The organism is Citrobacter sp. CtB7.12, assembly GCF_001297795.1.
Lineage (GTDB): Bacteria > Pseudomonadota > Gammaproteobacteria > Enterobacterales > Enterobacteriaceae > Citrobacter_A > Citrobacter_A amalonaticus.
Map to the genome: position 1 here is coordinate 57,482 of NZ_LIFT01000010.1, position 115,343 is coordinate 172,824.

Annotated in this window: 102 protein-coding genes and 3 tRNA genes (1 of these 105 cut by a window edge); 72 read left to right on the forward strand and 33 right to left on the reverse strand. The window is 53.7% G+C overall.

Annotation, left to right across the window (positions count from 1 at the left end; all coding sequences use genetic code 11):
* Window positions 1–34 precede the first annotated feature (34 nt).
* Window positions 35–490 (reverse strand): multidrug/biocide efflux PACE transporter, encoded by a 456-nt coding sequence (locus AOY24_RS13945; protein ID WP_044327635.1) that lies wholly within the window; start codon window positions 488–490, stop codon window positions 35–37.
* A gap of 101 nt (window positions 491–591) precedes the next feature.
* Between AOY24_RS13945 and AOY24_RS13950 the strand changes: the two genes are divergently transcribed.
* The 4 genes from AOY24_RS13950 to kduD all read left to right on the forward strand — a co-directional run bounded on the left by AOY24_RS13950 (window position 592) and on the right by kduD (window position 4,801).
* Window positions 592–1,467 (forward strand): LysR family transcriptional regulator, encoded by an 876-nt coding sequence (locus tag AOY24_RS13950; protein ID WP_044254164.1) that lies wholly within the window; start codon window positions 592–594, stop codon window positions 1,465–1,467.
* Between the two features lie 111 nt (window positions 1,468–1,578).
* A complete protein-coding gene (locus tag AOY24_RS13955; RefSeq protein ID WP_054176838.1) occupies window positions 1,579–2,757 on the forward strand; it encodes an acetyl-CoA C-acetyltransferase in 1,179 nt (392 codons plus the stop codon).
* 390 nt (window positions 2,758–3,147) lie between these two features.
* A complete protein-coding gene (gene kduI / locus AOY24_RS13960) occupies window positions 3,148–3,984 on the forward strand; it encodes a 5-dehydro-4-deoxy-D-glucuronate isomerase (protein ID WP_042288966.1) in 837 nt (278 codons plus the stop codon).
* Window positions 3,985–4,039: 55 nt separating this feature from the next.
* Window positions 4,040–4,801 carry a 2-dehydro-3-deoxy-D-gluconate 5-dehydrogenase KduD gene (gene kduD / locus AOY24_RS13965; protein ID WP_042288962.1) on the forward strand — a complete coding sequence of 254 codons (762 nt, stop codon included), beginning with the start codon at window positions 4,040–4,042 and terminating at the stop codon, window positions 4,799–4,801.
* A gap of 58 nt (window positions 4,802–4,859) precedes the next feature.
* Here the strand turns inward: kduD and AOY24_RS13970 are convergent, their stop codons facing one another.
* Window positions 4,860–5,186 (reverse strand): cupin domain-containing protein, encoded by a 327-nt coding sequence (locus tag AOY24_RS13970; RefSeq protein WP_042999460.1) that lies wholly within the window; start codon window positions 5,184–5,186, stop codon window positions 4,860–4,862.
* Between the two features lie 138 nt (window positions 5,187–5,324).
* On the opposite strand from AOY24_RS13970, the gene AOY24_RS13975 reads away from it, so the two are divergent.
* Window positions 5,325–6,017 carry an aspartate/glutamate racemase gene (locus AOY24_RS13975; RefSeq protein ID WP_044254171.1) on the forward strand — a complete coding sequence of 231 codons (693 nt, stop codon included), beginning with the start codon at window positions 5,325–5,327 and terminating at the stop codon, window positions 6,015–6,017.
* Here AOY24_RS13975 and AOY24_RS13980 read toward each other — a convergent pair.
* Window positions 6,004–6,939 (reverse strand): LysR family transcriptional regulator, encoded by a 936-nt coding sequence (locus tag AOY24_RS13980; protein WP_042999462.1) that lies wholly within the window; start codon window positions 6,937–6,939, stop codon window positions 6,004–6,006. The genes AOY24_RS13975 and AOY24_RS13980 overlap by 14 nt on opposite strands.
* Before the next feature lie 117 nt (window positions 6,940–7,056).
* Here AOY24_RS13980 and lysA point away from each other — a divergent pair, with 117 nt between their 5' ends.
* Window positions 7,057–8,319 (forward strand): diaminopimelate decarboxylase, encoded by a 1,263-nt coding sequence (lysA, locus tag AOY24_RS13985; protein ID WP_054176839.1) that lies wholly within the window; start codon window positions 7,057–7,059, stop codon window positions 8,317–8,319.
* 105 nt (window positions 8,320–8,424) lie between these two features.
* On the opposite strand, the gene AOY24_RS13990 is transcribed toward lysA, so the two are convergent.
* The gene (locus AOY24_RS13990) at window positions 8,425–9,438 is read right to left on the reverse strand and encodes a LacI family DNA-binding transcriptional regulator (RefSeq protein ID WP_054176872.1); all 1,014 of its coding nucleotides are present in this window, start codon (window positions 9,436–9,438) and stop codon (window positions 8,425–8,427) included.
* Between the two features lie 13 nt (window positions 9,439–9,451).
* Window positions 9,452–10,480, reverse strand: a complete 1,029-nt coding sequence (gene galR / locus AOY24_RS13995) for an HTH-type transcriptional regulator GalR (RefSeq protein WP_042999464.1) — start codon at window positions 10,478–10,480, stop codon at window positions 9,452–9,454.
* Window positions 10,481–11,069: 589 nt separating this feature from the next.
* Here galR and aas point away from each other — a divergent pair.
* Together aas and lplT are read left to right on the forward strand one after the other, a co-directional pair.
* Complete coding sequence (gene aas, locus AOY24_RS14000; protein ID WP_054176840.1) at window positions 11,070–13,229, forward strand: bifunctional acyl-ACP--phospholipid O-acyltransferase/long-chain-fatty-acid--ACP ligase; 2,160 nt, start codon at window positions 11,070–11,072, stop codon at window positions 13,227–13,229.
* Window positions 13,222–14,418, forward strand: a complete 1,197-nt coding sequence (lplT, locus tag AOY24_RS14005; protein ID WP_044254177.1) for a lysophospholipid transporter LplT — start codon at window positions 13,222–13,224, stop codon at window positions 14,416–14,418. The genes aas and lplT overlap by 8 nt, the downstream gene beginning before the upstream one ends.
* A 33-nt stretch (window positions 14,419–14,451) precedes the next feature.
* On the opposite strand, the gene AOY24_RS14010 is transcribed toward lplT, so the two are convergent.
* From AOY24_RS14010 to mutH, 4 genes are all read right to left on the reverse strand, one after another.
* The gene (locus AOY24_RS14010; RefSeq protein WP_042999467.1) at window positions 14,452–15,492 is read right to left on the reverse strand and encodes an NADP(H)-dependent aldo-keto reductase; all 1,041 of its coding nucleotides are present in this window, start codon (window positions 15,490–15,492) and stop codon (window positions 14,452–14,454) included.
* Between the two features lie 107 nt (window positions 15,493–15,599).
* Window positions 15,600–15,818: a lipoprotein YgdR gene (ygdR, locus tag AOY24_RS14015; RefSeq protein ID WP_000758655.1), complete on the reverse strand. Its 219-nt coding sequence runs from the start codon at window positions 15,816–15,818 to the stop codon at window positions 15,600–15,602.
* Window positions 15,819–15,955: 137 nt separating this feature from the next.
* Window positions 15,956–16,669, reverse strand: coding sequence for a TerC family protein (locus AOY24_RS14020; RefSeq protein WP_042999468.1), 714 nt, complete (start codon window positions 16,667–16,669; stop codon window positions 15,956–15,958).
* A gap of 63 nt (window positions 16,670–16,732) precedes the next feature.
* Window positions 16,733–17,428: a DNA mismatch repair endonuclease MutH gene (gene mutH / locus AOY24_RS14025; RefSeq protein WP_044254180.1), complete on the reverse strand. Its 696-nt coding sequence runs from the start codon at window positions 17,426–17,428 to the stop codon at window positions 16,733–16,735.
* A gap of 684 nt (window positions 17,429–18,112) precedes the next feature.
* Here mutH and rppH point away from each other — a divergent pair.
* From rppH to recD, 12 genes are all read left to right on the forward strand, one after another.
* Entirely contained in the window at window positions 18,113–18,643 is a 531-nt protein-coding gene (gene rppH / locus AOY24_RS14030) for an RNA pyrophosphohydrolase (protein WP_054176841.1), read from the forward strand.
* A 12-nt stretch (window positions 18,644–18,655) separates the two neighbouring features.
* Entirely contained in the window at window positions 18,656–20,902 is a 2,247-nt protein-coding gene (gene ptsP, locus AOY24_RS14035; RefSeq protein ID WP_044254183.1) for a phosphoenolpyruvate--protein phosphotransferase, read from the forward strand.
* A 148-nt stretch (window positions 20,903–21,050) separates the two neighbouring features.
* A complete protein-coding gene (gene lgt / locus AOY24_RS14040) occupies window positions 21,051–21,926 on the forward strand; it encodes a prolipoprotein diacylglyceryl transferase (RefSeq protein ID WP_042322421.1) in 876 nt (291 codons plus the stop codon).
* A gap of 6 nt (window positions 21,927–21,932) precedes the next feature.
* Window positions 21,933–22,727 (forward strand): thymidylate synthase, encoded by a 795-nt coding sequence (gene thyA, locus AOY24_RS14045; protein WP_042999473.1) that lies wholly within the window; start codon window positions 21,933–21,935, stop codon window positions 22,725–22,727.
* 183 nt (window positions 22,728–22,910) lie between these two features.
* Entirely contained in the window at window positions 22,911–23,381 is a 471-nt protein-coding gene (locus tag AOY24_RS14050; RefSeq protein WP_054176842.1) for a prepilin peptidase-dependent protein, read from the forward strand.
* The gene (locus AOY24_RS14055; RefSeq protein ID WP_054176873.1) at window positions 23,372–23,935 is read left to right on the forward strand and encodes a prepilin peptidase-dependent protein; all 564 of its coding nucleotides are present in this window, start codon (window positions 23,372–23,374) and stop codon (window positions 23,933–23,935) included. Before AOY24_RS14050 ends, AOY24_RS14055 begins: the two co-directional genes overlap by 10 nt.
* The gene (locus tag AOY24_RS14060) at window positions 23,932–24,339 is read left to right on the forward strand and encodes a DUF2509 family protein (RefSeq protein WP_054176843.1); all 408 of its coding nucleotides are present in this window, start codon (window positions 23,932–23,934) and stop codon (window positions 24,337–24,339) included. Before AOY24_RS14055 ends, AOY24_RS14060 begins: the two co-directional genes overlap by 4 nt.
* On the forward strand, window positions 24,324–24,644 hold the full coding sequence (locus tag AOY24_RS14065; RefSeq protein ID WP_054176844.1) for a prepilin-type N-terminal cleavage/methylation domain-containing protein: 321 nt from the start codon (window positions 24,324–24,326) through the stop codon (window positions 24,642–24,644). Before AOY24_RS14060 ends, AOY24_RS14065 begins: the two co-directional genes overlap by 16 nt.
* A 15-nt stretch (window positions 24,645–24,659) precedes the next feature.
* On the forward strand, window positions 24,660–28,028 hold the full coding sequence (gene recC / locus AOY24_RS14070; protein WP_054176845.1) for an exodeoxyribonuclease V subunit gamma: 3,369 nt from the start codon (window positions 24,660–24,662) through the stop codon (window positions 28,026–28,028).
* A 113-nt stretch (window positions 28,029–28,141) separates the two neighbouring features.
* Entirely contained in the window at window positions 28,142–31,030 is a 2,889-nt protein-coding gene (gene ptrA / locus AOY24_RS14075; protein WP_054176846.1) for a pitrilysin, read from the forward strand.
* Window positions 31,023–34,568 carry an exodeoxyribonuclease V subunit beta gene (gene recB / locus AOY24_RS14080; protein WP_054176847.1) on the forward strand — a complete coding sequence of 1,182 codons (3,546 nt, stop codon included), beginning with the start codon at window positions 31,023–31,025 and terminating at the stop codon, window positions 34,566–34,568. The genes ptrA and recB overlap by 8 nt, the downstream gene beginning before the upstream one ends.
* The gene (gene recD / locus AOY24_RS14085) at window positions 34,565–36,382 is read left to right on the forward strand and encodes an exodeoxyribonuclease V subunit alpha (RefSeq protein WP_044254207.1); all 1,818 of its coding nucleotides are present in this window, start codon (window positions 34,565–34,567) and stop codon (window positions 36,380–36,382) included. Before recB ends, recD begins: the two co-directional genes overlap by 4 nt.
* A 50-nt stretch (window positions 36,383–36,432) precedes the next feature.
* Here the strand turns inward: recD and argA are convergent, their stop codons facing one another.
* Window positions 36,433–37,764, reverse strand: coding sequence for an amino-acid N-acetyltransferase (gene argA / locus AOY24_RS14090; RefSeq protein ID WP_042999482.1), 1,332 nt, complete (start codon window positions 37,762–37,764; stop codon window positions 36,433–36,435).
* 234 nt (window positions 37,765–37,998) lie between these two features.
* Here argA and amiC point away from each other — a divergent pair, with 234 nt between their 5' ends.
* Window positions 37,999–39,252, forward strand: a complete 1,254-nt coding sequence (amiC, locus tag AOY24_RS14095; RefSeq protein ID WP_042999483.1) for an N-acetylmuramoyl-L-alanine amidase AmiC — start codon at window positions 37,999–38,001, stop codon at window positions 39,250–39,252.
* A 72-nt stretch (window positions 39,253–39,324) separates the two neighbouring features.
* Here the strand turns inward: amiC and AOY24_RS14100 are convergent.
* The 3 genes from AOY24_RS14100 to AOY24_RS14110 all read right to left on the reverse strand — a co-directional run bounded on the left by AOY24_RS14100 (window position 39,325) and on the right by AOY24_RS14110 (window position 39,682).
* Window positions 39,325–39,401: transfer RNA gene (locus AOY24_RS14100), tRNA-Met, on the reverse strand.
* A 64-nt stretch (window positions 39,402–39,465) separates the two neighbouring features.
* Window positions 39,466–39,542: transfer RNA gene (locus AOY24_RS14105), tRNA-Met, on the reverse strand.
* Window positions 39,543–39,605: 63 nt separating this feature from the next.
* Window positions 39,606–39,682, reverse strand: a tRNA-Met gene (locus AOY24_RS14110).
* Between the two features lie 207 nt (window positions 39,683–39,889).
* Between AOY24_RS14110 and mltA the strand changes: the two genes are divergently transcribed.
* Together mltA and tcdA are read left to right on the forward strand one after the other, a co-directional pair.
* Window positions 39,890–40,987 (forward strand): murein transglycosylase A, encoded by a 1,098-nt coding sequence (mltA, locus tag AOY24_RS14115; RefSeq protein WP_042999484.1) that lies wholly within the window; start codon window positions 39,890–39,892, stop codon window positions 40,985–40,987.
* A 107-nt stretch (window positions 40,988–41,094) separates the two neighbouring features.
* On the forward strand, window positions 41,095–41,901 hold the full coding sequence (tcdA, locus tag AOY24_RS14120) for a tRNA cyclic N6-threonylcarbamoyladenosine(37) synthase TcdA (protein ID WP_044254213.1): 807 nt from the start codon (window positions 41,095–41,097) through the stop codon (window positions 41,899–41,901).
* 52 nt (window positions 41,902–41,953) lie between these two features.
* Here tcdA and csdE read toward each other — a convergent pair whose 3' ends face one another.
* Window positions 41,954–42,400 carry a cysteine desulfurase sulfur acceptor subunit CsdE gene (csdE, locus tag AOY24_RS14125; RefSeq protein WP_042999486.1) on the reverse strand — a complete coding sequence of 149 codons (447 nt, stop codon included), beginning with the start codon at window positions 42,398–42,400 and terminating at the stop codon, window positions 41,954–41,956.
* Window positions 42,400–43,605, reverse strand: a complete 1,206-nt coding sequence (gene csdA, locus AOY24_RS14130) for a cysteine desulfurase CsdA (RefSeq protein ID WP_054176848.1) — start codon at window positions 43,603–43,605, stop codon at window positions 42,400–42,402. The genes csdE and csdA overlap by 1 nt, the downstream gene beginning before the upstream one ends.
* A 192-nt stretch (window positions 43,606–43,797) precedes the next feature.
* Here csdA and AOY24_RS14135 point away from each other — a divergent pair, with 192 nt between their 5' ends.
* The 4 genes from AOY24_RS14135 to rlmM all read left to right on the forward strand — a co-directional run bounded on the left by AOY24_RS14135 (window position 43,798) and on the right by rlmM (window position 46,800).
* Complete coding sequence (locus AOY24_RS14135) at window positions 43,798–44,025, forward strand: YgdI/YgdR family lipoprotein (protein ID WP_042322452.1); 228 nt, start codon at window positions 43,798–43,800, stop codon at window positions 44,023–44,025.
* A gap of 350 nt (window positions 44,026–44,375) precedes the next feature.
* Entirely contained in the window at window positions 44,376–45,293 is a 918-nt protein-coding gene (gene gcvA, locus AOY24_RS14140) for a glycine cleavage system transcriptional regulator GcvA (protein ID WP_042999488.1), read from the forward strand.
* 18 nt (window positions 45,294–45,311) lie between these two features.
* On the forward strand, window positions 45,312–45,707 hold the full coding sequence (locus AOY24_RS14145) for a DUF423 domain-containing protein (protein ID WP_042999489.1): 396 nt from the start codon (window positions 45,312–45,314) through the stop codon (window positions 45,705–45,707).
* Window positions 45,700–46,800: a 23S rRNA (cytidine(2498)-2'-O)-methyltransferase RlmM gene (gene rlmM, locus AOY24_RS14150; protein WP_042999490.1), complete on the forward strand. Its 1,101-nt coding sequence runs from the start codon at window positions 45,700–45,702 to the stop codon at window positions 46,798–46,800. Before AOY24_RS14145 ends, rlmM begins: the two co-directional genes overlap by 8 nt.
* 64 nt (window positions 46,801–46,864) lie before the next feature.
* Here rlmM and fucR read toward each other — a convergent pair whose 3' ends face one another.
* From fucR to fucI, 4 genes are all read right to left on the reverse strand, one after another.
* Window positions 46,865–47,575: an L-fucose operon activator gene (fucR, locus tag AOY24_RS14155; protein ID WP_042999491.1), complete on the reverse strand. Its 711-nt coding sequence runs from the start codon at window positions 47,573–47,575 to the stop codon at window positions 46,865–46,867.
* A 42-nt stretch (window positions 47,576–47,617) separates the two neighbouring features.
* Window positions 47,618–48,040 (reverse strand): L-fucose mutarotase, encoded by a 423-nt coding sequence (fucU, locus tag AOY24_RS14160; protein ID WP_042999492.1) that lies wholly within the window; start codon window positions 48,038–48,040, stop codon window positions 47,618–47,620.
* Window positions 48,041–48,051: 11 nt separating this feature from the next.
* Window positions 48,052–49,449, reverse strand: coding sequence for an L-fuculokinase (fucK, locus tag AOY24_RS14165; RefSeq protein ID WP_054176849.1), 1,398 nt, complete (start codon window positions 49,447–49,449; stop codon window positions 48,052–48,054).
* A gap of 105 nt (window positions 49,450–49,554) precedes the next feature.
* Entirely contained in the window at window positions 49,555–51,330 is a 1,776-nt protein-coding gene (fucI, locus tag AOY24_RS14170) for an L-fucose isomerase (RefSeq protein ID WP_054176850.1), read from the reverse strand.
* Window positions 51,331–51,806: 476 nt separating this feature from the next.
* Between fucI and AOY24_RS14175 the strand changes: the two genes are divergently transcribed.
* The 5 genes from AOY24_RS14175 to fucA all read left to right on the forward strand — a co-directional run bounded on the left by AOY24_RS14175 (window position 51,807) and on the right by fucA (window position 57,163).
* Window positions 51,807–53,306: a sugar ABC transporter ATP-binding protein gene (locus tag AOY24_RS14175; RefSeq protein ID WP_042999495.1), complete on the forward strand. Its 1,500-nt coding sequence runs from the start codon at window positions 51,807–51,809 to the stop codon at window positions 53,304–53,306.
* 3 nt (window positions 53,307–53,309) lie between these two features.
* The gene (locus AOY24_RS14180; protein ID WP_044254230.1) at window positions 53,310–54,293 is read left to right on the forward strand and encodes an ABC transporter permease; all 984 of its coding nucleotides are present in this window, start codon (window positions 53,310–53,312) and stop codon (window positions 54,291–54,293) included.
* A gap of 73 nt (window positions 54,294–54,366) precedes the next feature.
* Complete coding sequence (locus AOY24_RS14185; RefSeq protein WP_042999497.1) at window positions 54,367–55,317, forward strand: ABC transporter substrate-binding protein; 951 nt, start codon at window positions 54,367–54,369, stop codon at window positions 55,315–55,317.
* 142 nt (window positions 55,318–55,459) lie between these two features.
* On the forward strand, window positions 55,460–56,458 hold the full coding sequence (locus AOY24_RS14190; protein WP_042999498.1) for a LacI family DNA-binding transcriptional regulator: 999 nt from the start codon (window positions 55,460–55,462) through the stop codon (window positions 56,456–56,458).
* Between the two features lie 57 nt (window positions 56,459–56,515).
* Entirely contained in the window at window positions 56,516–57,163 is a 648-nt protein-coding gene (gene fucA, locus AOY24_RS14195; RefSeq protein WP_044264281.1) for an L-fuculose-phosphate aldolase, read from the forward strand.
* A gap of 64 nt (window positions 57,164–57,227) precedes the next feature.
* Here the strand turns inward: fucA and xni are convergent, their stop codons facing one another.
* The 5 genes from xni to queF form a co-directional block, all read right to left on the reverse strand.
* Complete coding sequence (gene xni / locus AOY24_RS14200) at window positions 57,228–57,983, reverse strand: flap endonuclease Xni (protein WP_044254239.1); 756 nt, start codon at window positions 57,981–57,983, stop codon at window positions 57,228–57,230.
* Between the two features lie 112 nt (window positions 57,984–58,095).
* Window positions 58,096–59,463: an L-serine ammonia-lyase II gene (sdaB, locus tag AOY24_RS14205; protein ID WP_042999501.1), complete on the reverse strand. Its 1,368-nt coding sequence runs from the start codon at window positions 59,461–59,463 to the stop codon at window positions 58,096–58,098.
* A 60-nt stretch (window positions 59,464–59,523) separates the two neighbouring features.
* Window positions 59,524–60,813 (reverse strand): HAAAP family serine/threonine permease SdaC, encoded by a 1,290-nt coding sequence (gene sdaC / locus AOY24_RS14210; protein ID WP_042999502.1) that lies wholly within the window; start codon window positions 60,811–60,813, stop codon window positions 59,524–59,526.
* Window positions 60,814–61,320: 507 nt separating this feature from the next.
* Window positions 61,321–62,685: a nucleotide 5'-monophosphate nucleosidase PpnN gene (ppnN, locus tag AOY24_RS14215; RefSeq protein WP_044254241.1), complete on the reverse strand. Its 1,365-nt coding sequence runs from the start codon at window positions 62,683–62,685 to the stop codon at window positions 61,321–61,323.
* 112 nt (window positions 62,686–62,797) lie between these two features.
* Complete coding sequence (gene queF / locus AOY24_RS14220) at window positions 62,798–63,646, reverse strand: NADPH-dependent 7-cyano-7-deazaguanine reductase QueF (protein ID WP_044264277.1); 849 nt, start codon at window positions 63,644–63,646, stop codon at window positions 62,798–62,800.
* Window positions 63,647–63,714: 68 nt separating this feature from the next.
* Between queF and syd the strand changes: the two genes are divergently transcribed.
* The 8 genes from syd to AOY24_RS14260 all read left to right on the forward strand — a co-directional run bounded on the left by syd (window position 63,715) and on the right by AOY24_RS14260 (window position 72,246).
* Window positions 63,715–64,260 (forward strand): SecY-interacting protein, encoded by a 546-nt coding sequence (gene syd, locus AOY24_RS14225; protein WP_054176851.1) that lies wholly within the window; start codon window positions 63,715–63,717, stop codon window positions 64,258–64,260.
* 637 nt (window positions 64,261–64,897) lie between these two features.
* Window positions 64,898–65,227, forward strand: a complete 330-nt coding sequence (locus AOY24_RS14230) for a YqcC family protein (protein ID WP_054176852.1) — start codon at window positions 64,898–64,900, stop codon at window positions 65,225–65,227.
* The gene (gene truC / locus AOY24_RS14235) at window positions 65,227–66,021 is read left to right on the forward strand and encodes a tRNA pseudouridine(65) synthase TruC (RefSeq protein WP_054176853.1); all 795 of its coding nucleotides are present in this window, start codon (window positions 65,227–65,229) and stop codon (window positions 66,019–66,021) included. The genes AOY24_RS14230 and truC overlap by 1 nt, the downstream gene beginning before the upstream one ends.
* A 6-nt stretch (window positions 66,022–66,027) precedes the next feature.
* Window positions 66,028–66,477: a flavodoxin gene (locus AOY24_RS14240; RefSeq protein ID WP_042999508.1), complete on the forward strand. Its 450-nt coding sequence runs from the start codon at window positions 66,028–66,030 to the stop codon at window positions 66,475–66,477.
* Between the two features lie 482 nt (window positions 66,478–66,959).
* Entirely contained in the window at window positions 66,960–68,318 is a 1,359-nt protein-coding gene (gene gudP, locus AOY24_RS14245) for a galactarate/glucarate/glycerate transporter GudP (protein ID WP_042999509.1), read from the forward strand.
* Window positions 68,315–69,655: an enolase C-terminal domain-like protein gene (locus AOY24_RS14250; RefSeq protein ID WP_042999510.1), complete on the forward strand. Its 1,341-nt coding sequence runs from the start codon at window positions 68,315–68,317 to the stop codon at window positions 69,653–69,655. Before gudP ends, AOY24_RS14250 begins: the two co-directional genes overlap by 4 nt.
* 19 nt (window positions 69,656–69,674) lie before the next feature.
* A complete protein-coding gene (gudD, locus tag AOY24_RS14255) occupies window positions 69,675–71,015 on the forward strand; it encodes a glucarate dehydratase (RefSeq protein ID WP_044254254.1) in 1,341 nt (446 codons plus the stop codon).
* 88 nt (window positions 71,016–71,103) lie between these two features.
* Window positions 71,104–72,246, forward strand: coding sequence for a glycerate kinase (locus AOY24_RS14260; RefSeq protein WP_054176854.1), 1,143 nt, complete (start codon window positions 71,104–71,106; stop codon window positions 72,244–72,246).
* A gap of 33 nt (window positions 72,247–72,279) precedes the next feature.
* Here the strand turns inward: AOY24_RS14260 and barA are convergent, their stop codons facing one another.
* The gene (gene barA, locus AOY24_RS14265) at window positions 72,280–75,036 is read right to left on the reverse strand and encodes a two-component sensor histidine kinase BarA (protein WP_042999513.1); all 2,757 of its coding nucleotides are present in this window, start codon (window positions 75,034–75,036) and stop codon (window positions 72,280–72,282) included.
* Window positions 75,037–75,093: 57 nt separating this feature from the next.
* Between barA and rlmD the strand changes: the two genes are divergently transcribed.
* The 9 genes from rlmD (at window position 75,094) to AOY24_RS14310 (ending at window position 84,962) form a co-directional block, all read left to right on the forward strand.
* On the forward strand, window positions 75,094–76,392 hold the full coding sequence (gene rlmD, locus AOY24_RS14270; RefSeq protein WP_054176855.1) for a 23S rRNA (uracil(1939)-C(5))-methyltransferase RlmD: 1,299 nt from the start codon (window positions 75,094–75,096) through the stop codon (window positions 76,390–76,392).
* 51 nt (window positions 76,393–76,443) lie between these two features.
* A complete protein-coding gene (relA, locus tag AOY24_RS14275) occupies window positions 76,444–78,678 on the forward strand; it encodes a GTP diphosphokinase (RefSeq protein ID WP_042999515.1) in 2,235 nt (744 codons plus the stop codon).
* A gap of 60 nt (window positions 78,679–78,738) precedes the next feature.
* A complete protein-coding gene (gene mazG / locus AOY24_RS14280; RefSeq protein ID WP_044254263.1) occupies window positions 78,739–79,530 on the forward strand; it encodes a nucleoside triphosphate pyrophosphohydrolase in 792 nt (263 codons plus the stop codon).
* A gap of 350 nt (window positions 79,531–79,880) precedes the next feature.
* Window positions 79,881–81,518: a glutamine hydrolyzing CTP synthase gene (pyrG, locus tag AOY24_RS14285; protein WP_042999517.1), complete on the forward strand. Its 1,638-nt coding sequence runs from the start codon at window positions 79,881–79,883 to the stop codon at window positions 81,516–81,518.
* Window positions 81,519–81,607: 89 nt separating this feature from the next.
* On the forward strand, window positions 81,608–82,903 hold the full coding sequence (eno, locus tag AOY24_RS14290) for a phosphopyruvate hydratase (protein WP_042999518.1): 1,296 nt from the start codon (window positions 81,608–81,610) through the stop codon (window positions 82,901–82,903).
* Window positions 82,904–83,102: 199 nt separating this feature from the next.
* Window positions 83,103–83,417: a hypothetical protein gene (locus AOY24_RS14295; RefSeq protein WP_054176856.1), complete on the forward strand. Its 315-nt coding sequence runs from the start codon at window positions 83,103–83,105 to the stop codon at window positions 83,415–83,417.
* A gap of 12 nt (window positions 83,418–83,429) precedes the next feature.
* Complete coding sequence (locus tag AOY24_RS14300; protein ID WP_054176857.1) at window positions 83,430–84,215, forward strand: DUF4225 domain-containing protein; 786 nt, start codon at window positions 83,430–83,432, stop codon at window positions 84,213–84,215.
* A 4-nt stretch (window positions 84,216–84,219) separates the two neighbouring features.
* Window positions 84,220–84,567, forward strand: a complete 348-nt coding sequence (locus AOY24_RS14305; protein ID WP_054176858.1) for a hypothetical protein — start codon at window positions 84,220–84,222, stop codon at window positions 84,565–84,567.
* 116 nt (window positions 84,568–84,683) lie between these two features.
* Window positions 84,684–84,962, forward strand: a complete 279-nt coding sequence (locus tag AOY24_RS14310; RefSeq protein WP_235507528.1) for a hypothetical protein — start codon at window positions 84,684–84,686, stop codon at window positions 84,960–84,962.
* A gap of 254 nt (window positions 84,963–85,216) precedes the next feature.
* Here AOY24_RS14310 and AOY24_RS14315 read toward each other — a convergent pair whose 3' ends face one another.
* On the reverse strand, window positions 85,217–86,041 hold the full coding sequence (locus tag AOY24_RS14315) for a MurR/RpiR family transcriptional regulator (RefSeq protein WP_054176859.1): 825 nt from the start codon (window positions 86,039–86,041) through the stop codon (window positions 85,217–85,219).
* 165 nt (window positions 86,042–86,206) lie between these two features.
* Between AOY24_RS14315 and AOY24_RS14320 the strand changes: the two genes are divergently transcribed.
* The 3 genes from AOY24_RS14320 to queE all read left to right on the forward strand — a co-directional run bounded on the left by AOY24_RS14320 (window position 86,207) and on the right by queE (window position 89,195).
* Window positions 86,207–87,763, forward strand: a complete 1,557-nt coding sequence (locus AOY24_RS14320; RefSeq protein WP_044328733.1) for a maltose/glucose-specific PTS transporter subunit IIC — start codon at window positions 86,207–86,209, stop codon at window positions 87,761–87,763.
* Window positions 87,763–88,452, forward strand: coding sequence for an N-acetylmannosamine-6-phosphate 2-epimerase (locus AOY24_RS14325; RefSeq protein WP_054176860.1), 690 nt, complete (start codon window positions 87,763–87,765; stop codon window positions 88,450–88,452). Before AOY24_RS14320 ends, AOY24_RS14325 begins: the two co-directional genes overlap by 1 nt.
* Window positions 88,453–88,523: 71 nt before the next feature.
* Window positions 88,524–89,195 carry a 7-carboxy-7-deazaguanine synthase QueE gene (gene queE, locus AOY24_RS14330; protein ID WP_042999521.1) on the forward strand — a complete coding sequence of 224 codons (672 nt, stop codon included), beginning with the start codon at window positions 88,524–88,526 and terminating at the stop codon, window positions 89,193–89,195.
* 35 nt (window positions 89,196–89,230) lie between these two features.
* On the opposite strand, the gene AOY24_RS14335 is transcribed toward queE, so the two are convergent.
* Together AOY24_RS14335 and AOY24_RS14340 are read right to left on the reverse strand one after the other, a co-directional pair.
* Window positions 89,231–90,709 carry an FGGY-family carbohydrate kinase gene (locus AOY24_RS14335; protein WP_054176861.1) on the reverse strand — a complete coding sequence of 493 codons (1,479 nt, stop codon included), beginning with the start codon at window positions 90,707–90,709 and terminating at the stop codon, window positions 89,231–89,233.
* Between the two features lie 26 nt (window positions 90,710–90,735).
* Complete coding sequence (locus AOY24_RS14340) at window positions 90,736–92,034, reverse strand: nitrate/nitrite transporter (protein ID WP_054176862.1); 1,299 nt, start codon at window positions 92,032–92,034, stop codon at window positions 90,736–90,738.
* A 319-nt stretch (window positions 92,035–92,353) separates the two neighbouring features.
* Here AOY24_RS14340 and AOY24_RS14345 point away from each other — a divergent pair, with 319 nt between their 5' ends.
* From AOY24_RS14345 to AOY24_RS14365, 5 genes are all read left to right on the forward strand, one after another.
* A complete protein-coding gene (locus AOY24_RS14345) occupies window positions 92,354–93,139 on the forward strand; it encodes an SDR family oxidoreductase (RefSeq protein ID WP_042999524.1) in 786 nt (261 codons plus the stop codon).
* 62 nt (window positions 93,140–93,201) lie between these two features.
* Window positions 93,202–94,656, forward strand: a complete 1,455-nt coding sequence (locus tag AOY24_RS14350) for an FAD-binding oxidoreductase (RefSeq protein ID WP_054176863.1) — start codon at window positions 93,202–93,204, stop codon at window positions 94,654–94,656.
* Entirely contained in the window at window positions 94,653–96,065 is a 1,413-nt protein-coding gene (locus AOY24_RS14355; RefSeq protein ID WP_072185400.1) for an MFS transporter, read from the forward strand. Before AOY24_RS14350 ends, AOY24_RS14355 begins: the two co-directional genes overlap by 4 nt.
* Window positions 96,043–96,825, forward strand: a complete 783-nt coding sequence (locus tag AOY24_RS14360) for an electron transfer flavoprotein subunit beta/FixA family protein (protein WP_042999527.1) — start codon at window positions 96,043–96,045, stop codon at window positions 96,823–96,825. The genes AOY24_RS14355 and AOY24_RS14360 overlap by 23 nt, the downstream gene beginning before the upstream one ends.
* Window positions 96,822–97,676, forward strand: coding sequence for an electron transfer flavoprotein subunit alpha/FixB family protein (locus AOY24_RS14365; RefSeq protein ID WP_054176865.1), 855 nt, complete (start codon window positions 96,822–96,824; stop codon window positions 97,674–97,676). Before AOY24_RS14360 ends, AOY24_RS14365 begins: the two co-directional genes overlap by 4 nt.
* Here the strand turns inward: AOY24_RS14365 and AOY24_RS14370 are convergent.
* The 4 genes from AOY24_RS14370 to queD form a co-directional block, all read right to left on the reverse strand.
* The gene (locus AOY24_RS14370; protein ID WP_042999529.1) at window positions 97,673–98,248 is read right to left on the reverse strand and encodes a glycerol-3-phosphate responsive antiterminator; all 576 of its coding nucleotides are present in this window, start codon (window positions 98,246–98,248) and stop codon (window positions 97,673–97,675) included. The genes AOY24_RS14365 and AOY24_RS14370 overlap by 4 nt on opposite strands.
* Before the next feature lie 16 nt (window positions 98,249–98,264).
* The gene (locus tag AOY24_RS24000) at window positions 98,265–98,525 is read right to left on the reverse strand and encodes a ferredoxin family protein (protein ID WP_071888367.1); all 261 of its coding nucleotides are present in this window, start codon (window positions 98,523–98,525) and stop codon (window positions 98,265–98,267) included.
* Window positions 98,516–99,787 carry an FAD-dependent oxidoreductase gene (locus tag AOY24_RS14375; RefSeq protein ID WP_054176866.1) on the reverse strand — a complete coding sequence of 424 codons (1,272 nt, stop codon included), beginning with the start codon at window positions 99,785–99,787 and terminating at the stop codon, window positions 98,516–98,518. The genes AOY24_RS24000 and AOY24_RS14375 overlap by 10 nt, the downstream gene beginning before the upstream one ends.
* Before the next feature lie 81 nt (window positions 99,788–99,868).
* On the reverse strand, window positions 99,869–100,231 hold the full coding sequence (gene queD / locus AOY24_RS14380; protein WP_044254982.1) for a 6-carboxytetrahydropterin synthase QueD: 363 nt from the start codon (window positions 100,229–100,231) through the stop codon (window positions 99,869–99,871).
* A gap of 304 nt (window positions 100,232–100,535) precedes the next feature.
* On the opposite strand from queD, the gene cysJ reads away from it, so the two are divergent.
* From cysJ to cysH, 3 genes are read left to right on the forward strand one after another with little or no spacing between them, the layout of a single operon-like run.
* Complete coding sequence (gene cysJ / locus AOY24_RS14385; protein ID WP_054176867.1) at window positions 100,536–102,335, forward strand: NADPH-dependent assimilatory sulfite reductase flavoprotein subunit; 1,800 nt, start codon at window positions 100,536–100,538, stop codon at window positions 102,333–102,335.
* Window positions 102,335–104,047, forward strand: a complete 1,713-nt coding sequence (gene cysI, locus AOY24_RS14390; protein ID WP_044268959.1) for an assimilatory sulfite reductase (NADPH) hemoprotein subunit — start codon at window positions 102,335–102,337, stop codon at window positions 104,045–104,047. Before cysJ ends, cysI begins: the two co-directional genes overlap by 1 nt.
* 58 nt (window positions 104,048–104,105) lie before the next feature.
* Window positions 104,106–104,840, forward strand: coding sequence for a phosphoadenosine phosphosulfate reductase (gene cysH, locus AOY24_RS14395; RefSeq protein WP_042999534.1), 735 nt, complete (start codon window positions 104,106–104,108; stop codon window positions 104,838–104,840).
* A 65-nt stretch (window positions 104,841–104,905) separates the two neighbouring features.
* Here the strand turns inward: cysH and AOY24_RS14400 are convergent, their stop codons facing one another.
* The gene (locus AOY24_RS14400) at window positions 104,906–105,943 is read right to left on the reverse strand and encodes an aminopeptidase (protein ID WP_054176868.1); all 1,038 of its coding nucleotides are present in this window, start codon (window positions 105,941–105,943) and stop codon (window positions 104,906–104,908) included.
* Between the two features lie 273 nt (window positions 105,944–106,216).
* On the opposite strand from AOY24_RS14400, the gene cysD reads away from it, so the two are divergent.
* The 12 genes from cysD to rpoS form a co-directional block, all read left to right on the forward strand.
* The gene (gene cysD, locus AOY24_RS14405; RefSeq protein WP_042322572.1) at window positions 106,217–107,125 is read left to right on the forward strand and encodes a sulfate adenylyltransferase subunit CysD; all 909 of its coding nucleotides are present in this window, start codon (window positions 106,217–106,219) and stop codon (window positions 107,123–107,125) included.
* Between the two features lie 9 nt (window positions 107,126–107,134).
* Complete coding sequence (gene cysN / locus AOY24_RS14410; RefSeq protein ID WP_054176869.1) at window positions 107,135–108,562, forward strand: sulfate adenylyltransferase subunit CysN; 1,428 nt, start codon at window positions 107,135–107,137, stop codon at window positions 108,560–108,562.
* Complete coding sequence (gene cysC / locus AOY24_RS14415; protein ID WP_044255004.1) at window positions 108,562–109,167, forward strand: adenylyl-sulfate kinase; 606 nt, start codon at window positions 108,562–108,564, stop codon at window positions 109,165–109,167. Before cysN ends, cysC begins: the two co-directional genes overlap by 1 nt.
* Window positions 109,168–109,213: 46 nt before the next feature.
* On the forward strand, window positions 109,214–109,537 hold the full coding sequence (locus AOY24_RS14420; RefSeq protein WP_042999538.1) for a DUF3561 family protein: 324 nt from the start codon (window positions 109,214–109,216) through the stop codon (window positions 109,535–109,537).
* Window positions 109,538–109,720: 183 nt separating this feature from the next.
* Window positions 109,721–110,032, forward strand: a complete 312-nt coding sequence (gene ftsB, locus AOY24_RS14425; protein WP_042288707.1) for a cell division protein FtsB — start codon at window positions 109,721–109,723, stop codon at window positions 110,030–110,032.
* 18 nt (window positions 110,033–110,050) lie between these two features.
* On the forward strand, window positions 110,051–110,761 hold the full coding sequence (gene ispD / locus AOY24_RS14430) for a 2-C-methyl-D-erythritol 4-phosphate cytidylyltransferase (RefSeq protein WP_044329180.1): 711 nt from the start codon (window positions 110,051–110,053) through the stop codon (window positions 110,759–110,761).
* Entirely contained in the window at window positions 110,761–111,240 is a 480-nt protein-coding gene (ispF, locus tag AOY24_RS14435; RefSeq protein ID WP_042999540.1) for a 2-C-methyl-D-erythritol 2,4-cyclodiphosphate synthase, read from the forward strand. The genes ispD and ispF overlap by 1 nt, the downstream gene beginning before the upstream one ends.
* Entirely contained in the window at window positions 111,237–112,286 is a 1,050-nt protein-coding gene (gene truD, locus AOY24_RS14440) for a tRNA pseudouridine(13) synthase TruD (protein ID WP_044268948.1), read from the forward strand. Before ispF ends, truD begins: the two co-directional genes overlap by 4 nt.
* The gene (gene surE, locus AOY24_RS14445) at window positions 112,267–113,028 is read left to right on the forward strand and encodes a 5'/3'-nucleotidase SurE (RefSeq protein WP_044255018.1); all 762 of its coding nucleotides are present in this window, start codon (window positions 112,267–112,269) and stop codon (window positions 113,026–113,028) included. The genes truD and surE overlap by 20 nt, the downstream gene beginning before the upstream one ends.
* Window positions 113,022–113,648, forward strand: coding sequence for a protein-L-isoaspartate O-methyltransferase (gene pcm / locus AOY24_RS14450; RefSeq protein WP_042999543.1), 627 nt, complete (start codon window positions 113,022–113,024; stop codon window positions 113,646–113,648). The genes surE and pcm overlap by 7 nt, the downstream gene beginning before the upstream one ends.
* Window positions 113,649–113,837: 189 nt before the next feature.
* On the forward strand, window positions 113,838–114,914 hold the full coding sequence (gene nlpD / locus AOY24_RS14455; RefSeq protein ID WP_333494261.1) for a murein hydrolase activator NlpD: 1,077 nt from the start codon (window positions 113,838–113,840) through the stop codon (window positions 114,912–114,914).
* Between the two features lie 62 nt (window positions 114,915–114,976).
* A protein-coding gene (gene rpoS / locus AOY24_RS14460; protein WP_000081550.1) for an RNA polymerase sigma factor RpoS crosses the window boundary here: on the forward strand, window positions 114,977–115,343 show its start. 626 nt of this gene lie beyond the right edge of the window; 367 of the gene's 993 nt are visible here — the first part of the coding sequence; the start codon lies at window positions 114,977–114,979; the stop codon falls past the right edge of the window.

Sequence of the window (115,343 nt, forward strand, 5' to 3'; positions counted from 1 at the left end):
GGAACCGCGTGGATTCCGGCAAAAGTGTGAGTTATCAAGCAGTCACGTGCGGTTCGCGACGCCTCACAAAGCGTACGCGCAACGTGTCATAAGCCCAGTTATAGAACATGGTGTAGGGCAGGAAGAACAGGAAGAAGCCGATCTCCAGCGTAAAGGCCTGTATCAGGCTAACGTTCAGCACATACGCCACGATACTCACGCCGATGACGATAAAGCCGCTTTCAAACCCCAGCGCGTGAAACGCACGCACTTTCGCCGTTCGTGTCACCAGATGTGAAGGCCAGAAACGGTCAAACAGCGCGTTGTAGATGATGTTCCAGATCATCGCCGTGGTCGCCAGCAGGATCGTCAGTCCGCCCATTTCCAGCACCGATCGTTGCATCAACCAGGCCGTGGTGGGAGCCAGGATCGCCGTAGCGATCCCTTCAAAACAGACGGCGTGAAAGACACGCTCCAGTAATGAACGACGTTGAACTGCATTGTGTTGCATAACTTACCTTTCTTGAAAACGCCCGGATAACGGAATAGGGGGAATTTTATCGTTTTATGTGATATCTAAAAGATAGTATCCATCGATAAAGTAGATAGTTCATGCGTTACTCACCTGAAGCCTTAACCGCATTTGTCGAGACCGTTTCCTGTGGCTCTTTCTCGGCGGCGGCACGCAGACTGCGGAAAAGTCAGTCCACCATTAGCACGGCGATCGCTCACCTTGAAGCCGATCTTGGCGTTTCGCTTTTTGACCGCTCTTCGCGTCAGCCGGTGCTAACGGAAGAAGGCAAGAAAGTACTTGGTTACGTTCAGGCGATTCTGTCGGCCAGCGAACGTCTCGATGAGGTGGCGCTTTCGCTGGCTGGCGAAACCGAAGCGCGTCTGACGTTTGTGCTCTCCGACACGTTACACCCCGACGTGCTGGAGGAACTGATGGTGCAGTTTGATCGCCAGTTTCCACATACCGAATTTGAATGTCTGATTGGTGAGGATGTGGACGTTATCGATCTGCTGCAAAAAGAGCGGGCGCAGGTTGGTTTGATTGAAGCCAGAGACCACTATCCCACCGATATCGGTGCGACGCGCTTGCCGATGCAAACGTGGATGGGACTTTACGTTGCCGCGTCCCATCCGCTGGCGAAAGAGAAGAAACTGCAATGGGATCAACTGCATACCTGGCGTGAATTGCGCCTTAACACCTATATCGACCATGGTGCCCAGCTTGCCCGCGGCCCGGTCTGGTCTGCGCCGAACTATTTGTTGTTGTTGAGTATGGCGGTACAGGGGTTTGGCTGGTGCGCGCTTCCGTGTGCACTGGTGGAGGAGTTCGCGGCGGAAAAACCGCTGGTGCAACTGGCTGTCCCGGGATGGCCGAAAGCGATCGCCATCGATCTGCTCTGGAACAAAAAATCCCCGCCCGGTGTGGCAGGGAGTTGGCTGAGATACCATTTACAGCAAGGCAGTGTCCCGGGCTGAGAGGCGTGATAACGATTTCCTTTGTGATAAAACTCACCTTTCTTAAACAATCAGGATAACTATTTTTAACAATCCTCTACTATTGCGGTGTTATTTTGCGCTGAGGTCGTAATGAAAGAGGTGGTGATCGTCGGGGCGTTGCGTACGCCAATTGGTTGTTTTCAGGGGACGCTGGCGCGTCATTCTGCCGTTGAACTGGGCAGTATGGTGGTCAAAGCGTTGATTGAAGGCAGCGGCGTGAATGCGCATGCCGTTGATGAAGTGATCCTCGGACAGGTGTTGACGGCGGGGGCGGGACAAAACCCGGCGCGTCAGTCAGCGATCAAAGGGGGATTACCGAACACGGTTTCTGCTATCACCATTAACGACGTCTGCGGCTCGGGGCTGAAAGCGCTGCATCTTGCCACGCAGGCGATCCAGTGCGGTGAAGCGGATATTGTGATTGCCGGTGGGCAAGAGAACATGAGCCGTGCGCCACATGTACTCACCGACAGCCGAACCGGCGCGCAACTGGGCAACAGCCAGCTCGTCGACAGCCTGGTACACGACGGCCTGTGGGATGCCTTCAATGATTATCATATGGGTGTGACCGCAGAGAATCTGGCGCGTGAATATGGCATCAGCCGGGAACTGCAGGATGCGTATGCGCTCAGTTCACAGCAAAAGGCACGCGCGGCCATCGATGCTGGTCGCTTTAAAGCGGAAATCGTCCCGGTCACCACCCAGCGTAATGGGCAAACCGTGATCATTGATACCGATGAGCAGCCGCGTACGGATGCCAGCGCAGAAGGCCTGGCGCGTCTGGATCCGGCGTTTGAACTGCAGGGGGCGGTAACCGCCGGCAATGCCTCTTCTATAAATGATGGCGCGGCAGCGGTAATGATGATGAGCGAGTCCAAAGCGCTGGAGTTGAACCTGCCTGTGCTGGCGCGCATCCGCGCCTTTGCCAGCGTCGGCGTGGATCCTGCGTTGATGGGGATCGCCCCTGTGTATGCCACTCGCCGTTGTCTGGAGCGGGTCGGCTGGCAACTGGCCGATGTGGATCTCATTGAAGCAAATGAGGCGTTTGCCGCCCAGGCGCTTTCGGTTGGCAAAATGCTGGAATGGGACGAGCGACGGGTGAACGTCAACGGCGGCGCGATTGCCCTTGGTCACCCGATTGGCGCTTCCGGCTGTCGTATTCTGGTTTCTCTGGTTCACGAAATGGTCAAACGTAATGCCCGCAAAGGTCTGGCAACGCTGTGCATTGGCGGCGGGCAAGGCGTGGCGTTAGCCATTGAGCGCGATTAACGCCTCTTTTTCTCTCCTCTTCACTCCCCCCGTTATGCCGCACGATAATCGTGGCGGCATGGCTGCGTTTTGTTTCTCCTTCCTTCTTATTTTCGCGTTAAGCGAATGAACTGACAGCCATTTACCCGCAAGTCAGGGCATCGCAAACTTAGGGATAACGCCTATTTCCTTGTTTTTCTATACCATTTTCCTCCTGATCTTAATCACGGAATGAATCGATCGTGATCGGAATTACACTTTTGATAATAAGACGCAGAAAAAGTGAAACGATGTTTTATTTGTAATTGAAAACGGATCCCCGGAAGACTATCATGGGCGCATAACGTAAAACGGAACAGCGTTTCGCTCTCCGTTGAGGGATTCCCGCTCAGTACATCACTGGAGGTAAATGTGGACGTAAGACAAAGTATTCACAGCGCGCACGCCAAAACACTGGATACCCAGGGGCTACGCAAGGAGTTTTTGGTTGAGAAAGTGTTCGTGGCTGACGAATACACGATGGTTTACAGCCACATTGACCGCATCATCGTCGGTGGAATTATGCCGGTGGCAAAAACGGTCTCCGTTGGCGGTGAAGTCGGTAAACAGCTTGGCGTAACCTATTTTCTGGAACGTCGAGAACTGGGTGTGATCAACATCGGCGGCGCGGGCACTATCACCGTCGACGGTCAATGCTATGAGATCGGCCACCGCGATGCGCTGTATGTTGGCAAAGGGGCGAAAGAAGTGGTTTTCGCCAGCGTCGATAGCGCAACGCCAGCCAAGTTCTATTATAACTGCGCACCGGCGCATACCACGTATCCCACCAAAAAAGTGACGCCTGCTGATGTTGCGCCTGTGACATTAGGTGACAATCTCACCAGCAACCGCCGCACCATCAATAAATATTTCGTGCCGGATGTACTGGAAACCTGCCAACTGAGTATGGGCCTTACCGAACTGGCACCGGGCAACCTGTGGAACACCATGCCGTGCCACACCCATGAACGCCGTATGGAAGTGTACTTCTATTTCAATATGGAAGAAGACACTTGTGTCTTCCATATGATGGGGCAGCCTCAGGAAACGCGTCATATCGTTATGCATAACGAGCAGGCCGTCATTTCGCCAAGCTGGTCGATCCATTCCGGGGTGGGCACTAAAGCCTATACCTTCATCTGGGGCATGGTCGGTGAAAACCAGGTCTTTGATGATATGGACCACGTTGCGGTGAAAGATCTGCGTTAGTCGCGGGCGCTCATAACGCCTGTCCGTGACAGGTATGAAAAACTAAGGATTTACAATGATTTTGAATGCATTCTCTCTCGAAGGTAAAGTCGCTGTCGTGACCGGTTGTGATACCGGTCTGGGCCAGGGCATGGCGCTCGGTCTGGCGGAAGCGGGCTGTGATATCGTCGGGATTAACATCGTTGAACCGACCGAAACCATCGAGCGTGTGACCGCTCTGGGCCGTCGTTTTTTGAGTCTGACCGCCGATCTGCGTCAGATCGACGGGATCCCGGCACTGCTGGAGCGTGCGGTTGCTGAGTTCGGCCATATCGATATTCTGGTCAACAACGCGGGTCTGATCCGCCGCGAAGACGCGATCAATTTCAGCGAAAAAGACTGGGATGACGTGATGAACCTGAACATCAAGAGCGTGTTCTTTATGTCTCAGGCGGCGGCCAAACACTTCATCGCACAGGGTAACGGCGGCAAAATCATCAATATCGCCTCCATGCTCTCCTTCCAGGGCGGTATCCGCGTCCCGTCTTACACGGCTTCCAAAAGTGGCGTAATGGGGGTGACCCGTCTGATGGCGAATGAGTGGGCGAAGCACAACATCAACGTCAACGCGATTGCACCGGGTTACATGGCGACCAACAATACCCAGCAACTGCGCGCCGATGAGCAGCGTAGCGCTGAAATCCTCGACCGTATCCCGGCAGGACGTTGGGGTCTGCCGAGCGATCTGATGGGGCCGGTGGTCTTCCTGGCCTCCAGCGCATCTGATTATATCAACGGCTATACCGTGGCGGTTGACGGTGGTTGGCTGGCACGTTAATTCGCGCCCGCTTGCTGACAAAACCCTGCCTTCGCGCAGGGTTTTTTTATTGCTGAAATCAGGCGTTGAGAAAATCTTCGCGAACCGGCGTAAAGGTATCCAGCAGTGTTCCCGGCTTCAGGCAGACACAGCCGTGAACGATATTTGGCTGCTTATACAACGTATCCCCCGCGCGTACCACCTGCTTCTCGTCACCGATAGTAAATTCAAATTCACCGGATAACACGTAGGTCAGTTGTTCATGTGGATGGTGATGCAGCGGGCCAATCGCCCCTTGCTCAAAGTTAACCTCGACAGCCATCAGTTTGCCGTTATGCGCGAGGATACGGCGAGTGACGCCATTACCCAGATCGTCAAGCGTCGTCTCGTTATGGAAAACAAACATGTGGGATCCTATTGTTTGAAACAATGTTTCATTAAAGCTAACTCAGGTGCGTGGCAAAGAAAATGGGAGATCAAATGAACTGGAAACTTGATCACAAGTTTGCTTCACTGCTGTAAATCACTGATGAAGGAGCAGGTAATGAAGACGATCGGCTTGTTGGGTGGGATGAGTTGGGAATCGACCATCCCGTACTACCGGTTAATTAACGAAGGGATCAAACAACAACTGGGTGGGCTTCATTCTGCGAGTCTGCTGTTGCACAGCGTTGACTTCCACGAGATCGAAGCGTGCCAGAGTCGCGGTGAGTGGGATAAAGCCGGAGACATTCTTGCGCAGGCCGCGATCGGGCTGCAGCAGGCGGGGGCGGAAGGGATCGTCTTATGTACCAACACGATGCACAAAGTGGCGGAGGCCATTGAATCGCGCTGCTCGCTGCCTTTTTTACACATTGCTGATGCGACCGGGCGCGTCATCTCCGCGCAGGGAATGCGCCGGGTTGCGCTGTTGGGAACGCGTTACACTATGGAGCAGGATTTTTATCGCGGCCGCCTGGAACAACAGTTTGCCATTGAGTGCCTGATACCCGATGCGGATGCGCGGGCGACGATCAACCAGGTCATCTTTGATGAGCTTTGCCTCGGACAGTTTACCGAAGCGTCACGTCAGTACTATGTGGAAGTGATTGAAGCCCTGGCGGCACAGGGGGCTGAGGGCGTCATTTTTGGCTGCACGGAGATTGGTCTGTTGGTGCCGGTGGAGCGTAGCCCGATCCCGGTGTTTGACACCGCCGCGATCCATGCCGCAGACGCCGTGACGTTTATGCTGTCGTAACCGGCCCGAGGATCTGCTCCAGCGCTGTCACCAGGAGGTGATGGCGGGTTTGCAGATGATGGCTGAAGGCCTCGACCAGCGCGGAGGCGGGTCGGTGAATGGGACGCACCAGGCTGACGGTAAACGGCACGGAAATACTGAAACGGCGCACTACTACGCCGCTCGCCGCATAATCCAGAGCGGTGAACGGGTTTACCACCGAAAGACCGGCTCCGGCGCGCACCATGGCGCACACTGACGCCGCGCTGTGAGTCTCCACCACCATCCGCCGTTTAACGTCGTGCTCATTAAACAGGGTGTCCAGCAGTTGCCGGTAACTGTCCGTGCGCGACAGGCTGATGTAGTTCTCCCCCTGAAAATCCTGCGGCGTTAATACTGACTTTTCCGCCAGCGGATGCCCCGGCGGCAGCACGCAGACTTCATCAAGCGAGAAGAGCTCCGTACGTTCAGTACCGGCAGGCGTGTGCAGTGTTTCCGTCAACCCCAGATCGTGGCGCTGGGCAGAAAGCCACTCTTCAAGCAGCGGTGACTCCTGCGGGACAATATTCAGGCTGACGTCCGGATAGCGGGCGAGAAACGGCTGAATCAACGTGGGCAGCAGCGACTGCGAAAAGACCGGCAGGCAGACTATCGACAGTTCCCCCTGGCGAAACTCCCGCAGGCTTTCCGCTGCGCTGACGATCCTGTCCAGCCCGTACCAGGATCGCTGGACTTCTTCGAACAGACGCAACCCCTGAACCGTCGGATGCAGGCGACCGCGCGTACGTTCGAACAACGTTAATCCCAGCACTTTTTCAAAGCGCGCCAGTTCACGGCTGACGGTGGGCTGTGACGTATGCAGCAACCGCGCGGCTTCGGTCAGGTTTCCGGCGGTCATGACCGCATGAAAGATTTCAATATGACGTAAGTTAACGGCAGCCATCATCACCTCGCAGGATTAAAACCATATCATTTTTGCATAGAGTCGGTATAAAACGATATTTTTTATTCTCTTCGTACTGTGGCGTAATCATAAAAAACGTCATGTCCGGAGCCTGTTATGCCTCATTCACTCTATTGCACCGATACCGATCTCACCGCAGAAAACCTGCTCAGGTTGCCAGCCGAATTTGGTTGCCCGGTCTGGGTTTACGACGCGCAGATCATCCGTCGTCAGATTGCGGCACTGCAACAGTTTGATGTGGTGCGCTTCGCGCAGAAGGCCTGTTCCAATATTCATATTCTGCGCTTAATGCGTGAACAGGGCGTTAAAGTGGATTCCGTATCGTTAGGCGAAATTGAGCGTGCGCTGGCGGCGGGATATGATCCGCAAACGCATCCGGATGACATCGTGTTTACTGCCGATGTGATTGATAACGCCACCCTGGCCCGCGTCAGCGAATTACGCATTCCGGTCAACGCCGGTTCCGTTGATATGCTTGATCAGCTTGGACAGGTCTCTCCGGGCCATCGCGTCTGGCTGCGCGTTAATCCGGGCTTTGGTCACGGCCACAGCCAGAAAACCAATACCGGCGGCGAAAACAGCAAACACGGTATCTGGCATACCGATTTGCCGCAGGCGCTGGCGGTGATGCAGCGCCATCAACTGAATCTGGTGGGTATCCACATGCATATAGGTTCAGGTGTTGACTATGGTCATCTGGAGCAAGTGTGCGGCGCGATGGTGCGTCAGGTGGTGGATTTCGGCCAGGATCTGGAGGCGATCTCCGCCGGCGGCGGTCTGTCGATCCCTTATCACGATGACGAAGAGGCGGTGGATACCCGGCATTACTTTGGTCTGTGGAATGCCGCGCGCGAGCAGATCGCCCGTCATCTGGGGCATCACGTAAAGCTGGAAATTGAGCCAGGACGTTTTCTCGTCGCTCAGTCAGGCGTGCTGGTCACTCAGGTACGCAGCGTGAAGCAGATGGGCAGTCGTCATTTTGTGCTGGTGGATGCGGGCTTTAACGATCTGATGCGCCCGGCAATGTATGGCAGTTATCACCATATTACCGCGCTGGCGGCGGATGGTCGTTCACTGGAGAACGCGCCGCGGGTCGACACGGTTGTCGCAGGACCGCTGTGTGAATCCGGCGACGTCTTTACCCAGCAGGAGGGCGGCAAGGTGGAAACCCGCGCGCTGCCAGCGGTGGTGCCGGGCGATTATCTGGTGTTGCATGATACCGGTGCCTACGGCGCCTCAATGTCGTCGAACTACAATAGCCGTCCGCTGCTGCCGGAAGTGTTATTTGACAACGGTCAGGCGCGACTGATTCGCCGTCGCCAGACCATTGAAGAGCTGTTGGCGCTGGAAGTGTTTTGATTTCTTGTCGGGCGGCGGCTTATCCGCGCTGCGGAGTTGCCGTCGTTAGTAGGCCTGATAAGCGAAGCGCCATCAGGCCTTGCGTTGCGCAGATAGCGTTACGATTTATGCCTTAAAATACGGCCCGGTGGTGACCGAATCACGCAACACCAGCGTGCCGGTAAAGGGCGGGATCGGTTCAACCTCTTCGCCATTGACCATACGGATCGCCTGGTCGATGGCTGTGGTGATCATTGTGTCGATGGGGAGATAAACCGTCGACAATCCCGGTTCAAGCCATTTTGCACTCGGCGCATCGTCAAACCCAAACAGCGAGACATCGTGCGGAATGTTAAGCCCGGCCTGGTGCAGGGCTTTCGACGCACCCAGCGCCATGTCGTCGTTACAGGCAAACAGGGCGCTGAACGTTACCCCTTCCTGCAACAGTTCATTACAGGCGTCATAGCCGCGCGTCATGCTGGAATCACCATATTTCACCTTCGCCGGATCCCAGTCGATACCGTTTTTTTCCAGTGCCTTGCGATAGCCCATCAGACGCGACTTCCCGGTCGGGGTGTGTCCAGGTACGGTAATACAGGCTATCTCGCGATGTCCTTGCGAAATCAGATAATCCACCGCCTGAAATGCCGCGTCTTCCTGTTCAAAAAAGATGGCGCGTTCGCGGGCCAGGCTGACATCGCGGTTAATGATAATCAACGGCATCGTGATCGAATCCGCCAGCGCGAGGATCGCTTTTTCGCTCATGTAACGGGTGTAGAGAATGATGGCGTCGCACTGTCGATCGGCCAGCATCTGCACCGCTTCTTGTTCGCGCTCCGGCGTATCGTGACCATCGGTCACAATCAACTGCTTGCCGTGAGATTCAGTCTGCCGCGAGGCCTGCTGTAGCAGGCGGCCAAAGTAGAAGCCATCAAAGGTCGACACAACCAGCCCAATGCTGTTGCTGGTTCGGTTCGCCAGCGAGCGGGCCAGAAAGTTCGGACGATAATCCAGCGCCTGCATCGCCTTAAACACTTTCTGACGCGTACTTTCTTTGACCTGACCGGTGCCGTTCAGCACACGAGAAACGGTGGCTTTCGAGACACCGGCACGACGGGAAACATCCAGCATTGTTATCATGACGCGATCCTGATTACTCGTTTGATGACGCATTGCCCGGCTCCGCTGGCGTCGTCACGGAATGGCGACGGACCAGGGTAGGGCTGAAAACATGGGTGACATCCGGCAGCGGGCGCTTTTCCGCCAGCGCGAGCGCCAGTTCTGCGGCCTGTGTCGCCATCGTCACGACAGGATAACGCACGGTAGTCAGGCGCGGACGAACGTAGCGCGAAACCAGCACGTCATCAAAGCCTATCAGCGAGATCTCTGCCGGGACGTCCACACCATTATCATTTAGCACGCCCATCGCGCCAGCGGCCATGGAGTCGTTATAACAGGCCACCGCGGTGAAGTTTCTGCCGCGGCCTAACAGTTCGGTCATCGCCTGCTCACCGCCGCTTTCGTCCGGTTCGCCAAACGTCACAAGGCGATCGTTGACCGGGAGATGGCTCTCTTCCAGAGCATCGTAATAGCCTTTGAGACGATCTTCCGCATCCGAAATAGAGTGATTCGAGCAAAGGTAGCCAATGCGCGTGTGGCCCTGTTGGATCAGATGACGGGTCGCCAGCCAGGCGCCGTAGCGGTCATCCAGCGCCACACAGCGCTGTTCGAAACCGGGCAGGATCCGGTTGATTAGCACCATGCCGGGCATTTGCTTCATTAATGATGCCAGGTCGGCATCCGGGATCATCTTGGCGTGAACGACGAGCGCCGCGCAGCGGTGACGAATAAGCTGCTCGATTGCCTGACGCTCTTTTTTTTCATTATGGTAGCCGTTGCCAATCAGTAAAAAATTGCCGGTGTTATAGGAGACCTGCTCGACGGCTTTCACCATCGCGCCGAAAAAAGGGTCAGAAACATCACCAACCACCAGACCAATCGTTTCGGTGGACTGCTGCGCGAGCGCGCGCGCATTCGCATTGGGATGGTAGCTGAGCGACTCCATCGCACTGGCCACCGCCAGGCGCGACGCCTCGCTGGCTTTGGGGGAATCATTGATGACGCGGGAAACGGTGGCGACTGATACACCAGCCAGTCGGGCTACATCCTTTATGGTCGCCATGACAGTACCTATTGTGGGTAAACGCTTACATTCTGTCAGTGTTACGGAAAACGGCTGCTGGTTCAAGCAGATTGCCTGTTGCGACGCGGCAAATGTGAGCAAAATCCTTGGAATTACGCCAAAAATCGAATGATGCAAACCATTAGTTACACTTTGCGAAGGGCTGTTGCGATTGTTCGCTGGCGACGCTTCCTGGCAGCTTGATAAAGTTGAGATCCCAGAGGTATTGATAGGTGAAGTCAACTTTCGGGTTGAGCACACGAATTACACCAACCTGCGCAGTCGCGCAGGTTTTTTTTTACTATTTCGGCAATCTGTAACAGTAAGCGAGAATTTACACAACTGGTTGCATTTCCCTTCATTCCTTTGCGTTTTCGCGCTGGCGAAGCGGTCATGCACAGACCACAATCAAGATCCCAGAGGTATTGATTGGTGAGATTATTCGGTACGCTCTTCGTACCCTGTCTCTTGCACCAACCTGCGCGGATGCGCAGGTTTTTTTTCGCCCCGAGTTTACTGTCGCTCCTGTTGCCTTGTTCGTGTAATCTGCCACCATTATTTTACCGAATCGTGCGCAAAGGGAGTTGAAATGTTATTTGGCTTTTTCCGTAACCTGTGCCGCGTGCTCTATCGGGTACGCATGACGGGGGATATGCAGGCGTTGCGGGGAGAACGCGTCTTAATCACCCCCAACCATGTCTCGTTTATCGACGGCATTCTGCTGGCGCTATTTCTACCGGTACGTCCGGTGTTTGCGGTTTACACCTCGATTAGTCAACAGTGGTACATGCGCTGGTTAACCTCGCTGATCGATTTTGTGCCGCTCGACCCAACGAAGCCGATGGCGATTAAACATCTGGTTCGACTGATTGAGCAGGGTCGCCCGGTGGTGATTTTCCCGGAGGGGCGCATTTCGGTGAGCGGCTCGCTGATGAAAATCTACGACGGCGCCGGATTTGTCGCCGCGAAATCTGGCGCGACGCTGGTACCGGTACGGATTGAAGGTGCAGAACTCACCCATTTCAGCCGCCTGAAAGGGCTGGTGAAACGCCGCTTCTTCCCGCGGATCCACCTGCATGTTTTACCACCAACCCATCTGCCTATGCCCGATGCGCCGCGCGCGCGCGATCGCCGTAAAATCGCCGGTGAAATGCTGCATCAGAAAATGATGGAAGCACGGATGGCGGTGCGTCCGCGCGAAACGCTGTATGAATCGCTGTTGGCGGCGATGTACCGTTATGGCGCGGGCAAGCACTGTATCGAAGACATCAACTTCAAGCCGGACAGCTACCGACAGTTGCTCACTAAGACGCTTTTTGTCGGGCGTATTCTGGAAAAATATAGCGCGGAAGGCGAAAAAATTGGCCTGATGCTGCCCAATGCTGCGATCAGCGCGGCGGTGATTTTCGGCGCGGTGTCTCGCCGTCGTATCCCGGCAATGATGAACTACACGGCGGGCGTCAAAGGGCTGACCAGCGCTATCACCGCTGCGGAAATCAAAACCATTTTTACCTCCCGCCAGTTCCTGGATAAAGGCAAACTCTGGCACCTGCCGGAGCAACTGGCGCAGGTTCGCTGGGTCTATCTGGAAGATCTCAAAGCCGATGTGACCACGGCGGACAAACTGTGGATCTTTGCGCACCTGCTGATGCCGCATCGGGCGCAGGTCAAGCAGCAGCCGGAAGAGGCGGCGGTGATCCTCTTTACCTCGGGTTCCGAAGGTCATCCCAAGGGGGTGGTGCATAGCCACAAAAGCCTGCTGGCTAACGTCGAGCAGATAAAAACTATTGCTGACTTCACCGCCAATGACCGTTTTATGTCGGCACTGCCGCTGTTTCACTCGTTCGGTCTGACGGTAGGGCTTTTTACGCCGCTGCTCACCGGCGCTGACGTGTTCCTCTATCCCAGCCCGCTGCATTACCGCATTGTGCCGGAACTGGTTTATGACCGGAACTGCACGGTGCTGTTCGGTACCTCCACGTTCCTCGGCAACTATGCGCGTTTTGCCAATCCGTATGATTTCTATCGTCTGCGCTATGTGGTGGCGGGAGCGGAGAAACTCCAGGAGAGTACAAAACAGCTCTGGCAGGATAAGTTTGGTCTGCGGATTCTCGAAGGCTATGGCGTAACGGAGTGTGCGCCCGTGGTTTCGATTAACGTCCCGATGGCGGCGAAGCCTGGTACCGTCGGGCGGATCCTGCCCGGCATGGACGCGCGTCTGCTGGCGATCCCGGGTATTGAAGAGGGCGGTCGTTTGCAGTTGAAAGGGCCAAACATCATGAACGGTTATCTGCGCGTGGAAAAACCGGGCGTACTGGAGGTGCCGGTGGCGGAAAACGCCGCCGGGGAACTGGAGCGCGGCTGGTATGACACCGGCGATATCGTGCGCTTTGATGAGCAAGGATTCGTGCAAATTCAGGGACGCGCCAAACGCTTTGCGAAAATTGCCGGTGAAATGGTCTCTCTGGAGATGGTTGAGCAACTGGCGCTCGGCGTGTCGCCGGAAAAAATGCACGCGACGGCGATCAAGAGCGATGTCAGCAAAGGCGAAGCGCTGGTGCTCTTTACCACCGATAGCGAGCTGACGCGTGATGTATTACAGCAGTATGCCCGTGCGCACGGCGTGCCAGAACTGGCGGTGCCGCGCGATATCCGTTACCTGAAGCAACTCCCGTTACTCGGCAGCGGTAAGCCGGATTTCGTGATGCTGAAAAGTTGGGTTGATGATCCGGAAAAACAAAATGCCTGAGTCAGTACATACCAATACCTCTGTCTGGTCGAAAGGAATGATGTCGGTTATCGCGGCGCAGTTTCTCTCTGCGTTTGGCGATAACGCCCTGTTGTTTGCCACGCTGGCGCTGCTGAAGGAACAGTTCTATCCGGACTGGAGTCAGCCGATTCTGCAAATGGTGTTTGTGGGCGCGTACATCCTGTTTGCGCCGTTTGTGGGGCAGATCGCTGACAGCTTTGCCAAAGGCCGGGTGATGATGTTCGCCAACGGCCTGAAACTGCTGGGGGCGGCAACGATCTGTTTTGGCTTCAATCCGTTTATCGGCTATACGCTGGTGGGGATTGGCGCGGCGGCTTACTCGCCGGCCAAATACGGCATTCTGGGGGAACTGACGACCGGCGATAAGCTGGTGAAAGCGAACGGCCTGATGGAAGCATCCACGATTGCGGCGATCCTGCTTGGCTCGGTGGCGGGCGGCGTGCTGGCCGACTGGCATGTTATTGCCGCGCTGGTTGTCTGTGCGCTGGCCTACGCCGGTGCGGTAGTGGCGAACCTGTCTATTCCCAAACTGGCTGCCGCTCGTCCTGGGCAGTCCTGGCATCTGATGAAAATGACTCGCAGTTTCTTCTGCGCCTGCGTTTCACTGTGGCGCAACGGCGAAACGCGTTTCTCGCTGGTGGGCACCAGTCTGTTCTGGGGGGCGGGAGTCACGCTGCGTTTTCTGCTGGTCCTGTGGGTACCGGTGGCGTTAGGCATTACCGATAACGCCACGCCAACCTACCTGAACGCGATGGTCGCGATTGGTATTGTGGCCGGGGCCGGAGCTGCTGCCAGACTGGTCACGCTGGATACCGTGGTGCGTTGTATGCCAGCAGGGATCCTGATTGGCGTCGTGGTGCTTATTTTTTCTCTGCAACACGCGCTGTTGCCTGCCTATGCGCTACTGATGCTGATCGGTGTGCTGGGCGGTTTCTTTGTCGTGCCGCTGAATGCGTTGTTGCAGGAGCGCGGTAAAAAGAGCGTCGGGGCGGGTAATGCGATCGCGGTACAGAACCTCGGTGAGAACAGCGCGATGCTGTTGATGCTGGGGCTCTACTCGCTGGCGGTGTGGGTAGGAATTCCGGTTGTCGCCGTGGGTATCGGTTTTGGCGGTCTGTTTGCGCTGGCAATAGCGGCGCTGTGGATCTGGCAGCGCCGCCAGGCATAATCAACGCGCCGGAATTCCTCCGGCGCGCTTCTGTTACGGTGCAGGATAGGTGTAAACCTGATGCACCGCTTCAATCTCTGCCAACACCTCTTCGCTTAATTCGAGATGCAGACTCTCGACGTTGGTTTTCAGCTGTTCCATGGTGGTGGCGCCCAGCAGTGTACTGGCAACAAACGGTTGACGACGAACGAATGCCAGCGCCATCTGCGCCGGATCAAGGTTATGCCGTCTGGCGATATCGACATACGCCGCCACGGCTTTTTGCGTCTGCTCGCCGCTGTAGCGGGTAAAGCGGCTAAACAGTGTATTGCGCGCACCGGCAGGTTTCGCGCCATTCAGGTATTTACCGGTCAGCGTGCCAAATCCCAGGCAGGAATAGGCCAGCAGTTCGACGCCTTCATACTGGCTCACTTCCGCCAGCCCCACTTCAAAGCTGCGGTTGACCAGGCTGTAAGGGTTCTGGATGGTGACAATGCGCGGCAGATCATGCTTATCCGCCAGATGCAGATAACGCATCACGCCAAAGGCCGTTTCATTCGAGACGCCAATGTAGCGGATTTTGCCCGCCCGCTGGAACTCGGCCAGCGCATCCAGCGTATCCAGTAGCGACACCACCGGCGCGGCGTCGCTCCAGCTATAGCCGAGTTTGCCAAAACAGTTGGTAGGGCGCTGCGGCCAGTGAACTTGGTAAAGGTCCAGATAATCGGTTTGCAGACGTTTCAGGCTGTCGTGCAGCGCTTCACGAATGTTTTTACGATCCAGTGCCTGATTCGGGCGAATACTGTTGTCATTATTGCGCGACGGGCCGCTCACTTTGGAGGCGACAATCAGCTTTTCTCGATTGCCATATTTGGCCAGCCAGTTTCCGACGTAAGTTTCGGTAAGCCCCTGGGTTTCCGGGCGTGGCGGGACCGGGTACATTTCGGCCACGTCGATCAGGTTAATGCCGTTGGCGACGGCATAGTTGAGCTGTGCATGTGCGTCGGCTTCGCTATTTTGTTCACCAAACGTCATTGTGCCCAGCCCCAGTGTACTGACTTCAAGCGAGCTGTGGGGTATACGGTGATATTGCATAGCCGTTTCCTTTTTATAATCACGACATAAGGATTATAAAAATGGCTGAGGGAAGGGAAAAAGGGAAGAAAAATTGTTAAGGCCAGCAGCGCGGCTGACCTCAATCTTCAACGTTCAATGATTTGAGAAACGTCGTCGCGGTTAATTTGCATGGCGTTGCCCTGCTGGTCGTGGTAGCTCACCAGACCGGTATCGTCATCAATCTCGGGTTTCCCGTCGGTCAGGATCATCCGACCATCTTTGGTCGCCATGACATAATCGCTGCTACAACCGGAAACAGCAAAAGCCAGTCCTACTGCGGAAATTATCACTGCCCATTTTTTCATCCATTTATCCTCACGTGGCCTGCGTCTGATAACAGTCTAGTAATAACCTGAAGTTGTGGGCAGGAAAAGCAGGAAAATCTTAATCTGAGAGGAGAAAAGGGGAGAGGTTCGCTCCCCGCAGGGAGCGAAAAGGACAATTACAGCGGGTTCTTTTTGTTTCGCAACAAGTTCAGGCTCTCAACCGCAATCGAGAAGAACATGGCGAAATAGATGTAACCCTTCGGCACGTGAACGTCGAAGCTTTCCAGGATCAGGGTGAAGCCCACCAGAATCAGAAACGACAGCGCCAGCATCTTCACGGACGGGTGCCTGTCGACAAACTCGCCTATAGGACGCGCCGCAAACATCATTACGCCAACGGCAATTACCACCGCCGCCATCATGATGAACAGATGATCGGACAAGCCAACCGCCGTGATCACCGAGTCCAGACTGAAGATAATGTCGAGCAGCATGATCTGCACGATGGCCCCCAGAAAGGAGCTGACGCGCATGTTCACCCCCTCTTCTTCACCTTCAATGGATTCGTGGATCTCCTTACTCGCTTTCCAGATCAGGAACAATCCGCCGAGCAGAAGGATCAGGTCGCGGGCGGAAATGGCTTCGCCAAACACCTCGAACAGCGGATTGGTCAGCCGGGTCACCCAGGCGATGGAGGCCAGCAGCGCCAGTCGCATGATCATCGCCGCTGCGAGACCGAGACGACGGGCGTGCGCGCGTTGCGCAGTCGGGAGTTTTGCAACCACCAGTGAGAGGAAAATAATATTATCGATCCCAAGCACGATCTCCAGCAGCGTCAGCGTACCGAGCGCAAGCCAGGCGTTAGGATCGGTTATCCATGCAAATAACATTGAGCAAAGTCCTGCCAAAAAAAGAAACGCTAATTATATGCTTCCCGGACACAAGGCGAAAGTCTAACGCTGTTGTAACAAAAAGTGGCGTTCCAGCAGGGCGCGCGTGAAGTTCTTTTTCAGGTAAAAACCACGCGGCAACGTCAGTATTGGCTCGCCCTGGGCGCCGATCGCCTCGGTGAGCGCTTTGGCGTTTGCCGCCTTCGGTCGTAGTTGTAAAAATTCGCCATGGCGGGCAGTGATACGTTCAACCTGACCGAGCACAATCATGTCCATTAATTCTTCCCAGTCGAGCCGTAACTGACGGTCTTCTTCTTCATCAGGGCTCCACAGTACTGGCGATCCCACCCGCCGCTGCGCGAGGGGAATGCTGCGTTCGCCTTCTACCGGGATCCACAGTACCCGCTTCAGTTTGTGTCGTACGTGACTGGTTTCCCACGTCACGCCGCTGTTTCCGGTCAGCGGTGCAACGCAGACAAAGGTGGTTTCAAGCGGCCGGCCGAGGCTATCCACAGGAATGGTTTTCAATTCGACGCCTAATGCGGCGAAATCCTGTTCAGGCTTACTTCCGGCGCTGGCCCCCAACCAGAGTTCCAGTAATACGCCGATCCAGCCTTTGTCCCGCTTGAGATCTTTCGGCGCAACAATACCTGCCATCGCCGCCAGTTCGCCCAGCGAATAGCCCGAAAGCTGCTGCGCTTGCTGGAGCAGAAGGGCTTCAGATTCCGGTGGAAAGCGTAAAGGATGGAGTCCGGACATGGCGTTACACCTTAGGTGAAAAAATGAACAAGGATTTTATACCGTGAGAAAGAAGTTTATCGTTTTCCACATGTCATATTCAATGTCATGATTTATATTGGTTTTTAGTTTCTGACGTCACGTGTTGCGCAACATAAGAATAGGTTTTCCATTTCTGGTCACTGAATTTAAACAGGATCTTACACCATGTTATCCACAGAAAGATGGGATAACTGTGAAAAACCCCGACTACTGTTTCCATTTACAGCCTTGACGTGCGACAAAAATCGAATTTTCACACAATTTGTGTTTAACTTATTGGCACAATCTGTGGATAAAGTCGGCGCTGTTCGATCTTTCATCAGTCTGAGGATCGTCAGTGTGATGGCTATCACCTTTTTGCCTGGTTATCGCTAAAACGAGCCAGTAACCCCATGAATAAAAGAAAATATTTTTTTCACCCTCTTGTCCGTTTATTCAGACTGTTCCGGGTTTTCCCGGAGTAATTCCGTACTTCTTCACAACTCTATCCACAGAAAAGGTGAATAAAATCGCCCGAATGGGTGAGTGTCTGTTTATAACTTTGTCATTAACTGTGAGTTATTCAATTGTTATTAGATGCACACCGCCGTAACTCAGTGGTTTACCGTCTGTCAGGAGTGTGAAACAATCATTCTCATATAAGGTTTATGTTGAGGTAGTCCGGTGATTGATGACGATGGCTACCGCCCAAATGTAGGTATCGTAATTTGTAATCGTCAGGGGCAAGTGATGTGGGCCCGGCGGTTTGGTCAGCACTCCTGGCAGTTCCCACAGGGTGGGATAAATCCAGGAGAATCAGCAGAACAGGCGATGTACCGGGAACTGTTTGAAGAAGTAGGGTTAAGCCGTAAAGATGTGCGAATCCTTGCCTCTACTCGCAACTGGTTGCGTTACAAGTTACCGAAACGTTTGGTGCGTTGGGATACAAAGCCGGTGTGTATCGGCCAGAAACAAAAGTGGTTTCTTTTGCAGTTGATGAGCGGGGACGCGGAAATCAATATGCAAACCAGCAGCACTCCTGAGTTTGACGGCTGGCGTTGGGTAAGTTACTGGTATCCGGTCCGGCAAGTGGTTTCATTTAAACGCGATGTCTACCGCAGGGTGATGAAAGAGTTCGCAAGTGTTGTGATGGCGCTTCAGGAAGCGACGCCAAAACTGCAAAATACACCTGCTTATCGACGTAAAAGAGGTTAAGCCACGCAAATTATGCTCACCCGCCTGCGCGAAATAGTCGAAAAGGTGGCCAGTGCTCCGCGTCTTAATGAAGCGCTGAATATTCTGGTTACTGACATCTGTCTTGCGATGGATACAGAGGTCTGCTCGGTTTATCTGGCCGATCATGACCGGCGTTGTTATTACCTCATGGCGACGCGGGGGCTTAAAAAACCGCGCGGTCGTACTGTCGCACTCGCATTTGATGAAGGTATCGTCGGCCTGGTTGGCAGGCTGGCGGAACCTATCAACCTCGCTGATGCGCAAAAACACCCCAGTTTTAAATACATCCCCTCGGTAAAAGAAGAACGCTTCCGTGCCTTCCTCGGGGTGCCGATCATTCAGCGTCGTCAACTGCTGGGCGTCCTCGTTGTACAGCAGCGCGAACTGCGCCAGTACGATGAAAGCGAAGAATCTTTCCTGGTGACACTTGCCACGCAGATGGCAGCGATTCTGTCACAATCTCAGCTTACCGCCCTGTTCGGCCAGTATCGCCAGACGCGAATTCGTGCGCTACCGGCGGCGCCGGGCGTGGCGATTGCCGAAGGCTGGCAGGATGCGACGCTACCGCTGATGGAGCAGGTGTATCAGGCCTCGACGCTGGATCCCGCTCTGGAGCGTGAGCGCCTGACCGGCGCGCTGGAAGAGGCGGCAAATGAGTTTCGCCGTTACAGCAAGCGGTTTGCCGCTGGGGCGCAGAAAGAGACCGCCGCGATATTCGATCTCTATTCGCACCTGCTTTCCGATGCCCGCCTGCGACGCGAGCTGTTTGCCGAAGTGGATAAAGGGTCTGTGGCCGAATGGGCGGTCAAAACGATCATCGAAAAGTTTGCCGAACAGTTTGCCGCGCTGAGCGACAACTATCTCAAAGAGCGTGCAGGCGACCTGCGTGCGCTGGGCCAACGCCTGCTGTTCCATCTCGATGATTCCATACAAGGGCCAAATGCCTGGCCAGAACGCTTCGTGCTGGTGGCTGATGAACTCTCGGCCACCACGCTGGCGGAACTGCCGCAGGACCGGCTGGCGGGCGTTGTTGTCCGCGACGGGGCGGCCAACTCCCATGCCGCGATCATGGTCCGTGCCATGGGGATTCCCACCGTGATGGGCGCCGATATTCAGCCATCGGTGCTGCACCGGCGTACGCTGGTGGTGGATGGCTACCGCGGTGAGCTGCTGGTCGATCCTGAACCGGTATTGATCCAGGAATATCAGCGGCTTATCAGCGAAGAGAACGAGCTCAGCCGACTGGCGGAAGATGACGTCAATTTACCCGCACAGCTGAAAAGCGGTGAGCGGATCAAAGTTATGCTGAATGCGGGACTCAGCCCGGAACATGAAGAAAAGCTGGGCAGTCGTATCGACGGCATTGGCCTGTATCGCACCGAAATTCCCTTCATGCTGCAAAGCGGTTTCCCTTCGGAAGAAGAGCAGGTGGCGCAGTACCAGGGCATGTTGCAGATGTTTAATGACAAGCCGGTGACGTTACGAACGCTGGACGTTGGCGCGGACAAACAGCTGCCGTACATGCCAATCAGCGAGGAGAATCCCTGCCTGGGCTGGCGAGGCATTCGCATTACGCTCGATCAGCCGGAAATCTTCCTTGTCCAGGTGCGGGCGATGCTGCGCGCCAATGCGGCGACGGGCAACCTGAGTATTCTGCTGCCGATGGTAACCAGTATCGATGAGGTGGATGAAGCGCGCCGCCTGATTGAACGTGCGGGCCGCGAAGTGGAAGAGATGATTGGGTACGCGATCCCGAAACCGCGTATCGGCATCATGCTGGAAGTACCGTCGATGGTCTTTATGCTGCCGAATCTGGCGAGTCGTATCGATTTTGTCTCCGTCGGGACTAACGATCTGACCCAGTACGTGCTGGCGGTGGATCGTAACAATACGCGCGTTGCCAGCATTTATGACAGTTTGCATCCAGGAATGCTACGCGCGCTGTCGATGATTGCGCAGGAAGCTGAGCGTAGCGATATCGACCTGCGCGTATGTGGCGAAATGGCGGGCGATCCGATGTGCGTCACCATCCTGATTGGACTGGGTTTCCGCCATCTTTCAATGAACGGTCGCTCTGTGGCGCGCGTAAAATACCTGCTGCGTCGCATTGATTACGAAGAGGCAAAAATCCTTGCCCAACGCAGCCTTGAGGCACAACTGGCAACGGAAGTGCGCCATCAGGTGGCAGCGTTTATGGAGCGTCGCGGCATGGGCGGCCTGATTCGCGGGGGGTTGTAAAAGCGCTATACAGATCTTTTACATCTTCCCGACAGCCTCACAGAACCTCGTATGCTATCATTCGCTCCTTTGGAGCGCCTGTAAGTAGTGGGTGTGCATATCGCTTGCTGAATTTTTTCAGCGAAATAACAAGAACTTGTGGTGACAGATGACCAGTAGCTATCTGCATTTTCCGGAATTCGATCCGGTCATTTTCTCAATTGGGCCCGTCGCACTTCACTGGTACGGCTTAATGTATCTGGTCGGCTTTATTTTCGCGATGTGGCTGGCGACGCGCCGAGCCAACCGTCCGGGCAGTGGCTGGACCAAAAATGAAGTCGAAAACTTACTTTATGCAGGCTTCCTCGGGGTCTTCCTCGGGGGGCGTATTGGCTATGTGCTGTTCTATAACTTCCCGCTGTTCCTGGATAATCCGCTGTACCTGTTCCGCGTCTGGGACGGAGGTATGTCCTTCCACGGTGGGCTGATTGGTGTGATTCTGGTGATGATTATCTTCGCCAAACGCACGAAGCGCAGTTTCTTCCAGGTCTCTGATTTTATTGCGCCGCTGATCCCCTTTGGGCTGGGGGCCGGGCGTCTGGGCAACTTTATCAATGGCGAACTGTGGGGCCGTGTCGACCCGAATTTCTCTTACGCCATGCTGTTTCCCGGGTCGCGCACTGAAGACATTCTGCTGCTGCAAACCAACCCGCAATGGCAATCTATTTTTGATACCTACGGCTCTTTACCGCGCCATGCGTCTCAGCTCTATGAGATGGCGCTGGAAGGCGTAGTGCTGTTTATCATTCTTAACCTGTTTATTCGTAAACCGCGTCCGATGGGGTCAGTCTCCGGGCTGTTTTTGATTGGTTACGGCGCGTTTCGTATCATTGTTGAATTCTTCCGTCAGCCGGATCAGCAGTTCACCGGTGAATGGGTACAGTACATCAGCATGGGACAGATCCTCTCGATTCCGATGATTGTCGCTGGTGTGATCATGATGGTTTGGGCCTATCGCCGTCGCCCACAGCAACACGTTTCCTGAGGAACCATGAAACAGTATTTAGAACTGATGCAAAAAGTGCTGGATGAAGGCACACAGAAAAACGACCGTACCGGAACCGGAACGCTTTCCATTTTTGGTCATCAGATGCGTTTTAACCTGCAGGAAGGATTCCCGCTGGTGACGACAAAACGTTGCCACTTGCGCTCCATCATCCACGAGCTGCTGTGGTTTCTGCAAGGTGACACCAACGTGGCCTATCTGCACGACAATAACGTCACCATCTGGGACGAATGGGCGGATGAAAACGGCAACCTGGGCCCGGTGTATGGCAAACAGTGGCGCGCCTGGCCAACGCCGGACGGTCGCCACATTGATCAGATCACGACGGTACTGAACCAGTTGAAAAATGATCCTGATTCGCGCCGTATTATCGTTTCGGCGTGGAACGTCGGCGAACTGGACAAAATGGCGCTGGCACCATGCCACGCGTTCTTCCAGTTCTATGTCGCGGATGGCAAACTCTCTTGCCAGCTGTATCAGCGCTCCTGCGATGTGTTCCTCGGCCTGCCGTTTAACATCGCCAGCTATGCGTTGCTGGTGCATATGATGGCGCAGCAGTGCGATCTGGAGGTCGGCGATTTCGTCTGGACCGGTGGTGACACGCATCTGTACAGCAACCACATGGAGCAGACGCATCTGCAACTGACTCGCGAACCGCGCGCACTGCCGAAACTGGTGATTAAACGTAAACCTGATTCCCTCTTCGACTATCGCTTCGAAGATTTTGAAATCGAGGGTTACGACCCGCATCCGGGGATAAAAGCGCCGGTTGCTATCTGACGGCTTTATCCTGTCATAACCGACGCCTTTGCGCGTCGGTTTTTTTTTACCCAAATTTTGGTTTTTCGGCGCGGGTTCCTGAAATGATGCAACCTGCTGTAACAGAGTAAATTTCTTTCGTAACGCGCCGAAAAACCTGAACTCTCGCCTCGTGTTAACCTCCCGACGCGTCATACTGCCGCCATGAATACACAGCAGGGCTATACGCTCATCGAAACGCTGGTCGCGATGCTTATTATTATCAGCCTGAGTGCAACAGGACTCTATGGTTGGCAGCAGTGGCAGCAACAGCAACATCTCTGGCTGACCGCCTGTCAGTTGCGCGATTTCTTGCTGCAGCTACGGGAAGATGCTAACTGGCATAACCGCGATCACATCATTACCGCCATCAGGGAGGACGCGTCATGGTGTCTTGTCAGTTCGACAGCCTCACGAAATACCTGTACGCCGCGCTCGGCGTTCGTTTTTGTGCCGCTCTGGCACGATGTCGAGCTCGTCGGGATTACAGCTTCACTGACGTTTTATGGTCAGCGCAATACCGCGTGGCCGGGGAATATCCGACTGAAAAATTCGACAGGCGAATGGCGGGTAGTGGTTTCACCGTGGGGACGCATCCGCTTGTGCGAGCGCGACGATACCCAGGGCTGTCGGTGAGTGAACGCGGTTTCTCTCTGCTTGAGGTGCTGATTGCAATGGCGATCAGCAGCGTACTGTTGCTGGGAGCCGCCCGTTTTTTACCGGCATTACAGCGCGATATTTTGCAGCAGACCCGCAGACTCGCGCTGGAGGATTACATGTGGCAGCGGGTGTACACCATTGCGAAACACCTCCAACGTGCAGGATATTGCCACGGTAGCTGTAGTGGTGATGGAGTAAACATTACCAACGCGGGACAGTGTGTCATCGTTCAGTGGGACGCCAACGCGAATGGCGTCTGGGAAAGCGAGCCGGTAAAGGAAGCTGAACAAACCGGGTTTCGCCTGAATGATAACGTGCTGGAGACGCAGCGCGGCGCGAAAACGTGCAGTGGAAAAGGATGGGATAAAATGACCGATCCTGACGTCGTACACATTACGGCATTTGAGGTTGTGCCTCAGGATATCGCGGGCTTTGCACCCGAATTGACCATACATCTGCGCGGCATTAGCCGGAGGGATCCGCAAACCGTGGTCGATGCACGCTACAGCGTTACCGGGTTTAATTTATGAACCACGAACGGGGCGTCTCCTCTCTGGCGCTGGTTCTGCTGCTGTTGGTCCTCGGCAGCTTACTGTTGCAGGGCGTTAACCAGCAGCAGAGCAGTTTTGCTTCACGGGTGACGATAGAAAGTCAGGCTCTGCAACGCCAGGCTGTCGTACAGTCAGCCATGGAGTGGGGCAGGATGCAGCCATGGTCGATAAGCTCGTATAAACCGTGTCGGTACTACGGGGAGGCCAATGTCCCCGTCTGCCTGCGCAGACTCGCCAACAATCGCGTTTTGCTTATTGCCAGCTATCAGGGAACCTCCCTATGGCGAGAAGGCGAGCAACAGGAGGAAAACGTCGTCTTTTCTCTTCATGGCTGGAGCGATTTCTGTCCGCTACGGGAGGTCGCGCTATGCCAGCTCCCCTGAGCCGCCAGTGCGGATTTAGCCTGCCAGAGGTGATACTGGCAATGGTTCTTATGGTGATGGTGGTGACGGCGCTTTCCGGATACCAGCGCGCGCTAATGAACGGTTTTTTCATCAGGAGCCAGTACCTGCAACTCTGGCGTCAGGGCTGGCAGCAGACGCAACTGCGTTCGTTTTCGCCACCTGTTAACTGGCAGGTTAACCGGATGCAGACAACGCAGGCGGGATGTGTCAGCATCAGCGTTACGCTATCTTCACCTCAGGGCAGGCAGGGGAAAATGACGCGCCTGCACTGCCCAAACCGTTAGTTGCCAGGAGTCTCTATGTTAAGGGTCTACCACTCAAATCGTCTGGATGTGCTGGAAGCATTGATGGAGTTCATCGTCGAGCGCGAGCGGCTGGACGATCCTTTTGAGCCGGAAATGATTCTGGTACAGAGTACCGGGATGGCGCAGTGGCTACAGATGACCCTTTCGCAGAAATTTGGTATCGCCGCCAACATAGAATTCCCACTCCCGGCAAGTTTTATCTGGGAAATGTTCGTCCGCGTACTGCCGGAGATCCCCAAAGAGAGCGCTTTCAGCAAACAAAGCATGAGCTGGAAGTTGATGACGCTGCTCCCGCAACTGCTGGATCATGATGATTTCGCGTTACTACGCCACTATCTGACGGACGATACGGATAAACGTAAGTTGTTTCAGTTGTCGTCGCGCGCGGCGGATCTTTTCGATCAGTATCTGGTGTACCGACCGGAATGGCTAACCCAGTGGGAAGCGGGGCGAATGGTCGACGGGTTAGGAGAGGCGCAAAGCTGGCAGGCACCGCTATGGAAAGCGTTGGTGGAATATACCGATGCGTTGGGACAACCGCGTTGGCATCGTGCCAATCTCTATCAACGGTTTATCCAGACTCTCGAAAATGCTGAACGCTGCCCGCCAGGACTTCCTTCTCGTGTGTTTATCTGCGGGATCTCCGCGCTGCCACCGGTATACCTACAGGCACTGCAGGCGCTCGGTAAACATATCGAGATTCATCTGCTCTTCACCAATCCCTGCCGCTACTACTGGGGCGATATTAAAGATCCGGCGTATCTGGCAAAACTGCTGGCACGTCAGCGGCGACACAGTTTTGAAGACCGTCATTTACCGCTGTTTCGTGACAATGCGAATGCCGAAAGTTTGTTTAACGGCGATGGCGAACAGGATGTCGGTAACCCGATGTTGGCCTCGTGGGGGAAACTGGGGCGCGACTATATTTATCTGCTCTCCGAACTGGAAAACAGCCAGGAGCTGGATGCGTTTGTCGACATTACGCCGGATAACCTGCTGCATAACATCCAGGCCGATATCCTTGAGCTGGAAAACCGCGCAGTGGCGGGCGTGAGTCTGGAAGAGTATTCCCGCAGTGACAATAAGCGACGCCTTGATCCAAACGACACCAGCGTCACCTTCCATGTCTGTCATAGCCCCCAGCGTGAAGTCGAAGTCCTCCACGATCGTCTTCTGGCAATGCTGGAGGCAGACCCAACGCTCACCCCGCGTGACATCATCGTGATGGTGGCGGATATCGACAGCTATAGCCCGTTTATTCAGGCCGTCTTTGGCAGCGCCCCTGCGGAGCGTTATCTACCTTATGCGATTTCCGATCGTCGGGCGCGTCAGTCACACCCGGTGTTGCAGGCCTTCATCAGCCTGCTGTCATTGCCTGACAGCCGTTTTGTTTCTGAGGACGTGCTGGCGCTGCTGGATGTCCCGGTGCTGGCGGCACGCTTCAATATCAGCGAAGAAGGATTGCGTTACTTGCGGTTGTGGGTCAATGAATCGGGCATTCGCTGGGGTATTGATGACGACAACGTGCGCGAACTGGAACTTCCGACAACGGGACAGCATACGTGGCAGTTTGGCCTGACGCGCATGCTGCTGGGCTATGCCATGGAAAGTGCGCAGGGCGAGTGGCAGTCCGTTCTGCCTTACGATGAGTCCAGCGGACTCATCGCCGAACTGGTAGGGCATCTGGCGTCGTTACTGATGCAGCTTAATCTCTGGCGTCGTGGCCTGGCACAGGAACGTCCACTGGAAGAGTGGCTGCCAGTGTGTCGCGAGATGCTCAACGATTTCTTCCTGCCTGACGCTGAAACCGAGGCGGCCATGACGCTGATTGAGCAGCAGTGGCAGGCGATCATCGCCGAAGGTATAGAGGCTAAGTATGGTGATGCGGTTCCGCTATCCCTGTTGCGCGATGAACTGGCGAAGCGGTTGGATCAGGAGCGAATTAGTCAGCGCTTTTTAGCCGGGCCGGTAAACATCTGTACGCTGATGCCGATGCGCTCCATTCCTTTCAAAGTGGTCTGTCTGCTGGGTATGAACGACGGTGTTTATCCGCGCCAGCTTGCGCCGCTCGGTTTTGATCTCATGAGCCAGAAACCAATGCGTGGGGATCGCAGTCGTCGTGATGATGATCGTTATCTGTTCCTTGAAGCCTTAATTTCTGCCCAGCAGTCGCTTTACATCAGCTATATCGGGCGCTCGATCCAGGATAACAGCGAACGGTTTCCTTCCGTGCTGGTGCAGGAGCTGCTCGATTACATCGGACAAAGCCACTACCTGCCGGGTGACGACGCGTTAACCAGCGATGAGAGCGAGAAACGGGTGAAAGCGCATATCGCCCGCCTGCATACCCGTATGCCGTTCGATGCGCAAAACTTCCTGCCCGGTGAACAGCAGAGCTACGCCAGCGAATGGCTACCGGCGGCAAGCCGTCGTGGAGAAGCCCATAGCGATTTTGTGCAGCCGTTAGCCTTTGATATGCCAGAGACGCTGAGTCTGGAAACGCTGCAGCGCTTCTGGGCGCATCCGGTGCGGGCGTTTTTCCAGCAGCGTCTGCAGGTTAATTTCCGCTCCGAAGAGCGTGAGATCCCGGACTCCGAACCGTTTACCCTGGAAGGGCTGACCCGTTATCAGCTCAACCAGCAGTTACTGAATACGCTGGTTGAACAGGATGATGCCGAACGTCTGTTCCGTCGCTTCCGTGCGGCGGGGGATCTGCCGTATGGGGCCTATGGCGATATCCTCTGGGAAGCTCAGCATCAGGAAATGCAGACGCTGGCGGACAGGATCGTGGCTTGTCGTCAGCCGAGCCAAAGCCTGGAGGTTGATCTGCACTGCAATGGCGTACAGTTGACGGGCTGGCTGCCGCAGGTGCAAGAAGATGGTCTGTTGCGCTGGCGGCCTTCGTTAATCAGCATTTCACAAGGCGTGCAACTTTGGCTCGAACACCTTGTCTATTGTGCCTGCGGAGGAAAAGGTGAAAGCCGGCTGTTTTTGCGAAAAGACGGAGAGTGGCGATTCCCACCGCTGGAGCAAGAGCAGGCATTGGGGTATCTGGCGCAATTGATTGACGGATATTGCGAAGGGATGTCCACACCGCTGCTGGTGCTACCGGAAAGCGGCGGCGCGTGGATAAAAACCTGTTATGACGCGGCAAATGATGCCATGTTAGATGACGATGATACGCGTCAAAAAGCCCGCGTGAAGTTTATGCAGGCTTACGAAGGCAACATGGTCGTGCGTGGCGAAGGCGAGGATATCTGGTATCAGCGCCTGTGGCGACAACTGGACTCTGAAACCTTTGAGGCCATTATTTTGCAGTCACAACGTTACCTGCTTCCGCTTTTCAGATTTAATCAGTCGTGATGGTTGTATAAAAATTGCGCAATTTTGATGCTTCCTTTATGATGCGTTGCCCTGCTCAGAGAAGCATCCAATGTGTCTTTGCGCAGAAAGAAAGTTAATGATGAGGTTCTTGAATGCCCCGCAGCACCTGGTTCAAAGCGTTACTGTTGTTGGTCGCCTTTTGGGCGCCTTTAAGTCAGGCAGATACCGGTTGGCAGCCCATTGCGGAAACCATCCGTAAAAGCGACAAAGATACCCGCCAGTATCAGGCCGTCCGTCTCGATAATGGTTTGGTGGTATTACTGGTATCCGACCCGCAGGCGGTGAAATCGCTTTCTGCGCTGGTGGTGCCCGTGGGGTCTCTGGAAGATCCCGATGCGCATCAGGGGCTGGCACATTATCTTGAACACATGTGTCTGATGGGATCGAAAAAGTACCCACAGGCCGATAGCCTTGCGGAATACCTCAAATTGCATGGCGGCAGCCACAATGCCAGCACTGCGCCGTACCGCACGGCGTTCTATCTGGAAGTGGAAAACGACGCGCTTACTGGTGCCGTTGACCGCCTGGCCGATGCCATTGCTGAACCGTTACTGGATAAAAAATATGCCGAGCGTGAGCGCAATGCAGTAAACGCTGAGCTGACGATGGCGCGTACCCGTGACGGGATGCGAATGGCGCAGGTGAGCGCGGAAACCATCAACCCGGCTCACCCCGGTTCACGTTTTTCCGGCGGCAACCTGGAAACCTTAAGCGACAAACCGGGTAATCCGGTGCAACAGGCGTTGCGCGATTTTCACAGCAAGTATTACTCCGCCAATCTGATGAAAGCGGTTATCTACAGCAATAAGCCGTTGCCGGAACTGGCAAAGATTGCTGCAGAGACCTTTGGGCGAGTGCCCAACAAGAATATCGAAAAGCCGGAAATTACCGTTCCGGTCGTCACTGATGCGCAGAAGGGCGTTATCATCCATTACGTACCTGCGCTGCCGCGTAAAGTGCTGCGCGTTGAGTTCCGAATCGACAACAACAGCGCGCAGTTTCGCAGTAAAACCGATGAACTGATCACCTATCTGATCGGTAACCGTAGCCCGGGTACGCTTTCTGACTGGCTGCAAAAACAAGGGCTGGTGGAAGGTATTCGCGCGGACTCCGATCCGGTAGTCAACGGCAACAGCGGTGTGTTAGCCATTTCCGCTACCCTGACCGACAAAGGGCTGGCGAACCGCGAAGAAGTGGCTGCGGCTATTTTCAGCTATCTCAATCTGTTACGCGAAAAGGGCGTCGATAAACGCTACTTTGACGAGCTGTCGCATGTGCTTGATCTGGACTTCCGTTACCCGTCGATCACCCGTGATATGGATTACGTCGAATGGCTGGCGGATACCATGATCCGCGTGCCGGTGGCGCATACTCTGGACGCAGTGAACATTGCTGATCAATACGATGCGAAAGCCATTCAGGCGCGTCTGGAGATGATGACGCCGCAAAATGCGCGAATCTGGTACATCAGCCCAAAAGAACCGCACAACAAGACCGCTTACTTTGTTGATGCTCCTTATCAGGTCAATAAAATCAGCGAGCAGACGTTCAGCGACTGGCAGAAGAAAGCGCAGGAGATAGCCCTGTCTCTGCCGGAACTGAACCCTTACATTCCTGACGATTTCACGCTGATCAAGCCGGAAAAGAAATACGACCGTCCGGCGCTGATTGTCGATGAGCCTAATTTGCGCGTGGTATACACCCCGAGCCAGTATTTCGCCAGCGAACCGAAAGCGGACGTGAGCGTCATTCTGCGTAATCCGCAGGCGATGGACAGCGCCAGAAACCAGGTCATGTTTGCGCTGAACGATTATCTGGCGGGAATTGCGCTCGATCAGTTAAGTAACCAGGCGGCGGTGGGCGGCATCGGTTTCTCAACCAACGCCAACAATGGCTTAATGCTCAATGCTGACGGCTATACGCAGCGTCTGCCGCAACTTTTCCAGGCATTGCTTGCAGGTTATTTCAGCTATACCGCAACTGAAGAGCAGCTTGAGCAGGCGAAATCCTGGTATAGCCAGATGATGGATTCTGCCGAAAAGGGGAAAGCCTACGAGCAGGCAATTATGCCGGTGCAGATGATCTCTCAGGTGCCTTATTTCTCCCGTGACGAACGGCGTGCACTGCTGCCGTCGATCACCCTGAAAGAGGTGATGGCCTACCGTGATGCATTGAAAACGGGCGCTCGTCCGGAGTTTCTGGCGGTTGGCAACATGAGCGAAGCGCAGGTCACGACGATGGCGCGGGATATCCAGAAACAGCTGGGGGCGAACGGTTCCGAATGGTGTCGCAACAAAGATGTGCTGGTGGATAAGAAGCAGTCTGTCATTTTTGAAAAAGCGGGCAGCAGTACCGACTCCGCGCTGGCGGCAGTCTTTGTTCCTGCCGGTTATGACGAGTATGCCAGCTCGGCCTACAGCGCCATGCTGGGCCAGATTGTCCAGCCGTGGTTCTACAATCAACTGCGAACGGAAGAGCAGTTAGGGTATGCGGTGTTTGCCTTCCCGATGAGCGTCGGACGCCAGTGGGGAATGGGTTTCCTGCTGCAAAGCAGCGATAAACAGCCGCCGTATCTCTGGGAACGCTACAAGGCGTTTTTCCCCACGGCGGAAGCAAAACTGCGGGCAATGAAACCGGAAGAGTTCGCCCAGATTAAACAGGCGATCGTCGCGCAGATGTTGCAGGCACCGCAAACGCTGGGTGAAGAAGCGTCGAAATTAAGCAAAGATTTCGATCGCGGCAATATGCGTTTCGATTCACGTGATAAAATTGTGGCTCAGATAAAACAGCTGACGCCGCAAAAGCTTGCTGATTTCTTCCATCAGGCGGTGGTCGAGCCGCAAGGCATGGCGGTACTGTCGCAGATTTCCGGCGGTCAAAACGGGAAGCCGCACTATGTGCACCCGGAAGGCTGGAAAGTGTGGGACAACGTCAGCGCGTTGCAGCAAACTTTGCCCCTGGTGAGAGAACAGAATGAATGATGTCGCCGAGTCCCTTGATCCCCTGCGCTTGCCCCTCACGGGCGAGCGCCTGATTGAAGCCTCTGCGGGCACCGGCAAAACCTTTACTATCGCGGCGCTCTATCTGCGCCTGCTCCTCGGGCTCGGCGGGTCTTCCGCCTTTCCCCGTCCCCTGACCGTTGAAGAACTGCTGGTGGTAACCTTTACTGAGGCCGCCACCGAAGAGTTGCGCGGGCGTATCCGCAGTAATATTCATGAGCTGCGTATCGCCTGCCTGCGCGAATCGACTGACAACCCCCTTTATGCCCGTCTGCTGGATGAAATCGACGATAAAAAGCAGGCGGCGCAGTGGCTGCTGCTCGCCGAAAGACAGATGGATGAGGCGGCGGTATTCACCATCCACGGTTTTTGTCAGCGCATGCTGAGCCTGAATGCCTTCGAATCCGGCATGTTATTTGAACAACAGCTGATCGAGGATGAATCGCTGCTGCGCTATCAGGCCTGTGCGGACTTCTGGCGCCGTCACTGTTACCCCCTGCCGCGTGAAATTGCCCAGGTGGTGTTTGAAACGTGGAAAGGGCCACAGGCGCTGCTGGCGGATATTAACCGTTACCTGCAAGGGGAAGCGCCGGTTATCAAAGCGCCACCGCCGGATGACGAAACGCTGGCGTCCCGTCATCAGCAGATCGTGCAGCGAATCAATGCGCTTAAGCAACAATGGTGTGATGTGGTGGGTGAACTTGAGGGATTGATGGAAGCCTCAGGCATCGACCGGCGTAAATTTAACCGTGGCAACCAGGGCAAATGGATTGAGAAGATCAGCGCCTGGGCGCAGTCCGCAACGCAAAGCTACCAGTTGCCAGAGGCACTGGAGAAATTCTCTCAGCGTTTCCTTGAGGACAGAACCAAAGAAGGCGGCGTTGTGCCGCAGCATCCGCTGTTTGTCGCGATTGATGAATTACTGGCGGAACCGCTGACGCTCAGAGATCTGATGATCACCCGCGCGCTGGCGGAGATCCGTGAAACGGTGGCGAAAGAAAAACGCCGCCGGGGTGAACTGGGGTTTGACGATATGCTCAGCCGACTGGATAGCGCGCTGCGCAGTGAAAGCGGCGATGCGCTGGCGGCGGCGATCCGTACCCGCTTCCCGGTAGCAATGATCGATGAGTTCCAGGATACCGATCCGCAGCAATACCGTATTTTCCGTCGCATCTGGCAGCATCAGCCAGACACCGCGCTGCTACTGATTGGCGACCCGAAGCAGGCGATTTATGCGTTTCGCGGCGCGGATATTTTTACCTATATGAAGGCCCGCAGTGAGGTCAGCGCGCACTATACCCTCGACACCAACTGGCGTTCCGCACCAGGCATGGTGAACAGCGTCAACAGGCTGTTCGGCCTGATGGATGACGCCTTCATGTTCCGCGAGATCCCGTTCCAGCCGGTGAAATACGCTGAAAAAAACCAGTCGCTGCGTTTTGAATTTTACGGCGAAACTCAGCCCGCAATGACGATGTGGTTGATGGAAGGAGAAAGCTGCGGAATAGGCGATTATCAAAGCTATATGGCGCAGGTGTGCGCTGCGCAGATCCGCGACTGGCTGAAGGCCGGGTTGTGCGGAGAGGCGATGCTTATCAGCGGTCACGACGCGCGTCCGGTGAGCGCGGCGGATATCAGCGTGCTGGTGCGTAGCCGCCAGGAAGCGGCGCTGGTACGCGATGCCCTGACACAACTGGCGATTCCGTCCGTCTATCTTTCCAACCGCGACAGCGTGTTTGAAACGCTGGAAGCGCAGGAGATGCTCTGGCTATTACAGGCGGTGATGGCACCGGAAAAAGAAAATACGCTACGCAGCGCGCTGGCGGCCTCAATGATGGGGTTGAACGCGCGCGACATTGACATGCTCAATGGCAATGAAAACGCCTGGGATCGGGTAGTTGACGAGTTTGTCGGCTACCGTCAAATCTGGCAAAAACGTGGCGTGATGCCGATGCTGCGTGCGCTGATGTCAGCGCGACAGATTGCGGAGAACCTGCTGGCAACGGCGGGAGGTGAGCGTCGCCTGACCGATATTTTGCACATCAGTGAGCTATTGCAAGAGGCCGCTTCGCAACTGGAAAGCGAGCATGCGCTGGTGCGCTGGCTCTCGCAGCATATTCTTGAGCCTGACAGCAATGCTTCCAGCCAGCAAATGCGTCTGGAAAGCGACAGCCATCTGGTGCAGATCGTCACCATCCACAAGTCAAAAGGGCTGGAGTATCCGCTGGTCTGGCTGCCGTTTATCACGAATTTCCGCGTTCAGGATCAGGCGTTTTATCACGACCGCAACTCGTTTGAAGCAGTTCTGGATCTGAGCGAGGCGGACGAAAGCGTGGCGCTGGCGGAAGCCGAAAGGCTGGCGGAAGATTTGCGTTTACTGTACGTGGCGCTGACGCGTTCAGTCTGGCACTGCAGTCTGGGCGTCGCACCTCTGGTTCGTCGTCGGGGCGATAAAAAGGGCGATACCGATGTGCATCAGAGCGCGCTGGGGCGTCTGCTGCAAAAAGGCGAACCGATGGATGCCGCCGGGCTACGCTCGGCGATAGACGCAGTTTGCGATGAGAACATCGTCTGTCGTATCCCGGACGCGGTCAGTATGGAGCCGTTGCCTGGCACCGTTGCGAGCGAGGCGTCTCTGAATGCCCGACGGGTACAACGAACGCCGGGCGACAACTGGCGGGTGACCAGCTATTCCGGCCTGCAACAGCGTGGTCACGGCATCGCACAGGATCTGATGCCGCGACTGGATATCGATGCGACAGGCGTGGGTGAAGTGGTTGAGGAGCCGGAACTGACGCCGCACCAGTTCCCACGCGGCGCATCGCCAGGAACATTTTTACACAGCCTGTTTGAAGATCTCGATTTTACCCAGCCGGTTGAGGCTGCCTGGGTGCAGGAAAAACTGGAGCTTGGTGGCTACGATGCCGACTGGGAACCGGTCATCACCGCGTGGGTGACGGCGATTCTCCATGCGCCACTCAATGAGACTGGCGTCAGTCTGAGCCAGCTTTCTGCGCGTGAAAAACAGGTCGAGATGGAGTTTTATCTGCCCATTAGCCAACCGCTTATTGCGGAAAACCTGGATGCGCTGATCCGCCAGTTTGACCCGCTCTCGGCGGGCTGTCCGCCACTGGAGTTCACCCAGGTTCGCGGGATGCTGAAGGGCTTTATCGATCTGGTATTTCGTCACAACGGGCGCTATTACCTGCTGGATTACAAATCGAACTGGCTGGGAGAAAACAGCGCCGCTTACACCCCAGAGGCGATGGCGGCGGCCATGCAGGCGCATCGCTATGATTTGCAGTATCAGCTCTATACCCTCGCGCTGCACCGGTATCTGCGCCATCGCATCGCAGATTACGACTACGAGCGCCATTTTGGCGGCGTGATTTATCTGTTCCTGCGCGGCGTGGACAGCAAACAGCCGCAGCAGGGGATTTACACCACACGCCCGGCGGGTGAGTTGATTACCCGGATGGACGAGATGTTTGCCGGGGTGGCGCTGGAGGAGGCATCATGACGCTACAGAAGCGATTACTTGAGGCCGTCGGGCAGAAGCAACTGCGCCCGCTGGATGTGCAATTCGCGCTGGCGGTGACCGGCGAACATGAACCTGCCGTGACGCTGGCAGCGGCGTTACTCAGCCGGGATGCCGGAGAAGGGCACGTCTGTTTACCGCTTTCTCAACTGGCGCTGAATGCAGATAATCCCCCTTTCTATTCTTCATGCCTTAGCGACATTGGCGAACCCGAGAACTGGGAAGAATGCCTGCTCGCTTCCGACGCCGTCAGTCATGGAGAGCGGCCATCGCCGATGGTCCTTTATGGCGACCGTTTGTATCTGAACCGGATGTGGTGCAACGAACGTACCGTTGCTCATTTCTTTAGCGAGGTGAATCGACCCATTGAGGTGGATGAAACCTTGCTGACGCAAACGCTGGAAGCGCTGTTCCCGACGACAAACGAAATCAACTGGCAAAAAGTCGCCGCGGCGGTCGCGCTGACCCGCCGTATTTCGGTGATTTCAGGCGGGCCGGGAACGGGGAAAACAACCACCGTGGCCAGGCTGTTGGCGGCGCTGATCCAGATGGCGGAAGGCGAGCGTTGCCGTATTCGCCTGGCGGCGCCGACGGGTAAAGCAGCGGCGCGTTTGACGGAGTCCTTAGGCAAGGCGCTGCGTCAGTTGCCGCTGACGGATGAACAAAAGAAACGCATCCCGGATGATGCCAGCACTCTGCACCGGTTGCTGGGCGCGCAACCCGGCAGTCAGCGTTTACGCCATCACGCGGGCAACCCGCTACATCTGGATGTGCTGGTGGTGGATGAGGCGTCAATGATCGACCTGCCGATGATGTCGCGCTTGATCGACGCATTGCCGTCGCACGGGCGTATCATTTTCCTTGGCGATCGCGATCAGCTTGCTTCGGTCGAGGCGGGGGCGGTGCTGGGGGATATCTGTGCCTGGGTGAATGCGGGCTATACCCCTGAACGGGCACAGCAACTGGCTCGCCTGACGGGGATGCCCGTTCCGGCAGGTGCTGGAGAAGACGCCGCCACGCTACGGGACAGCCTCTGTCTGCTGCAAAAGAGCTACCGTTTTGGCAGCGATTCCGGCATCGGGCAACTGGCGGCGGCGATTAACCGTGGCGATAAGGCGGCGATAAACGACATTTTCCTGCAAGGCTTCAGCGATATCGATAAACGGACGCTGGAGAGCAGTGAAGATTACACCGCCATGCTTGAAAACGCACTGGCAGGTTATGGACACTATCTGCAACTGCTTCAGGCGCGCGCGGAGCCTGCATTAATCATTCAGGCATTCAATGAGTTCCAACTGCTGTGCGCGCTGCGCGAAGGGCCGTTTGGCGTGAGCGGACTGAATGAACGTATCGAACTGGCTATGCAGCAAAAGCGCAAAATTCATCGCCTGCCACATTCCCGCTGGTATGAAGGACGGCCAGTGATGATTGCCCGTAACGACAGCGCGCTGGGCTTGTTTAACGGCGATATCGGTGTGGCGCTCGATCGTGGGCAAGGATTAAGGGTCTGGTTTGCGATGCCGGATGGCAGTATTAAGTCTGTGCAGCCCAGCCGCCTGCCGGAGCATGAAACGACCTGGGCAATGACGGTGCACAAATCTCAGGGCTCGGAGTTCGATCATGCCGCGCTGGTGTTACCCACGCAGCGCGCGCCGGTGGTGACACGGGAACTGGTGTATACCGCCGTGACCCGCGCACGTCGCCGCCTGTCGTTATATGCCGATGAACGCATACTTGGCAGTGCGATTGCCACCCGAACCGAACGACGCAGTGGGCTGTCGACGTTGTTTAAATGAGAGGTTGCCGGATAAGCCGTTTGCGTCGCTATCCGGCAATGCGATAACCACTACCCCAGATCCGCCATCAGGACTTTGGATTTCCGCTGATAGTTGTACATCTCTTTCTTGCTTTCCGGCAGCAGGTCGATATCCACCGGCGTGAAGCCGCGTTCCTGGAACCAGTGAATGCTGCGGGTCGTCAGGACGAACAGCTTGCTCAGGCCAATCTGCTTCGCCTGGGCGGCGATCCGCTCCAGTAGCACTTCTCCCCTAGAAGAACTGCGGTAGTCCGGATGGACAGCCACGCAGGCCATTTCGCCGATTTTTTCTTCCGGGAAGGGGTACAGTGCGGCACAGGCAATGGTCATATTATCGCGCTGGATAATGGTGAACTTGTCGATCTCCATTTCCAGTTGTTCGCGTGAACGACGCACCAGAATGCCCTGCTGTTCCAGCGGGCGGATCAGCTCCAGGATCCCGCCGATGTCGTTAATGGTGGCGCGGCGGATCTGCTCGGCGCTTTCCATCACAATTTGTGTCCCGATACCGTCGCGCGAAAACAGCTCCTGCAACAACGCGCCATCTTCCTGATAGCTGATCAGGTGACACCGACGGACGCCGCTGCGACAGGCTTTCACCGCGCCACGCAGAAAGCGTACGGTACCCGAGTTGTAATCGCCTTTTTCTTCCTGTGCTTCTACGCGCGCCTGGGCCTCGTTCGGGAACAGTTCGGAGACGATATCACCGTCGTCGTTGGTCACCCCTTGCGAAGAACAGAATCCGATCATCTTTTCGGCTTTCAGTTTAATCGCCAGTTGCGTGGCGATCTCTTCTGAAGTCAGGTTAAAGCTTTCGCCAGTGACAGACACCGCAACGGGGCCCATCAGCACAATGGCGCCGCTGTCCAGTTGACGATGGATCGCCTCTTCATCGATGCGACGGATACGTCCGCTGTGGCAGTAATCTACGCCGTCATCGACGCCCAGCGGCTGCGCAATGATAAAGTTGCCGCTGACCACGTTGATATGCGCCCCCTGTAGCGGCGTATTGTTCAGGCTCATCGACAGGCGAGCGGTGATATCCAGTTGCAACGTTCCCGCCGCCTGCTTTACCAGCTCCAGCGTTTTGGCGTCGGTGACGCGGGTATTTTTGTGATACATCGGCTCATGGTGATGAGTGGCGAGGTTGGCGTCAATTTGCGGACGCGCGCCATAAACCACGACCAGGCGAATGCCGAGGCTGTGAAGAAGCCCAATGTCATTGACGATGCTGGAAAAGTTTTCATGCTCAATGGCTTCGCCGCCGAGCATAATGACAAACGTTTTTCCCCGATGGGTATTGATATAGGGAACAGAATGGCGGAATCCCTGTACCAGTTCGGTTCTACGCTCCTTCACCACGGCATATCCTCATTGCATGATTATTCGTAATTAGTGTATTTTTATTCTGTTTTTCCGCCGCGCGCAAGTGCAAATTTTGACCCTGACAAAGTTTTTTCTCAGTAATACCGTGAATACAATAAGAATGTTTACCCTTTTATAGATGACAGATTATGCGTCATTCGTTAAAGTTTCCGGTCAATTTAGACGTTTACTATCTCATCACCAATACGTTTTATTTTGCTCGGGAGAAGCATGTCAGGATCCAATCCACCTATTAGCCGCCGTCGTTTACTGCAAGGGGCGGGCGCCATGTGGCTATTGAGCGTCAGTCAGGTCGGTCTGGCTGCGGTCAGTCAGGTCATTGCGGTTCGTATTTGGCCAGCATCCAGTTACACCCGTGTGACGGTGGAATCGAATCAACAGCTGAAGTACAAGCAGTTTGCGCTGAGCAATCCTGAACGCGTGGTGGTGGATATTGAAGGTGTGAACCTGAATTCCGTGCTGAAAGGCATGGCGGCGCAAATTCGCCCCGACGATCCTTACATTAAGTCGGCACGCGTGGGACAGTTCGATCCGCAGACCGTGCGCATGGTGTTTGAACTGAAGCAAAACGTGAAACCACAGCTGTTCGCGCTGGCGCCGGTGGCGGGTTTTAAAGAGCGTCTGGTTATGGATCTCTATCCGGCCAATGCGCAGGATATGCAGGATCCGCTGCTGGCGCTGCTGGAAGATTACAACAAAGGCGATCTTGATAAGCAGGTACCGCCCGCGCAGAGTGGGCCTCAGCCGGGCAAAGCGGGGCGCGATCGCCCGATCGTGATCATGCTCGATCCGGGGCATGGCGGTGAGGATTCTGGTGCTGTCGGTAAATACAAGACGCGTGAGAAAGATGTCGTGTTGCAGATTGCCCGTCGGTTGCGTGCCTTAATCGAGAAAGAAGGCAATATGAAGGTCTATATGACGCGAAATGAAGATATTTTCATTCCGCTCAAGGTGCGCGTGGCGAAGGCCCAGAAGCAGCGGGCCGACCTGTTTGTCTCGATTCATGCGGATGCGTTCACCAGTCGCCAGCCCAGCGGTTCGTCCGTGTTTGCGTTATCGACCAAAGGGGCGACCAGTACGGCGGCGAAATATCTGGCGCAAACGCAGAACGCCTCGGATTTGATCGGCGGCGTGAGCAAAAGCGGCGACCGCTACGTCGACCACACCATGTTCGATATGGTGCAATCGCTGACCATCGCCGACAGCCTGAAGTTTGGTAAAGCGGTGCTCAACAAACTCGGCAGGATTAACAATTTGCACAAAAATCAGGTAGAACAGGCCGGGTTTGCGGTGCTGAAAGCGCCGGATATCCCGTCGATTCTCGTTGAAACGGCGTTTATCAGTAACATCGAAGAAGAGCGAAAGCTGAAAACAGCCACCTTCCAGCAGGAAGTGGCAGAGTCGATTCTGGCTGGGATCAAAGCGTACTTCGCCGATGGGGCGACGCTGGCGAGAAGGGGATAATAAAAAAGCGCTGAAAAGCGCTTTTTTTACGAACCGCAGATACAAAAAAACACCCGTTAAGGTGTTTAGTATTGGTTGCGGGGGCCGGATTTGAACCGACGACCTTCGGGTTATGAGCCCGACGAGCTACCAGGCTGCTCCACCCCGCGTCCGTCTTCCTGCTTCGCATTTTTAAACTGCTTTGCAGAATTAGATACTGCCTCAAAATTTGATTGGTTGCGGGGGCCGGATTTGAACCGACGACCTTCGGGTTATGAGCCCGACGAGCTACCAGGCTGCTCCACCCCGCGTCCGCCATTCTGCTGCGCATTTTAAGCTGCTTTGCAGAAGCATGTACTGCATCAAATTTTAATTGGTTGCGGGGGCCGGATTTGAACCGACGACCTTCGGGTTATGAGCCCGACGAGCTACCAGGCTGCTCCACCCCGCGTCCGTGGATGCGCACTATACTCTGCTAACATTTTCATGCAACCCTTTTTTCACCTGGATCACGGTTTCGGGATGAAAATGAACAAAAACAAGGCATTTCAGTTTAAATAATGTGCAAAATTTGCGTCTGGGCAGCGGTGCTCGTTTCATTAGCGGGCCGGGTTTGTTATCTTCATGACGCATGATTTACAGCTAAAAGAAGAGAACAATGAAAGGACGTTGGGTAAGTTACCTTCTCATGGGCGCGGTGGTTGCAATGCTGGCTGCCTGTTCCTCTAAACCAACCGATCGCGGACAGCAGTATAAAGACGGGAAGTTTACCCAGCCTTTCTCACTGGTGAACCAGCCGGATGCCATCGGCGCACCGATCAACGCCGGCGATTTTGCCGAGCAGGTCAATCAGATCCGCAGTGCTTCTCCGCGTCTGTACGGCAATCAAAGCAACGTTTATAACGCGGTGCAGGACTGGCTGCGCTCTGGCGGCGATACGCGCACCATGCGCCAGTTTGGTCTCGACGCCTGGCAGATGGAAGGTGCCGATAACTACGGCAACGTGCAGTTTACCGGTTACTACACGCCGGTGATTCAGGCGCGCCATACGCGTCAGGGCGAATTCCAGTACCCAATCTATCGCATGCCGCCGAAACGGGGACGCTTGCCGTCTCGCGCGGAGATTTACGCGGGCGCACTGAGCGAGAACTACATTCTGGCGTACAGCAACTCTCTGATGGATAACTTCATCATGGACGTCCAGGGTAGCGGCTATATCGATTTTGGCGACGGCTCCCCGTTGAACTTCTTTAGCTATGCCGGGAAAAACGGGCATGCCTATCGCAGCATCGGCAAAGTACTGATCGATCGAGGCGAAGTGAAGAAAGAAGATATGTCGATGCAGGCGATTCGCCACTGGGGCGAAACCCACAGCGAAGCAGAAGTGCGTGAGCTGCTGGAGCAGAATCCGTCATTCGTCTTCTTTAAACCGCAATCTTTTGCCCCGGTGAAAGGTGCCAGTGCTGTACCGCTGATTGGTCGCGCGTCGGTGGCGTCTGACCGCAGTATTATTCCGGCAGGCACTACGCTGCTCGCCGAAGTCCCGCTGCTGGACAACAACGGGAAATTTAACGGGCAGTATGAACTGCGTCTGATGGTGGCGCTGGATGTCGGCGGGGCAATTAAAGGCCAGCACTTTGACATTTACCAGGGCATCGGGCCAGACGCCGGACACCGCGCAGGCTGGTACAATCACTATGGTCGCGTGTGGGTGCTGAAGAGCGCACCGGGCGCAGGTAACGTGTTCAGCGGCTAGTTGTCGGATGGCGCTTCGCTTATCCGTCTACATCATCGGGTAGGCCTGATAAGGCGCAGCCGCCATCAGGCAGTCATACCGTTCGATATTAATGAATTTGAGGTGTTATGTCTGTGGTTATCAGTGATGCCTGGCGTCAGCGTTTTGGCGGCACCGCGCGTCTGTATGGTGAAAAAGCCCTGCAATTGTTTGCCGATGCGCATATCTGCGTGGTTGGGATCGGCGGCGTCGGTTCCTGGGCGGCAGAAGCTCTGGCGCGAACCGGGATTGGCGCGATTACGCTCATCGATATGGATGACGTGTGCGTGACCAACACCAACCGCCAGATCCATGCTCTGCGCGACACTGTTGGGCTGGCGAAAGCCGAGGTGATGGCTGAGCGTATCCGCCAGATTAACCCCGAGTGCCGGGTGACGGTAGTCGATGATTTTGTGACGCCGGATAGCGTCGCAGAATACATGAGCGCAGGTTTTAGCTATGTGATTGACGCGATTGACAGCGTGCGGCCAAAAGCGGCGCTGATTGCGTACTGTCGGCGCAATAAGATCCCGCTGGTGACCACCGGCGGCGCGGGTGGGCAGATCGATCCGACGCAGATTCAGGTTGTTGACCTGGCGAAAACGATTCAGGATCCGCTGGCGGCGAAACTGCGCGAACGACTGAAAAGCGATTTTGGCGTCGTGAAAAACAGCAAAGGCAAACTCGGCGTCGACTGCGTGTTTTCAACGGAAGCGCTGGTGTATCCGCAGTCTGATGGCAGTGTGTGCGCCACGAAGGCGACGGCGGAAGGACCCAAACGAATGGACTGTGCGTCGGGGTTCGGTGCGGCAACGATGGTTACCGCCACGTTCGGTTTTGTAGCAGTATCCCATGCGTTGAAAAAGATGATGGCAAAAGCGGCGCGTCAGGGCTGAGATTCTCTTGCGCGGGGCAATACGTCGCAGGCCGGAAGACGAGCCTGCGTCGTCATCCGGCAGCGTGAGCCGCTTCGACGATCGCTTCATTGAGTGCCTCCAGCCCCTGACTGCGCGACGCGCTGAGCTGAGTGCGTAATCCCAGTTCATCAAACAAGGCCAGCGGCGAATGGGCCAGCAGTTCCGCTGCGGTTTTCCCTTCTGCGGCGGTCAGTAATACCGCCAGCAGTCCGCGCACGATGCGACCTTCACTGTCGCCGAAAAAGTGTAAAGTGCCCTTTTCAGAGCGCGTATATCCCAGCCAGACGCGATTTTCGCAGCCCGCGATCTCTTTAGCCTGCGCTTTGAGATCGTCGGGCAGTGCCGGCAGCTGTTTACCGAGCAAAATCAGCTGTCGATATTTGTCTTCCCACTGGGTCAGCGGGATAAAGGTATGACGCAACGTCTCTTCGGTTACGGTTGTGCCAAACGGGTGTCCGGCAAACATTGGGCTAGTCATTAATCCACCAGTATTTCCAGGGCGCGATCAACGGCGTTGATCAACGCATCCACATCACTTTGGGTATTATACGGTGCGAATGAGGCACGTAGCGTACCTGAGACGCCAAGTTCAGCCAGCAGCGGCTGCGCGCAGTGCTGACCGGCACGTAGCGCAATACCATATTCCGCCAGCAGGGTGACCATATCGCTATGATGAACACCAGCAAAATCAAAGGCCAGCAGACTGGAGTCCTGACAGCGAAATGAGCGAAATCCCGGACGCTGGGCCAGCGCCTCTTCCGCCAGTGTAGCCAGCCCCCGACTCCAGCTTTCCGCCTGGGCGATATCAACATCGGCTAGCCATTCCAGCGCGGCGCTCATGCCAATCACGCCAGCGACGTTAGGGGTACCTGCTTCGAGCTTCCACGGTGCGGCCTGGGTAGTGAAGCCCTCGAAACTGACGTCGTTGATCATCTTACCGCCACCGAGCCATGGCGACATGGCCTCCAGCAGCGCCGGTTTGCCGTAAAGCACGCCGATACCGGTTGGACCGTACAGCTTATGGCCAGAGAAGGCGTAGAAATCGATGTCGAGCGCCTGGACATCCACCGGGAAATGGACGGCTCCCTGCGCGCCATCCACCATCACTACCATGCCCGCGGCATGGGCGAGGGTAATGGCACGGGCTAAGTCCGGGCAGCCGCCGGTCACGTTCGACATCTGCCCCAGCGCGAGAATTCGGCTGCGCGGGGTGATGATTGTCTGCAGACGTTCAACGTCAGGCAGGTGCTGGGCATTGAGCGGCAGCTTGACCACTTTCGCCCCAGTTTGCTCTGCGAGCATCAGCCACGGCACGAGATTCGCGTGATGCTCCGCGACGCTGACGATGATTTCATCGCCCGGTTGCAGGCGAGGGCGGGCATAACTCTGCGCCACCATATTGATGGCCTCCGTCGTGCCCCGGGTCCAGACGATGGTTTTGTCATCTGGCGCATTCAGCAAATGCGCCACTTTTTCCCGTGCGGCCTCATAGCGCGCGGTCAGGCGCTGGGCTTCGGCGAACTGGCTGCGATGGACGTTGCCAGCGCTCAGGCTATAGAACTGCCGGGTCGCCTCGATGACGGCCTGCGGTTTAAGGGCCGTCGCGGCGCTATCCAGATAGACGCCCGCGTCAGCGAGTGCCGGAAATTGCGCGCGAAACTGCGCGGGATTGAAAGCGTTCATGGTATTCCTCGGTTCAGTAATCCGATCGTGGCGCAAATTGGTCGTTGATTCAAGAAGTGTACGGTCACCAGGAATCTTCTGGATGTTGTGGCGAAATCAGACCAGTAGCTTATGCTGAATTATGTTAGGCAAATCTTTTTGCCTGTTACGGAGTACGTTTTTAATAGCATAAACAGCTTTAAGGAGAAGAAGATGAAAAAGACTGCCGCAATTATTTCCGCATGTATGCTGACTTTTGCCCTGAGCGCCTGTTCCGGTCCGAACTACGTGATGCACACCAATGACGGGCGTAGCATCGTTGCGGACGGTAAGCCGAAAACCGATGATGAAACCGGGATGATTTCGTACAAGGACGCTAATGGCAACAAACAGCAGATCAATCGTACCGATGTGAAAGAGATGGTCGAGTTGGATCAGTAGTCGGTAGAGAGTAGGTAAAAAAAAGCACCGCAAATTGGCGGTGCTACATTAATCACTATGGACAGACAGGGTAAATGTACAGGAAGTGAAAAAGGGTAGCGTTGCTACCGTGGTCTGAATCGCAGACCAATTGCAAACACAACAACACAACATCACAACCGTAAGCCAAAAGCCCACCAGAACACGCATTCCGATAAAACTTTTCGTTCCGGCTCAGGAAGTGCCGCCACTATAGGTATTTGCTGGTAGTTCCTCAACGGACAAATTATAATGGCTCAGATTAAAAAAACTAATAGGTTACACAGTGTAGCTTAATTGTTAAATTCTTTTAACATCAAAGTTTAAAAGCCATGTCAAAACGACTTCCACCTCTGAACGCATTACGTGTTTTTGATGCCGCCGCACGGCATCTGAGCTTCACCCGCGCAGCAGAAGAGCTTTTTGTGACGCAGGCCGCAGTAAGCCACCAAATCAAGTCACTTGAGGATTTTTTGGGACTTAAGCTGTTTCGCCGACGCAACCGTTCTCTTCTTCTTACTGAAGAAGGACAGAGCTACTTTCTCGACATAAAAGAGATTTTTTCGCAATTAACCGAAGCGACGCGTAAACTTCAGGCGCGAAGTGCAAAGGGGGCGTTGACGGTCAGTTTATTGCCCAGTTTTGCGATTCAGTGGCTGGTGCCCCGACTCTCTAGCTTTAACTCAGCTTATCCGGGAATTGACGTCAGAATCCAGGCCGTGGACCGTCAGGAAGACAAACTGGCGGACGATGTTGACGTGGCGATTTTTTATGGTCGCGGTAACTGGCCTGGACTGCGCGTAGAGAAATTGTACGCCGAATATCTGTTGCCGGTGTGTTCGCCGTTGCTGTTGACGGGCGATAAACCCCTGAAATCGCCAGAGGATTTGGCTTCGCATACTTTGCTACATGATGCCTCACGTCGTGACTGGCAAACTTATACGCGACAGCTAGGGTTAAATCACATCAACGTCCAGCAGGGCCCTATCTTTAGCCACAGCGCGATGGTGCTGCAGGCCGCTATCCACGGACAGGGCGTAGCGCTGGCGAATAACGTGATGGCGCAGTCAGAAATTGAAGCGGGGCGACTGGTCTGCCCGTTTAATGATGTACTGGTCAGTAAAAACGCATTTTATCTGGTTTGTCATGACAGTCAGGCAGAACTGGGTAAAATAGCCGCCTTCCGTCAGTGGATACTGGCGAAAGCGGCCACGGAACAAGAGAAATTCCGCTTTCGTTACGAACAATAACTTACGTAGGGTATTACCATGACCAGCCGTTTTATGCTGATTTTTGCCGCTATCAGCGGCTTTATTTATGTCGCTCTGGGGGCTTTCGGTGCGCATGTCCTGAGCAAAACCCTCGGTGTGGTTGAAATGAGCTGGATCCAGACCGGCCTGCAATATCAGGCGTTTCATACGCTGGCGATATTCGGGCTGTCGGTTGCGATGCAACGCCGGATCAGCATCTGGTTTTACTGGAGTAGCGTTTTCCTCGCGCTAGGAACGGTGCTGTTTAGCGGCAGCCTGTATTGCCTGGCACTGTCTCATCTGCGCCTGTGGGCGTTTGTTACCCCTGTCGGCGGCGTCAGCTTCCTGGCAGGTTGGGTGCTGATGTTAATCGGCGCTATCCGTTTGAAGCGTAAGGGCGTAGTTCATGAATAAGGTTGTGTTGTTGTGTCGCCCGGGCTTTGAAAAAGAGTGTGCCGCAGAAATCACCGATAAAGCAGGGCGTCGGGAGTATTTCGGTTTTGCCCGCGTCAAAGAAAATGCGGGCTATGTCATCTATGAATGCTATCAGGCCGAAGACGCCGAAAAAATTATCAGCGAGCTGCCATTCAGTTCGCTGATTTTTGCACGCCAGTGGTTTGTGGTCGGCGAGTTGCTCCAGCACTTGCCGCCGGAAGATCGCATTACGCCGATTGTCGGCATGTTGCAGGGCGTGGTGGAAAAGGGTGGCGATCTGCGCGTGGAAGTGGCGGATACGAACGAAAGTAAAGAGCTGATGAAGTTCTGTCGCAAATTCACGGTGCCGCTGCGAGCCGCCCTGCGCGAGGCTGGCGTGCTGACGAATTATGAGACGCCGAAGCGCCCGGTGGTGCACGTCTTTTTTATCGCGCCAGGCTGCTGCTATACCGGTTACTCGTATGCCAGTAATAACTCGCCGTACTATATGGGCATTCCGCGCCTGAAGTTCCCGGCCGATGCGCCCAGCCGCTCGACGCTGAAGCTGGAAGAAGCGTTGCACGTGTTTATTCCGCAAGATGAGTGGGATGAGCGTCTGGCAAACGGGATGTACGCGGTGGATTTAGGTGCCTGCCCCGGCGGCTGGACCTATCAACTGGTCAAACGCAATATGTGGGTGTATTCGGTCGATAACGGCCCGATGGCGCAAAGTCTGATGGATACCGGACAGGTTACCTGGCTGCGCGAAGACGGCTTTAAGTATCGCCCCAACCGCAACAACATCTCGTGGATGGTGTGCGATATGGTTGAGAAGCCGGCGAAAGTGGCGGCGTTGATGGCGCAGTGGTTGGTCAACGGCTGGTGCCGGGAAACTATCTTTAACCTCAAGTTGCCAATGAAAAAACGCTACGAAGAGGTCTCGCAGAATCTGGCCTATCTCCAGGCGCAGCTTGATGAGCATGGTGTGAATGCGCAAATTCAGGCGCGGCAGTTGTACCACGACCGTGAAGAAGTGACGGTGCACGTGCGTCGCCTGTGGGCCGCCGTAGGCGGACGTCGCGACGAGCGCTAGCTCGCGCCGTTGCAGATCTGATGCACTGTTGTTCATCAGGTCTGCAACCCATTCCCGTTAGTGGTTATGACTGCGGCGTGTCCGACACAATATGCGTTACGTCGTCCAGATGACCGAGTCGGGCTTCTCCGGAACGATTGAATTTGCTTTTGTCGATCAGCAATAACGACTGTGACGCGCGTTTCAGCAGGACTGATTTGAAATCCGCGTTGAAGGTGCTGGAATCCCACAGTGCGCCGTGGCGGTCGATCCCTTCGCAGGAAAAAATGAACAGATCGATATCAAGAAATTTGAGTTGTGAAATGAGTGCGGGGTTGACGTAGCAGCCGTGTTTGCGCTCCAGCCTGCCACCAGAACTGATGAGCTGAAGTTGTTGGCGTTTGCCGAGCTCCTGACAAATCGGCTGGCTGTTGGTGAAAACCTGTATATTGATATCCGGTAGTTGCCGCGCCAGATACCAGCAGGTGGAGCTGGCATCCAGCGCAATCACCATCCCTTCTTCAATCCAGCTCAACGCCTTTCGGGCAATATCGGCTTTGTGCGCGTAATGGCTCTTCAGCCGTATATGGAAGGGATCGCCACTGTCCGGGTTTTCCCGCGCGATCCCTTTAACGCGCCCGTGGTTGCGCAGAACCTTCCCTTGTTCCTGTAGTTCACTGAGATCGCGGCGGATCGTCTCTTTACTGACGTTGAGCTGAACGGCCAGTGCTTCGGTGGTCAGGCTTTTATGCTGACTGAGCAGATCCACAATCGTCTGCTGGCGTGCCGCTTTCATCTCTTCTCACCTCTCAATCAAATGCCCTGACCGCGATTGAGATTACGGGGTTACCCCTTTTTTTAAAAGAATATTCCCGTACTTTGCGCACTCTCCGGTGATAACAATGGCAAAGGCCTTTTGTGCACGGGCGTAGAAGGCGAAACGATCGATTCGCGCGATCTCCGGGCATGGCGCCTGTAGGGAAAGCGCTTCGCGATAGCGTGTTTCAACGTGCGGGTCGAGGGTATCGCCCTCGACGGCAGCCATCATCACCAGCGGTGGTGCATAGCTGTCGAGTTCAAACAGCGGGATCACGGCTCGCAGTAAGTCGCTGACGCTGAGACCATCCGCACGGATCACCTGCGGTCCCATGCTGTGCGCCGGGAAGTGCGCGTCTGAGAAAATAATCTCATCGCCGTGTCCCATTTGCGCCAGTACTTTAAGTAACTCCGGCGAAATGAGGGGAGAAATCGTTTTAAGCATGCGAGATTCCTTTACAGTGTTTCGGGATAGAAATAACGGTACTGGTAGCGCACTTGTTCTCTGGCCTGTTGTGGGCTGGAAAACGCACCGATACCGTACCAGCCGTACATCGCCGCGCCGGCAACGGTGGTTTCAGCGTCATCCAGCACTTTGATGGGGATCTCCAGGGTGTTGGCCTTAATCTGATTCCATAGCGTATTGCGACTCCCACCGCCGACCAGCAGCAGTTCTGTGGCGTTGAACTGGCCAATTTTTTCCAGCGTATGCAGGTTATGTCGCAACTGGTCCGTTAATCCTTCCAGCGCCGCGCGATAGAAATGACCGCGGGTGGTATTCAGGGTGACGCCACGCCAGCCTGCATCCGCAGAGGAGAGCAGCTCGCACTGCATCCGCACGCCATCGGCCCCGGCGGGAACCGCTTGCGCTTCGGCAATCAAGGTTTGCCACGGGGTTTCGGGTGTCCACAGCAGCTTGCGTACCCATTCAAGGATGCCGGAGGCAAGCCATTGCATCCCCGGATTGTAAAGCCCCGGCTGACTGTCCAGTTCACAGGTTGAACCGGCATGACTGCTCAGTAACGATGTATTGACCCTGGCGCTACGCACCATCAGGATTTCCCACGTGCCGGAAGAGAGAACTGGCTCATCTTGCCCCGCACCGGCGCCAAATAGCGCGAACTGGGTATCGTGTCCGGCAGAGATCACGGGAATTCCCGGTGGGAGACCGAGCATCGTTGCCATTGCGGGCCGCAACGATCCTACCAGTTCACCGGCTTCCACGAGTCGCGGGAAGAGCCGTCTCGGCAACCCTGCGGCCTGCAAGATATCGGCGCTGAAATCCCGTTGCTGAATATCCAGCATTTGGCTGGTGCCCGCCATGGTGATGTCAGTAGTGAATTCGCCGGTCAGGCGATGAGTAATGAGTGAGGAGATAAACAGCCAGGCGTGGGCTTGATCCAGCCGTTGCGGGTGATTTTCTTTAAGCCAAATCAGCTTATATAAGGTGTTGAAGCTGAATGCGCCGACGCCGGAAAGCGTCTGCAACTGACGCGGCGGCATAAAGCGGCTGATATTTTCCATTATCGCGGCAGTGCGCGGGCATTTCCAACTGATGATTGGGTAGAGCAATTCGCCGTTTTCATCGACCAGCGCGCCGTCAACGCCAAAGGTGGTGACGGTGATAGCGCGGATCCGAAAGGCCGAAAGTTCTGTCGACAGTGTCCGGCAGCACTGTGCGAAACGTTGCAGGATGGCGTCCAGCGACCACTGATGCCAGGCGTTGTTTTCCGTGGCTACCTCGCTGGCATTAGCAACCGCCGCACGAGCAACGATGTGTCCATGACGATCTACGGCAATGGCCCGCACGTTGGTCGCGCCACAGTCGAGAACCAGGATGATTTCATTTTTCATAATGACTCCCGTTGCCGGATGGCGCTGTGCTTATCCGGTCCACGAGTCATTCCCCGTAGACCAGATAAGATGTGCCAGCGTCGCCATCAGGCAGTTGCGCGATCCTTAACGTTTATACAGTGGCCCGTAGTTCTGACAGGCGCGGTAGTCCTGGCCTTCTGTATCCATCCCGTGTGCGGCCCAGGCGGAAGGGCGGTAAATTTTCGCCTCTTCCACATTGTGCATGCAGACTGGAATGCGCAGCATCGCGGCGAGGGTGATGAAGTCTGCGCCGACGTGGCCGACGGTCAGCACGCCGTGGTTTGCCCCCCAGTTCGCCATCACGGAATAGACGTCGGAGAACGGTCCTTTGCCGGTAAGACGTGGCGCAAACCAGGTGGTAGGCCAACTGGAGTCGGTGCGTTTGTCGAGGGTGTCATGGACCTCTTTTGGTAGCTCGACGCTCCAGCCTTCCGCAATTTGCAGCACTGGTCCCAGGCCGTTGATGATGTTCACGCGGGTCATAGTGAACGGCACGCCGCCTTCGGTCAGGAAGCGTGATGAATAACCGCCGCCGCGAAAATATTCATGGATTGCCGGACACCACTCGGTTGCCGCGAGGCAGGCGTCAGCCTCCTGCTGCGTGATCTCCCAGTGTGGTTTCATCGTCGGTTTTCCTTCGCTGTCGCGCTGTTTACAGGTGCCATCCAGCGCGGCGGAACCGGAGTTGATCAGATGGATAATGCCGTGTTCTGCCCGTCCGGTCAGCGGCTGACCGGTCACGCGTTCAACCGCTTCTGGTGACCAGTAGGTACGCACATCGGCAAAGACCTGCGCGGTGCCGGTCAACTGATGTCCCAGCAGCATGGCTACGCCGTTCAGACTGTCGTTTTCGGTGGCGACAACAAACGGTTCGCGCACACCGTTCCAGTCAAAAGAACTGTTCAGTAGCGCTTCGGCGGTATCACCGTTGGGATATTGATCGGTCCAGTGACGCTGTCCCTGGAAGCCTGCGGCAATCGCGTTATAACCGAGTGACTCCTCCACGCGTCCCATCTCCGCGAGCTTAGGATTTCCTTGCATCATGTCGCGAATGCACATTGCCATCAGCAGGCTTTCCCGCAGGATGGCCCGGCTCTGTTCGGCGTTGCGTTGATATTGCTTCGCGTTTTTATCTTCACCGTAGCGGAAGTGTTTATCCGCCCACGCCAACGCCATTTCCAGCTCGGCTTCGTCATAGATTTTTTGATCGATGCGGCGGCGCAGTTCGGTCATATCGACGGACTGGACCTTCATCCCCAGCCAGGACTCAAAGAAATGATGATCGACGATGGAACCAGCGATCCCCATCGACACCCCGCCCAGCGAAAGGTAGCTTTTTCCCTTCATGCTGGCGACGGCGAGCCCTGCCCGGGCGAATCGCAGCAGTTTTTCCTCAACGTCGGCTGGGATCGATGTATCTCCGGCATCCTGTACATCCTGGCCGTAGATGGAGAACGCTGGGATCCCTTTTTGGCTATGCGCTGCCAGCGCGGCAGCCAGGTAGACCGCGCCCGGACGTTCGGTACCGTTAAAGCCCCAGATGGCTTTCGGGCGCAGGGGATCCATATCGATGGTTTCACTACCGTAGCACCAGCACGGTGTTACGGTGATTGTCAGGCCGACGTTTTGACTGCTGAACTTTTCCTCACAGGCGGCGGATTCTGCCATTCCGGCAATACAGGTGTCGGCAATAACGCAGTCAACCGGGGTGCCACAGGCGTAGCGCAGTTTTTCTGTCAGCAGGGCGGCAGTGGCCTTTGCCATATTCATCGTCTGTGCTTCCAGAGATTCACGAACGCCCATTCGGCGTCCATCAATAACCGGACGAATACCAATTTTCGGCAGGCTGATCTTCTTCATTCGGGGTTCCTCATTTCACGTATAGGCGTGCTGCTCAGGTGGATGACAGGGCACCACCGCAGCAGTCGGCTGAAACAGGTAAATTTGCTAACTCGAGTTAGCTTAGGTATTGGCGTGTTTTTTACACAACTTTTTTCTGATGGGATTGTGAGGGGCTTCACGAGAAGTGGTTAAAATTCGATCTGCATCAAATAATTAAATGACAGTCAAATTTGGTAAAATATTTAAAATCAGATACTTATAAATAAATGTCTGTGCGGTATCACAGTTTTAACCCAAATGATTTGGCTATTTTTGGTGGCTAAAATAGCTTTAAAGGGCAATTCGCTAACTCGAGTTAGCAACATCTGGCAACATATCGACGTGACGTAAACGTGTTTTCAGGAAGTATTCACATTCATGGTGACGCTCGCTCCCTGAGAATGCACTTCGCCTGATTCACTGCCTGCAGTTTCTGATTATTGAGGAAAGCAGCAATGTCCGAAACATTTTTACAGATGAATCATATTACCAAACGCTTTCCCGGCGTATTAGCGTTGAGTAATGTGAACTTTACTCTTCGCAAGGGCGAAGTGCATGCGCTATTAGGTGAAAATGGTGCAGGCAAATCCACGCTGATGAAAATTTTGTCCGGTGTTTATCAACCGGATGAAGGGGATATTATATTTGAGGGGAAGCCTGTGTCATTCAGCGATCCGCTCAGCGCGCAGAATGCCGGGATTACCATTATTCATCAGGAATTTAATCTCTTTCCTGAATTAACCGTGGAAGAGAATATCTTTATCGGCAGAGAGTTTTGTAAAAATAACCGTTGGCGGCTGGATGAAAAACAGCAGCGACAGGCGGCAACCGAGATTTTGCAGAAATTAAACCTGAATATTTCGCCAGAAACGTTGGTGTCAGACCTGACCGTGGCGCAACAGCAGATGGTGGAGATCGCGAAAGCGATATCCGTCAATGCCAAAATCCTGATTATGGACGAACCCACCGCGGCGCTGACGGAAACAGAAATAGAAAGCTTATTCCAGGTGACCCGTCTGCTTAAAGCGCAGGGGACCGGTATTGTCTACATCTCGCATCGCCTGGAAGAGTTAGCGCTGATTGCCGATCGGGCGACGGTTATGCGCGACGGTCAATACATTGATACCGTTGATTATGAAACCGTGAAGATCAGTGAGCTGATTGCGATGATGGTCGGGCGCGAGCTGGGGAATATCTATCCTCGCCGGGAAGCGCGGACGCATCAGGAACCGGTGCTGGAGGTTAACGGCCTCACGCGCAAAGGCGTGCTCAATAACATCGACTTTACGTTGAACCGGGGCGAGATACTGGGTTTTGCCGGGTTGATGGGCGCCGGGCGTACGGAGCTGGCGCGCGCCATTTTTGGCGCCGACCCCATCGACAGTGGAACCATTAAGTTGAACGGTAAGACCATTGTGATAAAGGGGATTTCTGACGCCATTGCGCAAGGCATTAGCTATTTAACCGAAGACCGTAAAAAAGAGGGACTGGCGCTTAATCTGTCCGTTGAGCGCAATATTATGTTGGGAAATTACCCTGAATATGCCGACCGTTTTGGTCACGTTGATTCGAAACGCTGCCAGCAAACGAGTGAAGAGCAGGTCAGGACGCTCAGAATCAAAACGCCACACCTTGAACAGGCGGCCCTGAATTTGAGTGGGGGAAATCAGCAAAAAATTATTATTGCCCGTTGGGTGTGCAAAGATACCGATATTCTTATTTTTGATGAACCTACACGTGGAATTGATGTCGGCGCCAAGCTGGAAATCTATGAATTAATGAATCGCCTCGTGGCAAAAGGGAAATCGATCATTATGATTTCTTCGGAATTACCGGAGGTGCTGGGTATGTGCGATCGTATCTTAGTTATGCGCAGTGGTCGTATTACCGGAGAATTAACTGCTGATAACGCCACACAAGAAAAAATCATGCAATATGCGACGTTAGAGGATTAAATCATGACCATCTCTGTAACCTCTTCAGACAGCAATAATAAGAAAATAAAAATTAATAAAGAACTTTTAATGCGCCTTGCACCGCTTTTTAGTTTGATTATCCTGGTTGTCTTTTTCAGTTTCAGTTCGCCGTTTTTCTTTAATACCGAAAATATTATGACAATTGCGCTGCAAACGTCGGTTATCGGCATTATGGCCATTGGCGTAACGTTTGTGATTATCACCGCAGGGATCGACCTCTCTTTAGGATCGGTGGTGGCGTTTTCCGGCGTTGCGGTCGGCATCTGCGCGACGCTCGGATTGCCGTTGCCGGTCTGTATTTTGGCAGGCGTGCTGGCCGGAGGGTTGTGTGGCTACGTGAATGGTCTGCTGGTGACCAAAATGACGATTCCCCCGTTCATCGCCACGCTGGGTCTGATGATGTCCGTTCGGGGAATGAACATGGTGATGACGGATGGGCGCGCTATCTATTTCGCCGATTATCCCACCTTCAAATTGCTGGCGCAGGGGCGTTTATTCGATGTGCTGCCGTATCCCGTGTTTTATCTGGTGATTGTGGCGCTGGTCGCCGGCTACATCCTCAAGAAAACGGTAATTGGTCGCTATGTCTATGCCGTGGGCAGTAATGAAGTGGCGGCGCACCTTTCCGGGATCAACGTTCAGCGCGTCAAAATCTTTGTCTATGCCTTCTGCGGCCTGCTGACCGGCATTGCCGGGGTGATTCTGGCCTCGCGTCTAAACTCCGGTCAGCCAACGGTCGGCGTCGGTTATGAACTGGAAGCCATTGCCGCAGTGGTGATCGGCGGCACCAGTCTGATGGGCGGAATTGGCACTATTGGCGGCACCATCATCGGTGCATTCATTATGAGCGTATTGAAAAACGGCCTGAACCTGATGGGGGTCTCTCAGTTCTGGCAAATGGTTGCGATGGGCATTGTGGTCGTCGCCGCTGTCTACCTCGATACGTTACGCAAAAAGATTCGTTGATTTACGCTCCCGGCAGTCACGGGGAACACTGACCCTGACGTTAAGGGTGACACACTCACAACGGAGTACAACAATGAAAACCAGGCATTTTGTCTATGCGTTATCCCTGCTGGCGTGCATCACTTCCAGTGCGCTAGCGAAAGATTTGAACCTTCCGGTCATCAGTAAAGGCTTCCAGCATGAATTCTGGCAAACCGTGAAAATGGGGACGGAAGCAGCAGCGAAAGAGTTGGGCGATAAAACCAGCTATGTCGGACCTGCGGACGAAACTCAGATTGCGGAACAAATTCAGCTGGTTGAAAACGCCATGGCGCAAAAGCCGAACGGTCTGCTGCTGGCGGCGCTGGATGCCAATGCGCTTGCTCCTCTGGTGGAAACGGCGAATTCGCGTGGTATTAAGGTTGTCACCTTTGACTCCGGCGTAAACTCGGATATTCCGGTTAGCTTCGTGGCGACCAATAACCGCAAAGCTGGCGCTGAAGCGGCGGACGCGCTGGCGGCGCAAGTGAATAATAAAGGTAAAGTCGGCATTATCGCTCATGTCGCCGGGACGTCGTCAGCGATTGAACGCTCGGAAGGGTTCATTGCCCGCATGAAGGAAAAGTATCCGGATATCAAGGTGCTGCCCGTACAGTACAGTGATGGCGATCCACAAAAAGCGATGGATAAGACCATTGATATGATTCAGGCCAACCCCGATCTGGCCGGGATTTATGGCACCAATGAAGGCTCAACGCTGGGCGTCGCCAACGCTATCGACAGTCAGAATCTGAAAGGGAAAGTGAAAGTCATTGGTTTTGACAGTACCGAAGCGATTATTCACTTCCTGAACACCGGTGTGATCCAGGGCTTTGTCGTCCAGGATGCTTATCAGATTGGTTACCAGGGGATTAAAACCTTGAATGCGGCACTGTCCGGGCAAACGGTCGCGAAAGAGATCGATATCCCGGTGAAATTTGTGAGCGCCCAGAACATCAATACGCCGGAAATAGACAAGTTGTTACATCCTTTCGGTAAGAAATAAACCGGCAGGGGGCGGTATCTTCGCCCCCCGCTTACCAGGTGAGATCAACGGCGTGCGCTTAACCGACTGATGCGGTAAGACAAAAGTGTAAAATGATTTTATGATTGTCAATTGACGCTTGGACGGTGACTGGGGCACATACATGGCTAAAACAGTAGAACAGATAGCCAGCGACCTGAATTTATCGGTGACAACCGTGAGACTGGTGCTAAACGGAAAAGCTGAACAGTATCGAATCAGCCTCAAAACGCAAACGCGTATTAATGAATATGTTGAGCGATATGGTTATGTGATTAACCATTCCGCCCGCAGCCTGAAGCTGAATAAAACGGATACGCTTGGCCTGATTGTTCCCAATATTTCTAACGTCTTCTTTGCCACATTGGCAGAGAAACTCGAGCAGCGCTGCCGCCGATCCGGTTATCAGCTGATGATTAGCTGTACTTATGATGATGTCGATTACGAAAACAAAATCACCAAGGCTTTAATTGCCCGTAATGTGGACGGTCTTTTTATTGTCCCGTCAACGTTAGAAAACCAGCAGCATCATTTACGTCAGGTGAGAAAACCGATGGTATTGCTGGACCGTGATTTTAAATACACGGATAACGCGCTGGTGGAAAGTCACAATATTTCAGGCGGTGAACATTTAACCCAAAGTTTGCTGGATGCTGAAAAGTTACCGGTCTGGTTTCTGGTGGGCGATACCGGTTTGCCCAGTATCAGCGACCGTCTGACGGGTTACCTGAATGCGCTCAGTAAAAAAGGGATTCATCATCGTGACTGGGTGCGCGAAGGGCCGGTGAACACCCCGGAAGGGGGATACCAGATCATGCAGGCTTTGATCGACGAAGCAGGATGTCCGCAGGCGTTTATCGCCTCGTCATTACCGGTGCTGGAAGGGGCAGTAAGAGCCATTCGTGACCGTTTTGGCGTTATTCCGCCCGAGATCAATATCGGTACGTTTGACGAACACCCGATGCTGGGATTCTTGTCCAATAACGTGTGGTCAATGCAGCAGGATGAGAACGCCTGGGCGGAAAAAGCGTTCACAATGATGCTCAACGCCATCGAAGATCGCCCTGTTCATGAGACGGTAAAAGTTGAAATGAAATTAATTAAGCGCTTAAGACAAAAATAATACGCGCGACAAAAAGAGTGTTATCAGTCATTGAACCGAGTACCCCGGAGAACTGAGATGGAAAGAACTCGTTTATCTCGAGAAATTATTGAAACCTGTCTTGAAATGACGCGCCTGGGATTAAACCAGGGGACGGCGGGAAATGTGAGCGCGCGTTATCAGGACGGTATGTTGATTACCCCGAGCGGCATTCCTTATGAACGAATGACCGAACAGATGATTGTCTACGTGGATAACGACGGCAAATACGAAGAGGGGAAATTACCGTCCAGCGAATGGCGCTTTCATCTGGCGGCTTATCAGACTCGCCCGGAAGCGAATGCTGTTGTGCATAACCACGCCATTCATTGTACCGCAGTGTCTATTCTCAACCGGCCGATCCCGGCCATCCACTATATGATTGCGGCGGCGGGAGGGAATTCCATTCCCTGCGCGCCCTACGCCACTTTTGGCACTCGCGAACTCTCAGAACATGTGGTCGTGGCGCTGAAAAATCGCAAAGCCACGCTGCTGCAACACCACGGTTTAATTGCCTGCGAGGAGAACCTGCAAAAGGCACTGTGGCTGGCGCACGAGGTGGAAGTGCTGGCGCAACTCTATATGAAGACGCTGGCGGTGATGGATCCGGTGCCGGTGTTATCCGATGAAGAAATCGCCGTAGTGCTCGAGAAGTTTAAAACCTACGGATTACGTATCGAAGAATAAGCGGTGCAGAGTCATCGTGGTTTGTGTGCCGGGTCGGACGGTCTGCGCCATCCGGCCCGCAATGCTATCGTGCCAGACGCAACTGTTGCAGGTTTCCGTCAAGCTGCAAATCGGTTTGCAACCGTGCGATATCACGGCATAAGAATGCCATCTCCCGGTGAGCCTCCAGCTTCTTACGCCATTTTACCGGCACTTCATCCAGATGTGCGTAGAGACCTTCCAGCGTCTGAAACTGCACCAACAGTTGGGTGGCGCTTTTCGGGCCAATACCGGCGACGCCGGGTACTTTTGAACTGCTGATCCCCGCCAGTCCCCAGTAATCCGGCAACTGCTGCGGTTGAACGCCAAACTCTTTTTCAATGAACGGCGCATCCAGCCAGCGTTTCTGAAAGTAATCGCGAATGCGTAACGTCGGAGAGAGCAACTGGCAATAGCCTTTGTCAGTCGACACGATAGTCGCCTGGTGGCCCGCTTGTGTGACTTTTACCGCCAGGGTTGCCGCCAAATCATCGGCTTCATTGCCGCTCGACACCCAACACGCGACGCCACGCTGTTCAAAGGCCGTGCGCAGGGCGGGCATTTCATTGTGCAGTTCATCCGGCATCGGTGGACGACCGGCTTTGTAGTCCGGAAGACGCTGGTGACGCCATCCACTGTTACGCGCTTCATCATCAAACACCGCCACGGCGTGGGTGGGCTGGCTGTGGACAATCAGCTGGTCAAGCGCGTGCAGACAGGTCTCCACACAGGGCGAACCCTGAACGGCATGGATCCGGCGAATTAAATTGAGTGCATCGACGATGAGCAGATGGACAGCCACGGTGTTCTCCCTTACCAGTCAGCGTGTAGGGTAACATTCAGGACGGAAGCAGGCTATTGCAGGAGGCTAAAACGGGAAGAGGCCTCGCAAAATGAGGCCTCTGAGTGCACGATTAATCGCAGGTGACAATCTTCATGGCCAGGCCGCCGCGAGAGGTTTCGCGGTACTTGGCGTTCATGTCTTTACCGGTTTCGTACATGGTTTCGATGACTTTATCGAGACAAACGCGAGGTTCGCTGGTACGGCGCAGGGCCATACGTGCTGCGTTGACCGCCTTGACGGATGCAATGGCGTTACGCTCAATGCACGGTACCTGAACCTGTCCTGCAACTGGATCGCAGGTCAGACCGAGGTTGTGTTCCATACCGATTTCCGCAGCAATACACACCTGCATCGGACTGCCGCCCAGCAGTTCTGCCAGACCGGCCGCCGCCATCGAGCAGGCCACACCGACTTCGCCCTGACAGCCCACTTCCGCGCCGGAAATGGAGGCATTCATCTTGTACAGTGAGCCAATCGCACTGGCGACCAGCATGTAGCGTGCCAGTGAGTTAGCGTTCACTTCGCGGATGAATTTGTCGTAGTAGGCGAGCACGGCTGGCACGATACCACAGGCGCCGTTCGTCGGTGCAGTAACCACGCGTCCGCCAGCGGCGTTCTCTTCGTTTACCGCCAGAGCGAACATGTTGATCCAGTCAACGACCGCCATCGGATCGGTGGTGGTTTTGTCGCTGCTCACCAGCATACGACGCAGCGCTGCCGCACGGCGGGGAACGCGCAGTTTTCCAGGCAGAACGCCCTCGGTGGTGATGCCGCGCTCAATGCCGCTGCGCATTACCTCCCAGACGTTAGCAAAGTGCTGTTCCAGCTCTTCTTTGCTGTGTAATGCCAGTTCGTTTTGCATCATCAGACCGGAAAGGGAAAGTCCGGTTTCCTGACAGTGTTTTTGCAAATCGGCAGCCGATTTGTACGGATACGGTACGTTGACCGGCGCACTGTTCGGTAAACCGAAATGTTCTTCATCAACGATGAAACCACCGCCAATGGAGTAATAAGTCTGGCTGTAGAGGACGTTATCGCCCGCCAGCGCGGTAATGCGCATCCCGTTCTCGTGCAGAGACAGGTTATCGGCATGGAAATTCATGCACTTATCAACCGGGAATTCAACTTCATGCTGACCGTTCGCCAGCAGCAGTCGCCCGTGGGTGTTCACATCCTGGATGAAGCCCGGGATGGCGTCGATGTCGACGGTATCCGGCAGATTTCCCGCCAGACCCATGATAATCGCGATATCGGTGTGGTGGCCTTTACCCGTCAGCGACAGGGAGCCATACACATCCACCACCACGCGGGTGACATCCGTCAGAATATGGCGGGCAATCAGATCATCCGTGAATTGTTTGCCAGCTTTCATTGGTCCAACGGTGTGTGAACTGGAAGGGCCAATGCCGATTTTGAAAATATCGAATACGCTAATCATAGGGCATCCATTGCGGTTATATCAGGGAGGAAGCGCCGCCCGAAAGCGGCGCTAAACAACTTAGCTGAACAGGGAGTAGAAAATCGCGGAGATAGCAATCAGACCCATCACGACAACAAACACGTTGCTGATGTGACCGCTGTATTTACGCATTGCCGGTACTTTCTGGATTGCGTACATCGGCATCAGGAACAGGATCATCGCGATGATTGGACCACCCAGGGTTTCAATCATACCGAGGATGCTCGGGTTCAGGGTGGCGACAATCCAGGTTGTTACCAGCATGAACAGCGCAGTGATGCGGTTCAGTTTGTTGATTTCGATAGACTTGCCTTTACCACGCAGAGATTTGATAACCATCCCGTTGAAACCTTCACGCGCGCCCAGGTAGTGGCCGAGGAAGGATTTGGTGATAGCAATCATTGCGATGATCGGTGCCATCCAGGCGATGATCGGCGCATTAAAGTGGTTTGCCAGGTAAGACAGAATCGAGATGTTCTGCTCTTTCGCTGCCGCCAGATCCGCCGGAGTCAGACTCAGTACGCAACTGAAGACAAAGAACATCACCGTCAGCACCATCATGATGTGAGCGAATGCCAGAATCTTCGAGCATTTTTTCTCTGCCGCGTCGCCGTACTCTTCACGCTTCGCTACCGCGAAAGAAGAGATAATCGGAGAGTGGTTGAAAGAGAACACCATCACCGGAATCGCCAGCCACAGGGTCATCCACAGACCGTTGCCAGTCGTAGCCGCAGAATCAAAGGACAGGGTTTCCAGCGCAGCACCGCTCCACTGTGGGATCAGGTACAGTGCCAGCAGCATCAGTGCAGCGACAAACGGGAACACCAGGATGCTCATTGCCTTCACGATCATCTGCTCACCGAAGCGAACGATAGTCATCATCCCGACAATCAGGATCAGCGACAGGATCGCACGCGGTGGCGGGGTGATGGATAACTGGTGAGTCAGGAAGCTCTCAACCGTGTTGGTGATCGCGACACTATAGACCAACAGAATCGGGTAAATCGCGAAGAAGTACAGCAGGGTAATCAGTTTACCCGCGCCGATACCAAAGTGCTCTTCAACTACTTCTGTGATGTCTTCACCCGGATTTTTGCCGGACAGCACAAAGCGAGTCAGACCACGGTGGGCGAAGAAGGTCATCGGGAAGGCGAGGATTGCCATGATGATCAGTGGGATCATCCCACCGACACCTGCGTTGATTGGCAGGAACAATACGCCCGCACCGATAGCCGTGCCATAAAGGCCCAGCATCCACATGGTATCGGTCTTGCGCCATGCGCTTCGTGATTCAGTCGAAGCAATTGTGCTGGTTTGAATGGTTTCCATCTATTTCTCCTGGAGGAAGCTAAAAATCAGGAAAATGTTCCTGACCGTAAAACGAAATTCTTGCAGCGACGATTTTTATAAAATTTTTAACCGTAGTAATTTGCGGGCAGAAAGATACATTTAACTAATGAATCTATCAGTGATCGCGATCTCAAATGCAATAATCCACTTCTAATGTGGATATTTTTGGATCATTGGTCTGTTAAAAAATCATCACAGCGAATTTACGCGTGCGAAGGCTAGCATTAACAACATATTGACAGAAAGGATTGCCAGACAGATGCGGAGGTTACGTTGTAAAAAGCGATCTTTATAGTGGTTTGTGGTGACTAATTTAAATTATGGATGATAAAACGCGGTTGCATTAGCGAGGTAATCGTTTGCGTAGCGATATTTTTTGTATGATGTATTAGCAGGCTTAATAAAGTGAACGTGTTATCTCATTGGTAATTATAGAAAAACCGGAAGGGCCATTCGCCGCTCCCGGTCCATGAAACGCTTTTCGCGTCAGGCGCAAATTTCGTAGCAGGGGATATAGGCGGTGCCTGGCAGCTTCATACGGTGCTGCGCAACAAAACCTTGCAGGAGATCGTCCATGCGACGCATCATTTTACTGTCGCCGTGGATTTTGTATGGCCCAAACTCTTCAATGGCGCGGATACCCACTTCCTTAACGTTACCCGCTACAATGCCGGAGAAGGCGCGACGCAGGTCTGCCGCCAGTACCTCAACCGGTTGGTCAGGGTACAGCTTCAGGTTGGCCATGTTCTCGTGGGACGGTTCGAACGGCATTTGCAGATCCGGCGTGATACGAATCGACCAGTTGAAGCTGTAGGCATCACCGGTATCACGACGGTTCTCTTTCACCAGCGGCATCGCTTTTTTCATCAGGCGCGCCACTTCTGCTGCGTCATCAATGATAATGCGGTAATGCGTGCGCGCGGCTTCTCCCAGCGTATGCACGATGAACTCATCCAGCACGCGGAAGTAATCAGCGCTCTCTTTCGGGCCGGTGAGGATGAGCGGTAGAACCTGATCTTTGTTCGCCGGATTCATCAGGATCCCCAACAGATACAGTAACTCTTCCGCTGTACCGACACCGCCCGGGAAGATGATAATGCCGTGGGCGATACGCACGAAGGCTTCCAGACGTTTTTCAATGTCCGGCATAATGATCAGTTCGTTAACCAGCGGGTTCGGTGGTTCAGCGGCGATAATCGACGGCTCAGTCATCCCAATAAAACGGCTGTCTTTATAACGCTGTTGCGCATGACCCACCGCGGCGCCTTTCATCGGCGCTTCCATCGCGCCAGGCCCGCAACCAGTACAGATGTTCAGCTCGCGCAGACCTAACTGTGTCCCGACGCGTCGGGCGTACAGGTATTCGTTTTCATTAATCGAGTGGCCGCCCCAGCAGACCACCATGTTTGGCGCTTCGCCCACGTGCAGCGCTCTGGCATTGCGCAAAATAGAGAACACCAGGTTAGTAATGTGCACGGAGCTTTCGAGATCCAGATGCTGGAAACGGCCCGCGTTATGAATCTGCCCGTTAACAAACAGAATATCGCGCAGCACGGCAAACAAGTTCGCCTGCAGTGCGCGAATGATACGGCCATCGACGAAGGCATCTTCTGGCGGGTTGATCAGTTCCAGCTTCACGCCGCGTTCGCGACGCAGCACGTTAATGTCGAAACTTTCAAAGCGGGACAGCAGCTCTTTGCTGTTGTCAGTCAGACTGCCGGAGTTTAAAACGGCAAGCGAACAGTTACGAAACAGTTGATACAGGTCGCTGCTGGCCGTGCGTTTAAGCATATCGACTTCCAGTTGCGACAACATGTCCATTGAGCCAAGCGGGCTAATATGTGTAATCAAGTAAACTCCTTATGGGACGCAAAACGTCATTCCCTGTAGAGTACAATAGCCCTGGCTTATGACCTTTCACAACCTTACGCGTGGAATCCGACCCGCAAAATTGTGAAATAATTCACTGTCGAACTAATCTGCCGGTTGCCGGAACGAAGTCGGTGTTGCTCCGCCATGGGTTAATATCCAGACCACCACGGCGCGTATAGCGTGCATAAACGCTCAGTTTTTCCGGCTGACAGAAGCGTAGCAGGTCGTTGAAAATGCGTTCTACGCACTGCTCGTGAAACTCGTTATGATGGCGGAAAGAGATCAGATAACGGAGTAGTTTTTCGCGATCGATCTTGCGTCCGCGATACTGAATTTGTATGGAGCCCCAGTCCGGCTGATGGGTGATCAGACAGTTTGATTTCAACAGATGACTCACCAGCGTCTCTTCTACCACTTTTTCACCGCTGGTGGCGGACTGCAGATAATCGGTAGTGAACTGGTAGTTATCGATGTCAATGTCCTGATCATCAATGCAGGTGCCGTGAAAATGCGCGACCGGCTGTCCTTCCAGCTCATCGAGACGGTATAGCGCAACGGTCACTTTCCCTTCAGCACAGGCGCGCAAATCGTTTTCCAGCGTCTGTTGTACCGCTTCCCAGGAGTCAAACCGCGTCTGGTTAAAACTGTTCAGATACAGCTTAAAGCTTTTGGATTCAATCAGATTGAGGCTGGTGTAATCCAGTTCCACATGACCCACCGCCACCTGTGGTAATCCCCTGGCATTCAGCCATGACAGTTCATACAACGTCCAGATATCGGCACCGTGAAACGGCAGGCTGTCAGCTTTTAGACCCAGCGGGTCGCGATTCAGACTGCGAGGCACGCCCTGTAACAGGCTGGGGTCGTAAATATCCCGGTAATCCGTTGATTTACCGAGCGTCAGGCCATCAAGAGCCTGATGGTTTTCATAAGAAGACATGTTTCACCGTCATAAACCAGATACACTATGCGCCAAGTGTATCCTGGCTTTTATGAAGAGAGAAACCGGTGGACGAACAGACAGCTTTAGCCCTGAAGGATTTTACAGCGCGTTACTGTGACGCATGGCATGCAAAAAACAGCAGTTGGCCGATGAGCGAAGAACTGTATGGCGTGCCTTCTCCCTGCATTATCTCGACTACCCGTGATGCTGTGTACTGGCAACCGCAGCCGTTTGAAGGTGAACAGAATGTAAACGCGGTTGAACGCGCCTTCGATATTGTGGTACAACCTGCGCTTCACGCATTTTATACCACGCAGTTTGCCGGGGATATGCGCGCGCAGTCAGGCAGCGAAACGCTGACGCTGTTGCAAACCTGGAGCGAGGATGATTTCAGACGGGTTCAGGAGAACCTGATTGGTCATCTGGTGACGCAGAAACGTTTGAAACTGTCGCCGACCCTTTTTATTGCCACACTGGACAATGAACTGGAGGTCATTTCGCTCTGCAATCTGTCGGGGGAAGTGATCAAAGAAACGCTGGGAACCCGTAATCGTTCCGTCCTGGCCCCTTCTCTTGCGGATTTCCTTACGCACCTTAATCCTCTTCTGTAATCCATTTCACTCATGAATATGTGAGAGATCTCTTACAAGCCCTGTAGGAGATCGCCAGGTAGTAAATGAAGATATCACGAAGTAAAAATGGCTAATAACCTAATAAATCATCGAGTTAATGATTTTATGTCAACTTTCATATGAAATTTTCCTTAAGGCATTGCCTGTAAGCATCTTGTAAGACGGCGTGAAAAAGGCGATTCTATGTACGTCGACAGGGAGTCGCACAACGAAGTGAACATCAGGATGATGACACTTCAGCAGGACACACCAGGACGGTGTTACAGGGAAAGGCTTCAGGATGAAGTGAAGAGGATAACGCGGGAATGCGTTAAAGGACACCTCCAGGAAGGAGAACGAGAGCCGGTCAGGATAGTCGGTGGGTCAGGATGGCCAGGATGCTTCAGGATGAAGTAATCACATCGGGGTGGTGTGAGCAGGATGCAAAATGTTCAGGATGAACAACAGGTCGCAAGACCAGAGGAAAAGTTGTCACGGATGAGCAGGGAGCACAAAAAGTAGCTGGAATGCTGCGAAACGAACCGGGAGCACTGTTTTTACAGTGCTCCCTTTTTTTGCTTCTCATTTTACTGGTGGTATCCTTCGCGCCAGATTTTTCATCATTGAGGTGACTTTCATGACGACTCATGACCGTGTGCGTCAGCAGCTTCATGCACTTGAAGCGTTGCTGCGTGAGCATCAACACTGGCGGATGGATGAACCCGAAGCCCACCTGTTTACCAGCACCCAACCGTTTTGTATGGATACGATGGAACCCATTGAGTGGCTGCAATGGGTCCTTATCCCCCGCATGCATGCGCTACTGGACAGTGCGCAACCGCTGCCCGAGGCGTTTGCCGTCGCACCTTATTACGAAATGGCGCTGACCACCGATCATCCGCAGCGCGAAATCCTGCTGGAGGCGTTGCAGGCGCTGGATGCGCTTTTTGCGCAAGATAAATCCTGATGCTGGAAATTCTGTATCAGGATGAATGGCTGGTTGCGGTCAACAAGCCTTCCGGCTGGCTGGTGCACCGCAGCTGGCTGGATCGAGACGAAAAAGTGGTGGTGATGCAGACCGTGCGTGACCAGATTGGTCAGCATGTGTTTACCGCGCATCGCCTCGACAGACCAACATCCGGCGTCCTGCTGATGGGCTTATCCAGTGAAGCCGGACGCCGTCTCGCGCAGCAGTTTGAGCAACACCAGATCCATAAGCGCTATCACGCCATTGTCCGTGGTTGGTTAATGGAAGAGGCGGTACTCGATTATCCGCTGGTGGAGGAACTGGATAAAATCGCCGACAAGTTTGCCCGCGAAAACAAAGACCCACAGCCTGCGGTAACTCATTACCGTGGCCTCGCCACCGTTGAAATGCCCGTGGCAACCAGGCGTTATCCGACGACTCGTTACGGACTGGTGGAACTGGATCCGCAAACGGGACGCAAGCATCAGCTCAGACGTCATCTGGCGCACCTGCGCCATCCGATTATTGGCGACAGCAAGCATGGCGATTTGCGGCAGAACCGCAGTGCAGCGGAACATTTTGGCTGCAACCGACTGATGCTGCATGCCAGCCAGCTTTCGCTGACTCATCCGTTTACCGGTGAACCGTTGACGATTCATGCCGGGCTGGATACGGTCTGGATGCAGGCGCTATCACAGTTTGGCTGGCAGGGACTTCTCCCTGATAATGAAAGGGTTGAGTTAAGTGAGCCAGCAGGTCAGGATGAACGCATACGTTCTTCATTCAGGGAGTAATTAAGCATGGCGGAAATCGGGATTTTTGTCGGGACAATGTATGGTAACGCGCTACTGGTGGCCGAAGAGGCCGAAGCGATCCTGACGGCCCAGGGGCACAATGCGACCGTTTTTGAAGATCCTGAACTGACGGACTGGCAGAAATATCAGGATAAAATCGCGCTGGTGGTCACCTCAACGACCGGGCAGGGCGATTTACCTGACAGCATTGTGCCGTTGTTTCAGGGAATCAAAGACCAACTGGGTTTCCAGCCAAATCTGCGTTACGGCGTGATTGCGTTAGGCGACAGCAGCTACGTCAATTTCTGTAATGGCGGTAAACAGTTTGATGCCCTGTTACAGGAGCAAAGCGCGCAGCGCGTGGGGGAAATGTTGTTGATTGATGCCAGTGAGCACCCGGAGCCCGAAAGCGAATCCAATCCCTGGGTTGAACATTGGGGCACACTCTTATCCTGAGAGTGAACCCTCCCCCTACCGGGAGGGGCTCTCTTATGGTGCCAGGCACGGGAACAACCTGATGCTATGCTACCCATACTGAATCGAGTTAGCCTCGGGCAAACGCCCCTAAATACCCTCAACACAGAAGGGTTTTTAGGGGCGTTTTCATAGGGTCAAGCGACCTGTTTCACACTCCTGCCTTTTCCACGTAAGTCCCACGCGATTTCCGTTACAGGTTTTCAATTCCGTGAAGTCGCTTCCATCACCCTGGGCTTTTGCCATAAACATAAGTGATACATCACCTAAATGTTGGGTTCTTGCACGGTGAGCAAGAACCGGGTGCTTTTTATACTTCTCCTGCCAGTTATAAAAAATGCAGTTAGCAAGGCGAACGACCTAATAAAAGCTGCAATAAAAAACACGAAACGTCACCTCTGATCCCCTACCAGTTGTGCTGTTCAGAGTGAGCGTGACTAACGCGAAAATTCAGGAGTGCAACAATGAGTTCATTAAGTCAGGCTGCGAGCGGTGCGGAAAAACGCACCAATGCCCGCTACTGGATAGTGGTGATGTTGTTTATCGTCACCTCCTTCAACTATGGCGACCGCGCCACCTTATCCATTGCTGGTTCGGAGATGGCCAAAGATATTGGTCTGGATCCGGTCGGCATGGGTTACGTTTTCTCTGCGTTCTCATGGGCCTACGTTATCGGGCAGATCCCGGGCGGCTGGCTGCTGGACCGTTTTGGTTCCAAACGCGTTTACTTCTGGTCCATCTTCATTTGGTCCATGTTTACCCTGTTACAGGGCTTCGTCGATATCTTCAGCGGATTCGGCATTATCGTCGCGCTGTTTACCTTGCGCTTCCTCGTCGGTCTGGCGGAAGCGCCGTCCTTCCCCGGCAACAGTCGCATCGTCGCGGCCTGGTTCCCGGCACAGGAGAGGGGAACGGCGGTCGCAATCTTTAACTCTGCGCAGTACTTTGCCACCGTTATTTTTGCCCCAATCATGGGCTGGCTGACGCACGAAGTGGGTTGGTCGCATGTGTTCTTCTTTATGGGCGGCCTTGGGATTGTCATCAGCTTTATCTGGCTGAAAGTGATCCACGAGCCAAACCAGCATCCGGGCGTGAACAAGAAAGAGCTGGAATACATAGCAGAAGGCGGTGCGCTGATCAACATGGATCAGAAAGACACCAAAGCCAAAGTGCCGCTTAGCGTGAAATGGGGACAGGTCAAGCAGTTGCTGGGTTCCCGCATGATGATCGGTGTGTATATCGGTCAGTACTGCATTAACGCGCTGACCTACTTCTTTATCACCTGGTTCCCGGTTTATCTGGTACAGGCTCGCGGTATGTCGATCCTGAAAGCGGGCTTTGTGGCCTCGGTTCCTGCGGTGTGCGGATTTATCGGCGGGGTGCTGGGCGGCATTATCTCCGACTGGCTGATGCGTCGGACCGGCTCACTGAACATTGCGCGTAAAACGCCTATCGTGATGGGGATGTTGTTGTCGATGGTGATGGTGTTCTGTAACTACGTCAACGTCGAGTGGATGATCATCGGTTTCATGGCGCTGGCGTTCTTTGGTAAGGGCATCGGTGCCCTGGGCTGGGCGGTGATGGCTGATACAGCGCCGAAAGAGATCAGCGGCCTGAGCGGGGGTCTGTTCAACATGTTCGGCAACATCTCTGGCATCGTGACACCCATTGCCATTGGCTACATCGTTGGCACGACCGGCTCCTTCAACGGTGCGCTGATTTATGTGGGCGTGCATGCGTTGATCGCGGTACTGAGCTACCTGGTGCTGGTGGGGGATATTAAACGTATCGAACTGAAACCGGTCGCAGGACAACTATCATGACGACACAATCCAGCCCCGTTATCACGGACATGAAGGTCATTCCGGTCGCCGGACATGACAGTATGCTCCTCAACATTGGCGGTGCGCATAACGCGTATTTTACCCGCAATATCGTGGTGCTAACCGATAACGCCGGGAACACCGGCGTCGGTGAAGCGCCGGGCGGAGAGGTTATCTACCAGACGCTGGTTGATGCCATTCCGATGGTGCTCGGTCAGGAAGTGGCCCGACTGAATAAAGTGGTCCAGCAGGTCCACAAAGGCAATCAGGCCGCTGACTTTGATACGTTTGGCAAAGGCGCCTGGACATTCGAACTGCGTGTCAATGCGGTGGCCGCGCTGGAAGCCGCGCTGCTTGATCTGCTGGGCAAGGCGCTCAACGTGCCGGTCTGCGAACTGTTAGGGCCAGGCAAGCAGCGTGATGCAGTGACCGTGCTCGGTTATCTTTTCTACGTGGGCGACAGAACCAAAACCGATCTGCCTTATCTGGAGACCACACCGGGCAACCATGACTGGTATCACCTGCGCCATCAGGAAGCACTCAACAGCGATGCCGTGGTGCGTCTGGCGGAAGCCTCGCAGGATCGCTACGGTTTTAAAGATTTCAAACTCAAAGGCGGCGTGCTGCCAGGTGAGCAAGAGATCGATACCGCTCGCGCGCTGAAAAAGCGATTCCCGGATGCGCGTATTACCGTTGATCCCAACGGTGCCTGGCTGCTTGAAGAGGCGATCACGCTGTGCAAAGGGTTGAACGATGTGCTCACTTACGCAGAAGATCCGTGTGGCGCCGAGCAGGGCTTTTCCGGGCGCGAAGTGATGGCCGAATTCCGTCGCGCCACGGGATTGCCGGTGGCGACGAACATGATCGCCACTAACTGGCGCGAAATGGGCCATGCGGTAATGCTGAATGCCGTTGATATCCCGCTTGCCGATCCGCATTTCTGGACGCTTTCCGGTGCGGTACGTGTGGCACAGTTGTGCGACGACTGGGGGCTGACCTGGGGCTGCCACTCTAACAACCACTTCGATATTTCACTGGCGATGTTTACCCACGTTGGCGCGGCAGCGCCGGGTAAACCGACCGCCATCGACACGCACTGGATCTGGCAGGAGGGCGATTGCCGCCTGACGAAAAATCCTCTTGAGATTAAAAACGGAAAAATTGCTGTCCCTCACGCGCCTGGACTGGGTGTTGAACTGGATTGGGATCAGGTGCAGAAGGCGCATGACGCTTACAAAAAACTGCCAGGCGGTGCGCGAAATGACGCCGGTCCGATGCAGTACCTGATCCCCGGCTGGACTTTTGACCGTAAACGTCCCGTTTTCGGCCGTCACTGACTTGTATAAGGACTCAACAATGAACGCACAATTTACTACTCCTGTTGTAACGGCAATGCAGGTTATTCCGGTTGCGGGCCACGACAGTATGCTGATGAACCTGAGCGGAGCGCATGCCCCGTTCTTCACGCGTAATATTGTGATTATCAAAGATAATTCCGGTCATACTGGCGTGGGTGAAATCCCCGGTGGCGAAAAAATCCGTAAGACGCTGGAAGACGCGATCCCGCTGGTGGTGGGTAAACAGCTTGGTGAGTACAAAAACGTGCTGAATGCGGTGCGCAATACTTTTGCCGATCGTGACTCAGGCGGCCGCGGTCTGCAAACGTTTGACCTGCGTACCACCATCCACGTGGTCACCGGCATTGAAGCTGCGCTGCTGGATCTGCTGGGACAGCATCTGGGCGTAAACGTGGCGTCTTTGCTGGGGGACGGTCAACAGCGTAGCGAAGTAGAAATGCTCGGCTATCTGTTCTTCGTCGGTAACCGCAAAGCCACACCGCTGCCGTATCAGAGCCAACCGGATGAGCAATGCGACTGGTATCGTCTGCGTCATGAAGAAGCGATGACACCCGATGCGGTCGTCCGTCTGGCAGAAGCGGCGTATGAAAAATACGGTTTCAATGACTTCAAACTGAAAGGCGGCGTGCTGGCTGGGGAAGAAGAGGCGGAGTCGATTGTGGCGCTGGCAAAACGCTTCCCACAGGCGCGCGTCACGCTGGATCCTAACGGTGCCTGGTCACTGAATGAAGCGATCAAAATCGGTAAATACCTGAAAGGTTCGCTGGCCTACGCGGAAGATCCGTGTGGTGCTGAGCAGGGCTTCTCGGGTCGTGAGGTGATGGCGGAGTTCCGTCGCGCCACCGGTCTGCCGACCGCGACCAATATGATCGCCACCGACTGGCGTCAGATGGGCCATACGCTGTCATTACAGTCGGTGGATATCCCGCTGGCTGACCCGCACTTCTGGACGATGCAGGGTTCTGTGCGCGTCGCGCAGATGTGCCATGAGTTCGGTCTGACCTGGGGTTCACACTCCAATAACCACTTTGACATTTCGTTGGCGATGTTTACCCATGTGGCTGCGGCGGCGCCGGGCAAGATCACGGCGATCGACACTCACTGGATCTGGCAGGAAGGCAACCAGCGTCTGACCAAAGCGCCGTTTGAAATTAAAGGCGGTATGGTGCAGGTACCGGCGAAACCGGGTCTGGGCGTTGAACTGGATATGGACCAGGTAATGAAAGCTCACGAGCTGTATCAGAAGCATGGTCTGGGCGCGCGTGATGACGCGATGGGGATGCAGTATCTGATCCCGAACTGGACGTTCGATAACAAACGTCCATGCATGGTTCGTTAAGATGTCGACCGGTCCCAAAAGGACCGGTTATTTTTTATTGGTAAACCGGGTGTATGCTTAGCTGAGTCAACATGCGTAAGGACGGCTTATGAAAATAGTGATCGCACCGGACTCGTATAAGGAAAGTTTGAGTGCTCTCGAGGTGGCGAACGCCATTGAGCAAGGTTTTCGTGAAATCTGGCCCGATGCGGATTACGTAAAACTTCCGGTTGCTGATGGCGGTGAAGGAACAGTTGAAGCCATGGTGGCGGCGACGGCGGGACGCATTGTTGATGTCGACGTCACGGGTCCGCTGGGGGAACCCGTCACCGCGTTTTTCGGCTTATCCGGCGACGAGCGCACGGCTTTCATTGAGATGGCGGCAGCCAGCGGCCTGGAGCAGGTGCCTGTCGCGTTACGCGATCCATTAAAGACAACCTCCTGGGGAACCGGGGAGTTGATTCGTCATGCGCTGGATGCTGGCGTAGATCATATTATTATCGGGCTCGGCGGCAGTGCGACCAACGACGGCGGTGCGGGCATGGTGCAGGCGTTGGGGGCAAAATTGCTCGATGCCCGGCAGAATGAAATTGGTAAGGGCGGAGCAGCGCTCGATGCGCTTACACGGATCGATATCAGCCAGTTGGATCCGCGTCTTGCCGCATGCCGTATTGAAGTCGCGTGTGATGTGACTAACCCGCTGACCGGTAAAGAGGGGGCGTCAGCGGTGTTTGGTCCACAGAAAGGGGCTACGGCAGAGACGATCGATCGTCTGGATACAGCACTGGTGCATTATGCGCAGATTATCACCCGCGATCTGGAGGTGGATGTCCTTGAACTGGCTGGCGGCGGTGCGGCAGGCGGGATGGGCGCGGCGCTGTATGCGTTTTGCGGTGCGCAACTGCGACGCGGAATTGAGATAGTCACCGATGCGCTACAACTGGATGCATGCGTTGCGGATGCCGATCTGGTGGTGACCGGCGAAGGGCGCATGGATAGCCAGACGATCCACGGTAAAGTTCCGGTAGGAGTGGCGAAGGTGGCAAAGCGCTACCACAAACCGGTGATCGGTATTGCCGGTAGCCTGACGGCCGATGTCGGCATCGTCCATGAACATGGGCTGGATGCCGTCTTTAGCGTGATTTATACCATCTGTACGCTGGACGATGCGTTGAAGAACGCCGCAGAGAACGTGCGCATGACCGCGCGCAACGTCGCGGCGACGCTCAAAATGGGACAGACGCTACGCTGATCGACAGGCCGGATGGCGCGCTGCCTGTCCGGCCTACAATAGCCATTTTCGCGCTTCACGCGCCACGTTATCCATCTCGTCCAGCAGTTCCAGAAACTCGGGTTCCAGATCTTCTTCTGGCGTCCCTTCGCGTAACTGGCTTTCCAGCAACTGACACAAATTCTTCATGCGCGGTACGCCGCTATAACCGCAACTGCCATGCAGCTTATGAATCAAATCGATTAATCCTTGTGGATTTTCCCCTACCAACTGCTCTTCGATTTTATTACGCACTTCCGGCAGAAAATCGATCAGCATTTGCAGCATATCGCGTGCCAGATCGGGTTTTCCGGCGGCCTGGCGTAGCGCCAGTTGCCAGTCCAGCGTGGCATTTGGGTTGAAAACCGGTTCGATCGGTTCAGCGCTAAGCCGGCGTGTCGGAACACTTGCGCCAGGTTTGTAGCGTTGCAGCAGATTAAACAGCTTCTCTTCTTCGATCGGTTTTGCCAGATAGTCATTCATTCCGGCACTCAGCAATTTCTCTTTCTGGCCTGCCATCGCGTGCGCGGTGACGGCGATCACCGGGGTTTGCTGTTGATGAGGAAGCTGGTGGATCAGTTCGCAAGCCCGAATGCCATCCATGTCCGGCATCTGAATATCCATCAGGATCAGATCAAACTGCATCTGCTTCGCGCGATCGACCGCCTGTTGGCCGCTATCACACAGCTCAACATGTTGAACCAGATCGTCCAGCAGTGCGCCAATCAGCTTCAGGTTGGCTGGATTATCATCAACCGCCATAACCGTCATGGCAATTTTGCTTTCGTCTGAGACCAGCGCGCTTTCGGGGTGATTCTGACGACACAAATCCACCAGCGCGGGCAGCAGACGCGTGGAGGTCAGGGGTTTTAGCAGACAACTTGCCACACCGTCCTGTTTGAGTTTCTCGGCGTTCACCTGAGCGTGGCACGGCAGCGCCAGCATCAGGAATTCGGTCATTTTGGTTGCCTGAATCAGCCGCTCGTGCTGCATTGTCAGCGGCTCTTTGAAGGTGACGGCAACGCCAAGCAGCATAAAGTCGTAGTGCTCAACGGCCAGTGCGGAAAACGTTGGGCTATAAATCACCTCCAGCGGCGTTTCGCTAAGAATATCCAGCGTACACTGCGCGGCGGCGGCATTTGGCTCGATGTAGGCAATACGTTTACCCACCAGGCAGGTGGTCGCCGGGCCATCCTTAATCACATTCGGATTCAGATCGAGATTGATGTGGAACCAGAAGGTTGAGCCGCGATTCGGCTGGCTGTGGAAGGAGATATCGCCGCCCATCTCGTTAACCAGCTTCTGCGTGATCACCAGCCCCAGTCCGGTACCGCCGTGGCGACGGGAAATACTGGCATCGGCCTGACGGAAAGCCTGGAACAGGCGTGACTGGTCGCGCTCGGGGATACCGATGCCGGTATCGCGGATCTGCACTTCGATCTGCACTTTGGTGTTACTCAGCGAACGCTTTTCCACCAGAATGTCGATGTTGCCGCTCTCGGTGAATTTAATCGCGTTACCGACCAGATTAGTGATGACCTGCTGCAAACGCAGCGGGTCGCCAATCACGTTATCCGGTACGTCATTCTTAATATTGAGCGTCAGCTCCAGCCCTTTGTCGTGCGATGAATGTGCCAGCAGCGTCACCACTTCATCGAGCGTATTGCGCAGGGCAAAGGGAATGCTTTCGAGAATAAGTTTACCCGCTTCCAGCTTAGAGAAATCGAGAACGTCGTTGATGATTGCCAGCAGGTTATTTGCCGAACGCTCGATGGTATTCAGGTGGTCGCGCTGGGTGGTATTCAGCTCGGTTTTCAGCGTCAGGCGCGTAAAGCCGATCACGCCGTTCAGCGGGGTACGCAGCTCATGGGACATGTTGGCCAAAAATTCAGACTTGATGCGGGCGGCTTCCTGCGCACGCTTTTTCGCGAGATCCAGCTCGACGTTTTGGATCTCCATCTGCTCGAGCGTTTCACGCAAATCGGAGGTCGCCTGATCGATATTGTGCTGCATCTCTTCGTGATAGGCCGCGAGCGACATGGCCATTGAGTTAATGCCGTTTTTCAACACATCCAGCTCGCCGAGCATAAAGCCCTCCACGCGGCTGTCGAGTTGCCCCCGGCGGATGCGGTCAACCGTATTGACCATGTTGCGAATCGGCCCTGTCACATCGCGCATCAGACGCCAGCCAAAGATCAGCGCAATGCCGATACAAAACAGCATCATGACGGAAGAAATGAAGATTTCTTTATACTGTTGTAAGCGGACCGACTTGAGATCGAGTTCAAGCGCCACATATCCCAACATATTACCCGCGTTTTTCGCATCAGTGGCCGGGGATTCGTCAAGCGAATAGCTTTCTGAAATGATCGGCGTGCGCAGGATTAAAATATCGCCCTGACCCTCAACGCTCAGTCGGCGCGGAAACGGTGAGCCCGGAGGCAGTTGCATTTCCGACGGATTGAGATTGAAATTCGAGGTGACGAAGAGGTGATTGTTCTCGTCGTAGACCGAAATCGCCCGCACAATCTCTGAGTGGCGGCGATGCAAAACGCTAATGAGCTGGCCGATGGATTCGCGGTTTTGCAGGTTCATACCGTATTCGGTAGAGACCGCGAGAGGCTCGATGATACTGGCACCGGCATCTTCCAGTTGACGCTGCAAGTCGTGGTAGCGATGCACAACGAAAAAGATACTGAGCAGTAAACCGATAAGCACGGTCGGGGCCAGGATCAGAATCATCATGCGAGCGCGCAGGCTGTAGTTGGTCATGGAGTTCCGTTATGGGACAATTAGGGTCACACTGTTAAATTGAGAATATTCTCGTCGATGGCGCAATTCTACTCTGCAAAACGGCGCGTGACGACGCGCCAGATCATAACCGTTACCGTCAATGACCTCGATTCTTTTGGTCAGGGCGTTGCGCGACACAACGGAAAGACGTTGTTTATCCCCGGATTGTTGCCGCAGGAAAGTGCGGACGTGGCGATCACCGAAGATAAAAAACAGTACGCGAAAGCCCAGGTTAAGCGCCGTTTGAATGATAGCCCGGATCGCGTCACGCCGCGCTGTCCGCACTTTGGCATTTGCGGCGGCTGTCAGCAACAGCACGCGAGTATCGAACTGCAGCAGCGCAGTAAAAGCGCCGCGCTGTCACGCCTGATGAATAACGATGTCACCGAGGTGATCGCCGATGCGCCGTGGGGCTATCGCCGTCGCGCACGTTTAAGTCTCAACTTCCAACCCAAGACCCAGCAGTTCCAGATGGGATTTCGCAAGTCAGCGTCCAGTGACATCGTTGATGTCAGACAGTGCCCCATTCTGGTGCCCCAACTTGAAGCATTACTGCCCGATCTCAGGGCATGCCTTGGTAGCCTGCAGGGAATTCGCCATCTGGGACATGTTGAACTGGTGCAGGCAGACAGCGGTACGCTGATGATTCTGCGCCATACCGCGCCGTTAAGTCGCGCGGATAACGAAAAACTGGAACGCTTTTCGCATTCAAAGGGACTGTCTCTGTATCTGGCACCGCAAAGCGAGATACTGGAAACGGTTTCTGGTCAGACGCCCTGGTATGAATCAAACGGGCTACGCTTAAACTTCAGTCCGCGTGATTTTATTCAGGTCAATGCAGGGGTGAACCAGAAAATGGTGGCCAGCGCGCTGGAATGGCTGGACGTACAGCCTGGCGATCGCGTGCTGGATCTCTTCTGCGGGATGGGCAATTTCACACTCCCGTTGGCAACCCGGGCGGCAAGCGTTGTCGGGGTGGAAGGCGTGCCTGCGCTGGTGGAAAAAGGGCGCGAAAATGCACAACAAAATGGATTACACAATGTGACATTCTTTCATGAAAATCTTGAAGAGGATGTCACCCGACAGCCGTGGGCCAAAAACGGTTTTGATAAAATCTTGCTCGACCCTGCGCGCGCAGGGGCTGCGGGCGTGATGCAACATATTATAAAATTGCAGCCTGGCCGCATTGTTTATGTATCCTGTAATCCTGCCACGCTGGCGCGGGATAGTGACGCGTTATTACGCGCAGGATATCAAATACAACGGCTGGCGATGCTTGACATGTTCCCCCACACGGGACACCTGGAATCGATGGTATTGTTTGAGCATTCATAATGAATCACGACTTGTCGACTTCGACAGGTCACGTCCCTTAAGGAGAGGACAATGGTTGCGGTAAGAAGTGCGCATCTAAACAAAGCTGGGGAATTTGACCCGAAAAAGTGGATCGAAAGTCTTGGGATCACCAGCCAGCAGTCATGTGAACGCTTAGCCGAAACCTGGGCGTATTGCCTGCAACAGACACAGGGGCATCCGGATGCGGAACTGCTGCTGTGGCGTGGCGTGGAGATGGTGGAAATCCTCTCGACACTAAGTATGGATATCGACACGCTGCGGGCAGCGCTGCTGTTCCCTCTGGCAGATGCCAATGTCGTTAGCGAAGATACCCTGCAGGAAAGCGTAGGTAAGTCTATCGTCAATTTGATTCATGGCGTGCGTGACATGGCAGCCATTCGCCAGTTGAAAGCGACCCATACCGATTCCGTCTCCTCCGAGCAGGTCGACAACGTGCGGCGCATGCTGCTGGCGATGGTCGACGATTTCCGCTGCGTGGTCATCAAACTTGCTGAACGAATCGCCCATCTGCGCGAGGTGAAAGACGCGCCGGAAGATGAGCGCGTGTTGGCGGCAAAAGAGTGCACTAACATCTATGCGCCGCTGGCGAACCGATTAGGTATCGGTCAGCTGAAATGGGAGCTGGAAGATTATTGCTTCCGCTATCTGCATCCTGCCGAGTACAAACGCATTGCCAAACTGCTGCATGAACGGCGTATCGATCGTGAGCACTACATTGAAGAGTTCGTGAGTCATTTGCGCTCAGAGATGAAAACGGAAGGCGTAAAGGCGGAAGTGTATGGACGCCCGAAACACATCTACAGCATCTGGCGAAAAATGCAGAAAAAGCATCTGGCATTTGATGAGTTGTTTGACGTGCGCGCCGTGCGTATCGTCGCCGAGCGCTTGCAGGACTGCTACGCCGCGCTGGGCATTGTCCACACGCACTATCGCCATCTGCCGGATGAGTTTGACGACTATGTCGCCAACCCGAAACCGAATGGCTATCAGTCGATTCACACCGTGGTGTTGGGGCCCGGCGGCAAAACGGTAGAGATCCAGATTCGTACTAAACAAATGCATGAGGACGCTGAGCTGGGCGTCGCCGCGCACTGGAAGTATAAAGAAGGCGCAGCCGCAGGCGGGGCGCGTTCCGGCCATGAGGACCGCATTGCCTGGCTGCGTAAGCTGATCGCCTGGCAGGAAGAGATGGCGGACTCTGGAGAAATGCTCGACGAAGTGCGCAGTCAGGTGTTTGACGATCGGGTCTACGTCTTTACGCCGAAAGGCGATGTTGTGGATCTGCCCGCGGGCTCTACGCCGCTCGACTTTGCGTATCACATTCACAGTGATGTGGGGCACCGTTGTATTGGGGCGAAAATCGGTGGGCGCATCGTGCCGTTTACCTATCAGTTGCAGATGGGCGATCAGATCGAAATCATCACCCAGAAACAGCCGAACCCGAGCCGCGACTGGCTGAATCCGAATCTGGGCTATGTGACGACCAGCCGTGGGCGCTCGAAAATCCACGCCTGGTTCCGGAAACAGGACCGCGATAAGAACATCCTTGCCGGACGGCAGATTCTGGATGACGAGCTGTCGCATTTAGGGATCAGCCTGAAAGAAGCGGAAAAGCATCTGCTGCCGCGCTACAACTTCAACGAGCTGGAGGAACTGCTGGCGGCGATTGGCGGGGGCGATATCCGTCTGAACCAGATGGTGAACTTCCTGCAATCGCAGTTCAACAAACCGAGCGCCGCCGAAGAAGACGCCGCCGCGCTGAAACAGCTTCAGCAGAAAACGCATGCGCCGCAGAACCGGCGTAAAGACGATGGGCGTGTTGTTGTGGAAGGCGTAGGTAATTTGATGCATCACATTGCCCGTTGCTGCCAGCCGATTCCAGGCGATGAGATTGTTGGGTTTATTACCCAGGGCCGCGGGATTTCCGTCCATCGGGCGGACTGTGAGCAACTGGTCGAACTGCGTGCGCATGCGCCGGAACGCCTTGTGGACGCCGTGTGGGGTGAAAGCTATTCGGCGGGATACTCGCTGGTAGTGCGCGTACAGGCCAACGATCGCAGCGGTTTATTGCGTGATATCACGACGATTCTGGCGAACGAGAAGGTCAATGTGCTCGGCGTTGCCAGTCGTAGCGATACCAAACAGCAGCTTGCTACTATCGATATGACAATTGAAATCTACAACCTGCAGGTGCTGGGACGCGTGCTCAGCAAGCTGAATCAGGTTCCTGATGTGATTGACGCGCGTCGTTTGCACGGCAATTAATTTTACTTTCCAGGCCCGGTGGCGCCTCGCTTATCGGGCCTGTGTTTTCAGGATGTTCCAATGACCCAAATTGACCGCCTGCTTGGCATCATGCAACGCCTGCGCGACCCGAAAACCGGCTGTCCGTGGGATAACGAACAGACTTTCGTCACGCTCGCCCCTTACACCCTTGAAGAAACCTACGAAGTGCTCGACGCGATTTCCCGTGAGGATTTTGACGATCTGCGCGGTGAGCTGGGCGATCTACTGTTTCAGGTCGTGTTTTACGCACAAATAGCCCAGGAAGAAGGGCGCTTTGATTTCAATGATATTTGTGCCGCCATCAGTGACAAACTCGAGCGTCGCCACCCGCACGTTTTTGCGGATGCCCAGGCCAACAACAGCACTGAAGTGCTGGCCCGCTGGGAACAAATCAAAACCGGCGAACGGGCGCAAAAAGCGCAGCATTCTGCCCTCGATGATATTCCGCGCAGTTTACCAGCGCTAATGCGGGCGCAGAAAATCCAGAAGCGCTGTTCGAATGTCGGTTTTGACTGGACGACGCTGGGACCAGTGGTCGATAAGGTGTATGAAGAGATCGACGAGGTCATGCACGAGGCCCGGCAGGTCGTTGTCGACCAGGCTAAACTGGAAGAGGAAATGGGCGATTTGCTGTTTGCCACCGTCAATATGGCCCGTCATTTAGGCACCAAAGCGGAGACCGCTCTGCAAAAAGCCAACGAAAAGTTCGAGCGGCGTTTTCGTGAGGTCGAACGGATTGTGGCGGCGCGCGGCCTGGAAATGACCGGTGTTGACCTGGAAACGATGGAAGAAGTCTGGCAACAGGTAAAACGGCAGGAAATTGATCTCTAAGGGAATTGCGCGGTCAAGGGCGTTTTGTGTGATTTTTTAAATAACAAGCGCTTGATTTGCGTCAAAAACATTTACTTCAAAGAGGCTATTTTCTCTTCCCGTTATGTTGATGAGACACCGTGTATACTGCTTCTTCGAGTTATTCGAGTCGCAATACGGCGGCGACTGAAAGAATCCCCAGAAACATAGAAATGCTATGTGACTGGGGTGAGCGAAGGAAGCCAACACCGGTGCGGCTTGAAGAACGAAGGAGAGGGGATAATGAAAGTTTGTGGCGTACGTCATGTTCGGGTATACTACTTTCCCGTCCTGGTTATTCCATCGTTTCACCCTAACTTCTCAGGTTCAGCATGACAACGAACTATATTTTTGTGACCGGCGGGGTCGTATCCTCTCTGGGTAAAGGCATTGCCGCAGCCTCCCTCGCAGCCATTCTTGAAGCCCGTGGCCTCAACGTGACCATCATGAAACTGGATCCGTATATCAACGTCGATCCTGGCACCATGAGCCCAATCCAACACGGGGAAGTGTTCGTTACTGAAGACGGCGCTGAAACCGACCTGGACCTGGGTCACTACGAGCGTTTCATTCGCACCAAAATGAGCCGCCGCAACAACTTCACCACGGGTCGTATTTACTCTGACGTTCTGCGCAAAGAGCGCCGTGGCGACTATCTGGGCGCGACCGTACAGGTTATCCCGCACATCACCAATGCTATCAAAGAACGCGTGCTGGAAGGCGGCGAAGGCCATGACGTTGTGCTGGTCGAAATCGGCGGTACCGTTGGTGATATCGAATCTCTGCCGTTCCTTGAAGCGATTCGCCAGATGGCCGTTGAAATTGGCCGTGAACACACACTGTTTATGCATCTGACGCTGGTTCCGTACATGGCAGCGGCAGGTGAAGTGAAAACAAAACCGACGCAGCACTCTGTAAAAGAGCTGCTCTCTATCGGTATCCAGCCAGATATCCTGATTTGCCGCTCTGACCGCGCTGTCCCGGCAAACGAACGTGCGAAAATTGCATTGTTCTGTAACGTTCCGGAAAAAGCGGTGATTTCTCTGAAAGATGTCGATTCCATCTATAAAATTCCAGGCATGTTGAAATCACAGGGCCTGGACGATTATATTTGTAAACGATTCAGCTTAGAGTGTCCGGAAGCTAACCTGGCCGAATGGGAACAGGTAATTTACGAAGAAGCGAACCCGGCAGGCGAAGTCACGATTGGGATGGTCGGCAAGTACATTGAACTGCCGGATGCCTATAAATCCGTGATTGAAGCGCTGAAACACGGCGGTCTGAAAAATCGCGTGACCGTCAACATCAAGCTGATTGATTCGCAGGATGTTGAAACGCGCGGTGTCGAAATCCTGAAAGATTTGGACGCTATCCTGATCCCTGGCGGCTTCGGCTACCGTGGTGTAGAAGGCAAGATCGCGACTGCACGCTATGCGCGTGAGAACAATATTCCTTATCTGGGCATTTGCCTGGGTATGCAGGTTGCGTTGATTGAGTTTGCGCGTAATGTCGCCGGTATGGACAACGCCAACTCGACGGAATTTGTGCCAGACTGTAAGTACCCGGTTGTGGCGCTGATTACCGAATGGCGTGACGAAGACGGTAACGTTGAAGTCCGTACCGAGAAGAGCGATCTGGGTGGCACCATGCGTCTTGGCGCGCAGCAGTGTCAGCTTGGCGACGATAGTCTGGTCCGTCAGTTGTACGGCACGCCGACTATTGTTGAACGTCATCGCCATCGTTACGAAGTCAACAATATGCTGTTGAAACAGATTGAAGCTGCGGGTCTGCGTGTTGCAGGCCGTTCCGGTGATGATCAGTTGGTCGAGATCATTGAGGTACCGAATCATCCGTGGTTCGTGGCCTGTCAGTTCCATCCGGAATTTACTTCCACGCCACGTGATGGACATCCGCTGTTTGCTGGCTTTGTGAAAGCCGCCAGCGAGCATCAGAAGCGTCAGGCGAAGTAAGAAGTAAAAAAAGTTAGAACGGCAACGCGTACCAAAGGTACGCGTTGTTTGTCTGGAGTTTTAGTTTAACTTGTACTGAGGAAAACCTAATGTCCAAAATCGTTAAAGTCATCGGTCGTGAAATCATCGACTCCCGTGGTAACCCGACTGTTGAAGCCGAAGTACACCTGGAAGGTGGTTTCGTCGGTATGGCAGCAGCTCCGTCAGGTGCTTCTACAGGCTCCCGCGAAGCGCTGGAACTGCGCGATGGCGACAAAGCCCGCTTCATGGGTAAAGGCGTACTGAAAGCTGTTGGCGCGGTTAACGGCCCGATCGCTCAGGCTATCCTTGGCAAAGATGCCAAAGATCAGGCTGGCATCGACAAGATCATGATCGATCTGGACGGTACTGAAAACAAATCCAACTTCGGCGCGAACGCCATCCTGGCTGTGTCTCTGGCTAACGCCAAAGCTGCTGCTGCTGCTAAAGGCATGCCGCTGTACGAGCACATCGCTGAGCTGAATGGTACTCCGGGCAAATACTCCATGCCGGTTCCGATGATGAACATCATCAACGGTGGTGAGCACGCTGACAACAACGTCGACATCCAGGAATTCATGATTCAGCCAGTTGGCGCGAAAACCCTGAAAGAAGCCGTACGTATGGGTTCTGAAGTGTTCCACAACCTGGCTAAAGTGCTGAAAGCGAAAGGCATGAACACTGCTGTGGGTGACGAAGGTGGCTATGCGCCGAACCTGGGCTCCAACGCTGAAGCGCTGGCTGTCATTGCTGAAGCGGTTAAAGCTGCTGGCTACGAGCTGGGCAAAGACATCACTCTGGCGATGGACTGCGCAGCATCTGAATTCTACAAAGACGGTAAATACGTTCTGGCTGGCGAAGGCAACAAAGCGTTCACCTCTGAAGAATTCACTCACTTCCTGGAAGACCTGACCAAACAGTATCCGATCGTTTCTATCGAAGACGGTCTGGACGAGTCTGACTGGGATGGTTTTGCATACCAGACCAAAGTACTGGGCGACAAAATCCAGCTGGTTGGTGACGACCTGTTCGTAACCAACACCAAGATCCTGAAAGAAGGTATCGAAAAAGGCATCGTTAACTCCATCCTGATCAAATTCAACCAGATCGGTTCTCTGACCGAAACGCTGGCTGCAATCAAGATGGCGAAAGACGCTGGCTACACAGCTGTGATCTCTCACCGTTCCGGTGAAACTGAAGATGCTACCATCGCTGACCTGGCTGTGGGTACTGCTGCAGGCCAGATCAAAACGGGTTCTATGAGCCGTTCTGACCGCGTTGCTAAATACAACCAGCTGATTCGTATCGAAGAAGCGCTGGGTGAAAAAGCACCGTACAACGGTCGTAAAGAGATCAAAGGTCAGTAATTTATTACTGTCGCTTTACACTCTAAGAAACCCGCTTCGGCGGGTTTTTTATGTCTGTAATTTATTCTTGATTGAATATTTTAATAAACGATTTGATCTTTGTCACTTTGCTATTATTTTACGAAGAGTAATTTAAAGGTGTGATTATTGCTTGTATATATTTTTTATATTTATCATCAACAAATGATGGAAATATTGAATGGATAATGAATTGGAAGAGATGCTGGCGAAAGCGGGCATGAAAAGGAAAGATGCTACTATCCTGATGAAACAGGCGAAAGTAAAAAATATCAGCTTAAGTCGGGCATTTTTTCTTTATGCCTGGACATATTACGCCTGGAGTATAGCCTTACTATTGTCAGTAATTTTCGCATCACTTTCTGAGGGAATAGAGTTCTTTATAGTAAACGTTCTCTTTTGTATCGCTGTAGCTTTCATTTCACTCTTCTATACACCGTTTGTCATAAATTTACTTTGGAGTATTAAGATTCAATATAAGTTGCTCGGTAAATAACAGGAGGTTATTTTGAGTAGTTATGGATTAATGAATTTGCAACGTGAAAAAGAAAGGATTGACCGGCTTGTCTATGATATCGGCTTTCAATATATTCATGATTCAGCTATACGTACAAAATATATGATAGAGGAACGTAGATTTACATCAGGTTGCCTTGATGAATATCGATACGGGAAATTGGATTTCGGTAGAACAATGGATAGACTACGTGAATATCATAATTCTTTAATTAAGTATCATATGAACTTGAGAATGGGGAGTGTTAAATTATATGTAATAGCTGAGCGTGAAAGAGAAAGGCATTCTACTCTTACTATAGCATTAAAACAAATCGGATTTGTTAGTGGGGCAATGCAAACAATCGGTGGTTTTGGTTTATGTAAAGCAAGCCTTGGTGCTGCCTGTAAAAGTTATGGGATTCCTTTAATGATGCAGGGAAGCGAGAATGTTTGGGAAAATGGTTATTATTTATTATATCATGATGACCCTAAGAAAATGCCTTTGCGGTATGCCTACCGTCAGGCAGCAAAGCTATTGGGTGGGGATGATAAGGTTGGTGATATTGCTTTTTCAACGGGAGATCTTGTTCTTTCTTTAGGCTCGGTTTCAACGCTGACGCTGAGGACAGATTCGTGGAAATTATTCCGCTATATACAGGAAGACTATATTCGGAACTGGAGAACCCTTGGAGCTGTTGGGGGGGCTAATGAGTTAACCGGTGATGCAGCTAGTGGATTCACTATTTATCAACTTCTTGGTGGAGAAAGCACTAACTGGTCCGATTTGAGGGAATAAAGCCATGTTCTTCAAAATATATGATCAAAATGATAAGGCTTTAACTGAGAGTATTAGACTTGCGGGTTTAAGTGAGTATAAAACACAGAAACTTATCCGCGTTGCTAATGAAAATAAGATAAGCTTACAAAAGGCTTATTTATTAACTGATGCAAGTGTCATTAAAGTTGATATTATCTTGCTTTTTGTTATGTCATTTTTTATCTTTTCAATTGCACAAAAAGATTTCAATGAGTTATGGGCGTTTTTTTTAATATTTGGGTTGTTATTTTTTGTTATCGAGTTAACCTGTCGGCTTCATAAAAATTACTTTAAGATTTGGAAAGTTTATATCAAATTACGAGGGCTTTAAATGATTGTCTGGTGTTACTTTAATGAGACACTGGATAGTATTTTTGTATGTTCTAATTATTTTAATTGATGGTTGTTATGAATAACGACATAAAGACAATACTCGTGAATGCTGGGATGAAAGAAAAAAACATTCGTTTCTTGCTTAAGTTAGCGAGAAAGAAAAACATCAGCGTAAGCCGCGCTTTTTTTCTCCATGCCTGGAAGTACTATGCATGGGGTGGCGCGTTATTTTTCTCCATGCTTTTTCCTGCAACAATGGGAGGGGTTGAGCTATTTATAGTGTTTATACTTTGCTGCCTCCTCTTAGCCTTGATGTCAGTCTTTTTTAACCCTTTCTTTATCAATCTGGTTTGGAGCATCAAGTTACAGATTAAGCTAATGGGTAAGCGGTAGAGGAATTAAGCTCGATATATGTTTTGCGGCAAACAGGTAAATCTTACCTTACACAAGCGCAGTGCATGACCGTTTCCGGAATCTGTGAAAATTATTGCTTATCTTCATACTGAGAACGCCAACAGGATACATTCAGGAGATGTTCCAGCCTCTGCAAGAAGAGGGGATTTTACCGGCGTCCCCACCATGATTATTTGTAAGCCTGTTCTTTAATTCTTAACGTAAAAAACCGCTTCGGCGGGTTTTTTATGTCTTTAAAGCAGTAGCGGCAGGGGCGCGCTGGCTGTTTTCTGGCTTACATCGCTGTACTTTTCATCCAGTGCGATTAGCGATGTGGTGAGCAGTTCTATCAACAGCATCACACCCACCTTGGCGTTTAGCGCGCCGGCACTCAACGGACCTTCTGGTTTGGCTGCGACCAGTTGAATATCACTAAGCGATGCTAACGGGCTGCGCGGCGTATTACTCAGCGCCACTACGCGCACACCTTGTTTACGCGCTAGCTTTACAACATGCAGCAGATCGCGCGTGGAGCCTGAACTGGAAATTGCCACTACGAGCGTGTTTTTACTAAGCGTTGTGGCGTTCATGGCAGCACGGTGCATATCGCTGAACAATTGTGCGGGTTTACCCAGACGCAGGAGTTTGTAATGTAAATACTCCCCCAGAATGGCACTGGCTGCTACACCATAAATCTGCACTGACTGAGCCTGATGCAGTGCAAGCGCGGCGGCTTCCAGTAAGGTCCTGTCGAGTAATTTTGCTGTGTCCTGCAGCGCTTGCACGGATTCATTGACCACATTGTCAATCTCATCGCCGCTGTGCTCGACAGACTGTCCTTGTCGGAGATCGAGTGCCAGCGCCATTTTGAATTCGTTATAGCCCTTACACCCTAGCGTTCGACACAGACGTGTGACGCTAGCCTCGCTGGTGCCGCTTTCACGCGCCAGTTCGGTAATCGTCAGGTAGACCACTTTTGCCGGATCGCTGAGTACAAACTCGCCGAGCTTCTGTTGTGTTCGGCTGTATCCATCAACGCTCTGCCGCAATCTCAGCAGCAGGTTTTCATTTTCAGACATGCAAAATCCTTAATGCGTTTATCTGTTGATAGTGTGGCGGAAAGCAGGGGAGAGATGCCAGACATTTTAAAAAAGTATGATCGGCTTCCTGGATTTTGATGATAATTTTCATTTATAAAAATTAATATGGTAAAAATTTTCATCAATAATCGAGGAGATGAAAAAATGATGCAAATGTTTAGCGGCGCCTCATCCGGGGGATGGTTTGAAAAAGCGCAGCGGTTTGGCAAATCCTTCATGCTGCCGATTGCGGTATTGCCCGCAGCAGGGCTGTTGTTAGGGATTGGTGGCGCGTTGTCCAATCCAAACACATTGACGGCTTATCCGTTTTTAGATGTCGACTGGCTGCAGGCCATCTTCACGATCATGACCAGCGCAGGTTCCATTGTGTTTGCCAATCTGTCGGTACTCTTTGCGGTCGGTGTCGCCGTGGGGCTGGCGAAAACAGATAAAGGCACTGCCGGGCTTGCGGCATTGCTGGCTTTTCTGGTGATGAACGCCACCATCAACGCCTTATTAACGCTTAACGGAACGCTGGCGCAAGAGAACCCCGGTGCTGTTGGCCAGGGGATGACGCTTGGTATTCAGACGCTGGAAACGGGCGTGTTTGGTGGGGTGGTGATGGGTCTTGTCACCTGCGCGTTGCATAGCCGTTTCAATAAAGTCTCACTACCTCAGTTCCTCGGTTTTTTTAGCGGTTCGCGTTTTGTGCCGATTATCAGCTCTCTTGCTGCGATTGTAGTGGGTGCGGTTATGACGGTGGTGTGGCCGCATTTCCAGAAACTCATTTTTGGACTGGGCGGTCTGGTGGATGCGACGGGCTATCTGGGGACGCTATTGTACGGCTTCATCCTGCGTATGCTTGGCCCACTGGGTTTACACCATATCTTTTATTTGCCGTTCTGGACGACGGCGCTGGGCGGCAGCGAAATCGTCAACGGCCAGTTGGTGGAAGGAACGCAGCGGATTTTCTTTGCCCAACTTGCCGATCCGAATACGCAGCAGTTCTATGCGGGTACCGCGCGCTTTATGTCCGGTCGCTTTATCACCATGATGTTTGGTCTGCTTGGCGCATGTCTGGCGATGTACCACACCGCAAAGCCGGAGAACAGAAAGGTTGTCGCCGGACTGCTTCTGTCGGCCGCCCTGACCTCTTTCCTGACGGGAATCACTGAACCTATTGAGTTCTCCTTCCTGTTTGTCGCGCCCATTCTATATGTCATTCACGCCTTCTTCGATGGTCTGGCGTTTATGATCGCCCATATTTTACATATCACGATTGGGCAAACCTTTTCAGGTGGACTTATCGATTTCCTCCTCTTCGGCGTGTTACAGGGAGAAGCTAAAACCAACTGGATGTATGTCCCCATGGTGGGAATACCGTGGTTCTTCCTCTACTACTTCACTTTCCGCTATTTGATCACCCGCTTTGGCTGGCTGACGCCGGGCCGTGAGAACGCAGCCCCGGTTGAATCCGGCTTGTCTCAAAGTGAACGCGCAGTGGCAGTCATCGCTGGGCTGGGAGGCAAAGAGAATTTGGAAGAGGTGGACTGTTGCGCCACGCGCTTACGCGTGACGGTGAAAGAGAGCAGCAAAGTAGATGAAGCGGCGCTGAAAGCGACCGGAGCCCGTGGCGTGATTATTCGCGGTAACGGTGTTCAGGTGATTTATGGCCCGCATGTCACCATCATTAAAAACGAAGTCGAAGAGATGTTATCGTAATGAAAACTGTACTGGATCCCCTGAAAGGTAAATTAATCGTCTCCTGTCAGGCGCTGGAAAATGAGCCTCTGCACAGTCCGTTTATTATGTCTCGTATGGCGCTGGCGGCAGCACAAGGCGGTGCGGCAGGTATCCGTGCGAACAGCGTGGTGGACATTCGTGCTATCAAAGAGTGCGTCTCCCTGCCGGTGATTGGGATAATCAAACGCGATTACCCTGGCAGTGAGGTGTTTATCACGGCCACTCTCCAGGAAGTGGATGAGCTGATGACCGTTGAGCCGGAAATTATTGCTCTGGATGCCACTGCGCGGCCGCGCCCCGGTGGGCAGCAGCTGGAAGAGTTGGTCACGCAGATCCGTGCTCGCTACCCGTCCGTACTACTGATGGCGGATATAGCCACCGTAGACGAGGCGGTGACAGCCGAGCGTCTGGGTTTTGACTGTGTGGGCACCACGCTTTACGGCTATACCGCAGAAACCGCCGGGCATGTGCTGGTGGAAAATGACTGCGGATTCTTACGTGAAGTGTTGGCTGCGGTCAGCGTTCCGGTCGTGGCGGAAGGGAACGTCGATACCCCGGAACGCGCCGCACGCTGCCTGGCATTAGGCGCTCACACCGTGGTGGTTGGCGGGGCAATCACTCGTCCGCAGCAGATAACGGCACGCTTTATCGCGGCGATCGCCTCGTAAAGCACCGATGGGGCATGATACTTTGGTGGGGATCTGCGATAATTATCGTTTATCCCCATATTGAGAGCGCTATGCAGTACCCGATTAACGAGATGTTCCAGACCCTGCAAGGTGAGGGTTACTTTACCGGCGTCCCCGCCATTTTTATTCGTTTACAGGGATGCCCGGTTGGCTGTGCCTGGTGCGATACCAAACACACCTGGGATAAGCTTGAGGATCGGGAAGTCTCCCTGTACAGCATCCTGGCGAAAACCAAAGAGAGTGATAAATGGGGCGCGGCAAGCAGTGAAGATCTGCTGGCGGTGATTGGCCGACAAGGCTACACCGCGCGTCATGTGGTGATCACCGGCGGTGAACCGTGTATTCATGACCTGATGCCCCTCACAGATTTGCTGGAAAAGAACGGTTTTAGCTGCCAGATAGAAACCAGCGGTACACACGAAGTGCGCTGCACGCCAAATACCTGGGTGACCGTGTCTCCGAAGGTGAACATGCGCGGTGGTTATGACGTTCTGTCTCAGGCGCTGGAACGCGCGAATGAGATTAAACATCCGGTCGGGCGCGTGCGTGACATTGAAGCGCTGGACGAACTGCTCGCCACGCTGAGCGACGACAAACCGCGGGTGATTGCGCTGCAACCTATCAGCCAGAAAGAGGATGCCACACGCCTGTGCATTGATACCTGTATCGCGCGCAACTGGCGCCTGTCGATGCAGACGCACAAGTATCTGAATATTGCCTGATAAAAAGCCGGATACATAATCCGGCTTTTTTGACCTTAAGCGTTTGACCAGCTTTGTATTGCGTCCACCTTACTTAAATCGCCGTGGAACACTTCATACGATTTTTTCAGAATCGGATCGGTATGTTTTGTTAATTCCCGGAAGATCCCTTTGTTCATGGCTTCATAGCGTGCTGCATGTTCAGGAATCGGGATAAACACATCTTTCACCCGTACCATATTCTCAACCGCTTTCTGATAGGACGGATAAAGATCAAGCCCCACCGCCGTGTTAATGGCTGCTCCCAGGCTGGCACAGCCGTTAATGACGTTTCGGCGGGCAGGAAGGTTGAACACATCAGCAAAGATCTGCATAAACAGATCGCTGTTTGAACCGCCACCGGTGATGATCACATGTTTAGCAAAGTGGTTCATTTCATTGCACATATTGTCGTAGTTGTTTTTAAGCGTCAGCGCAATGCTCTCCAGAATAGATCGGTAAATCCACGCGTAATCCATACTGGAATCAAAGCCAATCATGATCCCGCGTTTGTACGGTTCCCAGGGATTAGTCAGCCAGTCCAGCACGGTCATCAGGCCATTACAGCCTGGCGGCACGCATGCGGCTTTCTTATTCAAAAGGTCCTCAGGTGAGAGCCCCTGATTTTTAGCATCCTGGATTAATGATTCACCTAACATGTCGCGCAACCAACTGACCGTCCACATCCCCTTGCGGATGCCATAACCTTCATAGAGCAGGGTTTCCGGAATGGAAGACATAATCGGCCAATAGGCGGACGGATCGTTGGGAAGCGCCTTGCCATTCATCATGAGGGCAATATAGGTACCCAACGAAATCACTGCCGTTTCATCGTCCAGTAAACCTGCGCCAAGGGCTTCGACTGGTTTATCGCTGGTCGTACAGATGACGGGCAATCCAGCCGGAAATCCTGTCACCTGTGCGGTATCGGTTTTCAGATGACCAAGCAGAGTGCCTGGCATCTGGACATCAAATAGCATTTTGCGCGGAATATTGAATTTCTTAATCACTTCATCATCATCACTCCATGACCAGGTGGTGTAATCCACCGGCCATTGCCCAAAGTAGTTGGCAATATTGTCTTTAAACTCGCCAGTTAAGCGATGCGCCAGATAACCTGAAAATGAGGTGACGTAAGCGACATCCGGGTTGGTATGCTCATAGGGGCGCGTTACGCGTGCATCCTGCCAACTAATCAGCGGGGCTGCTGGCGTTCCATCGGCTTTGAGTAGGGCGCGACAGCAGCGTATGGACCCCAGACCAATTCCGACAATGTCTTTTTTGTCACCCGAGAATTGATTCATTAAGTCTTTGCCGGCAAGACATAAAGAGGTCCATAAATCATCATCCGGATGTTCCGCGGTATCAGCATCGGGGGTATACATCGGTTGCAAAACGCCTTTCCCTTCACAAACGACGTTTCCCTCCAGATCGTACATCACCACCTTGGTACTCTGGCTTCCCCCATCAATTCCAATGATGTATTTTTTCGACATTATCATGCTCCTTTCGTTTTCCGTTTTCACTCGCCGGAGATATCTGCGGTCAGTGATGTCATTTTTTCCGGTCTGGTATGGGTGGTTCGAATTTTACGAAACAGTAAGAAAGTAAAGAGGATTACCGTGCACAAGGCGGCCAGCCCCATCAACCACATATTGCGATAGGCCTCTGCTGCAGGAAGCGTATCCTGCCAGTGACCCACAATTGGATAGACAAAGACATCAGGAAGAAAACCAATAACCGAGCAGATGCCCACAGTGGTTCCCATGATGTAAGGCGGCGTTCTGGCTTCCCCTGGACAGGCCCAGTAAAGTCCACGTGAGGCATAGCAGGTGAATCCCAGTAATAGAATAAGACCGATCCCCATAACGACAGATTGCGGGTTTGAATTGGTTATCAGCAACGCTATCAGGGCGAGAGCGCCCACTATTGAGAGCAATTGGATCACGCGCGTCGGTGACTTTATTTTGCTGTAGGTGGTGATAATGCCACCCAAAGGCCCGCAGAAAGCACGGAAAATTTTGTTGATGACGATCCCCATATAGCTCGCAGCGACCAGTGACATGCCATACATTTCAGTCAGATAATTTGTGGAATAACTGAGGATGGTATAGATAGTAAAAACGCCAAAAATGACCATACTGCAGTACCAGGTTGTACTGATTCGCAGAACCGTCAGAATATCGCTGAACTCGAACGCCTTTTTTTCTTCTTTTACGCTGTCAATGTGCTGGGGACCGTCGCTGACAAAGAACCAGCACAGAATCCCTAACAGGATATAAACCACGCTGTAAATCAGGATCACGGCTTTCAGGCTGTTGCTGTCATCTGGCGCAAAACGGGAGAAGACCCACATGGTAAAGACTGCAAGAGACATGACGCCAACCCCTCGCAGCCCTTCCATCCAGCCCATAATTTTCCCTTGTTCACTGTGATCTCCCAGCAATGACGCGGCTTTGATCGAGACTGACCACAGCATCAAAATTGTGGTGACGGCAAAGGCGACCTGGATAAAGAGCATGACCCACAATGGCGGGTACGTCATCATCACTAAACCGAGCAATCCAGTAATAATCATTGCGGAGGTAATCATTTTACGATGAGAGAATTTATCAGCAATGACGCCGCTGGGGGCATATAGGATAATAGCGGCAATACCAAATGTACTCATTATTAATCCAATCTCGGTATTGCTAAATCCCATGAATTTTGCCATGGGGATTTGATATATATAGCGTAAATAAGCCAGGTCAAAACTGACGCCGCCGCTAAAACTAATAATAGCGAGCGTTATCCAACGGCGATATGAGTTATGTTGCATATCGAATTCCCATTTTGCGTAGACAAAAAAAAGAGAAAAGTAAACCGCCTTTGCAGGAGGATTACTTTTCTCAGGTCTCTAGTAATTACAATTAGGAATAGCACGGAAGGGAGTAATATAGTGTGAGAATAATCACGGTTCTTGTTTTTAACCATAATAACAAAATGAAATAGGCTTCTGTGAGAATGATCACATTAGGTATTTTGTCACTGTGCTAAAAATTCATTCCAGTTACCAGAGATAATGAGAAAGGTAACTTCCCTCACGCGGGGGAAGTTACCTTTCTTTTTTTTTGCCTTAAGAAATTTGGAGCTTACCTATGTCGATCGAATCACTCAACGCATTTTCAATGGATTTTTTCTCTCTGAAAGGAAAAACGGCGATTGTAACGGGCGGGAACAGCGGTTTGGGTCAGGCTTTCGCAATGGCACTGGCGAAAGCTGGCGCGAACCTGTTCATACCAAGCTTTGTAAAAGATAGCGGTGAAACGAAGGAAATAATTGAAAAACAAGGTGTTGAAGTGGAGTTTATGCAGGTGGATATTACCGAAAAAGGAGCACCTCAGAAGATTATCGCCGCCTGCTGCGAGCGTTTTGGTACCGTTGATATTTTGGTAAACAATGCGGGAATTTGTAAGCTGAATAAGGTCCTGGATTTTGGTCGTGCCGATTGGGATCCCATGATTGATGTTAACCTGACGGCGGCGTTTGAGCTGAGTTATGAAGCCGCGAAAATTATGATTCCACAAAATAGCGGTAAAATTATTAACATTTGTTCTTTGTTCTCCTGGCTTGGTGGTCAGTGGTCTCCGGCTTATGCGGCAACCAAGCATGCCCTTGCTGGATTTACTAAAGCGTATTGCGATGAACTGGGTCAATATAATATTCAGGTTAACGGTATCGCACCTGGATATTATGCAACAGATATTACGTTAGCGACCCGGAGTAATCCTGAAACAAATCAGCGCGTACTGGATCATATCCCTGCCAATCGTTGGGGTGATACCCAGGACCTAATGGGGGCGGCGATTTTTCTTGCCAGTCAGGCTTCAAATTACGTTAACGGTCATTTACTTGTTGTCGATGGCGGTTATTTAGTTCGCTAATTTTGTCAGGTGGCTTCTGTTTTTATTAATTATTCCAAGTTAATTATCAGGAAGGTATGACTATGTCTTTATCTCGAGAAGCGATTGTTGACCAGTTAAAAGAAATTGTCGGGTCCGAACGCGTAATCACCGATGAAACCGTGTTAAAGAAAAACAGTATTGACCGTTTTCGTAAATATGCGGATATTCACGGTGTTTATACGCTACCCATTCCTGCTGCCGTGGTGAAGTTGGAGTCCACAGGAGACGTTTCCCGCGTTCTGGCGTTTATGAATCAACATAAAATCAACGGAGTACCTCGCACTGGTGCCTCGGCAACGGAAGGAGGGTTGGAAACCGTAGTTAAAAATTCCGTGGTGCTGGACGGTGCTGGCATGAACCAAATCTTGAGTATCGACATTGAGAACATGCAGGCGACGGCACAGTGCGGCGTTCCGCTTGAGATTCTGGAAAACGCGCTGCGTGAAAAGGGTTATACCACCGGGCATTCTCCACAGTCTAAACCGCTGGCACAGATGGGGGGACTGGTGGCGACCCGTAGTATCGGGCAGTTCTCTACACTGTATGGTGCCATTGAGGACATGGTGGTTGGTCTGGAAGCTGTGCTGGCGGATGGCACGGTAACCCGTATTAAGAACGTGCCGCGGCGGGCGGCTGGGCCGGATATCCGCCACATTATCATCGGTAATGAAGGTGCGTTGTGCTATATCACTGAAGTTACCGTGAAAATATTTAAGTTCACGCCGGAGAACAACCTTTACTACGGTTACATTCTGGATGACATGAAAACCGGTTTTAACATCCTGCGTGAAGTGATGGTCGAAGGTTATCGTCCCTCCATTGCGCGTCTGTACGACGCAGAGGATGGCACTCAACATTTTACCCATTTTGCCGACGACAAATGCGTGCTGATCTTTATGGCTGAGGGGAATCCTCGAATGGCAAAGGCAACGGGTGAAGGTATAGCGGAGATTGTAGCGCGTTATCCGCAGTGTACTCGCGTGGACAGTAAGCTGATTGAGCACTGGTTTAATCATCTCAACTGGGGCCCGGAAAAAGTGGCGGCTGAACGTGTACAGATCTTAAAAACGGGCAATATGGGCTTTACGACTGAGGTTTCCGGCAGTTGGAGCTGTATCCATCAAATCTATGAAAATGTGATTAATCGTATCCGCGATGAGTTCCCGCATTCGGATGACATCACCATGCTGGGTGGTCACTCTTCCCACAGTTATATCAACGGTACCAATATGTACTTCGTTTATGACTACAACGTAGTGGACTGCAAGCCAGAAGAGGAGATTGATAAGTACCATAACCCCATTAACAAGATCATCTGCGAGGAGACGATCCGTCTCGGTGGCTCAATGGTGCATCATCACGGCATTGGTAAGCACCGTGTCCACTGGAGCAAGCTGGAACATGGGAGCGCATGGGTGCTGCTGGAAGGTCTCAAACGCCAGTTTGATCCAAACGGCATTATGAACGCGGGGACGATCTACCCGATTGAGAAATAAAGAATAAACGGCTTCTCATTCGGGAAGCCGTTACTTTACCGGACAATGAAGGGGTAGATATGAACACTTCACCGGTGCGTATGGATGATTTACCGCTTAATGGTTTTCACTGCCGTATTGCTGCACTCACGTTTGGCGCCCATCTGACTGACGGATATGTACTGGGCGTCGTGGGTTACGCCATTATCCAGTTGACTCCTGCCATGCAGTTAACGCCGCTTATGGCCGGGATGATCGGTGGCTCGGCATTACTTGGGCTTTTTCTTGGCAGTCTGGTGTTGGGCTGGGTGTCTGATTACATCGGGCGGCAAAAGATATTTACCTTTAGTTTTGTCCTTATCACCATTGCCTCTTTTTTACAGTTTTTTGCGACGATGCCGGAGCAGCTCATCGTATTACGCATCCTGGTAGGCATTGGACTCGGGGGGGATTATTCCGTGGGGCATACCCTGCTGGCAGAGTTTTCTCCACGTCGCCATCGGGGGGTTTTGCTGGGCGCGTTCAGCGTGGTATGGACTATTGGTTACGTGCTGGCAAGTGTGATGGGGCATCATTTTATTTCTGACAGTCCGGAAGCCTGGCGTTGGCTGCTCGCCTCGGCGGCGCTGCCGGCGCTCTTGATTACACTGTTACGTTGGGGAACGCCGGAATCACCGCGTTGGCTGCTACGCCAGGGGCGCTTTACTGAAGCTTATGCTGTGGTACATCGCTATTTTGGCCCACATGTGCTGCTCGGTGATGAGATAGCCGCCGCATCCAGCAAGCATATTAAGACCCTTTTTTGTGCCCGCTATTGGCGGCGAACCGTTTTTAACAGCGTATTTTTTGTCTGTCTGGTGATCCCGTGGTTTGTTATTTATACCTGGCTGCCGACCATTGCTGAGACCCTCGGTCTTGAAAATGCACTGACAGCCAGTTTGTTACTGAACATGCTATTAATTTTCGGCGCATTGCTGGGGCTTGTATTGACGCATTTACTGGCGCACCGACGGTTCCTTCTCGGGAGTTTTCTCCTGCTTGCCGTAACGCTTATTGTGATGGCTTTTTTACCGTCTGCTAGCCCGCTGACGCTGTTGCTGTTTGTGCTGTTCAGTACAGCCATATCGGCCGTCAGTAATCTGGTGGGGATCCTGCCGGCAGAGAGTTTCCCGACGGATATTCGATCTCTGGGTGTGGGATTTGCGACGGCTATGAGCCGCCTTGGTGCGGCAATCAGTACCGGGCTGTTACCCTGGACGCTGGTTCAATGGGGAATGCAAGTCACGTTGCTGCTGCTGGCTGGCGTATTACTGACAGGGTTTGTCGTGACCTGGCTATGGGCGCCTGAAACGAAAGCATTACCGTTGGTGGCAGCGGGGAACGGGGACAAAAAACAGGGAGGTGTGAATGAACATTCTGTTAGCGTTTAAGTCAGAACCGGATCCCAGCATGCTGGCGGAAAAGGACTGGCAGGCTGCGACAAAAGAGACCTGCGGGCCGGATACGTCGTTGTTGCGTTGTTCTCCGGGGGCAGATGAGCAGGCGGCTGCCGCGTTGTTGTTAGCCCAACGCCATAAAAGGTGTGAGATGAAGTTGACAGCACTCAGTATTGGTGATGAACGTTCGCTACACTGGTTGCGCTATTTTATCGCGCTGGGTTTTGACCGGCCCGTGTTGTTAGAGACAAAAGGCGATTTGCGCTTTGCGCCGGAGTTTATCGCCAGGCAGATTGCAGACTGGCAGCGTAAGCACAATGCTGACGTGATCGTGACAGGCTGCCAGAGTAGTGAAGGGCAGAACGGGCAGACACCGTTTCTGGTGGCTGAAATGCTGGCGTGGCCTTGCTTTACCATGGTTGAGCGTTTTACGTTTGAACCACCTTTTATCGTCCTTGAGCAGAGAACCGCGACTCGCGTTCGCCGATGTCGGGTACGGCTTCCTGCGGTGATTGCGGTCAGACAATGTGGTGAGGTTGCGCTCCCCGTACCGGGTATGCGTCAGCGTCTGGCGGCAGCAAAAGCCGAAATAATTCGTCAGACAATCTCTTGCGATGAAGTACCTGTCAGGGAGTGTCAGTTGTTGACGCGACCGGAACAATGCCGTCGCGCTACCCTTATTGACGGTGCAACGGCACAGGAAAAAGCAGGGATTTTGTGGCAAGACTACTTACGCCAAAGGATGAAACCATGAAGATAGTGATGGTGTCGGCGTCTGGCGAATGCGGCGCATTGACTGACTGGATCATTGAAAATGGACCAGGTTCGGCAGAACTAGAGCGTTGGATTATCGATCCGGTGCCGGATGTCGCAGATCAGGTACTGGATACACTGGAAGCCCAGTGGTTACTGACACCTGCCGATGTCCTGGTCTTTGCGGCCAGTCCACTTGGCGATGAGTTGGCAACACGACTGGCCTGGCGACTGGGGGGCGGCAGTATTTGTCAGGTGAGAACGCTGGATGCGCAACAAGGTCTGGTCACTAAATCCCACTGGGGCAATGCGTTAAACGCTACGTTGAAAATTGCCGCATCCCCGTTATGTTTATCACTGGCGCGACAGGCTGAAGAGCGCGTTTCGCATGATCCTCTGCCCACCATGATTGAACGCCAGCTTGAGCTTATGGCGCGTCCGGGCTGGCTGGAAACGGTGGAAACCATAGAAAAGGTCAGCACTCATCCTCTGTTACAGGCTCAATACGTGCTGGTTGTCGGTCAGGGAAACCGTGACGTGAACGAAAAGGCCATTTTCGCTCTGGCACAGTCGATGAAAGCCGAAGTAGGGTACAGCCGCGCGCGGGTGATGAATGGCGGGTATGACGCTGAACGTGTGATTGGGATCTCCGGGCATTTACTCTCACCGGATGTCTGTATTATCTCGGGGGCCTCTGGTGCGGCGGCGTTGATGGCCGGAGTTCGCCACAGCCAGTTTGTAGTGGCGATAAATAGTGATCCCAATGCCCCGGTTTTCTTCCAGGCTGATGTCGGCGTTGTCGATGACTGGCTACCGGTGCTGGAGGCGTTGGCAGCCTTCGCCGAAACCTAATTCAGCTTTTTGGCTAACGTCCAGACATCGGTGTTAGTGGTGGAAAGCGCCGCAACTCCTGCTTTCATCGCATTGCGGGCATCTTCTTCATCACATACCAGGCCACCGGCAATCAGCGGCTGGCGTATTTTTTCCGTTACCCATCCCAGCACTTTTGGCATGCACCCCGGCAGAATTTCAATACAGTCCGGGTTTGATTGTGCCACCTGTTTATCGATGCTATGAAAAGAGATGGAGTCAACGATAAACAGGCGATGGATGCAGAAAAAACCCTCCGCCCGTGCAGCTTTCAGCATTGCCGCTTTAGTACTGATGATTCCGTCCGCTTCGGTAACCAGTTTCAGAAACTGAATGACCACCTCTTTATTTGATGCCCCTTCCAGCAGGTCTACGTGGATAAATGCGTATTTCCCGGCGTTCTTAATTTTCTTCACGATGTTACTGATAGTACAGATGTTGCCGTACAGAACAGAAATGAACTGACATTCAGAATCGATGGCGAGTTGCAGACTGGCGTTGTCTTTTACGGCGGCAATTACTGGATTCTGTCGGAGCAGGTGTAACAGAGGCATAGATTATCCTTATTATTTAACCAAAGCGGTAAATGATGCCAAAACCCGACGGTGGGTAGCGCCACTGTTGTAGCGTTTTTTCATCACACAGAAGTCGACAGGTTCCGCATTCCAGACAACCACGAAAATCGACCCGCAGTTCTCCTTCCGGCGTAAGGGAAAAAAGTCCTGCCGGGCAAGATGTGATCAGCCGTTCTGCAACGTCGCAATCGACACGGTTAGCAGGAACAATAGGAGACATGCCGGGAGGGTGCCAGACGTTGTGGGCTACAGGCATCGTAAGCTCCTGATAATATCGCCTGCCAGGTGACGCAGGCCGTGACGACGAAAATGACGCCAGACAATCTGGCGCAGAGGGGCGACCGGGCGCTCGCCCTGGTGCCAAATCTCACGAGAAATATCGTCCATCAGCGCGGGCCACTGGTTATACCATCCCTGACGCTGCAATAGCGTGGGCATCTCGCGATAGCGGTGCATAACGTCCCACAACAGACTACGTTGAATAGCGTGATGATAGGCTGGAAACAGGTTTTGCGGCGCGCATTTCAGACAGGCGTTGATGAGTGTTTGGGAGGCGGCCTGCGCGCCGATGAGTGCCATATCCATCCCGCGTACGGAGAAACCCGTATTGACGCAACTGCGCAGCGCATCTCCCACTAACAGCCAGCCTTCTCCCGCGTACTGCACGGGCAGGCTGTGTAATCCCCCTTCCGGCACCAGATGCGCGCCATACTCCAGCGTTTCACTCCCTTTGAGCAACGGATGTAGCGCCGGATGCAATTTGAGCCTTTCCAGCAGTTCGACTGCCGGTATGTCGCTTTGAGCAAGCGTAGAGAGCGGACATACAACACCAAAAGAGAGCGTTTCTTTATTGGTGTAAAGAAACGCACCGCCGGGCAGAGCGCCACACACTTCTCCACTGAACAGCATTGCGGCGCCTTCTTGTGCAGATAACCGGAAACGCTCTTCAAGAATCTGTTGATCCAGCGCCAGGGTCTCTTTCATTCCCAGCGCCATTGCGGTTGTTGATGGTCGTGGCTGAAAACCATAGCGTTCAGCCAGAACACTATTTGCCCCTTCCGCGAGAACGACATAACGGCCGCGAAGCGTTTCATCATCGGCAATGACGCCGCAGACTCTACCCGCTTCAATAAGTAACGCATCAACCGTTATGCCGCTGACAAATTGCACACCTTCCGCTTCCGCCTGGGCGACGAACCACGGATCGAAACGGGCACGTAGTAAACTCCACGAATCTCCCTCCGGACGAAGACTGGTGTAGGTTGTCGCACCGTGACGAGTTAACAGCGTGAGATTTTCCTGGGTAATGCGGCGTTCAAGTGGGGCTGACAGATGGGCATCGGGAAGGAGTTCGGTAAGAGCATGACAGTACAGACGTCCACCCGAAAGGTTTTTACTGCCAGGTAACTCGCCGCGTTCAAGAAGCAGAACCGATAGTCCGGCGCGTGCACAGCGTAAAGCACACGCGGTGCCTGCTATTCCTGCACCGATGATAATAATATCAAAATCGTCAGACATATCGTGCTCCAGATATCCAGAGCACATAACCCTAACAGAATGTTAGTTTAAGAATATTGACCCTCAGCACATCCGCTGGAATCACTCGCCGCGATAGACACAGCCCGCCGTACAGGTCTCTTTCACCATCACCGCGCTCAGCAGAGGAACTGCCGGTTTGACCTGATCCCAAATCCATTTCGCCAGTACTTCGCTGGTCGGGTTTTCGAGACCGGGAATATCGTTCAGGTAGTAATGATCAAGCCTGTCATACGTCGGCTTAAATGCGGCTTTTAACTCGGCAAAATCCATGATCCAACCGGTATGCGGGCAGACTTCACCGGTAATTTCAAGACGCACCATAAATGAGTGACCATGCAGGCGGCCACATTTATGCCCTTCCGGTACGTGTGGCAGGCGGTGAGCGGCTTCGAAGGTGAAATCTTTAAACAAGGTGGTGGACATTATTGACTCTCAAGAATGCAAAAAACGCCGTAGGGTACCGTAAAGTACAATTTTTAGCATTAGTTAAAAGGGCGCTGAGCAGCAGAATGCCACATATAGATGGCAAATATTAAATATTTATTTATATATCATGTGGTTATTTAATCGTTTTTGTCGTTAATAACTATAGCTAAAACAGGTTAGTTCATTTGGTTATTTGTTATTTCCATCCCTTCTTTAATTGTTACTATCACCGCCGTTACCCTTATCTTCAGTTTGGGTTTTATTGCTTAAATCCGCTTTGCTTACTGGAACATAACGACGCATGACGACACAGGCCCCACCTTCCGCTTTGCTTCCGCTGAACCCGGAGCAGCTGGCACGCCTCCAGGCGGCCACCACCGATCTTACGCCCACGCAGCTTGCATGGGTTTCTGGCTATTTCTGGGGTACGCTGAATCAGCAACCTGGCGCAGCCGTTGCAACACCCGCTCCCGTGGCGGAAATGCCGGGCATCACGCTAATCTCTGCATCACAAACGGGCAATGCGCGTCGTGTGGCGGAAGCGCTGCGTGATGATCTGTTGGCAGCAAAACTCAGCGTCACGCTGGTTAACGCAGGCGACTACAAATTCAAACAAATCGCCAATGAAAAGTTGCTGGTTATCGTCACGTCTACGCAGGGAGAGGGTGAACCCCCGGAAGAAGCCGTCGCGCTGCATAAGTTCCTGTTCTCAAAAAAAGCGCCCAAGCTCGAAAACACCGCCTTTGCCATTTTTGGTCTGGGTGACACGTCATATGAATTTTTCTGCCAGTCGGGCAAAGATTTTGACAGCAAGCTGGCGGAACTCGGCGGTGAGCGTTTGTTGGATCGCGTTGACGCCGATGTGGAATACCAGGCCGCCGCCGCCGAATGGCGTGCTCGTGTGGTTGAGGTGTTGAAATCACGAGCGCCGGTTGCGACACCGGCTCAGGCGGTTGCCAGCGGAGCGGTAAATGAGATCCACACCAGCCCGTATACCAAAGAAGCGCCGCTGAGCGCCACGTTGTCCGTAAATCAAAAAATCACCGGACGCGATTCAGAGAAAGATGTTCGCCATATTGAAATCGATCTCGGTGATTCGGGTCTGCGCTACCAGCCTGGCGATGCGCTGGGTGTCTGGTATCAAAACGATCCGGCGCTGGTGAAAGAAATCGTAGAACTGGTCTGGCTGAAAGGCGATGAGCCCGTTACGGTCAATGGCAAATCTCTCCCGCTGTCCGAATCGCTACAGTGGCATGTTGAACTGACCGTAAATACCGCCAATATCGTTGAAAACTATGCCACCTTAACGCGCAGTGAATCGTTGTTGCCGCTGGTCGGCGATAAGGCACAGTTGCAGCATTACGCCACCACGACGCCTGTTGTCGATATGCTGCGCTTCTCGCCCGCACAACTGGATGCACAAGCGTTAGTCGATCTGTTGCGTCCGTTAACACCGCGTCTGTACTCCATTGCGTCTTCACAGGCCGAAGTGGAGAGCGAAGTGCACATCACCGTGGGGGCGGTGCGTTATGAAGTGGAAGGCCGCGCGCGTGCCGGTGGCGCATCCAGCTTCCTCGCCGATCGCGTCGAAGAAGAGGGCGAAGTGCGTGTGTTCATCGAACATAACGATAACTTCCGTCTGCCGACGAATCCTGAAACCCCGGTGATCATGATTGGTCCGGGGACAGGCATCGCGCCGTTCCGCGCTTTCATGCAGCAGCGCGCTGCCGAGGGAGCATCAGGCAAGAACTGGCTGTTCTTTGGCAACCCGCACTTTACCGAAGATTTCCTCTACCAGGTGGAATGGCAGCGTTACGTCAAAGAAGGCGTACTGAGCCGTATCGATCTGGCCTGGTCACGAGACCAAAAAGAAAAAGTCTACGTACAAGACAAACTGCGCGAACAGGGCGCAGAACTGTGGCGCTGGATCAATGACGGTGCCCACGTTTATGTCTGCGGCGACGCCAATCGCATGGCGAAGGACGTTGAGCAGGCATTGCTGGACGTGATTGCTGAATTCGGCGCGATGGACGCGGAATCAGCGGATGAATTTTTAAGTGAGCTGCGCGTTGAGCGCCGTTATCAGCGAGATGTCTACTAATGAGCGAAAAACATCCAGGGCCCCTGGTGGTCGAAGGTAAACTGACCGACGCCGAGCGTATGAAGCTGGAAAGCAACTATCTGCGCGGCACTATTGCTGAAGATTTAAATGACGGTCTCACCGGCGGTTTCAAAGGTGACAACTTCCTGCTGATCCGTTTTCACGGGATGTACCAGCAGGATGACCGCGATATCCGCGCCGAGCGTGCCGAGCAGAAGCTGGAGCCGCGTCACGCGATGTTACTTCGCTGCCGTCTGCCGGGGGGCGTTATCACCACCAAACAGTGGCAGGCGATTGATAAATTTGCCGCCGAGAACACGATTTACGGCAGCATTCGCCTGACCAACCGTCAGACGTTTCAATTTCACGGGATTCTGAAGAAGAACGTGAAGCCGGTGCACCAGATGCTGCACTCCGTGGGGCTGGACGCGCTGGCGACAGCCAATGATATGAACCGTAACGTGCTGTGCACCTCGAACCCGTATGAGTCCGAGCTGCATGCCGAAGCCTACGAGTGGGCAAAGAAGATCTCCGAGCACCTGCTGCCGCGCACGCGCGCTTATGCGGAGATTTGGCTCGATCAGGAAAAAGTCGCGACCACGGACGAGGAGCCGATCCTCGGTCAGACTTATCTGCCGCGTAAGTTTAAAACCACGGTCGTGATCCCGCCGCAGAACGATATCGACCTGCACGCCAACGACATGAACTTCGTGGCGATTGCTGAAAACGGCAAGCTGATTGGCTTTAACCTGCTGGTGGGCGGCGGTCTTTCTATCGAGCACGGTAACAAGAAAACCTATGCCCGTACGGCCAGCGAATTTGGCTATCTGCCGCTCGAGCACACGCTGGCCGTGGCGGAGGCGGTGGTCACCACCCAGCGCGACTGGGGAAACCGTACCGATCGTAAAAATGCGAAAACCAAATACACGCTGGAACGCGTAGGGGTTGAGACGTTCAAAGCGGAAGTGGAACGTCGTGCAGGCATTAAATTTGAGCCGATTCGTCCGTATGAATTCACCGGGCGCGGCGATCGGATTGGCTGGGTGAAAGGCATCGACAATAAATGGCATCTGACGCTGTTTATCGAAAATGGCCGTATTCTCGATTATCCGGGACGTCCGCTGAAAACGGGCCTGCTGGAGATTTCGAAAATCCATAAAGGCGAGTTCCGTATTACTGCGAACCAGAATCTGATCATCGCTGGCGTACCGGAAAGCCAGAAAGCGAAGATAGAGAAGATCGCGCAAGAGAGCGGTCTGATGAACACCGTGACGCCACAGCGTGAAAACTCCATGGCCTGCGTGTCGTTCCCGACCTGTCCGCTGGCGATGGCGGAGGCCGAACGTTTCCTGCCGACGTTTATCGACAAGATTGATGGCCTGATGGCGAAGCATAACGTGAGCGATGAACACATCGTTATGCGTGTAACAGGCTGCCCGAACGGCTGCGGTCGCGCGATGCTGGCGGAAGTCGGTCTGGTCGGGAAAGCGCCTGGCCGCTATAACCTGCATCTCGGCGGTAACCGAATCGGCACGCGTATCCCGCGGATGTTTAAAGAGAATATCACCGAACCAGAAATTCTCGACTCGCTGGACGAACTGATTGGGCGCTGGGCGAAAGAGCGCGAAGCGGGTGAAGGCTTCGGCGACTTTACGGTGCGTGCGGGCATTATTCGCCCGGTGCTCGATCCCGCACGGGATTTCTGGGAATAACCCATCCTTTGCCGGGCAAACGCAGTGCCACCCGGCAAAACAGGCAAACGAGGTTCTTATGTCCGTACTCGATCTAAACGCGCTTAATGCATTGCCGAAGGTAGAGCGTGTGATGGCGCTGGCTGAAACCAACAGCCAACTGGAAAAACGTGATGCTGAGGGGCGTGTGGCGTGGGCGCTGGAGAATTTGCCTGGCGAATACGTCCTCTCATCAAGCTTTGGGATTCAGGCGGCAGTCAGCCTGCATCTGGTCAATCAGATCCGCCCGGATATCCCGGTGATCCTGACCGATACCGGCTATCTGTTCCCGGAAACTTACCAGTTTATTGATGAGTTAACGGACAAACTCAGGTTGAACCTGAAGGTCTACCGGGCGAATGAAAGCCCCGCCTGGCAGGAAGCGCGCTACGGTAAGCTGTGGGAGCAGGGCATTGAAGGCATTGAGAAATACAATGAGATCAACAAAGTCGAACCGATGAACCGGGCGTTGCAGGAACTGAACGCGCAAACCTGGTTTGCGGGACTGCGGCGCGAACAGTCCGGCAGCCGTGCGCATCTGCCCGTGCTGGCTATCCAGCGTGGGGTCTTTAAAGTGCTGCCGATTATCGACTGGGATAACCGAACGGTTTATCAATACCTGCAAAAGCATGGGCTGAAATACCATCCGCTGTGGGATCAGGGCTATCTTTCCGTCGGCGATACGCACACCACGCGGAAATGGGAACCCGGCATGGCAGAAGAAGAGACCCGCTTCTTTGGCCTGAAGCGCGAGTGCGGGCTGCACGAAGGGTGAAACAACCCCCTTCAGCGGTCCGACAGTATGGCCGGATAAGGGCATTGCCTTATCCGGCCTTATGATTAGCTCGCTTTCGCTAATTCTTTTACGAGCGGCAGCATAATGCGCATTACGTCGCGGTTGCGATGTTCAATGCGTCCGGGCAGGGCTTTATCAATGTGTTGTTGATTATCCAGACGTACATCGTGCCAGCTATTTCCTGTCGGGAAAGAGGCGGTTTTGGCGCGCTGTTGGTAACCATCTTTCTTGCCAAGATTCCAGTTCGTTGCCTCAACGGATAGCACCGAAATTCCCGCTTTATCGAAAACCTCTGCGTCATTGCAGCAACCGGTGCCTTTGGGATAGTCCTTATTCAGGCCTGGATTAGTGGTGGCGGTAATGCCATGATGACGCGCAATCGCTAATGCCCGGTCGCGGGTTAATTTACGCACCGCTTCCGGCGTGCTCTGCCCGCTATTAAAATACAGTTTGTCGCCGACGATCAGGTTATCGAGATTAATCACCAGCAGCGTGTTTTTCTTCTCCGCCGCGCTCATTCGCTTCAGCAGGTTTTCAGCCCCCAGTTTTCCCTCTTCCTCGCCGCTGGTGGCAATAAAGCGAATACCGTATTCCGACGGCACATCTTTCAGGCGTTCTGCCAGTTCGAGCATAACGCCCAGACCAGCGGCGTTGTCATCCACCCCTTGCAGAGTGAGCCCGCCAAGATTCGCGTCAGTGTCGGCATCACTTTGCGGCGCGTAGGTATCCAGGTGCGCCATGATAATAATCTGCTGCGGGGCTTTGCCTTCGTGGGCGGCAATAACGGTACTGCCGGTGACGTTATGCCAGTTTTTGCGGTTATTTTTGGCGGTATAAATATAGCGACTGTTGAACGTGCGGATATCACTGCGATAGCCCATCTGCTCAAACTGCTGGCGTAAATAGTCGGCAGATAACATTTCTGCCGGCGAGCCGGTCATCCTTCCCGGGAAAACGGTCGCAATATGACGGGTCTGCATTGTTGCAAATTCGCCCGGTTTTGGCGATGACGCCTGAGCGGGGACAATAAAGCATACGCCGAGCGCCAGGAGGGCGGAAAGACGGCGCGTTGCGGAAAACATAGTGAATCCTTAATAGCCAGCGGGGGAGCCCTGAATACAAAGCAAAAATTTTAACCCATCTAGTATGAAACGGTGACTTCGCTAAAACAATTTCATTTGCTCTTAAATGCCCGAATTCCGGTGGGTTAAGCACTTTTTGATATTTGCTTTGCCAGATCGTTATTCCTTTGAGGAACTACTCATTCCAATTCGTAATTTCATTCGTTCTCTTGCGCTCCCTATAGTCGGGTTATCTGACGCGCTCGACATTCGCGGTATTGTAAAGGAACGGTTATGGACCAAAAACGACTCACCCACCTGCGACAGCTGGAGGCCGAAAGCATCCACATCATTCGCGAGGTGGCAGCAGAATTTTCGAACCCGGTAATGCTGTACTCCATCGGTAAAGATTCCAGCGTCATGCTGCATCTTGCCCGTAAGGCATTTTATCCAGGATCGCTGCCGTTCCCGCTGCTGCATGTCGATACCGGCTGGAAGTTCCGCGAGATGTATGAATTCCGCGATCGTACTGCCAAAGCGTACGGCTGCGAGCTGCTGGTACATAAAAATCCGGAAGGTGTGGCGATGGGTATCAATCCCTTTGTCCACGGCAGCGCCAAACACACTGACATTATGAAAACCGAAGGGTTGAAGCAGGCGCTGAACAAATACGGTTTTGATGCCGCCTTTGGCGGTGCGCGCCGCGATGAAGAAAAATCGCGGGCGAAAGAGCGCATTTACTCCTTCCGCGACCGCTTTCATCGCTGGGACCCGAAAAACCAGCGTCCTGAACTGTGGCACAACTACAACGGGCAGATTAACAAAGGCGAAAGTATCCGCGTCTTCCCCCTGTCCAACTGGACGGAACAGGATATCTGGCAGTACATCTGGCTGGAAAACATCGAGATCGTCCCGCTGTATCTGGCGGCGGAGCGCCCGGTGCTGGAGCGCGACGGCATGTTGATGATGATTGATGACGATCGCATCGACCTGCAGCCTGGCGAAATGATCAAAAAACGGATGGTGCGTTTCCGTACCCTCGGCTGCTGGCCGCTGACCGGCGCCGTCGAGTCAAACGCACAAACGCTGCCGGAAATTATTGAAGAGATGCTGGTCTCGACCACCAGTGAACGTCAGGGCCGCGTGATTGACCGCGACCAGGCGGGCTCTATGGAGCTGAAGAAACGTCAGGGGTATTTCTAAGGAGCCGCCATGAACACCACACTTGCCCAACAAATCGCTAATGAAGGCGGCGTCGAAGCCTGGATGGTTGCCCAACAACATAAAAGTCTGCTGCGCTTTTTAACCTGCGGTAGCGTCGATGACGGCAAAAGCACCCTGATCGGTCGCCTGTTGCACGACACGCGGCAGATTTATGAGGATCAGCTTTCATCGTTGCATAACGACAGCAAACGTCACGGTACGCAGGGTGAAAAACTGGATCTGGCGTTGCTGGTGGATGGGCTGCAGGCCGAGCGTGAGCAGGGGATTACTATCGACGTGGCGTATCGTTATTTCTCCACTGAGAAGCGCAAATTTATCATTGCCGATACCCCTGGGCATGAGCAATACACCCGCAATATGGCGACCGGCGCGTCTACCTGCGATCTGGCGATCCTGCTGATCGACGCCCGTAAAGGCGTGCTGGATCAGACCCGTCGTCACAGCTTTATTTCAACACTGCTGGGGATCAAACACCTGGTGGTGGCGATCAACAAAATGGATCTGGTCGATTACAGCGAAGAAACCTTTGCGCGTATTCGTGAAGATTATCTGACCTTTGCCGAACAGTTGCCGGGGAATCTGGATATCCGCTTTGTCCCGCTCTCCGCGCTGGAGGGTGACAACGTCGCCTCCCAGAGAGTCAGCATGCCGTGGTACAGCGGCCCGACCTTACTTGAAGTGCTGGAGACAGTTGAGATCCAGCGCGTGGTCGACAGTCAGCCAATGCGCTTCCCGGTGCAGTACGTAAACCGTCCAAATCTCGATTTCCGCGGTTATTCCGGCACGCTGGCTTCCGGGCGCGTCAAGGTAGGGCAGCGCGTGAAGGTGCTGCCGTCCGGTGTGGAATCCAGCGTGGCGCGGATCGTCACCTTTGATGGCGATCTGGACGAAGCCTTTGCCGGAGAAGCCATTACCCTCGTCCTGAAAGACGAGATTGATATCAGCCGCGGCGATCTGCTGCTGGCGGCGGAGGAGAGTTTACCTGCCGTACAGAGCGCCGCCGTTGACGTGGTCTGGATGGCGGAACAGCCACTGGCACCGGGGCAGAGTTACGAAATCAAAATCGCTGGTAAAAAGACCCGTGCGCGCGTTGATCATGTTCAGTATCAGGTAGATATCAACAATCTGACGCAGCGTGAGGTAGACACTCTGCCGCTGAACGGTATTGGTCTGGTGAATCTGACCTTTGATGAGCCGCTGGTGCTGGATACCTATCAGCAAAACCCGGTGACCGGCGGGCTGATCTTTATCGATCGTCTGAGCAATGTCACCGTCGGTGCCGGTATGGTCCGCGAACCGATTGTGCAGGAGACCGCTACGCCATCAGAATTCAGCGCCTTTGAGCTGGAACTGAATGCGCTGGTACGTCGTCACTTCCCGCACTGGGGTGCTCGCGATCTGCTGGGAGGAAAATAATGGCGCTGCATGACGAAAACGTCGTCTGGCATGCTCATCCCGTCACGCCGCAACAGCGTGAGCAACACCACGGTCATCGTGGTGTTGTGCTGTGGTTTACCGGGCTTTCCGGGTCCGGTAAGTCGACCGTCGCCGGGGCGCTGGAAGAGGCGCTGCATCAACTGGGCGTCAGTACCTATTTGCTGGATGGCGATAACGTTCGCCACGGCCTGTGTAGCGATCTGGGGTTCAGTGATACCGACCGGAAAGAGAACATCCGTCGCGTGGGCGAAGTCGCAAACCTGATGGTGGATGCGGGATTGGTGGTACTGACGGCGTTTATTTCTCCGCACCGTGCAGAGCGGCAAATGGTGCGCGAACGCGTCGGTGAGGGGCGCTTTATTGAAGTGTTCGTGGATACGCCACTGGAAATCTGTGAAGCCCGCGATCCAAAAGGATTATACAAAAAAGCGCGGGCTGGCGAATTGCGCAACTTCACCGGAATTGATTCCGTTTACGAAGCGCCTGAATCGCCAGAGGTTCATCTCAATGGCGAACAATTAGTAACAAATTTGGTCGCCCAATTATTAGACCTGCTCAGACAGAGCGATATTATCAGATCCTGAGACACCTGACCGCTGTGTACGGTCAGTCAAGGTTACAGGATTCACTATGCGCAATAGCCAGAACATCACACTCACAACGACAGACGCGTTTGCTACTGATGACGAAACCACCTGGTCGCTGCCGGGCGCGGTGGTGGGCTTCGCGTCATGGCTGTTGGCGTTGGGGATCCCCTTTCTGGTGTATGGCCCTAACACGTTGTTTTTCTTTATCTACACCTGGCCTTTCTTCCTGGCGTTGATGCCCGTTGCGGTGGTTGTGGGTATCGCGCTGCATTCCCTGCTCAACGGCAAATTGCGCTACAGCATTGTTGCAACGCTGCTGACCGTTTGCGCAATGTTCGGCGCACTGTTTATGTGGTTGCTGGGCTAAAGCGCGACGGCTGTCCATAATTCAAACCGTAACTAACAATGAGATGATGTTCTCAGGGTTCTGGGTATACGTTATAAAGGGCAATTGTGGTACATTTGCCCGCGTTGTTGCGGCTTTCCCGTCTGCAAACGTCGTGTCGTTTGCGGAAGTATGGGAGGATGATGCCGTTTTTCAGGGGGCAGGATGGGTAAACTAACGCTGCTGTTGCTGGCTTTACTGGTCTGGCTACAGTATTCACTGTGGTTCGGTAAGAACGGCATACATGATTACAGTCGCGTCAATGATGACGTGGCGGCGCAGCAGGCGACGAACGCCAAACTTAAAGCACGTAACGATCAGTTGTTTGCCGAAATTGACGATCTCAATGGCGGTCAGGAGGCTATCGAGGAGCGTGCACGCAACGAACTCAGCATGACTAAGCCGGGCGAAACGTTTTATCGCCTGGTGCCCGACGCGTCTAAACGCGCGCAAACTGCGGGGCAAAATACTCGTTAAACCAGCCCAGGAAATCACATGGCAGCCACTTTATTGGATGTTTGCGCCGTGGTGCCGGCGGCCGGATTTGGCCGCCGTATGCAAACGGAATGTCCGAAGCAATATCTCTCGATCGGCAATAAAACCATTCTCGAACACTCGGTCTTTGCGCTGCTGGCGCATCCCCGGGTGACCCGCGTGATCATCGCGATAAGCCCTGGCGACAGCCGCTTTGCCCAGCTCCCTCTGGCGCAGCATCCGCAAATTACCGTCGTGGACGGGGGAAATGAACGTGCAGACTCTGTGCTGGCCGGATTGCAGGCCGCCGGAGACGCCGAATGGGTGCTGGTGCATGATGCGGCGCGTCCCTGCTTACATCAGGATGATTTAGCACGTCTGCTGGCGCTTAGCGAAACCAGTCGCACTGGCGGGATCCTTGCCGCACCGGTGCGCGACACGATGAAACGCGCAGAGCCGGGCAAAACCGCCATCGCCCATACGGTCGAACGTAACGATTTATGGCACGCGCTGACGCCGCAATTTTTCCCTCGCGAGCTGCTGCATGACTGCCTGACACGCGCACTGAATGAAGGGGCGACGATCACCGATGAAGCCTCGGCGCTGGAATATTGTGGCTTCCATCCACAGCTTGTTGAAGGACGGGCTGATAATATCAAAGTAACCCGTCCGGAAGATTTAGCGCTGGCTGAATTTTACCTGACCCAAATAATTCACCAGGAGAAAGCATAATGCGAATCGGACACGGTTTTGACGTACACGCCTTTGGCGGGGAAGGCCCCATTATCGTTGGTGGTGTGCGTATTCCCTATGAAAAGGGGCTGCTGGCGCATTCTGATGGCGATGTTGCGCTGCATGCGCTCACCGACGCGCTGCTTGGCGCGGCGGCACTGGGTGACATTGGCAAGCTGTTTCCGGATACCGATCCGGCGTTTAAAGGCGCAGACAGCCGTGAGCTGTTGCGTGAAGCCTGGCGTCGGATCCAGGCAAAAGGTTACACCCTGGGCAACGTCGATGTGACCATTATTGCTCAGGCGCCGAAGATGCTGCCGCACATCCCGCAAATGCGTGTGTTTATTGCTGAAGACCTCGGTTGTCACATGGATGATGTGAACGTGAAGGCCACCACCACGGAAAAACTCGGTTTTACCGGGCGTGGGGAAGGGATTGCCTGCGAAGCGGTGGCGTTACTCATTAAGGCCGCGAAATGACAGAGTTTGAAAATCTCACGTATCTCCACGGTAAGCCGCAAGGCTTCGGTCTGCTGAAAGCCAGTCCGGAAGATTTTGTGGTGGTCGAAGATTTAGGTTTCGAACCCGATGGCGAAGGTGAACACATTCTGGTGCGTATTCTTAAAAACGGCTGCAACACCCGTTTTGTGGCTGACGCGCTGGCGAAGTTTCTGAAAATTCATGCCCGTGAAGTGAGTTTTGCCGGGCAAAAGGATAAGCATGCGGTCACCGAACAGTGGCTGTGCGCGCGCGTACCAGGCAAAGAGATGCCCGATCTGAGCGCTTTCCAGCTTGAAGGCTGCAAGGTGCTGGAATATGCGCGTCACAAACGCAAGCTACGTTTAGGCGCGCTGAAAGGCAATGCGTTCACGCTGGTGCTACGGGAAATCAGTCATCGTGATGAAGTGGAATCCCGTCTGCAAGCGATAAACGCTGGCGGCGTACCGAACTATTTCGGCGCTCAGCGTTTTGGTATCGGCGGCAGCAATCTGCAAGGTGCGCTGCGCTGGGCGCAAAGCGATGCACCGGTCAGGGATCGCAATAAACGCAGTTTTTGGTTGTCGGCGGCCCGCAGTGCGTTGTTTAATCAAATTGTCAGCGAGCGTCTGAAAAAAACAGACTTTAATCAAGTTGTTGACGGCGATGCGCTACAATTAGCGGGACGCGGAAGCTGGTTTGTCGCCACGCAAGAAGAACGGGCGGAATTACAGCATCGTGTCGATGAAAAAGAACTGATGGTGACGGCTTCGCTTCCCGGCAGCGGCGAGTGGGGAACCCAGCGGGATGCGCTGGCGTTCGAACAGTCCGCGATTGCCGAGGAGACCGCGTTGCAGTCGCTGCTGCTGCGTGAAAAAGTTGAGGCGTCGCGAAGAGCGATGCTGCTCTATCCGCAGCAATTAAGCTGGAACTGGTGGGATGATGTCACCGTCGAGTTACGTTTTTGGCTGCCGGCGGGGAGCTTCGCCACCAGCGTTGTGAGGGAACTGATCAACACAATGGGTGATTATGCGCATATTGCTGAGTAACGATGATGGGGTCCACGCGCCCGGTATACAAACGCTGGCGAAAGCCCTGCGGGAGTTTGCTGATGTACAGGTCGTCGCCCCGGATCGGAACCGCAGTGGTGCGTCAAATTCGCTGACGCTTGAATCCTCTCTCCGGACGTTTACTTTCGAGAACGGCGATATCGCCGTGCAGATGGGCACACCCACTGACTGCGTATACTTGGGTGTCAATGCACTCATGCGCCCGCGTCCGGACATCGTGGTCTCGGGAATTAATGCCGGCCCCAACCTGGGGGATGACGTTATCTATTCCGGCACCGTCGCGGCGGCAATGGAAGGGCGACATCTTGGCTTTCCGGCGCTTGCCGTGTCGTTAGACGGGCACCAGCATTATGAGACCGCAGCGGCCATCACCTGTCGGATCTTACGCGGCCTGCGGCGTGAACCGCTGCGTACCGGGCGGATCCTCAATATCAACGTGCCCGATTTACCGTTGGAGCAGATCAAAGGCATTCGCGTGACGCGTTGCGGCAGTCGTCATCCCGCAGACAAAGTGATCCCACAGGAAGATCCGCGCGGCAACACGCTGTACTGGATTGGCCCACCGGGCGACAAATGCGACGCCGGGCCTGATACCGATTTTGCGGCAGTGGACGACGGTTACGTGTCCATTACGCCGTTGCATGTAGATTTAACCGCGCACAGCGCGCATGATGTGGTTTCCGACTGGTTAGAGAGCGTGGGAGTTGGCACGCAATGGTAAGCAGACGCGTACAAACGCTTCTTGATCAACTGCGCGCACAGGGGATTCGCGATGAGCAGGTGCTTAATGCCCTGGCCGCGGTGCCGCGTGAGAAATTTATTGATGAAGCGTTTGAACATAAAGCCTGGGACAATATCGCGTTGCCGATAGGTCAGGGGCAGACGATTTCGCAGCCGTACATGGTGGCGCGAATGACCGAACTCCTCGAACTGACGCCGCAGTCGCGTGTGCTGGAAATTGGCACGGGTTCCGGGTATCAGACGGCGATACTGGCGCACCTGGTACAGCAGGTTTGTTCCGTCGAACGTATTAAAAGTTTGCAATGGCAGGCGCGTCGCCGTCTGAAACAACTCGATTTACACAATGTTTCAACTCGTCACGGTGATGGCTGGCAAGGCTGGCAGGCACGCGCGCCATTTGACGCTATTATTGTGACGGCAGCACCGCCGGAAATCCCGACCGCGTTGATGACGCAACTGGATGAAGGTGGCATTCTCGTCTTGCCCGTGGGTGACGAGCATCAGTTTCTGAAACGGGTGCGTCGTCGGGGCGGCGAATTTATTATCGACACCGTGGAGGCGGTACGTTTTGTTCCCTTAGTTAAAGGGGAACTCGCGTAAAAAGCGGTTCCGAATACCTGGAATTTTCCTGGAGTTTTTGGAACTGGTCAGCGTATCGTGGTCACATTTTCCAGTGCCCATTTGCTGTCTGCACGATTATACGTCACTGGTTGTTAACCAATTTTTCCTGGGGGATAAATGAGCGCGGGAAGCCCAAAATTCACCGTTAGCCGCATTGCGGCACTGTCACTGGTTTCGCTATGGCTGGCGGGTTGTTCAAATTCATCGAATCCACCGGCGCCGGTAAGCTCAGTCAATGGTAATGCTCCGACGAATACCAGTTCTGGCATGCTGATTACGCCGCCGCCGAAGATGGGGACGACGACGTCCGCTCCGCAGACACCGCAAATTCAACCGGTGCAACGTCCGACGACACAACCGACGCATGTTCAGCCCGTCGCCGAGCAACCCGTGCAGATGGAAAACGGACGTATTGTCTACAATCGCCAGTATGGGAATATTCCGAAAGGTAGCTACAGCGGTGGCAGTACGTACACTGTTAAAAAAGGCGATACGCTTTTTTATATCGCCTGGATCACCGGGAACGATTTTCGTGACCTGGCGCAACGCAACAACGTTCAGGCCCCGTATGCTCTCAATGTCGGACAAACGCTGCAGGTGGGTAACGCATCGGGTGCGCCAATTACCGGCGGTAATGCGATAACTCAGGCCGACGCGGCAGAGCAAGGAGTTGTGACCAGACCTGCACAAAATTCCGCCATCGCTGTTGCGTCGAAACCGACAATTACGTATTCTGAGGATTCAGGTGAACAAAGTGCTAACAAAATGTTGCCGAACAACAAGTCTGCTGGGACTGTGGTCACAGCACCTGTAACGGCTCCAGCAGTTAGCGCAACCGAATCGACAGCAAGCAGTTCGTCTACCAGTTCGCCAATCTCCACATGGCGCTGGCCGACTGACGGCAAAGTGATCGAGAACTTTGGGGCTTCCGAGGGGGGCAATAAAGGGATCGACATTGCAGGCAGTAAGGGACAGGCTATTATCGCGACCGCCGATGGGCGCGTGGTCTATGCCGGTAACGCACTGCGCGGTTACGGTAATCTTATTATCATCAAACACAACGATGATTACCTGAGTGCCTACGCTCATAACGATACAATGCTGGTCCGGGAACAACAAGAAGTGAAGGCAGGACAAAAAATAGCGACGATGGGTAGCACCGGAACCAGTTCTACACGTTTGCATTTTGAAATTCGTTACAAGGGGAAATCCGTAAACCCGCTGCGTTATTTACCGCAGCGATAAAGCGACGGAACCAGGCTGACACTTGCTAGTTCCGTCAAGGGATCACGGGTAGGAGCCACCTTATGAGTCAGAATACGCTGAAAGTTCATGATTTAAATGAAGACGCGGAGTTTGATGAGAACGGAGTTGAGGTTTTTGACGAAAAAGCCTTAGTTGAAGAGGAACCCAGTGATAACGATTTGGCTGAAGAAGAGCTGTTATCGCAGGGGGCCACACAGCGTGTGTTGGACGCGACTCAGCTTTACCTTGGTGAGATTGGTTATTCGCCACTGTTAACGGCCGAAGAAGAAGTGTATTTTGCGCGTCGCGCATTGCGTGGAGATGTCGCCTCACGCCGTCGGATGATTGAAAGTAACCTGCGTCTGGTGGTGAAAATTGCCCGCCGTTATGGCAATCGTGGTCTGGCGTTGCTGGATCTGATTGAAGAGG

Bases quoted from the DNA above. Each gene is read 5' to 3' on its own strand.
- mltA (WP_042999484.1), top strand. From the start codon at position 39,890: ATGAAAGGACGTTGGGTAAGTTACCTTCTCATGGGCGCGGTGGTTGCA.
- AOY24_RS14180 (WP_044254230.1), top strand. From the start codon at position 53,310: ATGACCATCTCTGTAACCTCTTCAGACAGCAATAATAAGAAAATAAAA.
- amiC (WP_042999483.1), top strand. From the start codon at position 37,999: ATGTCAGGATCCAATCCACCTATTAGCCGCCGTCGTTTACTGCAAGGG.
- AOY24_RS13970 (WP_042999460.1), bottom strand. From the start codon at position 5,186: ATGTTTGTTTTCCATAACGAGACGACGCTTGACGATCTGGGTAATGGC.
- AOY24_RS14145 (WP_042999489.1), top strand. From the start codon at position 45,312: ATGACCAGCCGTTTTATGCTGATTTTTGCCGCTATCAGCGGCTTTATT.
- AOY24_RS14310 (WP_235507528.1), top strand. From the start codon at position 84,684: ATGAAAGAAAAAAACATTCGTTTCTTGCTTAAGTTAGCGAGAAAGAAA.
- recD (WP_044254207.1), top strand. From the start codon at position 34,565: ATGACGCTACAGAAGCGATTACTTGAGGCCGTCGGGCAGAAGCAACTG.
- lysA (WP_054176839.1), top strand. From the start codon at position 7,057: ATGCCTCATTCACTCTATTGCACCGATACCGATCTCACCGCAGAAAAC.
- AOY24_RS13950 (WP_044254164.1), top strand. From the start codon at position 592: ATGCGTTACTCACCTGAAGCCTTAACCGCATTTGTCGAGACCGTTTCC.
- AOY24_RS14020 (WP_042999468.1), bottom strand. From the start codon at position 16,669: ATGTTATTTGCATGGATAACCGATCCTAACGCCTGGCTTGCGCTCGGT.
- sdaB (WP_042999501.1), bottom strand. From the start codon at position 59,463: ATGATTAGCGTATTCGATATTTTCAAAATCGGCATTGGCCCTTCCAGT.
- fucU (WP_042999492.1), bottom strand. From the start codon at position 48,040: ATGCTTAAAACGATTTCTCCCCTCATTTCGCCGGAGTTACTTAAAGTA.
- queF (WP_044264277.1), bottom strand. From the start codon at position 63,646: ATGTCTTCTTATGAAAACCATCAGGCTCTTGATGGCCTGACGCTCGGT.
- fucK (WP_054176849.1), bottom strand. From the start codon at position 49,449: ATGAAAAATGAAATCATCCTGGTTCTCGACTGTGGCGCGACCAACGTG.
- barA (WP_042999513.1), bottom strand. From the start codon at position 75,036: ATGACCAACTACAGCCTGCGCGCTCGCATGATGATTCTGATCCTGGCC.
- ispF (WP_042999540.1), top strand. From the start codon at position 110,761: ATGCGAATCGGACACGGTTTTGACGTACACGCCTTTGGCGGGGAAGGC.
- AOY24_RS14365 (WP_054176865.1), top strand. From the start codon at position 96,822: ATGAAGATAGTGATGGTGTCGGCGTCTGGCGAATGCGGCGCATTGACT.
- relA (WP_042999515.1), top strand. From the start codon at position 76,444: ATGGTTGCGGTAAGAAGTGCGCATCTAAACAAAGCTGGGGAATTTGAC.
- AOY24_RS14400 (WP_054176868.1), bottom strand. From the start codon at position 105,943: ATGTTTTCCGCAACGCGCCGTCTTTCCGCCCTCCTGGCGCTCGGCGTA.
- AOY24_RS14420 (WP_042999538.1), top strand. From the start codon at position 109,214: ATGCGCAATAGCCAGAACATCACACTCACAACGACAGACGCGTTTGCT.
- AOY24_RS14315 (WP_054176859.1), bottom strand. From the start codon at position 86,041: ATGTCTGAAAATGAAAACCTGCTGCTGAGATTGCGGCAGAGCGTTGAT.
- AOY24_RS14060 (WP_054176843.1), top strand. From the start codon at position 23,932: ATGAACCACGAACGGGGCGTCTCCTCTCTGGCGCTGGTTCTGCTGCTG.
- fucI (WP_054176850.1), bottom strand. From the start codon at position 51,330: ATGAAGAAGATCAGCCTGCCGAAAATTGGTATTCGTCCGGTTATTGAT.
- AOY24_RS14340 (WP_054176862.1), bottom strand. From the start codon at position 92,034: ATGCAACATAACTCATATCGCCGTTGGATAACGCTCGCTATTATTAGT.
- AOY24_RS14240 (WP_042999508.1), top strand. From the start codon at position 66,028: ATGGCGGAAATCGGGATTTTTGTCGGGACAATGTATGGTAACGCGCTA.
- rlmD (WP_054176855.1), top strand. From the start codon at position 75,094: ATGGCGCAATTCTACTCTGCAAAACGGCGCGTGACGACGCGCCAGATC.
- gudP (WP_042999509.1), top strand. From the start codon at position 66,960: ATGAGTTCATTAAGTCAGGCTGCGAGCGGTGCGGAAAAACGCACCAAT.
- AOY24_RS14335 (WP_054176861.1), bottom strand. From the start codon at position 90,709: ATGTCGAAAAAATACATCATTGGAATTGATGGGGGAAGCCAGAGTACC.
- AOY24_RS14185 (WP_042999497.1), top strand. From the start codon at position 54,367: ATGAAAACCAGGCATTTTGTCTATGCGTTATCCCTGCTGGCGTGCATC.
- cysN (WP_054176869.1), top strand. From the start codon at position 107,135: ATGAACACCACACTTGCCCAACAAATCGCTAATGAAGGCGGCGTCGAA.
- gudD (WP_044254254.1), top strand. From the start codon at position 69,675: ATGAACGCACAATTTACTACTCCTGTTGTAACGGCAATGCAGGTTATT.
- AOY24_RS14250 (WP_042999510.1), top strand. From the start codon at position 68,315: ATGACGACACAATCCAGCCCCGTTATCACGGACATGAAGGTCATTCCG.
- recC (WP_054176845.1), top strand. From the start codon at position 24,660: ATGTTAAGGGTCTACCACTCAAATCGTCTGGATGTGCTGGAAGCATTG.
- rlmM (WP_042999490.1), top strand. From the start codon at position 45,700: ATGAATAAGGTTGTGTTGTTGTGTCGCCCGGGCTTTGAAAAAGAGTGT.
- cysJ (WP_054176867.1), top strand. From the start codon at position 100,536: ATGACGACACAGGCCCCACCTTCCGCTTTGCTTCCGCTGAACCCGGAG.
- csdE (WP_042999486.1), bottom strand. From the start codon at position 42,400: ATGACTAGCCCAATGTTTGCCGGACACCCGTTTGGCACAACCGTAACC.
- cysH (WP_042999534.1), top strand. From the start codon at position 104,106: ATGTCCGTACTCGATCTAAACGCGCTTAATGCATTGCCGAAGGTAGAG.
- pcm (WP_042999543.1), top strand. From the start codon at position 113,022: ATGGTAAGCAGACGCGTACAAACGCTTCTTGATCAACTGCGCGCACAG.
- mazG (WP_044254263.1), top strand. From the start codon at position 78,739: ATGACCCAAATTGACCGCCTGCTTGGCATCATGCAACGCCTGCGCGAC.
- sdaC (WP_042999502.1), bottom strand. From the start codon at position 60,813: ATGGAAACCATTCAAACCAGCACAATTGCTTCGACTGAATCACGAAGC.
- cysI (WP_044268959.1), top strand. From the start codon at position 102,335: ATGAGCGAAAAACATCCAGGGCCCCTGGTGGTCGAAGGTAAACTGACC.
- mutH (WP_044254180.1), bottom strand. From the start codon at position 17,428: ATGTCCGGACTCCATCCTTTACGCTTTCCACCGGAATCTGAAGCCCTT.
- recB (WP_054176847.1), top strand. From the start codon at position 31,023: ATGAATGATGTCGCCGAGTCCCTTGATCCCCTGCGCTTGCCCCTCACG.
- pyrG (WP_042999517.1), top strand. From the start codon at position 79,881: ATGACAACGAACTATATTTTTGTGACCGGCGGGGTCGTATCCTCTCTG.
- queE (WP_042999521.1), top strand. From the start codon at position 88,524: ATGCAGTACCCGATTAACGAGATGTTCCAGACCCTGCAAGGTGAGGGT.
- fucA (WP_044264281.1), top strand. From the start codon at position 56,516: ATGGAAAGAACTCGTTTATCTCGAGAAATTATTGAAACCTGTCTTGAA.
- AOY24_RS14345 (WP_042999524.1), top strand. From the start codon at position 92,354: ATGTCGATCGAATCACTCAACGCATTTTCAATGGATTTTTTCTCTCTG.
- ftsB (WP_042288707.1), top strand. From the start codon at position 109,721: ATGGGTAAACTAACGCTGCTGTTGCTGGCTTTACTGGTCTGGCTACAG.
- csdA (WP_054176848.1), bottom strand. From the start codon at position 43,605: ATGAACGCTTTCAATCCCGCGCAGTTTCGCGCGCAATTTCCGGCACTC.
- gcvA (WP_042999488.1), top strand. From the start codon at position 44,376: ATGTCAAAACGACTTCCACCTCTGAACGCATTACGTGTTTTTGATGCC.
- cysC (WP_044255004.1), top strand. From the start codon at position 108,562: ATGGCGCTGCATGACGAAAACGTCGTCTGGCATGCTCATCCCGTCACG.
- AOY24_RS14320 (WP_044328733.1), top strand. From the start codon at position 86,207: ATGATGCAAATGTTTAGCGGCGCCTCATCCGGGGGATGGTTTGAAAAA.
- galR (WP_042999464.1), bottom strand. From the start codon at position 10,480: ATGGCGACCATAAAGGATGTAGCCCGACTGGCTGGTGTATCAGTCGCC.
- eno (WP_042999518.1), top strand. From the start codon at position 81,608: ATGTCCAAAATCGTTAAAGTCATCGGTCGTGAAATCATCGACTCCCGT.
- kduD (WP_042288962.1), top strand. From the start codon at position 4,040: ATGATTTTGAATGCATTCTCTCTCGAAGGTAAAGTCGCTGTCGTGACC.
- AOY24_RS14230 (WP_054176852.1), top strand. From the start codon at position 64,898: ATGACGACTCATGACCGTGTGCGTCAGCAGCTTCATGCACTTGAAGCG.
- AOY24_RS14350 (WP_054176863.1), top strand. From the start codon at position 93,202: ATGTCTTTATCTCGAGAAGCGATTGTTGACCAGTTAAAAGAAATTGTC.
- AOY24_RS14175 (WP_042999495.1), top strand. From the start codon at position 51,807: ATGTCCGAAACATTTTTACAGATGAATCATATTACCAAACGCTTTCCC.
- ispD (WP_044329180.1), top strand. From the start codon at position 110,051: ATGGCAGCCACTTTATTGGATGTTTGCGCCGTGGTGCCGGCGGCCGGA.
- AOY24_RS14260 (WP_054176854.1), top strand. From the start codon at position 71,104: ATGAAAATAGTGATCGCACCGGACTCGTATAAGGAAAGTTTGAGTGCT.
- thyA (WP_042999473.1), top strand. From the start codon at position 21,933: ATGAAACAGTATTTAGAACTGATGCAAAAAGTGCTGGATGAAGGCACA.
- cysD (WP_042322572.1), top strand. From the start codon at position 106,217: ATGGACCAAAAACGACTCACCCACCTGCGACAGCTGGAGGCCGAAAGC.
- AOY24_RS14135 (WP_042322452.1), top strand. From the start codon at position 43,798: ATGAAAAAGACTGCCGCAATTATTTCCGCATGTATGCTGACTTTTGCC.
- AOY24_RS14305 (WP_054176858.1), top strand. From the start codon at position 84,220: ATGTTCTTCAAAATATATGATCAAAATGATAAGGCTTTAACTGAGAGT.
- AOY24_RS14360 (WP_042999527.1), top strand. From the start codon at position 96,043: ATGAACATTCTGTTAGCGTTTAAGTCAGAACCGGATCCCAGCATGCTG.
- AOY24_RS13990 (WP_054176872.1), bottom strand. From the start codon at position 9,438: ATGATAACAATGCTGGATGTTTCCCGTCGTGCCGGTGTCTCGAAAGCC.
- ygdR (WP_000758655.1), bottom strand. From the start codon at position 15,818: ATGAAAAAATGGGCAGTGATAATTTCCGCAGTAGGACTGGCTTTTGCT.
- lplT (WP_044254177.1), top strand. From the start codon at position 13,222: ATGCCTGAGTCAGTACATACCAATACCTCTGTCTGGTCGAAAGGAATG.
- AOY24_RS14010 (WP_042999467.1), bottom strand. From the start codon at position 15,492: ATGCAATATCACCGTATACCCCACAGCTCGCTTGAAGTCAGTACACTG.
- fucR (WP_042999491.1), bottom strand. From the start codon at position 47,575: ATGAAAGCGGCACGCCAGCAGACGATTGTGGATCTGCTCAGTCAGCAT.
- AOY24_RS14065 (WP_054176844.1), top strand. From the start codon at position 24,324: ATGCCAGCTCCCCTGAGCCGCCAGTGCGGATTTAGCCTGCCAGAGGTG.
- AOY24_RS14050 (WP_054176842.1), top strand. From the start codon at position 22,911: ATGAATACACAGCAGGGCTATACGCTCATCGAAACGCTGGTCGCGATG.
- AOY24_RS14325 (WP_054176860.1), top strand. From the start codon at position 87,763: ATGAAAACTGTACTGGATCCCCTGAAAGGTAAATTAATCGTCTCCTGT.
- surE (WP_044255018.1), top strand. From the start codon at position 112,267: ATGCGCATATTGCTGAGTAACGATGATGGGGTCCACGCGCCCGGTATA.
- AOY24_RS13980 (WP_042999462.1), bottom strand. From the start codon at position 6,939: ATGGCTGCCGTTAACTTACGTCATATTGAAATCTTTCATGCGGTCATG.
- AOY24_RS13945 (WP_044327635.1), bottom strand. From the start codon at position 490: ATGCAACACAATGCAGTTCAACGTCGTTCATTACTGGAGCGTGTCTTT.
- aas (WP_054176840.1), top strand. From the start codon at position 11,070: ATGTTATTTGGCTTTTTCCGTAACCTGTGCCGCGTGCTCTATCGGGTA.
- AOY24_RS14375 (WP_054176866.1), bottom strand. From the start codon at position 99,787: ATGTCTGACGATTTTGATATTATTATCATCGGTGCAGGAATAGCAGGC.
- AOY24_RS24000 (WP_071888367.1), bottom strand. From the start codon at position 98,525: ATGCCTGTAGCCCACAACGTCTGGCACCCTCCCGGCATGTCTCCTATT.
- AOY24_RS14190 (WP_042999498.1), top strand. From the start codon at position 55,460: ATGGCTAAAACAGTAGAACAGATAGCCAGCGACCTGAATTTATCGGTG.
- truD (WP_044268948.1), top strand. From the start codon at position 111,237: ATGACAGAGTTTGAAAATCTCACGTATCTCCACGGTAAGCCGCAAGGC.
- AOY24_RS13975 (WP_044254171.1), top strand. From the start codon at position 5,325: ATGAAGACGATCGGCTTGTTGGGTGGGATGAGTTGGGAATCGACCATC.
- lgt (WP_042322421.1), top strand. From the start codon at position 21,051: ATGACCAGTAGCTATCTGCATTTTCCGGAATTCGATCCGGTCATTTTC.
- ptsP (WP_044254183.1), top strand. From the start codon at position 18,656: ATGCTCACCCGCCTGCGCGAAATAGTCGAAAAGGTGGCCAGTGCTCCG.
- queD (WP_044254982.1), bottom strand. From the start codon at position 100,231: ATGTCCACCACCTTGTTTAAAGATTTCACCTTCGAAGCCGCTCACCGC.
- ptrA (WP_054176846.1), top strand. From the start codon at position 28,142: ATGCCCCGCAGCACCTGGTTCAAAGCGTTACTGTTGTTGGTCGCCTTT.
- AOY24_RS14370 (WP_042999529.1), bottom strand. From the start codon at position 98,248: ATGCCTCTGTTACACCTGCTCCGACAGAATCCAGTAATTGCCGCCGTA.
- truC (WP_054176853.1), top strand. From the start codon at position 65,227: ATGCTGGAAATTCTGTATCAGGATGAATGGCTGGTTGCGGTCAACAAG.
- AOY24_RS14295 (WP_054176856.1), top strand. From the start codon at position 83,103: ATGGATAATGAATTGGAAGAGATGCTGGCGAAAGCGGGCATGAAAAGG.
- AOY24_RS13955 (WP_054176838.1), top strand. From the start codon at position 1,579: ATGAAAGAGGTGGTGATCGTCGGGGCGTTGCGTACGCCAATTGGTTGT.
- tcdA (WP_044254213.1), top strand. From the start codon at position 41,095: ATGTCTGTGGTTATCAGTGATGCCTGGCGTCAGCGTTTTGGCGGCACC.